General features: G+C 68.7%; 106 protein-coding genes and 1 pseudogene (2 of these 107 only partly in view). 61 read left to right on the top strand and 46 right to left on the bottom strand.

The window, feature by feature from the left end:
• The 4 genes from EOW65_RS07020 to EOW65_RS07035 all read left to right on the top strand — a co-directional run.
• A protein-coding gene (locus EOW65_RS07020) for an ABC transporter substrate-binding protein (RefSeq protein ID WP_128148261.1) crosses the window boundary here: on the top strand, nt 1–1,092 show its 3' portion. 174 nt of this gene lie to the left of the window's left edge; only the last 1,092 of its 1,266 coding nucleotides appear in the window; its start codon lies beyond the left edge, outside the window; the stop codon is at nt 1,090–1,092.
• Nucleotides 1,093–1,166: 74 nt separating this feature from the next.
• Nucleotides 1,167–2,021, top strand: coding sequence for an ABC transporter permease (locus EOW65_RS07025; RefSeq protein WP_128148262.1), 855 nt, complete (start codon nt 1,167–1,169; stop codon nt 2,019–2,021).
• Between the two features lies 1 nt (nt 2,022).
• Nucleotides 2,023–2,859, top strand: a complete 837-nt coding sequence (locus tag EOW65_RS07030; RefSeq protein ID WP_128148263.1) for an ABC transporter permease — start codon at nt 2,023–2,025, stop codon at nt 2,857–2,859.
• A gap of 28 nt (nt 2,860–2,887) precedes the next feature.
• Entirely contained in the window at nt 2,888–3,559 is a 672-nt protein-coding gene (locus tag EOW65_RS07035; protein WP_128148264.1) for an aspartate/glutamate racemase family protein, read from the top strand.
• 18 nt (nt 3,560–3,577) lie between these two features.
• On the opposite strand, the gene EOW65_RS07040 is transcribed toward EOW65_RS07035, so the two are convergent.
• Together EOW65_RS07040 and EOW65_RS07045 are read right to left on the bottom strand one after the other, a co-directional pair.
• Complete coding sequence (locus EOW65_RS07040) at nt 3,578–4,591, bottom strand: cyclase family protein (RefSeq protein WP_128148265.1); 1,014 nt, start codon at nt 4,589–4,591, stop codon at nt 3,578–3,580.
• A 3-nt stretch (nt 4,592–4,594) separates the two neighbouring features.
• Complete coding sequence (locus EOW65_RS07045; protein WP_128148266.1) at nt 4,595–5,497, bottom strand: 3-hydroxyacyl-CoA dehydrogenase family protein; 903 nt, start codon at nt 5,495–5,497, stop codon at nt 4,595–4,597.
• Nucleotides 5,498–5,606: 109 nt separating this feature from the next.
• On the opposite strand from EOW65_RS07045, the gene EOW65_RS07050 reads away from it, so the two are divergent.
• Genes EOW65_RS07050 through EOW65_RS07065 form a run of 4 tightly spaced genes read left to right on the top strand, consistent with a single transcriptional unit; the run spans nt 5,607 to nt 8,249 of the window.
• Nucleotides 5,607–6,932 (top strand): short-chain fatty acid transporter, encoded by a 1,326-nt coding sequence (locus tag EOW65_RS07050; RefSeq protein ID WP_128148267.1) that lies wholly within the window; start codon nt 5,607–5,609, stop codon nt 6,930–6,932.
• Nucleotides 6,933–6,939: 7 nt separating this feature from the next.
• Nucleotides 6,940–7,245, top strand: coding sequence for a YciI family protein (locus tag EOW65_RS07055; protein ID WP_128148268.1), 306 nt, complete (start codon nt 6,940–6,942; stop codon nt 7,243–7,245).
• Complete coding sequence (gene catC, locus EOW65_RS07060) at nt 7,246–7,536, top strand: muconolactone Delta-isomerase (protein ID WP_113900432.1); 291 nt, start codon at nt 7,246–7,248, stop codon at nt 7,534–7,536. It abuts the gene before it with no gap.
• Complete coding sequence (locus tag EOW65_RS07065) at nt 7,533–8,249, top strand: SDR family NAD(P)-dependent oxidoreductase (RefSeq protein ID WP_128148269.1); 717 nt, start codon at nt 7,533–7,535, stop codon at nt 8,247–8,249. The genes catC and EOW65_RS07065 overlap by 4 nt, the downstream gene beginning before the upstream one ends.
• Before the next feature lie 55 nt (nt 8,250–8,304).
• Here the strand turns inward: EOW65_RS07065 and pcaD (EOW65_RS07070) are convergent, their stop codons facing one another.
• From pcaD (EOW65_RS07070) to EOW65_RS07085, 4 genes are all read right to left on the bottom strand, one after another.
• Entirely contained in the window at nt 8,305–9,084 is a 780-nt protein-coding gene (gene pcaD / locus EOW65_RS07070) for a 3-oxoadipate enol-lactonase (protein WP_240664560.1), read from the bottom strand.
• A gap of 9 nt (nt 9,085–9,093) precedes the next feature.
• Nucleotides 9,094–9,993 carry a LysR family transcriptional regulator gene (locus EOW65_RS07075; protein ID WP_128148270.1) on the bottom strand — a complete coding sequence of 300 codons (900 nt, stop codon included), beginning with the start codon at nt 9,991–9,993 and terminating at the stop codon, nt 9,094–9,096.
• Between the two features lie 153 nt (nt 9,994–10,146).
• Nucleotides 10,147–11,556 (bottom strand): FAD/NAD(P)-binding protein, encoded by a 1,410-nt coding sequence (locus EOW65_RS07080; protein WP_240664562.1) that lies wholly within the window; start codon nt 11,554–11,556, stop codon nt 10,147–10,149.
• A 99-nt stretch (nt 11,557–11,655) separates the two neighbouring features.
• Nucleotides 11,656–11,871: a hypothetical protein gene (locus tag EOW65_RS07085; protein WP_164880022.1), complete on the bottom strand. Its 216-nt coding sequence runs from the start codon at nt 11,869–11,871 to the stop codon at nt 11,656–11,658.
• A gap of 39 nt (nt 11,872–11,910) precedes the next feature.
• On the opposite strand from EOW65_RS07085, the gene EOW65_RS07090 reads away from it, so the two are divergent.
• Nucleotides 11,911–12,384: an Lrp/AsnC family transcriptional regulator gene (locus EOW65_RS07090; protein ID WP_128148272.1), complete on the top strand. Its 474-nt coding sequence runs from the start codon at nt 11,911–11,913 to the stop codon at nt 12,382–12,384.
• Nucleotides 12,385–12,481: 97 nt separating this feature from the next.
• Complete coding sequence (locus tag EOW65_RS07095) at nt 12,482–13,105, top strand: RBBP9/YdeN family alpha/beta hydrolase (protein ID WP_128148273.1); 624 nt, start codon at nt 12,482–12,484, stop codon at nt 13,103–13,105.
• A gap of 38 nt (nt 13,106–13,143) precedes the next feature.
• Here EOW65_RS07095 and EOW65_RS07100 read toward each other — a convergent pair whose 3' ends face one another.
• Complete coding sequence (locus EOW65_RS07100; protein WP_128148274.1) at nt 13,144–16,461, bottom strand: indolepyruvate ferredoxin oxidoreductase family protein; 3,318 nt, start codon at nt 16,459–16,461, stop codon at nt 13,144–13,146.
• 14 nt (nt 16,462–16,475) lie between these two features.
• Nucleotides 16,476–17,825 (bottom strand): FAD-binding oxidoreductase, encoded by a 1,350-nt coding sequence (locus EOW65_RS07105; RefSeq protein ID WP_128148275.1) that lies wholly within the window; start codon nt 17,823–17,825, stop codon nt 16,476–16,478.
• A gap of 131 nt (nt 17,826–17,956) precedes the next feature.
• Between EOW65_RS07105 and EOW65_RS07110 the strand changes: the two genes are divergently transcribed.
• Entirely contained in the window at nt 17,957–18,949 is a 993-nt protein-coding gene (locus EOW65_RS07110; RefSeq protein WP_128148276.1) for an MDR family oxidoreductase, read from the top strand.
• Nucleotides 18,950–18,961: 12 nt separating this feature from the next.
• Nucleotides 18,962–19,771, top strand: coding sequence for an enoyl-CoA hydratase/isomerase family protein (locus EOW65_RS07115; RefSeq protein WP_128148277.1), 810 nt, complete (start codon nt 18,962–18,964; stop codon nt 19,769–19,771).
• A gap of 27 nt (nt 19,772–19,798) precedes the next feature.
• On the opposite strand, the gene EOW65_RS07120 is transcribed toward EOW65_RS07115, so the two are convergent.
• Together EOW65_RS07120 and EOW65_RS07125 are read right to left on the bottom strand one after the other, a co-directional pair.
• Nucleotides 19,799–21,436 (bottom strand): AMP-binding protein, encoded by a 1,638-nt coding sequence (locus EOW65_RS07120; RefSeq protein WP_128148278.1) that lies wholly within the window; start codon nt 21,434–21,436, stop codon nt 19,799–19,801.
• Entirely contained in the window at nt 21,433–22,167 is a 735-nt protein-coding gene (locus tag EOW65_RS07125; RefSeq protein WP_113900441.1) for a FadR/GntR family transcriptional regulator, read from the bottom strand. Before EOW65_RS07125 ends, EOW65_RS07120 begins: the two co-directional genes overlap by 4 nt.
• Before the next feature lie 168 nt (nt 22,168–22,335).
• Here EOW65_RS07125 and EOW65_RS07130 point away from each other — a divergent pair, with 168 nt between their 5' ends.
• The 10 genes from EOW65_RS07130 (at nt 22,336) to EOW65_RS07175 (ending at nt 34,031) form a co-directional block, all read left to right on the top strand.
• Nucleotides 22,336–23,370 carry an ABC transporter substrate-binding protein gene (locus EOW65_RS07130; protein WP_128148279.1) on the top strand — a complete coding sequence of 345 codons (1,035 nt, stop codon included), beginning with the start codon at nt 22,336–22,338 and terminating at the stop codon, nt 23,368–23,370.
• A 63-nt stretch (nt 23,371–23,433) separates the two neighbouring features.
• Complete coding sequence (locus EOW65_RS07135) at nt 23,434–24,477, top strand: ABC transporter ATP-binding protein (RefSeq protein ID WP_128148280.1); 1,044 nt, start codon at nt 23,434–23,436, stop codon at nt 24,475–24,477.
• Nucleotides 24,474–25,331 (top strand): ABC transporter permease, encoded by an 858-nt coding sequence (locus EOW65_RS07140; RefSeq protein ID WP_128148281.1) that lies wholly within the window; start codon nt 24,474–24,476, stop codon nt 25,329–25,331. The genes EOW65_RS07135 and EOW65_RS07140 overlap by 4 nt, the downstream gene beginning before the upstream one ends.
• Complete coding sequence (locus EOW65_RS07145) at nt 25,328–26,131, top strand: ABC transporter permease (RefSeq protein WP_128148282.1); 804 nt, start codon at nt 25,328–25,330, stop codon at nt 26,129–26,131. Before EOW65_RS07140 ends, EOW65_RS07145 begins: the two co-directional genes overlap by 4 nt.
• Before the next feature lie 178 nt (nt 26,132–26,309).
• On the top strand, nt 26,310–27,311 hold the full coding sequence (locus EOW65_RS07150) for an ABC transporter permease (protein ID WP_128148283.1): 1,002 nt from the start codon (nt 26,310–26,312) through the stop codon (nt 27,309–27,311).
• A 28-nt stretch (nt 27,312–27,339) separates the two neighbouring features.
• Nucleotides 27,340–28,350 (top strand): sugar ABC transporter substrate-binding protein, encoded by a 1,011-nt coding sequence (locus tag EOW65_RS07155; RefSeq protein ID WP_113900447.1) that lies wholly within the window; start codon nt 27,340–27,342, stop codon nt 28,348–28,350.
• Nucleotides 28,351–28,360: 10 nt separating this feature from the next.
• Nucleotides 28,361–30,472 carry an ABC transporter permease gene (locus EOW65_RS07160; protein WP_128148284.1) on the top strand — a complete coding sequence of 704 codons (2,112 nt, stop codon included), beginning with the start codon at nt 28,361–28,363 and terminating at the stop codon, nt 30,470–30,472.
• Entirely contained in the window at nt 30,469–31,560 is a 1,092-nt protein-coding gene (locus EOW65_RS07165; RefSeq protein WP_128148285.1) for an NHL repeat-containing protein, read from the top strand. Before EOW65_RS07160 ends, EOW65_RS07165 begins: the two co-directional genes overlap by 4 nt.
• Before the next feature lie 7 nt (nt 31,561–31,567).
• A complete protein-coding gene (locus EOW65_RS07170) occupies nt 31,568–33,061 on the top strand; it encodes a sugar ABC transporter ATP-binding protein (protein ID WP_128148286.1) in 1,494 nt (497 codons plus the stop codon).
• Between the two features lie 70 nt (nt 33,062–33,131).
• On the top strand, nt 33,132–34,031 hold the full coding sequence (locus tag EOW65_RS07175) for a LysR family transcriptional regulator (protein ID WP_128148287.1): 900 nt from the start codon (nt 33,132–33,134) through the stop codon (nt 34,029–34,031).
• Nucleotides 34,032–34,060: 29 nt separating this feature from the next.
• Here the strand turns inward: EOW65_RS07175 and EOW65_RS07180 are convergent, their stop codons facing one another.
• Complete coding sequence (locus tag EOW65_RS07180) at nt 34,061–35,548, bottom strand: aldehyde dehydrogenase family protein (RefSeq protein WP_128148288.1); 1,488 nt, start codon at nt 35,546–35,548, stop codon at nt 34,061–34,063.
• A gap of 155 nt (nt 35,549–35,703) precedes the next feature.
• Here EOW65_RS07180 and EOW65_RS07185 point away from each other — a divergent pair, with 155 nt between their 5' ends.
• Both EOW65_RS07185 and EOW65_RS07190 read left to right on the top strand, forming a co-directional pair.
• Nucleotides 35,704–36,450: a glucose 1-dehydrogenase gene (locus tag EOW65_RS07185; RefSeq protein ID WP_128148289.1), complete on the top strand. Its 747-nt coding sequence runs from the start codon at nt 35,704–35,706 to the stop codon at nt 36,448–36,450.
• 16 nt (nt 36,451–36,466) lie between these two features.
• On the top strand, nt 36,467–37,555 hold the full coding sequence (locus EOW65_RS07190; protein WP_128148290.1) for an isocitrate/isopropylmalate dehydrogenase family protein: 1,089 nt from the start codon (nt 36,467–36,469) through the stop codon (nt 37,553–37,555).
• 6 nt (nt 37,556–37,561) lie between these two features.
• Here EOW65_RS07190 and lpdA read toward each other — a convergent pair whose 3' ends face one another.
• Genes lpdA through EOW65_RS07215 form a run of 5 tightly spaced genes read right to left on the bottom strand, consistent with a single transcriptional unit; the run spans nt 37,562 to nt 42,751 of the window.
• Nucleotides 37,562–38,944, bottom strand: a complete 1,383-nt coding sequence (gene lpdA / locus EOW65_RS07195) for a dihydrolipoyl dehydrogenase (RefSeq protein ID WP_128148291.1) — start codon at nt 38,942–38,944, stop codon at nt 37,562–37,564.
• A 1-nt stretch (nt 38,945) separates the two neighbouring features.
• On the bottom strand, nt 38,946–40,235 hold the full coding sequence (locus EOW65_RS07200; protein WP_128148292.1) for a dihydrolipoamide acetyltransferase family protein: 1,290 nt from the start codon (nt 40,233–40,235) through the stop codon (nt 38,946–38,948).
• Between the two features lie 2 nt (nt 40,236–40,237).
• Nucleotides 40,238–41,251, bottom strand: coding sequence for an alpha-ketoacid dehydrogenase subunit beta (locus tag EOW65_RS07205; protein WP_128148293.1), 1,014 nt, complete (start codon nt 41,249–41,251; stop codon nt 40,238–40,240).
• Between the two features lies 1 nt (nt 41,252).
• Nucleotides 41,253–42,494, bottom strand: a complete 1,242-nt coding sequence (locus EOW65_RS07210) for a thiamine pyrophosphate-dependent enzyme (RefSeq protein WP_128148294.1) — start codon at nt 42,492–42,494, stop codon at nt 41,253–41,255.
• A 2-nt stretch (nt 42,495–42,496) separates the two neighbouring features.
• The gene (locus tag EOW65_RS07215; protein ID WP_113900458.1) at nt 42,497–42,751 is read right to left on the bottom strand and encodes an ACT domain-containing protein; all 255 of its coding nucleotides are present in this window, start codon (nt 42,749–42,751) and stop codon (nt 42,497–42,499) included.
• Nucleotides 42,752–42,868: 117 nt separating this feature from the next.
• Between EOW65_RS07215 and EOW65_RS07220 the strand changes: the two genes are divergently transcribed.
• Nucleotides 42,869–43,351, top strand: coding sequence for an Lrp/AsnC family transcriptional regulator (locus tag EOW65_RS07220; protein ID WP_128148295.1), 483 nt, complete (start codon nt 42,869–42,871; stop codon nt 43,349–43,351).
• A gap of 31 nt (nt 43,352–43,382) precedes the next feature.
• Here EOW65_RS07220 and EOW65_RS07225 read toward each other — a convergent pair whose 3' ends face one another.
• A complete protein-coding gene (locus EOW65_RS07225) occupies nt 43,383–44,276 on the bottom strand; it encodes a LysR substrate-binding domain-containing protein (RefSeq protein ID WP_240664564.1) in 894 nt (297 codons plus the stop codon).
• A 106-nt stretch (nt 44,277–44,382) separates the two neighbouring features.
• On the opposite strand from EOW65_RS07225, the gene pcaD (EOW65_RS07230) reads away from it, so the two are divergent.
• The 5 genes from pcaD (EOW65_RS07230) to EOW65_RS07250 all read left to right on the top strand — a co-directional run bounded on the left by pcaD (EOW65_RS07230) (nt 44,383) and on the right by EOW65_RS07250 (nt 48,007).
• Nucleotides 44,383–45,165, top strand: a complete 783-nt coding sequence (pcaD, locus tag EOW65_RS07230) for a 3-oxoadipate enol-lactonase (protein WP_128148297.1) — start codon at nt 44,383–44,385, stop codon at nt 45,163–45,165.
• 3 nt (nt 45,166–45,168) lie between these two features.
• Nucleotides 45,169–45,561 carry a 4-carboxymuconolactone decarboxylase gene (pcaC, locus tag EOW65_RS07235; protein ID WP_128148298.1) on the top strand — a complete coding sequence of 131 codons (393 nt, stop codon included), beginning with the start codon at nt 45,169–45,171 and terminating at the stop codon, nt 45,559–45,561.
• A complete protein-coding gene (gene pcaH / locus EOW65_RS07240; RefSeq protein WP_113900462.1) occupies nt 45,554–46,282 on the top strand; it encodes a protocatechuate 3,4-dioxygenase subunit beta in 729 nt (242 codons plus the stop codon). The genes pcaC and pcaH overlap by 8 nt, the downstream gene beginning before the upstream one ends.
• A gap of 2 nt (nt 46,283–46,284) precedes the next feature.
• Complete coding sequence (pcaG, locus tag EOW65_RS07245) at nt 46,285–46,884, top strand: protocatechuate 3,4-dioxygenase subunit alpha (RefSeq protein ID WP_128148299.1); 600 nt, start codon at nt 46,285–46,287, stop codon at nt 46,882–46,884.
• 64 nt (nt 46,885–46,948) lie between these two features.
• Nucleotides 46,949–48,007 (top strand): 3-carboxy-cis,cis-muconate cycloisomerase, encoded by a 1,059-nt coding sequence (locus EOW65_RS07250; RefSeq protein ID WP_128148300.1) that lies wholly within the window; start codon nt 46,949–46,951, stop codon nt 48,005–48,007.
• Between the two features lie 29 nt (nt 48,008–48,036).
• On the opposite strand, the gene EOW65_RS07255 is transcribed toward EOW65_RS07250, so the two are convergent.
• The gene (locus tag EOW65_RS07255; RefSeq protein ID WP_128148301.1) at nt 48,037–48,795 is read right to left on the bottom strand and encodes an IclR family transcriptional regulator domain-containing protein; all 759 of its coding nucleotides are present in this window, start codon (nt 48,793–48,795) and stop codon (nt 48,037–48,039) included.
• A 246-nt stretch (nt 48,796–49,041) separates the two neighbouring features.
• On the opposite strand from EOW65_RS07255, the gene EOW65_RS07260 reads away from it, so the two are divergent.
• The 10 genes and pseudogenes from EOW65_RS07260 to EOW65_RS20475 all read left to right on the top strand — a co-directional run.
• Nucleotides 49,042–49,830 (top strand): GntR family transcriptional regulator, encoded by a 789-nt coding sequence (locus tag EOW65_RS07260; RefSeq protein WP_128148302.1) that lies wholly within the window; start codon nt 49,042–49,044, stop codon nt 49,828–49,830.
• A 53-nt stretch (nt 49,831–49,883) separates the two neighbouring features.
• Entirely contained in the window at nt 49,884–51,062 is a 1,179-nt protein-coding gene (locus EOW65_RS07265; RefSeq protein ID WP_128148303.1) for an ABC transporter substrate-binding protein, read from the top strand.
• A gap of 110 nt (nt 51,063–51,172) precedes the next feature.
• The gene (locus EOW65_RS07270; protein ID WP_128148304.1) at nt 51,173–52,027 is read left to right on the top strand and encodes a branched-chain amino acid ABC transporter permease; all 855 of its coding nucleotides are present in this window, start codon (nt 51,173–51,175) and stop codon (nt 52,025–52,027) included.
• Nucleotides 52,028–52,040: 13 nt separating this feature from the next.
• Nucleotides 52,041–53,102: a branched-chain amino acid ABC transporter permease gene (locus tag EOW65_RS07275; RefSeq protein ID WP_128148305.1), complete on the top strand. Its 1,062-nt coding sequence runs from the start codon at nt 52,041–52,043 to the stop codon at nt 53,100–53,102.
• Nucleotides 53,099–53,851, top strand: a complete 753-nt coding sequence (locus tag EOW65_RS07280; protein WP_128148306.1) for an ABC transporter ATP-binding protein — start codon at nt 53,099–53,101, stop codon at nt 53,849–53,851. The genes EOW65_RS07275 and EOW65_RS07280 overlap by 4 nt, the downstream gene beginning before the upstream one ends.
• The gene (locus tag EOW65_RS07285) at nt 53,844–54,566 is read left to right on the top strand and encodes an ABC transporter ATP-binding protein (RefSeq protein WP_128148307.1); all 723 of its coding nucleotides are present in this window, start codon (nt 53,844–53,846) and stop codon (nt 54,564–54,566) included. The genes EOW65_RS07280 and EOW65_RS07285 overlap by 8 nt, the downstream gene beginning before the upstream one ends.
• Before the next feature lie 50 nt (nt 54,567–54,616).
• Entirely contained in the window at nt 54,617–55,804 is a 1,188-nt protein-coding gene (locus EOW65_RS07290; RefSeq protein ID WP_128148308.1) for a cytochrome P450, read from the top strand.
• Between the two features lie 29 nt (nt 55,805–55,833).
• Nucleotides 55,834–56,154: a 2Fe-2S iron-sulfur cluster-binding protein gene (locus EOW65_RS07295; RefSeq protein WP_128148309.1), complete on the top strand. Its 321-nt coding sequence runs from the start codon at nt 55,834–55,836 to the stop codon at nt 56,152–56,154.
• Nucleotides 56,151–57,374, top strand: a complete 1,224-nt coding sequence (locus EOW65_RS07300) for an NAD(P)/FAD-dependent oxidoreductase (RefSeq protein ID WP_128148310.1) — start codon at nt 56,151–56,153, stop codon at nt 57,372–57,374. The genes EOW65_RS07295 and EOW65_RS07300 overlap by 4 nt, the downstream gene beginning before the upstream one ends.
• 313 nt (nt 57,375–57,687) lie before the next feature.
• Nucleotides 57,688–57,765, top strand: a pseudogene (locus tag EOW65_RS20475) (hypothetical protein); the annotation flags it as partial.
• 136 nt (nt 57,766–57,901) lie between these two features.
• Here EOW65_RS20475 and EOW65_RS07310 read toward each other — a convergent pair.
• Genes EOW65_RS07310 through EOW65_RS07325 form a run of 4 tightly spaced genes read right to left on the bottom strand, consistent with a single transcriptional unit; the run spans nt 57,902 to nt 62,105 of the window.
• Nucleotides 57,902–59,476 carry an acyl-CoA dehydrogenase family protein gene (locus tag EOW65_RS07310; protein WP_128148311.1) on the bottom strand — a complete coding sequence of 525 codons (1,575 nt, stop codon included), beginning with the start codon at nt 59,474–59,476 and terminating at the stop codon, nt 57,902–57,904.
• Complete coding sequence (locus EOW65_RS07315) at nt 59,473–60,354, bottom strand: amidohydrolase family protein (RefSeq protein ID WP_128148312.1); 882 nt, start codon at nt 60,352–60,354, stop codon at nt 59,473–59,475. The genes EOW65_RS07310 and EOW65_RS07315 overlap by 4 nt, the downstream gene beginning before the upstream one ends.
• A gap of 3 nt (nt 60,355–60,357) precedes the next feature.
• Nucleotides 60,358–61,569, bottom strand: coding sequence for a 3-(3-hydroxy-phenyl)propionate transporter MhpT (gene mhpT / locus EOW65_RS07320; protein WP_128148313.1), 1,212 nt, complete (start codon nt 61,567–61,569; stop codon nt 60,358–60,360).
• 56 nt (nt 61,570–61,625) lie between these two features.
• Nucleotides 61,626–62,105 (bottom strand): MarR family winged helix-turn-helix transcriptional regulator, encoded by a 480-nt coding sequence (locus tag EOW65_RS07325; protein WP_128148314.1) that lies wholly within the window; start codon nt 62,103–62,105, stop codon nt 61,626–61,628.
• A gap of 146 nt (nt 62,106–62,251) precedes the next feature.
• Between EOW65_RS07325 and EOW65_RS07330 the strand changes: the two genes are divergently transcribed.
• From EOW65_RS07330 to EOW65_RS07340, 3 genes are all read left to right on the top strand, one after another.
• Nucleotides 62,252–63,703 carry an aldehyde dehydrogenase gene (locus EOW65_RS07330; RefSeq protein ID WP_128148315.1) on the top strand — a complete coding sequence of 484 codons (1,452 nt, stop codon included), beginning with the start codon at nt 62,252–62,254 and terminating at the stop codon, nt 63,701–63,703.
• An 85-nt stretch (nt 63,704–63,788) separates the two neighbouring features.
• The gene (locus EOW65_RS07335) at nt 63,789–64,616 is read left to right on the top strand and encodes a p-hydroxycinnamoyl CoA hydratase/lyase (protein ID WP_128148316.1); all 828 of its coding nucleotides are present in this window, start codon (nt 63,789–63,791) and stop codon (nt 64,614–64,616) included.
• Between the two features lie 73 nt (nt 64,617–64,689).
• Nucleotides 64,690–66,204 (top strand): AMP-binding protein, encoded by a 1,515-nt coding sequence (locus tag EOW65_RS07340; RefSeq protein WP_128148317.1) that lies wholly within the window; start codon nt 64,690–64,692, stop codon nt 66,202–66,204.
• Nucleotides 66,205–66,362: 158 nt separating this feature from the next.
• Here EOW65_RS07340 and arsH read toward each other — a convergent pair whose 3' ends face one another.
• The 3 genes from arsH to EOW65_RS07355 form a co-directional block, all read right to left on the bottom strand.
• The gene (arsH, locus tag EOW65_RS07345) at nt 66,363–67,091 is read right to left on the bottom strand and encodes an arsenical resistance protein ArsH (RefSeq protein WP_128148318.1); all 729 of its coding nucleotides are present in this window, start codon (nt 67,089–67,091) and stop codon (nt 66,363–66,365) included.
• Between the two features lie 114 nt (nt 67,092–67,205).
• The gene (gene arsB / locus EOW65_RS07350) at nt 67,206–68,225 is read right to left on the bottom strand and encodes an ACR3 family arsenite efflux transporter (protein ID WP_128148319.1); all 1,020 of its coding nucleotides are present in this window, start codon (nt 68,223–68,225) and stop codon (nt 67,206–67,208) included.
• The gene (locus EOW65_RS07355; protein ID WP_128148320.1) at nt 68,222–68,566 is read right to left on the bottom strand and encodes an ArsR/SmtB family transcription factor; all 345 of its coding nucleotides are present in this window, start codon (nt 68,564–68,566) and stop codon (nt 68,222–68,224) included. The genes arsB and EOW65_RS07355 overlap by 4 nt, the downstream gene beginning before the upstream one ends.
• Before the next feature lie 244 nt (nt 68,567–68,810).
• Between EOW65_RS07355 and EOW65_RS07360 the strand changes: the two genes are divergently transcribed.
• Entirely contained in the window at nt 68,811–69,143 is a 333-nt protein-coding gene (locus EOW65_RS07360; RefSeq protein WP_128148321.1) for a DUF3108 domain-containing protein, read from the top strand.
• 36 nt (nt 69,144–69,179) lie between these two features.
• Here the strand turns inward: EOW65_RS07360 and EOW65_RS07365 are convergent, their stop codons facing one another.
• From EOW65_RS07365 to EOW65_RS07425, 13 genes are all read right to left on the bottom strand, one after another.
• Nucleotides 69,180–70,085, bottom strand: a complete 906-nt coding sequence (locus tag EOW65_RS07365) for a hypothetical protein (RefSeq protein WP_128148322.1) — start codon at nt 70,083–70,085, stop codon at nt 69,180–69,182.
• A gap of 48 nt (nt 70,086–70,133) precedes the next feature.
• A complete protein-coding gene (locus EOW65_RS07370) occupies nt 70,134–71,906 on the bottom strand; it encodes an ABC transporter ATP-binding protein (RefSeq protein WP_394342737.1) in 1,773 nt (590 codons plus the stop codon).
• 29 nt (nt 71,907–71,935) lie between these two features.
• Nucleotides 71,936–72,895 carry an acetamidase/formamidase family protein gene (locus tag EOW65_RS07375; protein ID WP_128148324.1) on the bottom strand — a complete coding sequence of 320 codons (960 nt, stop codon included), beginning with the start codon at nt 72,893–72,895 and terminating at the stop codon, nt 71,936–71,938.
• 6 nt (nt 72,896–72,901) lie between these two features.
• Complete coding sequence (locus EOW65_RS07380) at nt 72,902–74,533, bottom strand: ABC transporter substrate-binding protein (RefSeq protein WP_128148368.1); 1,632 nt, start codon at nt 74,531–74,533, stop codon at nt 72,902–72,904.
• Nucleotides 74,534–74,613: 80 nt separating this feature from the next.
• Entirely contained in the window at nt 74,614–75,534 is a 921-nt protein-coding gene (locus EOW65_RS07385; RefSeq protein WP_128148325.1) for an ABC transporter permease, read from the bottom strand.
• Nucleotides 75,534–76,421 (bottom strand): ABC transporter permease, encoded by an 888-nt coding sequence (locus tag EOW65_RS07390; protein WP_128148326.1) that lies wholly within the window; start codon nt 76,419–76,421, stop codon nt 75,534–75,536. Before EOW65_RS07390 ends, EOW65_RS07385 begins: the two co-directional genes overlap by 1 nt.
• The gene (locus EOW65_RS07395; RefSeq protein ID WP_128148327.1) at nt 76,399–77,007 is read right to left on the bottom strand and encodes an ANTAR domain-containing response regulator; all 609 of its coding nucleotides are present in this window, start codon (nt 77,005–77,007) and stop codon (nt 76,399–76,401) included. Before EOW65_RS07395 ends, EOW65_RS07390 begins: the two co-directional genes overlap by 23 nt.
• Nucleotides 77,007–78,107, bottom strand: coding sequence for a transporter substrate-binding protein (locus EOW65_RS07400; protein ID WP_128148328.1), 1,101 nt, complete (start codon nt 78,105–78,107; stop codon nt 77,007–77,009). Before EOW65_RS07400 ends, EOW65_RS07395 begins: the two co-directional genes overlap by 1 nt.
• A 320-nt stretch (nt 78,108–78,427) precedes the next feature.
• Nucleotides 78,428–79,885, bottom strand: coding sequence for a leucyl aminopeptidase family protein (locus EOW65_RS07405; RefSeq protein WP_128148329.1), 1,458 nt, complete (start codon nt 79,883–79,885; stop codon nt 78,428–78,430).
• A 54-nt stretch (nt 79,886–79,939) separates the two neighbouring features.
• On the bottom strand, nt 79,940–81,802 hold the full coding sequence (locus EOW65_RS07410; protein ID WP_128148330.1) for an ABC transporter ATP-binding protein: 1,863 nt from the start codon (nt 81,800–81,802) through the stop codon (nt 79,940–79,942).
• Nucleotides 81,799–82,770, bottom strand: a complete 972-nt coding sequence (locus EOW65_RS07415) for an ABC transporter permease (RefSeq protein WP_128148331.1) — start codon at nt 82,768–82,770, stop codon at nt 81,799–81,801. The genes EOW65_RS07410 and EOW65_RS07415 overlap by 4 nt, the downstream gene beginning before the upstream one ends.
• Nucleotides 82,770–83,813: an ABC transporter permease gene (locus EOW65_RS07420; protein WP_206364028.1), complete on the bottom strand. Its 1,044-nt coding sequence runs from the start codon at nt 83,811–83,813 to the stop codon at nt 82,770–82,772. The genes EOW65_RS07415 and EOW65_RS07420 overlap by 1 nt, the downstream gene beginning before the upstream one ends.
• A 25-nt stretch (nt 83,814–83,838) precedes the next feature.
• Nucleotides 83,839–85,521 (bottom strand): ABC transporter substrate-binding protein, encoded by a 1,683-nt coding sequence (locus EOW65_RS07425; RefSeq protein ID WP_128148332.1) that lies wholly within the window; start codon nt 85,519–85,521, stop codon nt 83,839–83,841.
• A 301-nt stretch (nt 85,522–85,822) separates the two neighbouring features.
• On the opposite strand from EOW65_RS07425, the gene EOW65_RS07430 reads away from it, so the two are divergent.
• Together EOW65_RS07430 and EOW65_RS07435 are read left to right on the top strand one after the other, a co-directional pair.
• Nucleotides 85,823–86,590 (top strand): helix-turn-helix transcriptional regulator, encoded by a 768-nt coding sequence (locus EOW65_RS07430; RefSeq protein WP_128148333.1) that lies wholly within the window; start codon nt 85,823–85,825, stop codon nt 86,588–86,590.
• A gap of 76 nt (nt 86,591–86,666) precedes the next feature.
• Nucleotides 86,667–87,596: a proline iminopeptidase-family hydrolase gene (locus tag EOW65_RS07435; protein ID WP_128148334.1), complete on the top strand. Its 930-nt coding sequence runs from the start codon at nt 86,667–86,669 to the stop codon at nt 87,594–87,596.
• A gap of 60 nt (nt 87,597–87,656) precedes the next feature.
• Here the strand turns inward: EOW65_RS07435 and EOW65_RS07440 are convergent, their stop codons facing one another.
• The 3 genes from EOW65_RS07440 to EOW65_RS20110 all read right to left on the bottom strand — a co-directional run bounded on the left by EOW65_RS07440 (nt 87,657) and on the right by EOW65_RS20110 (nt 91,355).
• Complete coding sequence (locus EOW65_RS07440; RefSeq protein ID WP_128148335.1) at nt 87,657–88,694, bottom strand: zinc-dependent alcohol dehydrogenase family protein; 1,038 nt, start codon at nt 88,692–88,694, stop codon at nt 87,657–87,659.
• Nucleotides 88,695–88,828: 134 nt separating this feature from the next.
• Nucleotides 88,829–90,628 (bottom strand): sigma-54-dependent Fis family transcriptional regulator, encoded by a 1,800-nt coding sequence (locus EOW65_RS07445; protein ID WP_128148336.1) that lies wholly within the window; start codon nt 90,626–90,628, stop codon nt 88,829–88,831.
• 85 nt (nt 90,629–90,713) lie between these two features.
• Nucleotides 90,714–91,355 (bottom strand): DUF3995 domain-containing protein, encoded by a 642-nt coding sequence (locus tag EOW65_RS20110; RefSeq protein WP_206364029.1) that lies wholly within the window; start codon nt 91,353–91,355, stop codon nt 90,714–90,716.
• Nucleotides 91,356–91,435: 80 nt separating this feature from the next.
• Between EOW65_RS20110 and EOW65_RS07455 the strand changes: the two genes are divergently transcribed.
• Nucleotides 91,436–91,978 (top strand): TetR/AcrR family transcriptional regulator, encoded by a 543-nt coding sequence (locus EOW65_RS07455; protein WP_128148337.1) that lies wholly within the window; start codon nt 91,436–91,438, stop codon nt 91,976–91,978.
• 17 nt (nt 91,979–91,995) lie between these two features.
• On the opposite strand, the gene EOW65_RS07460 is transcribed toward EOW65_RS07455, so the two are convergent.
• A complete protein-coding gene (locus tag EOW65_RS07460) occupies nt 91,996–92,721 on the bottom strand; it encodes an LrgB family protein (RefSeq protein WP_206364030.1) in 726 nt (241 codons plus the stop codon).
• Entirely contained in the window at nt 92,714–93,106 is a 393-nt protein-coding gene (locus EOW65_RS07465) for a CidA/LrgA family protein (protein ID WP_128148338.1), read from the bottom strand. Before EOW65_RS07465 ends, EOW65_RS07460 begins: the two co-directional genes overlap by 8 nt.
• Before the next feature lie 94 nt (nt 93,107–93,200).
• On the opposite strand from EOW65_RS07465, the gene EOW65_RS07470 reads away from it, so the two are divergent.
• The 8 genes from EOW65_RS07470 (at nt 93,201) to EOW65_RS07505 (ending at nt 103,014) form a co-directional block, all read left to right on the top strand.
• A complete protein-coding gene (locus EOW65_RS07470; RefSeq protein ID WP_113900495.1) occupies nt 93,201–94,100 on the top strand; it encodes a LysR family transcriptional regulator in 900 nt (299 codons plus the stop codon).
• A gap of 69 nt (nt 94,101–94,169) precedes the next feature.
• Nucleotides 94,170–95,072, top strand: coding sequence for a LysR family transcriptional regulator (locus EOW65_RS07475; RefSeq protein ID WP_128148339.1), 903 nt, complete (start codon nt 94,170–94,172; stop codon nt 95,070–95,072).
• A 122-nt stretch (nt 95,073–95,194) separates the two neighbouring features.
• Complete coding sequence (locus tag EOW65_RS07480) at nt 95,195–96,349, top strand: ABC transporter substrate-binding protein (RefSeq protein WP_128148340.1); 1,155 nt, start codon at nt 95,195–95,197, stop codon at nt 96,347–96,349.
• A 67-nt stretch (nt 96,350–96,416) separates the two neighbouring features.
• Nucleotides 96,417–97,400 carry an ABC transporter ATP-binding protein gene (locus EOW65_RS07485; RefSeq protein WP_128148341.1) on the top strand — a complete coding sequence of 328 codons (984 nt, stop codon included), beginning with the start codon at nt 96,417–96,419 and terminating at the stop codon, nt 97,398–97,400.
• On the top strand, nt 97,397–98,338 hold the full coding sequence (locus EOW65_RS07490) for an ABC transporter permease (protein ID WP_128148342.1): 942 nt from the start codon (nt 97,397–97,399) through the stop codon (nt 98,336–98,338). The genes EOW65_RS07485 and EOW65_RS07490 overlap by 4 nt, the downstream gene beginning before the upstream one ends.
• Nucleotides 98,328–99,137 carry an ABC transporter permease gene (locus EOW65_RS07495; RefSeq protein WP_128148343.1) on the top strand — a complete coding sequence of 270 codons (810 nt, stop codon included), beginning with the start codon at nt 98,328–98,330 and terminating at the stop codon, nt 99,135–99,137. The genes EOW65_RS07490 and EOW65_RS07495 overlap by 11 nt, the downstream gene beginning before the upstream one ends.
• Before the next feature lie 17 nt (nt 99,138–99,154).
• Nucleotides 99,155–100,579: a gamma-aminobutyraldehyde dehydrogenase gene (locus EOW65_RS07500; protein ID WP_128148344.1), complete on the top strand. Its 1,425-nt coding sequence runs from the start codon at nt 99,155–99,157 to the stop codon at nt 100,577–100,579.
• A gap of 350 nt (nt 100,580–100,929) precedes the next feature.
• Nucleotides 100,930–103,014 carry a c-type cytochrome gene (locus EOW65_RS07505; RefSeq protein WP_128148345.1) on the top strand — a complete coding sequence of 695 codons (2,085 nt, stop codon included), beginning with the start codon at nt 100,930–100,932 and terminating at the stop codon, nt 103,012–103,014.
• A 69-nt stretch (nt 103,015–103,083) separates the two neighbouring features.
• Here EOW65_RS07505 and pcaF read toward each other — a convergent pair whose 3' ends face one another.
• Genes pcaF through EOW65_RS07520 form a run of 3 tightly spaced genes read right to left on the bottom strand, consistent with a single transcriptional unit; the run spans nt 103,084 to nt 105,690 of the window.
• Nucleotides 103,084–104,286: a 3-oxoadipyl-CoA thiolase gene (gene pcaF / locus EOW65_RS07510; RefSeq protein WP_128148346.1), complete on the bottom strand. Its 1,203-nt coding sequence runs from the start codon at nt 104,284–104,286 to the stop codon at nt 103,084–103,086.
• Nucleotide 104,287: 1 nt separating this feature from the next.
• Nucleotides 104,288–104,959: a 3-oxoacid CoA-transferase subunit B gene (locus EOW65_RS07515; protein ID WP_128148347.1), complete on the bottom strand. Its 672-nt coding sequence runs from the start codon at nt 104,957–104,959 to the stop codon at nt 104,288–104,290.
• Nucleotides 104,956–105,690, bottom strand: a complete 735-nt coding sequence (locus tag EOW65_RS07520; RefSeq protein ID WP_128148348.1) for a 3-oxoacid CoA-transferase subunit A — start codon at nt 105,688–105,690, stop codon at nt 104,956–104,958. Before EOW65_RS07520 ends, EOW65_RS07515 begins: the two co-directional genes overlap by 4 nt.
• Before the next feature lie 424 nt (nt 105,691–106,114).
• Here EOW65_RS07520 and EOW65_RS07525 point away from each other — a divergent pair, with 424 nt between their 5' ends.
• The 6 genes from EOW65_RS07525 to EOW65_RS07550 form a co-directional block, all read left to right on the top strand.
• On the top strand, nt 106,115–106,597 hold the full coding sequence (locus tag EOW65_RS07525) for a TRAP transporter small permease (protein ID WP_128148349.1): 483 nt from the start codon (nt 106,115–106,117) through the stop codon (nt 106,595–106,597).
• On the top strand, nt 106,594–107,895 hold the full coding sequence (locus tag EOW65_RS07530) for a TRAP transporter large permease (RefSeq protein ID WP_128148350.1): 1,302 nt from the start codon (nt 106,594–106,596) through the stop codon (nt 107,893–107,895). Before EOW65_RS07525 ends, EOW65_RS07530 begins: the two co-directional genes overlap by 4 nt.
• 28 nt (nt 107,896–107,923) lie before the next feature.
• Nucleotides 107,924–108,922 carry a TRAP transporter substrate-binding protein gene (locus EOW65_RS07535; protein ID WP_121534967.1) on the top strand — a complete coding sequence of 333 codons (999 nt, stop codon included), beginning with the start codon at nt 107,924–107,926 and terminating at the stop codon, nt 108,920–108,922.
• A 106-nt stretch (nt 108,923–109,028) separates the two neighbouring features.
• On the top strand, nt 109,029–110,015 hold the full coding sequence (locus EOW65_RS07540; RefSeq protein WP_128148351.1) for a VOC family protein: 987 nt from the start codon (nt 109,029–109,031) through the stop codon (nt 110,013–110,015).
• Complete coding sequence (mhpA, locus tag EOW65_RS07545; RefSeq protein WP_128148352.1) at nt 110,015–111,508, top strand: bifunctional 3-(3-hydroxy-phenyl)propionate/3-hydroxycinnamic acid hydroxylase MhpA; 1,494 nt, start codon at nt 110,015–110,017, stop codon at nt 111,506–111,508. Before EOW65_RS07540 ends, mhpA begins: the two co-directional genes overlap by 1 nt.
• 3 nt (nt 111,509–111,511) lie before the next feature.
• Nucleotides 111,512–112,081: the 5' portion of a fumarylacetoacetate hydrolase family protein gene (locus EOW65_RS07550; protein WP_128148353.1), read on the top strand. 273 nt of this gene lie beyond the right edge of the window; only the first 570 of its 843 coding nucleotides appear in the window; it begins with the start codon at nt 111,512–111,514; its stop codon lies beyond the right edge, outside the window.

Below are 112,081 nucleotides of genomic sequence, written 5' to 3' on the forward strand. Positions count from 1 at the left end.
GAGCTCGGCTTCACGCTCGAGATGACCGCGCTCGACAGCGACAGCGTCACGCAGCGCGCCGCGACCCAGCCCGACAGCTTCGACATCGCCGACATCGAATACTGGATCTGCAAGAAGGTCTGGCCGACCGGCAACCTGCAGGCGATGGATACGACCAAGATCAAGAATTACGACAAGATCGTCGGGATCTTCAAGGACGGCAAGCTGACCCCCGACAGCGTGGTCGCGCAGGGCACCGCGCCGAACACCGTGGGCTTTGCCGAAGGGCCGGGCTCGACCGCCTTCGCCAAGGAACAGACGCAGTGGATGACGCTGATCCCGACGATCTACAACGCCGACACGCTGGGCATCCGTCCCGACCTGATCGGCCGTCCGATCGAAAGCTGGGCGGAACTGCTGAACCCCGAGTTCAAGGGCAAGGCCTCGATCCTCGATATCTCCTCGATCGGGATCATGGACATGGCGATGGTGTGCGAGGCCTCGGGCAAGATCAAGTACGGCGACAAGGGCAACATGACCCGCGACGAGATCGACCAGACCATCGCGATCTTCACCGAGGCGAAGAAGGCTGGCCAGTTCCGCGCCTTCTGGAAGAGCTTCGATGAATCGGTGAACCTGATGGCCTCGGGCGAGGTGGTGATCCAGTCGATGTGGTCGCCGGCCGTCACCGCGGTGAAGTCGCGCGGCATTCCCTGCGTGTTCCAGCCGCTGAAGGAAGGCTATCGCGCCTGGGGCGGCGGGCTCGGCCTGTCGAAGTCGCTGACCGGGATGCAGCTCGATGCCGCCTATGAGTACATCAACTGGTATCTGTCGGGCTGGGTCGGCGCCTTCCTGATGCGGCAGGGCTATTACTCGGCGGTGCCGGAGACCTCGAAGGACTTCATGACGGCGAACGAATGGGGCTACTGGTTCGAGGGCAAGCCCGCGGCCGAGGACATCGCCGATCCGTTCGGCAAGGTCATGGCCAAGGCCGGCGAGAGCCGCGACGGCGGCTCGTTCTACGAGCGCATGGGCCATGTCGCGTGCTGGAACTCGGTGATGGACGAGAACCAGTACATGGTTCGCAAGTGGAACGAGTTCATCGCCTCGTGACGACCCTGCGCGGGGGGCCGGCGGCCCCCCGCACCCCCCCCCCGCGAGTATTTGGCCAAGGAGAAGGGCGCGTCATGGCGGTTTCACGCAATCTGCAGGGCTGGCTTCTGGCCGCGCCGCTTACCGCGGTGCTGGCGGGCTTTCTGGTGCTGCCGATCCTCACCATCTTCATCGTGAGCTTCTGGCAGGCCACGGAATTCTCGATCATCCCGGCCTTCAGCCTCGAGAACTACCAGTTCCTGCTGACCTCGCCGGTGACCTATCAGGTGTTCTTCAAGACCTTCGTCTATGCCGCGCTGGTCTGGGGGCTGACGCTCGCGATCGGCTTCACCGTGGCCTATTACCTCGCCTTCCACATCCGGTCCGAGGCGACGCGGATGGTGCTGTTTTTGCTGTGCACCATTCCCTTCCTGACCTCGAACATCATCCGGATGATCTCCTGGATCCCCTTCCTCGGGCGCAACGGGCTGGCGAACCAGGCGCTGATGAGCCTCGGCATCGTCGATGCGCCGGTCGAGTGGCTGCTTTATTCCGATTTCTCGGTGGTGCTGGCCTTCGTACACCTGAACACGCTGTTCATGATCACGCCCATCTTCAACACGATGATGCGCATCGACCGCAGCCTGGTCGAGGCGGCGCGCGACAACGGCGCCTCTGGCTGGCAGATCCTGACCCATGTCATCATCCCGCTCTCGAAGCCCGGGATCATGATCGGCACGATCTTCGTGCTGGCGCTGGTGATGGGCGATTTCATCACCGTGCGCTTCATGTCGGGCTCGCAATCCGCAAACGTCGGGCGGCTGATCTCGAATGACATCGCGCTGCTGCAATATCCCTCGGCCTCCGCCACCTCGATCGTGCTGCTGGCGGTCGTCCTTCTGATCATCGGCGCGCTGATGCGCTTCGTGAACATCCGCAAGGAGCTTTGACATGGAACCGCGTCCGCGCAGCTTCTACGCGCTCACCGCTTTCTTCGTGCTGTTCGTGATCTTCCTCTATGGCCCGACGATCACCATCGCGATCCTGTCCTTCCAGGGGCCGCAGGGCGGGCTGACCTTCCCGATGAACGGGGTCTCGACCTATTGGTTCCACAACCTGTTCGAGCAGCAGGCGGTGGGCGACATCTGGGGCTCGTTCCGCCGCTCCTTCGCGCTCGGGCTGATGGTGATGGTGGCGACCGTGGTGATCTCGGTGATGGCGGGGCTCGCCTTCCGCAAGCGCTTCCGCGGCTCGGCGGCGCTGTTTTACCTGACCATCGCCTCGCTGGTGATCCCCTCGATCCTCGTCTCGCTCGGCGTCGGGCTGATCTTCGACCGTTTCGGGCTGAAGGTGCACTGGGCGACCTCGGGCTTCGGCGCGCAGCTGACCTGGACGCTGCCCTTCGGCCTGCTGGTGATGTTCGCCGTCTTCAACCGCTTCAACCCCTCCTACGAGGAGGCGGCGCGCGATCAGGGCGCCAGTGCCTGGCAGACCTTCGCCCATGTCGTGCTGCCGATCATCTTCCCCTCGGTGGTGGGGGTGGCGCTGTTCGGCTTCTCGCTCAGCTATGACGAGTTCGCCCGCACGCTCTTGACCGCGGGCAGCTACAACACCCTGCCGCTCGAGATCTTCGGGATGACGACGAACGTGACGAAGCCGGTGATCTATGCGCTCGGCACGCTGACCACGGCCTTCTCGCTGCTGATCATCGGCGCCTTCCTGCTGGCGGTGTGGATCACCGCGCGGCGGCGGGCGCGGCGCATGGCGAGCCTCGCGAAGGCGGGCTGAGGCGCGGGCGCAGAACGGACGACTTGCAATGAAACTGATCTTCATGAACCCGAACTCGACCGAGTCGATGACGCGGCAGGTGGTCGAGGCGGCGCGCGCCGCCGCCCCCGAGGCCGAGATCCTCGGCTGGACCAACACCGGCGGACCGCCGGCGATCGAGGGGCCCGAGCACGGCCGTCAGGCGGTGGCGGGGCTGATGGCGATGCTGCCTGCGGCGCGCGCGGCCGGCGCCGACGTGCTGGTGATCGCCTGCTTCGACGATACCGGGCTCGGCGAGTTGCGCGCCGCCGCGCATTGCCCGGTGATCGGCATCGGGCAGGCGGCCTATCACATGGCGGCGCTCGTCGCCGGGCGGTTCTCGGTGGTGACGACACTGGCCGTCTCGGTGCCGGTGCTCGAGGATAACCTTGGCCGCTACGGGCTTGCGACCGGCTGTGTCTCGGTGCGGCCAAGCGGGCTGCCGGTGCTTGCCGTCGAGAAGGGCGGGGCAGCGGTGATCGCGCGGCTTGCCGAGGAGATGCAGGCCGCCCGCGCCGAGGGGGCGGGGGCGATCGCGCTTGGCTGCGCGGGCATGTGCGGGCTGCGCGGCGCGCTTGCGGCGCTGACCGACCTGCCGGTGATCGACGGGGTGGCCGCGGCGGCGAACCTTGGTCAGGCGATTGCGCGCACGGTCGGGGCCGGGGCAGGGGACGCGGCCTGAGACCTCGGCAGCCCCTCCTCAGAGCGTCGCGACGGGGGTCACCGGAGAGCCGATCGCGCCGGGCAGATAGAGCGGTGGCGCGGTCAGGAAGACCGCGGAGCGGCCGCGGGGTTCGAGGGCCCGGGCGAGGTCGCGCAGATACCACAGCTCTGCCAGCGGCAGCCCCAGCTTGAACAGGCAATGGTGATGCAGCGGCAACCGCAGGCAGCAGGCCTGCGGGTCCGAATGCGGGTTCTCCACCGCGTAATTGTCGGCGGCGATGGCACCGATGCGGCTTTCGGTGATCCAAGCCTGCAAGGCCGCATCTGTGCCGTCAAGCACCGCCCCGGTCTGGTCGAGCCGCTCGGGGTCGGGGGCGTCCTGCATTTCCACCAGGGCCTCGGCATAGCCAGTGCGCAGCAGCAAGATGTCGCCCGGGCAAAGCGCGATCCGCTGTGCCTTCAGCACCTCCTGCATCTCCGCCAGCCCGATGAGCTTGCGCCCCGGGCCGTAATGGCGCACGAAATCAATCAGCACGCCACGGCCCTGCACCGGGGTCTTGGCCATCTCGCAGACCGAAAGGCGGCGCGCATAGCAGCCGTGACCGGCCTCGCCGCCGGCGCCGAGCACATCGAGCCCGGCGCGGTGGCCGTTGTAATAGACCCGTTCCGCCACGCCGTCGCCATCGGCGTCGAACAGTGCACCGACATGGGCAAGCGAATCCCATTGCGTGGAATATTGTGTCGACAGCAGCACCTGATCGTCGCTGATGACGTCGCGCAGGATCGGGTCCAGATTGGCCAGCGGAAAATTGATGTAAGGCGTTTCGTCGAGGCAGGTCGGAGCCAGAACGGGCGGCTTGCGGCGCGGGTTCAGCACCAGCTTGCCCGGCAGGTCGAGCGGCAGGGACAGGCAGAAAGCCAGCCCCTCGCGGATCTCGGCCGCCGCGGCGCGCCGTTCGGCCGGGCCGATGTAATTCAGCGTGCCAAGCTGGTCATCGGCGCCAAAGTCGCCCCAGTTCGAGCCTTCGGGGCGGTTTTTCCATTGCGGCATGGTTCAGATATCCTCTGTCCTGTCGGCCCTGGCTGCCAGCGCGATGACCTCGGGCAGCAGCCGTTCCACGGCGTCGAGCTGCGCGTCCCGGCCGCTGTCCCAGTCGTAGAATCCCCGGCCGCTCTTGCGCCCCAGATGCCCCGCCCGCACCTTTTCGGCAAGCCCTTCCGGCGGCGTCTGCCGGGTATCGAGTGCGGGGTAGAGATAGCGCGCGATGCTCAGATGCGTGTCGAGCCCGTTCAGATCGCGTTGCAGCAGCGGACCGATCAGCGCCAGCCGCACGCCGAGTGAATAGCGGGTCACCAGGTCGATGGTCTCGGCATCGGCGACGCCCTGCTCGAGCAGATGAAAGCATTCGCGCAGCATCGCGTGCTGCAGCCGGTTCGCGATGAAGCCCGGAACATCGGCCTTCAGCACCGCGGGTTTCTTGCCGGAGGCCGTGAGCAGCGCCGCCACGCGCTCGAGCGTTTCGGGCCTGGTGGCCGGGCCCGGGACCAGCTCGACCGCGGGCACCAGATCGGCGGGATTGAAGAAATGCGCGATCAGGAACCGGCCGGGGTGGCGCAGGCCCTCGGCCAGATCGGCGCTGCACAGGCCGGAGGTGTTCGAGGCGATGAGCGTCTCGGGCCGGAAGACCCTGTCCAGTTCCGCGATCACGGCGCGCTTGAGGCCCAGGTCTTCGGGCACTGCCTCGATCACCAGATCCGCCGTGCCCCAGACCGCCTCCAGCGCCTCCAGCCGCGCGGCGCCGACCGGGTCGAACCCCTCCGCGCGCAGATTTCCGATCGCTTTTGCAAGGGCGTCGGGCGACGGATCCAGCAGCGCCAACCGATGCCCGGCGCGCAGAAAATGCCGGCAAATCCGCGTTCCCATGATGCCTGCGCCGATGACGACCAGCCGGGTCATGCCCATCCCCCCTCAATCATATTGGTTGACAATATAAGTCAGTGCTGATGATTTGCAATAAGTATAAATTGAGGCGAATCCGGGCGGGAGGCCCGGAAGGGAGGGACCTTTGAACTCGATTGCCAACTTTTTTACGCGAGTCGTGAACCGCTACATGCCCGACCCTCTGGTCGTGGCGATCCTGCTGACCGCGTTGACCGTTCTGATCGCCATGCTCACCCAGGGCACCGGGATCGTCGACGCCACCCGCTACTGGGGCGAGGGGTTCTGGAACCTGCTCAGCTTCACCATGCAGATGACGGTGATCCTGCTGGCGGGCTACATCCTTGCGCGCACCCCGGCGGTGGACAAGCTGATGGACCTTGTGGTCATGGGCATCCACACGCCGCGCGCGGCGATCATTGTCGCCACCCTGTTCGGTGGCGTCGGCAGCTGGCTTAACTGGGGCTTCGGCCTCGTGCTGGGCACGTTGATCGCGCAGAAACTCGGGCGCAAGGTGGCAGGGCTGCACTATCCGCTGGTGATCGCGGCGGGCTATTCGGGCTTTGCCGTCTACGGTGTGGGGCTCTCGGGCTCGGTGCCGCTGCTCATCAACACCCCCGGTCACTTCCTTGAGGGCGCGATCGGCCTCGTGCCGCTGAGCGAGACGATCTTCTCGCCCTATCTCATTGCGATGAACCTGTTCTTGCTGGTCACGCTGCCGCTGTTCAACGCCATGCTGCACCCGAAGAACCCCGCCGAGATCATCGAGGCGCATCCCGCGCCGGTGCTGCCGATCGCCGAACCCGAGATCCGGGAACTCACCTTCGCCGAGCGGCTGAACCATTCCCGGGTCGTCGGGGTGGGCATGGGCCTGTTCGGTCTGTTCTATGTCGGGCTCTATCTCTACGAGGGCGGCTCCGTCACGCTGAACTTCGTGAACCTGCTGTTCCTGTTCCTCGGCATCACGTTGTTCGTCACCCCGAGCCGGTTTCTCGCGGCGCTGAACGACGGGGTAAAGGTGGTCGGCGGGATCATCATCCAGTACCCGTTCTATGCCGGTATTCTTGCGATCCTTGCGGGCTCGGGCCTGATCGTGACCTTCTCGAACTGGTTCGTCTCGATCTCCAGCGCCGAGACCCTGCCGATCTGGTCCTTCTTCTCCGCCGGTCTGGTCAATCTGTTCGTGCCGTCGGGCGGTGGGCAGTGGGTCATTCAGGGGCCGGTGATGATGGATGCGGCGCAAAAGCTGGCCGCCTCGATCCCGGCGACGGCGCTGGCGGTGCAGATCGGCGATCAGTGGACCAACATGGTGCAGCCGTTCTGGCTTCTGCCGGCGCTCGCCATCTCCGGGCTGAAGCTGAAGCATCTGATGGGCTACATGGTGCTGGTGCTGTTCTACCTTGGCATTGTGTTTGCGGGAACCATCGCGATCTGGGGCTTCATGGGAGTGTGACCCGGCCATGCCCTACATGATCGAAACCTTCGATGCCCCCGGCTGCGCAGAGCTGCGCAGCCGCCTTCGCCCGGAGCATCTCGACTATCTCGAGGCCAACAAGGCGCTGCTTCTGGCCTGTGGCGCCAAGCTCGACGATGCCGGGCAAAGCGCGAGCGGCGGGCTCTATCTGCTGGCGGTGGAGAGCCGGGACGAGGCGCAGGCCTTCATCGAGGCCGACCCGTTCTTCCGCGGCAAGCTGTTCGAGCGGGTCACCGTGACCCGCTGGCGCAAGGCCTATCTCGACGGCCGCAACACATTGAAAGAGGGTTGAATGCTGTATCACGTCGCAATGACCGTCCGACTGCCGGCTGACATGGACCCGGCCGTGGCGGGCGAGATCAAGGCCCGCGAAAAGGCCTATTCCCAGGCGCTGCAGCAGCAGGGCGTCTGGCGCCATATCTGGCGCGTGGCAGGGCTTTACGAGAATGTCAGCATCTTCGATTGCCGCGACAACGCCCATCTGCACGAGGTGCTGACCGGGCTGCCGCTCTATCCCCATATGGACATCGCCGTGACCCCGCTCTGCCGGCACCCGTCCTCGGTGCGGGAGGACGACCGGTGAGCGGCTATCTGCGCCGCACCGCGCTGGTGACCGGCGGGGCGGGCGGGATCGGCGCCGCGATTGCGGCCCGGCTTGCCGCCGACGGGTTCCGGGTGGCGGTGCTCGACATTGCCGAACCGACGGTGCCGGTGCACCGCTTCGACAGGATCGACCTGAGTGATGCCGGGGCGCTAGCGGCGCAGTGCGCCCGGCTGGCTGCCGAGGAGGAGATCACCTGCCTCGTCAACAACGTCGGCATCGTTCTGCCGGCCGCGCTCGAGCAGGTGGCCGTGGCGGATTTCGACCGGCTGATGCATGTGAACCTGCGGCCCTCGATCCTCTGCGCGCAGGCCTTCGTGCCGCGGATGAAGGCGCTTGGCGGTGGCCGCATCGTGATGAACACCAGCCGGGTGACGCTGGGCAAGGAGCGGCGCACGCTCTATTCGGCCAGCAAGGGGGCGGCGCAATCCATGGCCCGGACCTGGGCACTGGAGCTGGGGCCGCACGGCATTACGGTGAATTGCGTGGCGCCCGGCCCGATCGGAACCGAGGCGTTCTGGCGCAACAATCCGCCCGAGGCCGCCCCGACCCGCGAGATCATCGAGAACATCCCGGTGAAACGCATGGGGACGGGGGCGGATGTCGCCAATGCGGTCTCGTTCTTCTGCGCCCCCGAGACGGGGTTCGTCACCGGCCAGACGCTGTTCGTCTGTGGCGGGGTCACCGTGGGCTGATGTCCGCGCCCCGGCGCCGGAAGAGAAGCGGGCCCGGTGGGCCCGCTTTTGCATGTCAGCCCCGCAGATGGCCGAGCAGTTCCGCGGTGAATCGCTCCGGCTGTTCGACGCAGGGCAGATGGCCCGCAGCCCCGATCTCGACAAACCGCGCCCCGGCGATGCCCGCGGCCATGGCCCGGACCAGCGCCGGCGGAGTCGAGCTGTCCTCGGCCCCGGCCAGAACCAGCGTCGGCTGGGCGATCCGCGCCAGATCGGCGGTATAATCGGCGTCGCGGATTGCGGCGCAGACCTGGGCATAGCCGGCCGCCGGCGTGCGTTCGAGCATCGCCTGCCACAGCGCGAAATCCTCGGTCTGGCGATAGGCCGGGGCAAACCAGCGCTCGAGGATCGCCGCGCCGATCGCGGCGATGCCGTCGCGCAGCACGGTCTCGATCCGCGGGTTCCAGATCTCGGGCGAGCCGATTTTCGCCGCGGTATCGGACAGCACGAGATGCGTCATCTGCGCCGGGCGGCGCAGCGCCAGGCGCTGCATCACCAGCCCGCCGACCGACAGGCCGACCCCGGCGAAGTCCCCGACCCGGTACTGGTCGAGCAGGGTTTCCACATCGTCGGTCAGGGTCTCGATGCTGAGCGTCGCGCGCGCCGCACTCAGCCCGTGGCCGCGTTTGTCATGACGCAATACGCCCCAGCTGTCGGGCAGCCGCGCCACGATCCGTTCCCAGACCCGCAGGTCGGTGCCGAGGGAATTGGCAAAGACCAGGGTCGGGGCGTCCCCGAGGGCGGGGCGGTAGCCGTGAAAGATGCCGTCTCGGGCAGTGAACTCCTCGTGTCGCAAGCGGGTCTCCTAGAGTGGGGCGTCATCCAGACAGGACAGGAACAGCGCCAGCGGCGGGCTTTCGTGGTCGGTCCGGTAGACAAGGGAAATATTGGCGGTCTCGGTCAGTTCCGGCAGCGGCTTGTAGCTCACCCCGGCGATCTGCACGTGTTTCACCGCCTCGGGCACCAGCGCCACCCCCAGCCCGGCGGCCACCAGGCTGACGATCGAGGCGAATTGCGGCGAGCGCTGTACGATGTCGGGGGTGATCCCGGCGCCGGCGCAGGCGCGGTGCATGGCGGCCGAAAATCCGGTGTTGGGGGGCAGGTGGGTGGCGATGAAGGGCTCGTTGCGGACATCTCGCAGCGTCACCGGCCGATCGGACTGCACCGCCAGCGGGTGGGTGTCGGGCAGCGCGATCCAGAGTTTCTCCTCGCACAGCGTGCGGGTGCTCAGATCGTCGGGCAGGTCCGGATAGGGCAGGCGGACGATCCCCGCGTCCAGATTTCCGGCCGCGACCTCGGGGATCGATCGGTCGAGGTCCATCAGCGTCAGCCGCATCGCGGTCTGTGGTGCGCGCAGGCGGTAGCGGCGGACCAGGTTGGTCAGCACGCCGTTATAGGCGGCCGCACCGATATAGCCCAAAGCCAGCTCGCCGATCATGCCCCGGCCCACGCGCAGCGCGACCTCTTCCGCGCGCTCGGCGTGGCGCAGCACCGCACGCGCCTCGGGCAGCAACAGCGCCCCGGCGGTGGACAGGCTGACCTTGCGTCGTGTACGCTCGAACAGCCGCGCCCCGACCAGTTCCTCCATCTGCTGGAGCTGAAGCGTGAGCTGCGGCTGCGAAATCTTCAGCCGTTCCGAGGCGCGGCCGAAGTGCAGCTCCTCCGCAAGCACCACCAGCAGCTCGTAATGTCGGAGTGTCAGCATTTTCCAATAAGTCCGCCGATGTTATCTATTTTGAGTATAACTTGTCGGGCATCGGCTGGCCAGTGGCGTTTTACGGGCAGGCGCCGGGCTGCGGCAGACCGGGCGGCCGCCCCGGATGAGCCTGCCCCCGCCTTCAGCGGGCCGCGGTGCGTCTCAGCTTTGCTGCGCCCGGTGTGACACGGCGCGGCCATCGCTCTGCTCGGCGATGCGTTGTGCCACCTGGCCGGCCTGAATGCGGATGTCGGGGATTGCGGTGATCTCCCAAAAGGTCGCGCGCGCCACCGGCCCGAGCGCGAACAGCCGCGTGCTCGGGTGGCCGTCGGCGCCGATCAGCCGGCTTTCGGCCGTCACCTCCAGGCCGAGGCGCAGCGGGTCCACACGCGCCGCGCCCTGGGCCAGAAGACCGGCGATGACCGGGGCGGCATTGCGCTCCGGATCGTTGCGGATGCCGCGGCAATCAATGATCCGGCCCACCTCGATGCTGTCCTGCGTGGCGCTGCCCCGGGCCCGGACTACCGCCCGGATCGCACCGTCGCGGCCCGGTTCGGCGCGCACGAAAGCCGCCCGCACGATCCGCAGCCGCCCCCGGGCGCGCGCCGCCGCGATCCGGTCGGCCGAGGCCAGCGGGATACGGTGGCGGTGCACTTCCCACCAGGAGGCGCCGTGGCGCAGGAAACGGGCCCGCTGCTCGGTGCTCATGTGTTGCCAGAACAGGCTGACCCAGGGCCGGATGCCGTCGACGGCATCGCGCCAGCTGCCGCCCGCGGCCTCGGCCTGGCGCACGCGGCCGCGCAGCCATGACAAGATTGCGCTGAGCGGGACGCCGAGCGGCAGTATCTCGCCCGCGGTTGGCAGCGGCGTGCCGGCGGCATGGGGGCGCGGCAGGAGGCCGCGACGCGAGATCGCGATGATCGGCCCGGTATGCCCGGCGCGCTCGAGCGACAGCACCTGATCGACCATCGACAGCCCGGTGCCGATGATCAGCACCGCGCGGTCCGGCACGGTGTCTGCCCCGGCGCTCCAGGCCCGGGTGACGAGGCCCGCGGGGTCCGGCCTCGGCACCACATGCCCGGTCGCCAGCACGGCATAGGCGCCGGCGAGACTCTGCCCGTCCGCGAGCGTCACCTTCACCCCGCTGGTCCGCTCGCGGATCGCGACGCAGGTTCCGGCGACGCACAAAAGCCGTCCCGACGCCGCCCAGGGCGCCAGCAGCGCGGCGAGATAGCGGCCATAGGTGGCGCGGCTGACGAAACTGTCGCGGCGATAGCGGACGCCGTCCACCTCGGTCTGCAGCCAGCGCAGGAAATGGTCCGGATCGTCCGGGAAGGCGCTCATGTGATGGACGCGGGTGTTGAGCAGATGATCGGGGTCGGTGGTCGAATAGGCGATGCCGCAGCCAAGCAGGTGGCGCCCCTCGATCACCGTGACGCGCAGGTCGGTGTCGTGGCGCAGCAGGTTGGCGGCGAAAAGCACGCCGCTGGCGCCGCCGCCGATCACCAGCACGTCGCGCCAGCCCGGCTCGCGCGGGAAGGCCGCAATCGGCATGAACGGGTCCTGGAACATGGATGTCACCTTTCTGCTGTCAGGGCCGGGGTGGGGCCGGTCGCAGGGAGGGCGGGCATCGGCGGTTCCTCGGCTCTGGGCGGCGAGGCGGTGGCCTCGTCAATACACGATAATGACGACATTGTTGGTGTAGTTTTTCAACGGAATTCTTTCTTCTTTTTTTCGGGGTTTCCGGAATGCTTTTCCGGATCCGCTGCGAAAATCCCGATCCTGTCGCGTTCCCGCCCGGGGCCGGAAGACGCCGTGGCGGCGCGGCGCGAGGGTGCCGGAATAAAGACGACATTTCCGGTAGACAAAATAGATGAAAATCGACACCCTGATCCGCAACCAGATCGCAGCCGGAAGGAGGAAACTGTGCACGAGCTCGACCTGATCGACCGCAAGATCGTCGCCGAACTGATGCGGGACGCCACCCTGCCGATTGCGAAAATCGCCGATCGCGTCGGCCTGTCGCAGACCCCGTGCTGGCGCCGGATCCAGCGGTTGGATGCGAGCGGGGTGCTGACCGGGCGGGTGGCACTGGCCGATCCGGTGCGGCTTGGCTTCGGGCTGACGGTCTTTGTCGGGGTCGTGGCGCCAGATCATTCGCAGCAGTGGCGCGATGCCTTTGCCGCGGCGGTCGGCACCATCCCGGAAATCATGGAAACCTATCGCATGGCCGGCGAGATCGACTATCTGCTGCGCGTTTCGGTGCGCAACATGGAGGCCTTCGACCAGCTCTACAAGCGGCTGACCGATGCCGTGCCGATCAAGAATGTTACCTCGACCTTCGCGATGGAGCGGATCAAGTTCGGCACCGCCTATCCGGTGAACACGACCCACCGCTGACGCCGTGCGGGGAACGGCCTTCTCTTCTGCTGCCTGTCTTTGAAACGGAAAATCACGACTTGCGTGGTAGAGTATCTTTGCAAGGATGGAGGCAGAGATGACCGCACTCAGAACGCTGATCGTGCCGGGGCTGGACGGCTCGCCCGCGCCCCATTGGCAGCAATGGTGGGCCGCGACCGAGGCCGGCGCGCTGATGGTCGACCTGCCGGCCCCGGCGCGCCCGGATCCGGCCGACTGGGAAACCGAGCTGGCCGGGATGATCCTGCGCCATCCCGACAGCATCCTCGTCGGTCATTCGCTTGGCGCGGTGCTGATCGCGCGGGTTCTGGCCGGCGGGGCGCGGCTGCGGGTGCGGGCGGCGCTTCTGGTCGCCCCGGCCGAGACCGGGCTCTCGCGCCGGATCTCCGATTTCTCCCCGATCCCGGAGATCCGGCTGCCGGTGCCGACCACCGTGGTGGCCAGTCGCAACGACCCCTGGATGCAGTTCGGCCGGGCCCGGGATCTGGCGACGGCCTGGGGCAGCGGCTTCGTCGACCTCGGCCGTGCCGGCCATGTCAATGTCGCCTCGGGCTTTGGTCCCTGGCCGCGCGGCAAGGCGCTGCGTGACGGGCTGGTGGCGGCCTCGGCCGGCGGCCCCGTGCTTGCCGGTCCCGGCCCGCGCCCGGTGCGGGGCATGCGCGCCGAGGGGCGGGGCCGGGACCGGCGGTCGCTGTCGCGGTGAACCCGGCGCGCCGGTGCCGCGCAGCCCCGGGGTGCCGGTCAGCCGCCGAGCGCCTTGAAACAGCTCTCCATCCGTGCGGCCTTGACCGGGCCGAAGCCGCGCACCGCGAGCGCGCTCTGCGCCGTCGCGATCACCTCGGCGGCGGGCGCACCGCGATCGAGGAGGGCCTCAAGACGGCCGAGGACGGTCTCCCGCAGCCGGCGTTCGGCCCGCCGTTCCGTGCTCAGCCCGAACGGGTCGAGGGGCGTGCCCCGCAGGGGTTTCATCCGGGCGAGCAGGCGCAGCGCCGGCAGCAGCCAGGGCTCGAACCGGCGCTTTGCGGGGCGGCCTGTGCGGGCGTCGCGCCCGGGCAGGAAGGGCGGGGCAAGGTGGAAGGCAAGCCGGGGCGCGCCCTCGAAGTCACGGGCGATCCCGGCCAGGAACTCCGGTGCGCTCAGCAGCCGAGCGACCTCGTACTCGTCCTTGTAGCTCATCACCTGATGGGCGGCGCGCATCACCGCTTCGACCATCCCGGCCTCGCCGCGCAGCTCGGCCTTGGCGATCAGCCGGCTGTAGCGCATCGCATAGCGCGGGGTTTGCCAGGCGCTCAGATGCGCGATGTGCCGGGCCTTGAGCGCCGCCAGATCGGTTCCGGCAGCGGCGGGTTCTGTGCAGATCTGCGGCTGCACCGCGGCCAGCCGGCCAAGGCGGAAGGCGCGCAGGTTCTGCTCGACCCCGGCGCCGTTCAGCCGGATCGCCGCCTCGATCGCCGCAAGCGGGATCGGCAGGGCGCCGCGCTGGAAGGCAAAACCCGCGAGCAGGATGTTCGCCGCGATGGCGTCGCCGAAATGACGCTCGGCAAGCGTCGAGGCGTCGATCTCGGCGATCCCTTCGGCGCCTGCGCGCCGGCGCAGGCTCGCGATCGGCAGGGCGGCGAAAAGCGGCGCCGTCGGGGCGCGCACGAAGCCGGCGGTGGGGGTGAAGTGGCTGTCGATCACGCAGCGCGTGCGCCCCGGTGCGATCGCCGCGATCGCCTTCGGGGCGGCGGCGACGACCACGTCGAAGCCAAGCAGCGTGTCCGCTTCCCCGGCCCCGATCCGCGGTGCATCGAGCGCGGCCAGATCGCGGGCGATGCGCAGATGCGACATCACTGCGCCGTTCTTCTGCGCCAGCCCGGTCTGGTCGAGCGCCTGCACCGCGAGCCCGGCCAGATGTGCCGCCTGCGCGAGGATCGCCGAGACGGTGATGACCCCGGTGCCGCCGACGCCGGTCATCAGGATGCTGAAGGCGTCGGTGCCAGGGCCGGTTTCCGGCTCGGGCAGCGGCGCGTCGATCTCGGCGGGCAGTGGGGCGAGCGCTTTCCTCCGCGTGCCGCCCGAGACGGTGACGAAGCTCGGGCAGAAGCCCTTGAGGCAGCTCGTATCGGCGTTGCAGGCCGACTGGTTGATCTGGCGCTTGGTGCCAAGATCGGTTTCCAGCGGCTCGATCGCGATGCAGTTCGACTGCACCGAGCAATCGCCGCAGCCTTCGCAGACGCCGGGGTGGATCAGCACCGTCTCCGCCGGCTTCGGATGCAGGCCGCGCTTGCGGCGGCGGCGTTTCTCGGCGGCGCAAAGCTGGTCGTAGATGATGACGGTGACGCCCTCGACCGCGCGCAGCCGACGCTCCTCGGCCTCGAGCCGGTCGCGCGGCAGCGCCCGCAGGCCGCCCGGAAGGCTGGTCCAGACCTCGGGCGTTTCCGAGATCACCACCACCTCTCGCGCGCCCTCGGCCTGCACCTGCGCGACGACGACGGGGACCGAGAGCTCGCCGTCGTGGGTCTGCCCGCCGGTCATCGCGACTGCGTCGTTGAACAGGATCTTGTAGGTCGCGTTCACCTTCGCCGCGATTGCCGCGCGCAGCGCAAGCAGGCCCGAATGGAAATAGGTGCCGTCGCCCATGTGCACGAAGACATGCGTCTCGTCGGTGAAGGGGGCGTGGCCGATCCAGTTCGCGCCCTCGCCGCCCATCTGGGTGAAGGTCTTGCCGCCGCGATCCATGCCGAGCGCAAGCATCGAGCAGCCGATCCCGGCGATCGCGCGGCTGCCCTCGGGCAGGCGGGTGGAGACCGAATGCGGGCAGCCCGAACAGAAATAGGGCTCGCGCGTTGGCAGGTCCGGCACCGCCGCGACCGGGGGCAGGGCGGTGGGCAGATTTGGCCGGACGCCGGCGGGGGCGAGGAAGCGGGCAAGCGCCTCGGCCACCATTGCGGGGTCGATCTCGCCGGTTGCGGGCAGGAGCGCCACGCCCGCGGGCGTGGTCTTGCCCCAGAGCTTCGGCGCGTCCGCGCGGCCATAGAACTGCACCCGGATCTGGTCCTCGATCACCGGGCGCTTCTCCTCGACGACGAGGATCGCCTCGAGCCCCTCGGCGAAGCGCTCGAGCGTTTCGGGCACCAGCGGCCAGATCAGCCCGAGGTTGAGGAGTTTCACCCCGGCGCTCTCGGGGGTGAGGCCGAGCTTGCGCAAGGCGCCGGTCAGGTCACGCCAGCTCTTGCCGGTGGAGACGATGCCGAGCTTGCCCCGGCCCGAGATTCGGTCGAGCCCGTTCGCGCGGGCAAAGGCCTGTGCCGCGCGCAGCTTGTGTTCGAGCCGCCGTTCCTGCTCGAGCTGCGCATCGGGCCAGCGGATCGAGAGCCCGCCCTCGGGCAGTGCGATCTCGGGCGTCACGAAGCGCCCCGGACCGGGCAGGGTGAGCGTGGCGGTGCATTCGGCGATCTCGGTCTGGCATTTGAAGCCGACCCAGGCCCCGCAAAAGCGGCTCATCGCGATGCCGGCCAGGCCCATCGTCACGTAATCCTCGATCCCGGCGGGGGAAAGGATCGGCACCATCGCCGAGATCAGGTCATGTTCCGACTGATGCGCGAGCGTCGAGGAGACCGCGCCGTGATCGTCGCCCATCAGCAGCAGAACGCCGCCCTGCGGCGCGGTGCCGGCGGCATTGGCATGCTTGATCGCGTCCATCGAGCGGTCGACGCCCGGCCCCTTGCCATACCACATCGCGAAGACGCCGTCGTATTTCGCGCCCTGGGTCAGCCCGGTCTGCTGCGTGCCCCAGACCGCGGTCGCAGCGAGATCCTCGTTCAGCCCGGGCTGGAACACGATCCGCGCGCCGTCGAGGACAGGGCGGGCCTTGGCGACCTCGCGGTCGAAGCCGGCAAGCGGCGAGCCGCGATAGCCCGAGACATAGCCGGCGGTGTTCAGCCCTGCCTCCCGGTCGCGCCGGGCCTGCTCGATCAGCAGCCGGATCAGCGCCTGCGTGCCGGAGACGAGGATGCGGCCCTCGGGCTGGCGGTAGCGGTCATCAAGCGAGGGGGTGGGGGCAAGCGGTTCGGTCATGGCGGCTCCGGGGGTCAACCGAGGATGCGTCCGGGGTTGAGCAGGGTGTCGGGATCGAGCGCGGCCTTGATCGCGCGCATCGCGGCGATCTCGTCCGGCGGGCGGCAGAGCGGCAGAAAGGCCACCTTGTCGAGGCCGATGCCGTGTTCGGCGGTGATCGCGCCGCCCATTCCGGCAGTCAGCGCAAAGACCGCGCGCAGCACGGGTTCGGGCTGGTGGCCGGTCAGCACGTAATGTAGGTTGCCGTCGCCGAGATGGCCGAAGGCATGGGCGCGGGTGTCGGGGGCGATCTGCGCGAGCAGGGCGGCGCCCTCGGCGACGAAGCGCGGGATCGCCGGGATCGGCAGGCTGAGATCGAGGCTGGTGATCGGCCCGATCTCGAAGAGGTAATGGCTGCAGCCCTCGCGCAGCCCCCAGAGCGTGGCGCTCTCGCGTTCGGATTGCGACAGCACGGCATCGGTGGCGATGGCCTCGGCCAGCAGCGCGCCGAGCGTGTCCTCGAGCTGCGCATCATCGGCCTCGGGGCTCATCCCCGCGGTCTCGATCAGCACGAGCGCGGCGGAGCCGGGCAGCGGATGGCGCAGGCCGCGCGCTGCGCAGGCCGCACTCAGCAGCGGCTCGACGATCAGCTCGCAGGCGGCAAGCAGCGGGCCAAGCTCGCGGCGCAGGCGCTGCAGCAGTGGCAGTGCATCATCGAGCCTGGCCAGCGCGCAAAGCGCGACGCGGCGGCCGCGCGGTTGCGGGTGCAGCCGCAGGCAGGCGCGGGTGATGACCCCGAGCGTGCCTTCGCTGCCGATTAGCAGCTGGCTCAGATCATAGCCGGAATTGTCCTTTGAAAGGCCCGAGAGCCGGCGGATCACGCGGCCGTCGGGAAGCACCGCCTCGAGGCCCAGAACCTGCTGGCGGAAGGTGCCGTAGCGCAGCGCGAGCGGCCCGCCGGCATTGGTCGCGATCAGCCCGCCGATCTGCGCCGAGCCGCGCGCGCCGAGATCGGCGGCGAGGAACAGCCCCGCGTCGCGGGCCGCCGCCTGCGCCGCCTCGAGCGTCACCCCGGCCCCGACCAGCAGGGTCGCCGCGACCGGGTCGATCTCGGGCGCGAAGGTGCAACGCTCGAGCGACAGCACCGCCTCGCCGGGCAGGACACGTGCCCCGCCGGCAAGGCCGGTGCGCCCCCCCTGGACCACCAGTTTCTGCCCTTCCGCCCGGCAGGCGCGCAGCACTGCCGCCGTCTCCGCCGCATCCCGCGGCGCATAGACGGCAATCGGCTCGGCCCCGCCGAGCCCGGCCTGATCGTCGCGATACTGCGGCGTGGCGGGGCGGCGAAGCCGTGCGGCAAGTCCGGTGTCGGAGATGGGATCAGTCATCGGTGGCCTTCGGAGGGAGCCGTGAGTGGCGTGGCTCGAAGCTATTCCTGTTGCACTTAATGTCAATTGGATATTTAAATATCAAAATGAGCTCCGGATGACCCGGGGCCCCCGGGAGGATGGAGATCGACATGATCGAGAGTTTCACCGCATTGGTGATCCGCGATGTGGAGGGCAAGCCGCGCGCCGGCTTCGAACAGCTGACCCTGGCGGATCTGCCCGACAATGATGTGCTGGTCGAGATCAGCCATTCGAGCCTGAACTACAAGGACGGGCTCGCGGTCTCGGGCAAGGGCCGGATCGCACGCCGCCTGCCGATGGTGGCGGGGATCGACCTCGCCGGGGTGGTGGTCGAGTCGCGGGTGCCGGAGTGGCAGCCGGGCGACCGGGTGGTGGTGAATGGCTGGGGCCTGTCGGAGACCGAATGGGGCGGCTACAGCCGGTTCCAGCGGATCAAGCCGGGTCATCTGACGCGCCTGCCCGAGGGCTTCAGCGCCGCCGAGGCGATGGCGATCGGCACTGCGGGCTATACCGCTGCGCTTTGCGTGCTCGCGCTCGAGGACTGGGGGCAGATCGCGCCGGGGGCAGGCGAGGTGCTGGTGACCGGTGCCGCGGGCGGCGTCGGGTCGGTTGCGGTCTCGCTTCTGGCAAAGCGCGGCTACCGGGTCACTGCGGCGACGGGGCGGCCCGAGCAGCATGACTTTCTGCGCGATCTCGGTGTGAGCGCCTTTGTCGAGCGTGCCGAACTGGCGGCGCCGGGCAAGATGCTGCAGGCCGAGCGCTGGACCGGGGCGGTCGATACCGTCGGCAGCACGACGCTGGCCAATGTCCTTGCCCAGACCTGCTACGGCGGCGCGGTGACGGCCTGCGGCCTGGCCGGCGGGGCGGATCTGCCCGGCTCGGTGATGCCGCATATCCTGCGCGGCGTGGCGCTTCTGGGCATCGATTCGGTGATGGCGCCGGCGGCGAAGCGCGACCGCGCCTGGGCCTATCTGGCCGAGCATCTCGACCGCGCGAAGCTGGCCGAACTGACCACGGTCGCGCCCGTCTCGGCGCTGCCCGAACTTGCGCGGAAGATCGTCGCGGGCGAGACCCGCGGCCGCACCGTGATTGAAATCGCCTGACGGGAGGCTGGGATGAGCGAAGATGTGGTGCTTTGGCACAAGGATGAGACCGACGCATTCGTCACCCTGACGCTGAACCGTCCGGACAAGATGAACGCGATGAACCAGGAACTGGGCGACGCGCTCGAGGCGGCGATCTTGCGTGCGGCGAAGGATCCCGGGATCCGCGCGGTGATCCTGACCGGCGCGGGCAAGGCATTCTCGGCCGGCTTCGACCTTGGCGGCGAGGATTTCGAGATGGACGCCGACCGCTGGCGCGAGGATATCGGCGAGAACATGCGCCGTTTCGGCGTGATCCGCGAGGTGCCGATCCCGATCATCGCGGCGGTGAACGGCTATGCGCTTGCGGGCGGGCTCGAGCTGATGATGTGCTGCGATCTGATCGTGGTCGCGGAGGATGCGAAGCTCGGCGAGCCCGAGGTGCGCCACGTCTCCGCCCCGCCGACGCTGATGCTGCCCTGGACGGTGCCGATGCTGCACGCGCGCTATCTGATGTACACCGGCGATCTGATCGACGGGGTCGAGGCGGCGCGGATCCATCTCGCGAACAAGGCGGTGCCGGCCGATCAGCTGATGGCCGAGGCCGAGAAGCTTGCGCGCAAATGCGCGCGGATGCCCGGCACCGCGATCAAATACGCCAAGGCCGCGCTCAACCACATGCAGCAGACCGCCGGGCTTGACAGCTCCTGGAGCTACAACCGGGAGACGACGGCGATCCTGCACGGCACTGAGGAAGGCAAGTACTGGATGCGCCTGCTGAAGGAGAAATCGCTGCGCGGCTTCCTCGAGGAGCGCGACGCGCCCTTCCGAGAGCTCGACTGACCAGGGCGCGCCCCCGCGGGGGCGCGTTCAGCCCCGCGCCGGGAGGAGGGGTTCGCCCCGCGTGCCTTCCGCCAGCGCCTCGAAAAGCGCGGCGTGATTGCGCAGGAAGCGGCTTTGCACGATCTGCCCCTTGGCCGAGACCTCGCCGCGCGCGACCTCGGGCGGCGCCTCGGCCCAGTCGATCGCGGCGATGCGGGTCGAGGAGGCGGGGTTTTCGCGGTTCCATTGCGCCAGCGCTGCGCGGACCCGGTCGCGATCCGCTCCGGGCGCGGCGAAGAGAACGGCCGAGAGCGCTTCGCGCCCGGCGCCGCCCAGCACCATGTCCTCGAGATCTGGGGCGCAGGCGCGGATGATCTGGCTGCGCAGCGCGCCGGTGCGCACCTTGATCCCGCTCGCAAGCTTGAAATCCTCCGAGAGCCGGCCGTCGAAGCGCAGGCAGCCGGTCTCGCGGTCGAGAAAGCCCGCGTCGCCGGTGCGGTAGAAGCCGAAAGCATCAAGCGGCAGCGGCGTCTCGCCCGTCTCGGTCAGATAGGCGGGCCCGAGCACCGGGCCGCGGAAGCGGATCTCGGTCCGGTCCTCGACCGGGCAGAGCGCGACTTCGTGGCCCGGCAACGGCCAGCCGAGCAGCCCGGGCCGGTCGACACCACCGGGGCTGAGGCACATGGTCGAGCCGGTTTCCGTGGCGCCATAGCCCGAGAGGAGCGCGATCGGCGGCGCGCTGCGGCGGGCGAAGGCGGCAAGCCGGTCCCAGAGCGCGGGCTCGACCGCCGCCCCCGCGAGAAAGATGTGGCGCAGCCGCGCGAATGCCCGGGGCTGGCGCTCGGGGGCGGCCTCGAGCGCGGCGAGCAGCAGCTTCATCCCGAGCGGCACACCGATGTAGAGCGTCGGGCGCACTGCCTCCATCAGATCGAGCGTGGCGCCGATCGTGTGCTCCGACGGCGGCCGGTCGAGATGCAGCGTGCCACCGTTCCAGATCACCTTGAACAGGTTGTCGAGCCCGCCGAAGACATGGTTCCAGGGCATCCAGTCGATCAGCACCGGCCCCTCGGCAAGGAAGGGCCAGAGCGCGGTGGCGGCGGCCTGGCAGGCAGAGATCTGGCCGCGGGTGACGGCGACACCCTTCGCCGCGCCGGTGCTGCCGGCGGTGAAGAAGATCGCGCAGCACTCCTCGGGCCGGGTGGGGGCATCGGCGCACGCCGGGGCAGGGGGCAGGCGGTCGGGCAGGACAAGCCCCGCGGCTGGATGCCCCTGCGGGCGCACGAGCAGATCGGGCCCGGCGATGGCGAGGAGCCGCGTCGCCTCCTCACCACCCGGTTCGCGGAACGGAAAGGGCGGCAGCGCGATATGGACGAAGCCGCCGCACAGACAGGCAAGCCGCAGCCGCAGCGCCGCGATGCCGGCGGGCAGCAGCGTTGCCACCCGCGCGCCGGGGCGCAGGCCATGCGCCGCCACGAGCCAGTCGCGCAGCTGCCGCGCTTCGGCCAGCGCCGCACCATAGGTGATGCTGCCGCGCCCCCCGGGCCCGGGCGCGGTCATCAGCACCCGCTGCGGATCGACGGCCGCGAGCCGGTCAAGAATGTCAGGCCGATCGTCGGACAGCGCGACCGGCGTGCGCAGCACCAGCGCCCCGTCCTCGCGTCGCGTCTCGATCAGCCCGGCGCTCATTTCCCGGCCTTGCGATCGCGCGCGTGCAGCGCGTTGTCATAGACATTGCTCTGATAGGAGATCAGCCCGTCGAAGGCGGCACAGGCCGCCACCGGGTCATGCGCCGCGATCGCGCGGTGGATTTCGTGGTGGAAGGCGATCACCTTGTCGCGCTCGCGGAACTTGAAGGAGATCATGTTGGTCGCGGGAATGAGCGAATCGTTCACGATCACCATGATGAAGTTCAGCTCGGCATTGTGGCAGGCCTCTGCCACCGCGTGGTGGAAAGCGACGTCGAGGCGGCAGAACTCCTCGTCCGAGACCTCGCTGTGATTGACGTCCTGCAACGCCGCCTCGATCCGGGCAAGGTCCTCTTCGGTGGCGCGCTCGGCCGCAAGCCGCACGCAGGTCGCGCCCAGCAGGCGCCGGGTCTCGACGATGTCGCCCAGCCCGAAGACTCCGAGCGAGACGAGCCAGTTCGTGGTTTCGAACAGCGTCTGGGACGCCGTGCCGAGGGACGGCGCGGCGACGAAGACCCCGCCCTTCGGCCCGCGCTTCGAACGCACCAGCTTCTTCGCCGCAAGGATCTTCATCGCCTCGCGCACGGTCGGCTGCGACACCTCGAAACGTTCGGCCAGATCCTGTTCCGACGGCAGGCGGTCCTCCACGCCGAGGCGGCCCTGCATGATCTCCTCCTGCAGGCTGTCGGCGATCTGGCGGGCCAGCCCCTGGCTGCGGTCGATCGGTGGCATTTCTCTCTCCCTCGCGTTGGGCCCATCATAGCCCCATGATTTCCGTATTTAAATATCAAAATATTGACCCGTGCCCCGGAAGGTGTAGGCTTCCTTCAGGGCCGGGACGAATCGGTTCACCAACAAGACCAATCGGCCTGCAACGACGGGCCGCACAGGGAGACAGCAATGAAACTCGAACGACGTCAATTCCTGACGGCTCTCGGAGCATGCGCGGGTGCTGCCGCCTTCGGCTCGCGGGCCTTCGCCAATGCCCCCTTCGTGGTGCCGACCTACGGTGGCACCTGGGCCAAGTTCTGGGAAGAAACCCTGATGCCGGGCCTGACCAAGGCCACCGGCATTCCGACCCAGCTCGACATCGGTCTTGGCAAGGATTTCGTCTCGAAGATCCGCGCCGGCGGCGATCAGGCGCCCTATTCCGTCTTCATGGGCAACGAGAACATCGCCGCCATGCTGCGCGCCGAAGGCTTCTTCGAGCCGCTCGACATGGCCAAGCTGCCCAATGCCGCGCAGCTGCATGACGGGCTGGTGAACACGGGCAACAACGGGCTGCGCGCGATCGTCTCGCCGATCGGTCTCGCCTATCGCACCGACATGGTGAAGGACGCGCCGACCTCCTGGACCGACCTTTGGGAAAACCCTGAGTTCAAGGAGCGTATCGGTCTTTACCAGATCGGCAACACCGGCGCACAGCTCTTCCTGCGGCTCACCGGCAAGCTTTTCGGCTCGGGCGACACCGATTTCGACACCGCCTTCAAGAAGATCCAGGAGCTCGTGCCCTTCACCCAGGCCTCCTGGTCGGGCGAGGTCGCGGCCGGGTTGATGCGTGGCGACGTGATCGTCGCGCCGGTCGACTGGACCGAGATCATGATGCTGCAGGACAAGGGCGCCCCGGTCGCGATCGTCGCGCCGAAGGAGGGCGTGCTTGCCTTCGAGCAGAGCTTCAACATCGTCAGGACCGGCGCGATGAAGGACGAGGCACACGCCTATATCAACTACCTCATCGACAAGGACGTGCAGGCCAACATGGCGCAGGCGTTCTACACCTCGCCGTCCAACAAGGACTCGGTGCTCGACCCGGCGCTGGCCGCGCGGCTGCCGATCAACGGGCCGAAGATGAGCGAGATCATCCGCTTCGACTGGGACAGCTATGTCGATCTCGCCCCCGCGGTGACCGACCGCTGGAACCGCGAGATCGGCTGAGCCGGGCACCACAGGCACCGGGCGCCGCTCTGGTGCCCGGTCCCATGCACACAAGGCATCCAGATGACGACCCTGACCCTCGATGGGATCGACAAGTTCTATGGCGATCTGCACATTCTGAAAGACATCAATCTCGAGGTCGGGCAGGGCGAGTTCATCTCGCTGCTCGGGCCGTCGGGCTGTGGCAAGACGACGACGCTGCGCTGCATCGCGGGCTTCGAGCCGATCGACCGCGGCCGGCTGCTGTTCGGCACGCGGGAGATGACCAATGTCGCGCCCGAGCATCGCGACCTCGGCATGGTGTTTCAGTCCTACGCGCTCTTCCCGCACATGACGGTGGCGGAAAACCTCGCCTTCGGGCTCGAGGTGCGCAAGGTCGCACCCGCCGAGCGCGCCGCCCGCATCGCCAAGGTGCTCGAGATGGTGCGGCTTGCGGGCTACGAGGGGCGCTTCCCGCGGGAACTGTCGGGCGGACAGCAGCAGCGCGTCGCGCTGGCCCGCGCGCTGGTGATCGAGCCGGCGGTACTGCTCCTTGACGAGCCGCTCGCCAATCTCGACGCCGCGCTGCGCGACGACATGCGCTTCTTCATCCGCGACCTGCAGCAGCGCGTCGGCATCACCACGATCTATGTCACCCATGACCAGAGCGAGGCGCTGGTGATGTCCGACCGCATCGTGGTGATGGAAAAGGGCGTGGTCGCGCAATGCGGCACCCCGAAGGAGATCTACGAGCGTCCCGCCTCGCGCATGGTGGCGGGGTTCATCGGCCATTCCGACGTGATCGAGGGCACCGTGCTTGGCCGCGAGGGCGCGATGATCGTGGTCGAGACCGCCGCAGGGCGGCTGCGTGCGCATGGGCCCGAGGCGGTCTCGGGCCCGGTGCATCTGATGATCCGGCCCGAGAAGCTGCGTCCGGGGCTGGCCGAGAACGCGATGACCGGGCGGGTGAAGAAGGCGGTCTATCAGGGCTCGGCGCTGCTGGTCGTGGTCGAGCTGCCTTCGGGCCAGGAGATCTCGGCGCTGCTCGACGCGGATGCTGCGGTGGCGGTCGGGGCGGAGCTCACGCTCGGCTTTGCCGCGCGCCATGGCTGGGTGATCGCGCGATGATCGCGGCGACACGCAAGCGGGTGTGGTGGATGATCGTGCCGGCGCTCGTGCTGCTGGTGGGCTTCCTCGTGCTGCCCTATGCCTCGATCGTGGTGATGAGCCTGCGCACCGCCGACACCCGCGCGGTCTATGGCGAGGGCTTCACGCTTTCCCATTACGCGCAGATCGTCACCGATCCCTTCATCTGGGGCATCGTCGGGCGCTCGCTCCGGATGGGGCTGACAGTCACCGTGGTGACGCTGCTCCTTGGTTATCCGGTGGCCTATCATCTGGCCAACCTGCGCAGCCGCTGGGCCTCGATGCTCTATATCTTCGTGATCTCGCCGCTGCTCGTCGGCATGGTGGTGCGCACCTTCGCCTGGATGATCATCCTGTCGAACAACGGCGTCATCAACGGCGCGCTGAAATCGCTCGGCCTGATCGAGCGGCCAATCCTGCTGCTCAACACGCCGCTTGGCGTCACCATCGCGCTGATCCATGTCTTCCTGCCCTTCGTGATCCTGCCGCTTCTGGGCAATCTGCAGGCGATCAGCCCCGATCTTGCGGCGGCGGGGCGCTCGCTTGGGGCCTCGCGGCTGCGCACCTTCCTCAAGGTGACGCTGCCGCTCAGCCTTCCGGGCATCCAGGCCGGGGCGATCCTCGTCTTCGTGCTGTCGATCTCGGCCTATGTGACGCCGGCGATGCTCGGTGGCACCAGGGGGCGGACGATGTCGGTGCTCGTCGTGCAATATCTCGTCGACAGCTTCCGCTGGCCGGCGGGGGCGGCGCTTGCGATCTTCATGTCGGCGATCACGCTCGCGATCATCGTCGTCTACCTGCGCCTGACGGCGCGCGCGATGCGGAGGCTGCCATGAACGGGCGCAAGACCGTCTGGGACCATCTCTTCACCCTGCTGGTGACGGCGATCTATCTGTTCCTGATGTCGCCGATCCTCCTTGTGGTGATCTTGTCCTTCAATGCGGGCGAGTTCCTCTCGCTGCCGATCGAGGGGATGTCGTTGCGCTGGTTCGTGGCGCTCTTTCACAACACCCGCTTCCTCGACGCGACGCTGCACTCGCTGCTGCTGGCCGCGGTGGCGGCGGTGGTGAACGGGGTGATCGGCACGCTCGCGGCGATCTATGTCGTGCGCTTCGCCGGGCCGCGGCTGGCCAATCCGCTGCGTCTGCTGATGTCGGCGCCGCTTCTCGTGCCCGAGATCCTCACCGCGATCGCGCTCCTTTTCTATTTCTTCGAGCTCGGCGTGGGGAACAATTACGGCCTCGCGATCCAGGTGGGCCATATCATCGTCACCTTCCCCTATGTCTTCCTCAATGTCTCCTCGGCGCTCTTCAACTTCGACCGCTCGCAGGAGGAGGCGGCGCGCTCGCTTGGCGCGGGGGGCTGGATGACCTTCCGCCGGGTGACGCTGCCCGCGGTGAAGCCGGGGCTGATCACCGGCTGTCTCTTCGCCTTCGTGATCTCCTTCGACATCTTTAACATCTCGCTCTTGCTGAAATCGGTAGGGATGAACACGCTGCCGCTCGAGCTTTTCGACTATCTGCGGTTCAACTTCGATCCGACCGCCGCGGCGATCGCGACGGTAAGCATCGGCGTCACCTTCGTTGCGGTGGTGATCGTCGATCGCACCGTGGGGCTGCGCTCGCTGCGGTTCTGAGTGCGCGCCGCCGGGTGTCCGCGTCGCGGCGCCGGGCGGCGTTTTCTTAACGGCCCATCAGAAAAACGCAATTGAGCCCGGCGGGGTCAGGCGGGATGATCCGACCCGGAGGACAGGCCGGCCGCAGGCGCGTGGGGGAGCGCGCGCCGCGGCAGACGGCGTCAAGGGAGGACAAGACATGGCCGGGGACACCCCGCAGCCGACCGGTTCCGGTCGGCGCGTCAAGATCACGCAAGAAAGCGTCGTCACCGCGATCGCCGCGCTTCTCTTCGTGGTGTTTTCGATATTTCTCAACAACTTCCTGACCCAGGGCAACATCCTTGCGCTGCTGAAGAATGTCGCGATCCTGGGTACGCTCGCGACCGGGATGGGCTTCATTGTCGTCGGGCGCGGCATCGACCTGACGATGGTCGCGGTGATGGTCGTCGGCGTCGCTTTCGCGATCTGGCTTACGACGCTCGGGCAGGGGTTTTTCGGTGCGATCGTGATCGGCGGCGGGCTGGTGACGGCCTGCGGGCTGGTCACCGGGCTGCTGATCGCGGTGGCCGAGATCCCGCCGATCTTCGCCACCCTGGCCATGGCCTCGGTGATCTATGGTGGCGGCCGGGTCGCGTTCAGCTCGGATGTGCTCTATGCGCCGGCGAATGTCGCCTGGCTGAGCTTCATCGGCTCGGGCACCTTCCTTGGCCTGCCGGCCTCGGTGGCGATCTTTCTCGCGCTCGCGGCGCTGGTGGCGGCCTTCCTGCGGCTCACCCGCTTTGGCCGCTTTGTCTATGCGACCGGCGACAACCCCCATGCCGCGCGCACCATGGGGCTGCCGACGCGGCCGGTGCTGGTCGCGCAATATATCGTCGCCGCACTGATCGCCTATCTCGCCGGGATCCTGCTCACCGGCCTCGTCTCGAGCATCAACACCCGGCTCTACAATTCGACGCTGATCTATGACGTGCTGCTCGTCGTCGTTCTGGGCGGGATCAGCCTGTCGGGCGGCCAGGGCGGGGTGCGCAACGTGCTTGTCGGCACCGTGCTTGTCGGCATCCTGATCAACGGCATGACCATCCTGAACTTCAGCTACACCAGCCAGAACCTGATCAAGAGCGTGATCTTGCTGGCAGCGCTGGCGCTCGATGCGGCGATCAACCCGCGCGACGAGCAGACATCTCAAAGCGGCGACATCTGATCGCCGGGTCATCCAAGGGAGGAAAGCGATGACGTTCCTGAAGAAAGCCGCCTTCGCGGCGCTGGCGACGGCTGCCCTATGCGCGCAGCCGCTCATGGCCGAACAGATCGAGCAGGTCGGCCGCGCCGCCTATCTCGAGGCGACGAAGGGCAAGAAGGTGATCTTCGTGCCGCTGTCGCAGGGGATGGACCTGAACCAGGCCTGGACCGCGGTCTGGCAGCGCCACGCCGCGCGCTATGGCTTCAGCTTCGAAGTGCGCGATCCGAACATGGACACCGCGGCGGGGATCCGGGCGTTGCAGGGCGCGATCGCCGAGAAACCTGATGTGCTGATCGTGCAGAACCCCGACGTGCAGACCTATGCCCGCGCGCTCAAGCAGGCGCAGCAGGCGGGGATCAAGATCTTGCAGATCAACATGCAGTCGATCACCCAGACCGACAGCTATGTCGGCAACGACTGGATCGAGATGGGCCGGCTCGAGGCGGGCGAGCTGGCAAAGACCTGTATGGCGCCGGGCGCGCCCTCGAAGAAGATCGTCTGGCTTGCCGGCGTGCAGACCGGGGCGGCCAACATCTACATGCGCGAGGGGCTGAACCAGATCCTCGCCGAGAACCCGGGGCTCGAACTCGTCTCCGACCAGCCCGCCGATTACGACAGCGAGAAGGCGCGCCAGATCACCGAGACGGTGCTGCAGCAGCACCCCGATCTGTGCGGCATCATGGGGATCTGGGACAATGCCGAGGTCGGCGCGGGCGCGGCGGTGCTGGCGGCGGGCAAGCAGGATCAGGTGACGATCGTGACCAATGGCGCGGGCGCCGCGACCGCCTGCGACAGCATCGGCAAGGGCCTGCTCGACGTCGTCTACAACTTCAATGCGCCGATCCAGGCCGAGATCGCGGCGCAGCAGATCTCGGAGTTGCTGCAACACCCCGAGCGCCAGGCTGGCGCCGAGAAGACCGTGTTCTTCGGCCCGATCACCCGCGTCGACAAGAGCAATGCGACCGGGCGCAACTGCTGGACCCTCGACCAGCTGAAGTAAGGACGCCACCATGAGCCTGACCGACACCTTCGTCCGACTGCGCTATCGGCTGCTGCCCGATCACGTCTTCGGCGAGATACTGACGAAGAAATGGGTCGACAGTGCGATCCCCTTCTTCGCTCTCGTGCTGATGATCGCGATCTTCGGCCCGATCGTGCCGCGGTTCTTCGAATTCGGCACGCTGTCGATCCTCTCGGGCGAGCTGGCCGAACTCGGGCTCGTGGTGTTGGGCTTGGCCGTGGTGATGATCTCCGGCGGGATCGACCTTTCGGTGGGGTCGACCTATGCGCTGGCGGTGACCGCGGCGCTTTACGGCATGAACGTGCTCGGGCTGAGCCTGCCCGCAGGGCTTGCGCTGACGCTGGCCGTTGGCGCCGCCTGCGGTGCGGTGAACGGCTTCCTGGTCGGGGTGCTGCGGATGCGCGCCTTCCTCACCACGCTCGTCACGCTGATCATCGGGCGCTCGATCTTCGATATCGTGTTCCCGAAGATCTCGACCGACATCGTGATGAACGCGCCGAATTCCCCGGCCTATGACGTGCTCGGCATGGGGCATCTGGCGGGGCTGCCGGTCTCGTTCTGGGGGATGGCGGCGATTGCGCTTGCGCTGCATGTCGTGCTGTCGCGCGGCCGTTATGGCTGGCGGCTGCTCGCGGTGGGAGGGGCGCGGCGCTCGGCCCATAATGCGGGCATCCATGTGCGGCGGACGGTGTTCTCGGCCTATGTGCTGTGTTCGGTCCTGGTGGCGCTCGGCGGCTTCCTGTTCGCCGCACGGATCGGCTCGGCGGCCTCCGACATCGGCGCCGGGCTCGAGCTGCAGGCGCTGACCGCGACGGTGCTCGGCGGGATCTCGCTGGGCGGCGGGCGCGGCTCGGTGGCGAAGGCGCTGATGGGCACGGTCTTCGTGCTGATCCTGTCGAGCGCGTTGCTCGCCCTCGCGATCCCCGGGCCGGTGAACCAGCTTCTGCTGGGGCTGGTGCTGGTGGCGGCGGTCTTTCTCGATGTGCGCTGGGTGAAGAACCGCCACAAGCTGCTGCGCGCGGTCTATATCTCGCCGACCTTCGCGAAGCTGCCCGAAGCGATTCCGACCGACAGCGGGGTGATGCAGCCAAACGACCGGCTGCGCGCCGCCGAACCGATCGGGCTCGGCATCATGGACGGGGCCGAGGACGTGATCTTCGACCGCGACGACAACCTCTACACCGGCTCGCGCGATGGCGACATCGTGCGCTGGTTCGCCCCCGACTACACCCGGCACGAGATCTTCGCCCATACCGGCGGCGCGCCGCAGGGAATGACCTTCGACGCCGAGGGCAACATGGCGGTCTGTGTCGGCGGCATGGGGCTTTATCAGGTCACGCCGGGCGGCGAGGTCCGCCTGCTCACCGCCGAGACCAACCGCAGCTGGACTTCGGTGGCCGATGATTCGGTGATGAAGCTCGCCGACGATTGCGACATCCTGCCCGACGGCCGGATCATCTTCTCCGAGGCGACGGTGCGCTTCGAGATGCATGACTGGTACGCCGACGCGCTCGAAAGCCGCGGCAACGGCCGGCTCATCATCTACGACCCGAGGACGAAAGCGACGTGCACCGTGCTCGGTGATCTCGTCTTCCCGAACGGCGTATGCACCTCCTATGACGGGGTCTCGGTGCTTTTCGCCGAAAGCTGGGGCTGCCGGATCAACCGCTACTATTACGCCGGGCCGAAAAAGGGCCGGATGGAGCGGGTGATCGAGGGACTGCCGGGCTATCCCGACAACATCAACCGCGCCTCGGACGGGAACTACTGGCTGGCGCTGATGGGCGCGCGCACGCCCGCGCTCGACCTCGCGCTCGAGATGCCGGGGTTCCGCCGGCGGATGGCGCGGCGGGTGTCGCAGGACGCCTGGCTGATGCCGAACCTGAACACCGGCTGCGTGCTCAAGTTCAACGAGCAGGGCGAGATCCTCGAAAGCTACTGGGATCTCGGCGGCACCCGGCACCCGATGATCACCTCGATGCGCGAGCACCGCGGCGCGCTCTATCTGTGCGGCATCTTCAACAACCGCATGGGCCGGCTCGCCTTGCCGCAGGCCGACCAGAGCTGGTGCGGCGTGGACACCTACTGGGGGGCAAAATGACCACCGCCATCCGCCGTTTCATCGACCGCCGCCTCGGCCGCGGCGAGGCCGCGATCACCGTGCCGATCTTCGACGGGCCGCTGTTGCCCGATACCGCGCTCGACGAGGCCGAGGTCTTCGCGACGCTGCGCGGCGTCGACAATCTCTGTGCGACCGAAAAGGGGCTGATCGCCTCTTCGGGCGGGCGGGTGCTGCGGCTGAGCTGGAGCGGGCGCCCGGCCGAGGAGATTGCCACCCGCGCCGGCGAGATCACCGCGCTGGCCGCCGGCAAGGGCATGCTGGCGATCGGCCTTGACGGCGCCGGGGTGACGATCCTCGGCGGGGCCCATGATGGGCGCAGCTTCGGCGATGACGGGGCGGGGCCGCGCCACCCGACCGCGCTTGCCTTCCTCGACACCGAGACGCTTCTGGTCACCGAGGGCTCGGCGGTGAACCGGGCGCGCGACTGGCGGCGCGACCTGATGGAGAAGGGGGCGAGCGGCAGCCTGTGGAAACTGCATCTGGCGAGCGGCAGGGCAGAGCGCATCGTCACCGGGCTGCACTGGGCCGCGGGGGTGGCGGCGACCGGCTCGCGCCGGGTCTGGCTTGCCGAAAGCTGGCGCCACCGCATCGTCGCGGTCGATCTGGCCAGCGGCCGGATCGAGACCGTGCTGCCGCATCTGCCGGCCTATCCGGCACGGATCGCGCCGGCGACCGGGGCGGGATTCTGGCTCAGCTTCTATTCCTGCCGCAACCAGCTCGTCGAGTTCATCCTGCGCGAGGACGGCTATCGGCGGCGGATGCTGGCCGAGGTGCCGGAACCTTACTGGATGGCGCCCGCACTCGTCTCCGGGGCCTCGTTCCGCGAGCCGATGCAGGGCAGCCAGCTGCGCCGGATGGGGGTGACGAAACCCTTCTCGGAAACCCGCTCCTACGGGCTCGTCGTGCAATGCTCGCCGCAGATGCAGCCGCTGCGCAGCTTCCATTCGCGCGCCGATGGCGCGGCGCATGGCTGCGTCTCGGCCTGCGAGCGGGGCGACGACCTGTTCGTGGCGGCAAAGGGCAACGGCAAGCTGCTGCGCCTTCGGGGCGTGGCCCGGGAAAGCTGAGGCACGGATGAGCACGATCATCGAATTTCGCAACGCGACCAAGAGCTTTGCCGGCATCCCGGCGTTTCGGGACATCGATTTCACCCTGCGCAAGGGCGAGATCCATGCGCTGCTTGGCGAGAATGGCGCGGGCAAGTCCACCCTGACCAAGGTGATGGCGGGGGTCTATCGGCTCAGCCGCGGGCAGATGCTGCTCGACGGCCGGGACATCACGCTGAAGGGGCCGGCCGACGGTCTGGCGCAGGGCATCGTGATGGTCTTTCAGGAGACCAATCTCGTGCCCGCGATGACCGTGGCGCAGAACATCTATCTCGGCGACGAGAAGATGTTCAACCGGCTGCGCGGCCTTTACATCGAGGCCCGGCAGTTCCTTGTCGGCATGGGCTTTCAGGTCGATCCGACGGCGCAGGTCTCGACCCTCGGCGCGGCGCAGAAGCAGATGGTCGAGATCGCCCGCGCGGTGCATCACAAGGCGCGGGTGATCATCTTCGACGAGCCGACGGCGACGCTGACCCCCGAGGAGAAAAAGCATTTCTTCATGCTGCTCGAACGGATGAAGGCGCAGGGCACGGCGATCGTCTTCATCACCCATGCGCTCGAGGAGGCGCTGCAGGTGTCGGACCGGATCACCGTGCTGCGCGACGGCACGCTGGCGGCGACCGGCCCGGCGCGCGACTTCACCCGCGCCTCGATCGTGCAGGCGATGGTCGGGCGCAGCCTGACCGAGACCCTGCACGGCGCCGCCCCGCGCGAGCCGCGCCCCTATGGCGAGAAGGTGCTGAGCGTCGAGAACCTGTCGTGCGGCACGATGGTGCGCAATGCCTCCTTCTCCGTCTTCGGCGGGCAGGTGACGGGGATTTTTGGTCTGGTCGGGGCCGGGCGCAGCGAGATGGCCAAGGTCGTCGCCGGCGTGCTCAAGCGCGACTTCATGCATGGCGGCGAGATCCGGCTGAACGGCCGCCCGGTGCGCTACCGCGTGCCGCGCCCGGCCATGCGCGACGGCATCGTCTATGTCACCGAGGACCGTAAGCTCGACGGCTTCTTCGAGACCATGACCGCGGGGCAGAACCTGCTTCTGGGGGAGCTCTCGACCGGGCGCAACCCGCTCACGCCGGTGCCGCTGCGCCGGGCGGCGGAACTGGCAAGGGAATGGGGCGGGCGGCTGCGGCTGCGGCAGATCTCCGACCGGGCGCGGATGATCGAGCTGTCGGGTGGCAACCAGCAGAAAGTGGTGATTGCGAAATCACTGATCCAGAAACCGAAGCTGGTGATCTTCGACGAGCCCACGCGCGGCGTCGATGTCGGCGCCATCGTCGAAATCCACCAGCTGATCCACGAACTTGCCGACCAGGGCCTTGCCGTCGTGGTGATCTCCTCCTACCTGCCCGAGATCATGGCGGTTTCCGACCGCGTCCTCGTCGCCAAGCGCGGCAAGATCGTCGAGGAGATGACGATGGCTGAGGCGAGCGAGGAAAAGATCATGTTCGCCGCGGTGCACTGAGATCGTGGAGGCTCTTGCCGCAGGCCCTGTCGCCCCGTATCGGGACAGGGGGGAGGGACCGAAACCGCCGATGGCCGCGAACAACGTCAATCTGAAGCTGCTGCAGACCTTTCTGCTGGCCGCCGAATACGGCAGCTTCCGCAAGGCCGCGGAAGAGAGCAACCGCTCGCCCTCCGCCGTGTCGATGCAGATCCGCGACCTCGAGGAACAGGTTGGCATCAGCCTGTTCGTGCGCACCCCGCAGCGTGCGAACCTGACGCCCGAGGGCAAGATGCTGTACGAGCAGGTCAGCCGCGCGATGTCGGATGTGCAGACCGCGCTGCTGCGCCTGTCCGAGGTCACCGCGAACCGGCGCGGCCATGTCAAGATCGCCTGCGCTCCGACCCTTGCCTCGACCCGGCTCGGCACCATCCTCGCCACCTTCAAGCTGCGCTATCCGCGTTCGGTGGTCGATGTGCGGGAGACGCCGCCGAGCGGCGCGCTGACGCTGCTGCAGGAACAGGAGGTCGAACTCTATATCGGGCCCGAGATCCCGGGCCTTGCCGAGTTCAATTTCGAGCCGATACTCGAGGACCGGCTCGTCGCCTGCCTGCCTGCCGATTTCGACGAGGGCGGTGCGGCGCTGACCCTTGCCGAGGTGGCGCAGTTCCCGCTGATCGTGCTCGACCGGCAGACCGCGATCCGCGCGCTGGTCGACCGCATCGCGGGCGAGGCGCAGATCCGGCTGAATATCCAGTACGAGGTGCAGAACGCCTATACCGCGATCGCGCTTGCCGCGGCGGGGCTCGGCGTCGCGGTGGTGCCCAATATCGCGATCCCGATGCTGCCCTCGGCCGAGTTCCGCGTGGTGCCGATCAGCGACGCAAGCGCGGGGCGCGCGGTCGGCATCCTGACGGCGCGCGGCTATGTCCAGCACAGCTATTCCGAGCAGCTGATGGCGCTGATCCGCACCGAGTTGGGCAAGGGCTGAGGCGCCCCGCCCGGTGCCCCGTGGGCGCCTCAGTCGGTGTTGATCCAGATCGCCTTGGTGTCGAGATATTCGTCGAGATGCTCGATGCCGCCCTCGCGCCCGTAGCCCGACATCTTCACCCCGCCGAACGGCACCGCCGGGTCGATCGCGTGATACATGTTCACCCAGACCGAGCCCGCCCGCAGCCGTCGCGCCAGCTTGTGTGCGGTGCCGAGATGGGTGGTGAAGACCCCCGCCGCAAGCCCGTAGGGCGTGGCATTGGCGCGCGCCACCACCTCCTCGAACGTGTCGAAGGGCAGGGCCGAGATCACTGGGCCGAAGATCTCCTCGCGCGCGATGCGCATCTCGTCGGTGACGCCGCCGAAGACCGTCGGGGCGATGAAGCGGCCGCCCTCGAAGCCCGGGCCCGACAGCGCGCGGCCGCCGGCAAGCAGCTCGGCGCCTTCGCCGGGGCCGGCGGCGAGGAAATCCTCGATCCGGTCGGCCTGCCGGGCCGAGATGATCGGACCGATCTCGGTTTCCGGGTCGATGCCATGGCCGATGCGCAGCCCGCGCGCATAGTCGGCGACGCGGGCGACGAAGCTGTCGTGGATCTCGCGCGCAACGAACAGCCGCGAGCCGGCGATGCAGATCTGCCCGGAATTGGCGAAGACCGCCATCGCCGCGACCGGCACCGCCTTGTCGATGTCGGCATCGCGGCACACGATCACCGGCGACTTGCCGCCCAGCTCGAGCGATACCCGTTTCAAAGTGCCGGTCGCGGCGCGCGCGATCGCCTGACCGGTCGCAGTCGAGCCGGTGAAGACGATCTTGTCGACGCCCGGATGCGCGGCGAGCGCCGCACCCGCCTCGGCGCCGGTGCCGGTGACGATGTTCACCACGCCCTCGGGCAGGCCCGCCTCCTGCATCAGCCGCGCGATCAGCAGCACCGTGAGCGAGGCCTCCTCGGAGGGTTTCAGCACCACGGTGCAGCCGGTAGCGAGCGCCGGCGCCACTTTCCACACCGATCCCGCAATCGGCGCGTTCCAGGGGATGATCGCGCCGACGACGCCGACCGGCTCCTTCACCGTCTGCGACAGGATCTCGCCCGGGAAGGAATTCGGGATCGTCGCACCGTGCAGCGCCACTGCCTGGCCGGCATAGAAACGCAGCATGCCGATCACCCGGCGGCGGTTGGCAAGGGTGCGCGCGATCGGCATGCCCATGTCGAGCGTGTCCGACAGGCACAGCGTTTCCCATTCCGCCTCGAAGCGTTCGGCGATGCGCAGCAGCAGGGCCTGACGCTCGAACGGGGTGAAGCGCGACCACGGCCCCTCGAAGGCACGGCGTGCTGCGGCGACCGCGGCCTCGACATCGGCGGCCGCGCCGCGCGGCACGGTGGCCAGACGCGCCCCGGTCGCGGGGTTGCGTGCCTCGATCACCGCACCCGAGCGCGCCGGCACCCAGGCCCCGCCGATGAACATCGGGCGAAAGCCGCCGTCATAAAGCGCGCCCGCGCGCGCAGCCCAGTCCGTCATCTGAAAGTCCTCCCTCGGGCCGGATCATGCCCGCCCCGGCCCCCGGGGCTCAAGGAAGGAAAACTGATCCCGCGTTCAGATAAAGCGACTGGTCCCGCCAAGCCCCCTTGGCCATTCTGCGCGGCAGGGCCGTTTCGGGGCCAGGGGAGGAAAACATGCGTCTGGAAGGCAAGGTGGCGATCGTCACCGGCGGCGGATCTGGGTTTGGCGAGGGCATCGTGGCCAAGATGGCGGCGGAGGGGGCACGGGTCGTGGTGATGGACCGCGACGGTGCGGCGGCCGGGCGCGTGGCGGCGGTGGCCGGTCCGGCGGCGCGGGCGATCACCGGCGACGTGTCGCAGGCAGCAGGCTTCGAGGCGGCGCGCGATCTGGCGCTGGCAGCCTTCGGCGGGCTCGACATCTTGGTGAACAACGCGGGTGTCGGCCATGTGCCGACGCCGCTCGACGCGCTCGACGAGGCGACCTTCGACCGCATCGCCACTGTCAACATGCGCTCGCTCTATCACGGCGCGCGGGTGATCGTGCCGCACTTCAAGGCGCAGAAATCGGGGGCGATCCTGAATGTCGCCTCGACCGGCGGGGTCTCGCCGCGGCCGAACCTGACCTGGTACAATGCCTCGAAGGGCTGGGTGATCACCGCAACGCGGGCGATGGCGGTCGAGCTTGCGCCCTTCGGCATCCGGGTGAACGCGATCAATCCGGTCGCCGGCGACACGCCGCTGCTGGCGACCTTCATGGGGGCCGACACGCCCGAGATGCGGGCGAAGTTCCTCTCGACGATCCCGCTTGGGCGGTTCTCGACCCCCGCCGACATGGGCAATGCCGCGGCCTTCCTGTGCTCGGACGAGGCCTCGATGATTACCGGCGTCGCGATGGAAGTCGACGGCGGGCGCTGCATCTGAGCGGGGAGGGGCCGGGATGAAGGACATCTACCAGATCGCGGTGGTGCCGGGCGACGGCATCGGACCGGAGGTCGCGGCCGCTGCGGTGCGCTGCCTCGACGCGCTTTTCGGTCCGGCCGGGCCGCTCGTCCTGCGCGAGCATCCTGCCGGGGCCGAGCTCTATCGCCGCAGCGGCGAGAGCTTTCCCGCGGCGACCTATGCCGCCTGCCGCGACGCCGATGCGATCTTGCACGGCGCGGCGGGCCTGCCCGGCATCGTGCATCCGGACGGCACCGAGGCGGGGCTCGATTTCACCTTGCGGCTGCGCTTCGAGCTGGACCTTTTTGCCAATATCCGGCCGATCCGGCTCTATCCCGGGGTGCGCTCGCCGCTTGCCGAGGTCGCACCGGGGGGGATCGACTACGTGATCGTGCGCGAGAACAGCGAGGGGCTTTATGCCGCCCGCGGCGCCGGCGCGCAGCTGCGCGGCGAGCTGGCCGTTGACACGCTGGTGCAGACCCGCAAGGGCGTCGAGCGGATCGTGCGGCAGGCCTTCGAGCTGGCGCGGAGCTCGCGCGGGGCGCCGGCCGACGGGGTCAGGCGGGTGACCTGTGTCGACAAGGCGAATGTGCTGCGCAGCTATGCCTTCTTTCGCGCGGTGTTCGACGAGGTCGCGGCGGAGTATCCGGAGATCGAGGCCGAGCACGGGCTGATCGACGCGATGGCGATGTATCTCGTGACCCGCCCCGGCCATTACAACGTGATCGTCACCGAAAACATGTTCGGCGACATCCTTTCCGATCTTGCGGCGGCGACGATCGGCGGGCTGGGGCTCGCGCCCTCGGCCGAGATCGGCGTGACGCAGGGGCTGTTTCAGGCCTCGCATGGCTCGGCCCCCGATATCGCCGGCAAGGGGATCGCCAATCCCTATGGCACCCTGCTCTCGGCGGCCGCCATGCTCGACTGGCTTGCCACGCGGCACGCCGACGCCCGGCTCGGGGCCGGTGCGCGCCGGCTGCGGCAGGCGGTCGAGGCGGCGATCGCCGAGGGCGTCCTCGGCCGCGATCTCGGTGGCCGGTATGGCTCGGCCGAGATCACCGAGGCGGTCTGTGCGCGTCTCGGCTGAGCCGCGCTAGAGGTGCAGCGCCCGCCCGAGGCTGCGCAGGCTGGCCTCGTGGAACACTTCGCCGCGGGTCGGGTGGGCGTGGATCGTCGCGGCGATATCCTCGAGCGTCGCGCCCATCTCGATAGCCAGGGCGAATTCCCCGGCGAAGTCGGCCACCCCGGCCCCCACCGCCTGAATGCCGAGGATCTCGCCGGCGGCAGCATCGGCGGTGACCCGCACGAATCCCTCGTCGCGATCTTCGGTCAGCGCCTTGCCATTCGCCTGGAACGGGAAGACCGCGCTGCGGATCGGGCCGCGTGCCGCGGCTTCGACGGGCGACAGCCCGACCGAGACGATCTCGGGATCGGTGAAGCACACCGCCGGGATCGCCCGATGGTCCCAGTGCCGCCGGGTCCCGGCGACGAGCTCGGCCACCATCTCGCCCTGCGCCATCGCGCGATGCGCGAGCATCGGCTCGCCGGTGACGTCGCCGATCGCATAGACCCCCTGCATCGAGGTGCGGCAGGCCGCGTCGATGCGCAGGAAGGGCCCCTCCATCGCCAGATCGAGCCGGTCGAGCCCGGCGCTGGTGGCGCGCGGCCGGCGGCCGGCGGTGACGAGAACCTTCTGCGCCGCGATCTCCTCGGTGCTGTCGCCGCGGCGGATCCGCAGCACGCCCGCGGCATAGCCTTCGGCCCGTGCTCCGGTGTGCACCGTCACGCCGATCCGGCCGAGCGCCCTGACGACGGGGGCGGTCAGCTCGGCGTCCCAGGCCGGCAGGACCCGATCCCCCGCCTCGATCACGGTGACGCGGCTGCCCATCCGCGCGAAGGCCATGCCGAGCTCGAGCCCGATATAGCCGCCGCCGACGACGGCGAGGCTGTGCGGCAGTTCGGTCAGCGCAAGCGCGCCGCTCGAGGACAGGATGTCGCCGCCGAAGGGCAGGGCGGCAAGCGCGACGGGTTCGGAGCCGGTGGCGATCACCAGCGTTTCGGCGCGGACCGAGACCGGCCCCCCGGCGGTCTCGACATCGGCGCTCTTGCCGTCGCGCAGCTGCGCGGCCCCGTGCATCACCCGCACCCCGGCCTTGCGCAGCAGGGCCGCCACGCCCGTCGAAAGCTGCTGCACGATGCCGTCCTTCCAGACCATCGCCGCGCCGAGATCGAGTGTGGCGCCGTGGCAGTGCACCCCGGCCACGGCGGTTTCGGACAGGCGCGCGACGCGTTCGTATTCGGCTGCGACGTGGATCAGCGCCTTCGAGGGGATGCAGCCCACGGTCAGGCAGGTGCCGCCGAGCGCCGCCTCCTCGACGAGCACGGTGTCGAGCCCGAGCTGCCCGGCCCGGATCGCGCAGACATAGCCGGCGGGGCCGCCGCCGATGACCAGCAGCTTGCAGGAGATCTCGCGCATGTCACACCTCGGCAAACAAAAGGGCGGGGGTTTCCAGCAGCTCCCTGAGCCGCTGCACGAAGACGGCGCCGTCCCAGCCGTCGACGACGCGATGATCGAAGCTGCACGACAGGTTCATCATCGGTCGCGGCTCGAAGCCGATGCCGGTCCAGAACAACCTCTGGGCGATCCGGTTCACCCCGATGATCGCGACCTCGGGCAGGTTCAGGATCGGGGTGGTGGCGATCGCGCCAAGCGCCCCGAGCGAGGTGATGGTGATGGTCGAGCCGCTCAGTTCCTCGCGGGTGGCGGTGCCGCCGCGCGCGGCCTCGGCCAGGCGGGCGATCTCGGCCGCGGTCTCGCCGAGCCCGAGCGCCTCGGCATGGCGCAGCACCGGCACGACGAGGCCCGAGGGCGTCTGCGTCGCGATCCCGAGATGGACGGCGCCGAAGCGGCGCAGCCGCGCCGGCCCCTGTGTGGCGTCGGTCAGGTGATGCGCGTTCAGCCCGGGCTGATCGGCCACGGCGCAGACGATCGCCCGCGCGAGGAAAGGCAGCAGCGTCAGCCGCGCCGCGCCGGGGCGGGCAGCGGCGCGGGCATTGAGCCGCGCGCGCAGGGTTTCGAGCGCGCTGACCTCGACCTCCTCGACGATGGTGATATGGGGTACCGCCGTTGCGGCTTGCATCCGGTCCGAGATCTTGCGGCGCAGCCCGATCACCGGGATTTCCTCGACCGACAGGTTGCGCCGCCGTCCGCCCCTGGCTGCGGCGGGCTCGAAGCTCTCGACATCGGTGCGCAGGATCCGCCCGCCGGGGCCGGTGCCGGTGATCTGCCGCAGATCGAGGCCGCGCTCGCGGGCGAGGGCACGCACCGAGGGGGCGGCGAGCGGCCGGTCCGGGATCGCAGAGGGCTGTGCCGGGGCGGCGGAGGGCTGTGCGGCGGTCGGGCGGGACGGAGGCGGGACCTCGGGCCGGGCCGGGGCCGCGGCAGAAGCCGGGGCGGGGGCCGGCGGGGCCTCGGGCCGGGGTACGGGGCGGGCTGCGGGCGGCGTCGCTTCGGCATTGCCCGCGCCCTCGACCTCAAGGCGCATCAGCTCGGCGCCGACCGCAAGCACCGTGCCCGGCGCGGCGGCGCAGGCGATCACCCGGCCCGCGACCGGAGCCGGGATCTCGACCGTCGCCTTGTCGGTCATCACCGCCGCGATCGGCTGGTCCTCGGCCACCAGATCACCCGGCGCTACGAGCCATTCGGCGATTTCGGTTTCGGCGATCCCCTCGCCGATATCGGGCACCCGGATCAGGTAAACTCCCATGCTCAGGTCTCCATCACGCGCCGGCAGGCGGCGGCAACCCGCGCCGGGCCGGGGAAATAATCCCATTCCGCGGTATGCGGGTAAGGGGTGTCCCATCCCGCGACCCGTTCGACCGGGGCCTCGAGATGCCAGAAGCACTCGGCCTGCACCTGCGCCGCAAGCTCGGCGCCAAAGCCCGAGGTCAGCGTCGCCTCGTGCACGATCACGCAGCGCCCGGTCCTGCGCACTGAGGTCGTGATCGTCTCGAGATCGAGCGGCAGCAGCGTGCGCAGGTCGATCACCTCGGCGTCGATCCCGGTCTCGGCGACCGCGGCAAGCGCGACATGCACCATCGTGCCATAGGCGAGCACGGTGAGCTGCGTCCCCGCCCGCCGGATCGCCGCCTGCCCGAGCGGCAGGTGATAGCGCCCCTTGGGCACCTCGGCGAGGGGATGGCCGCGCCAGGGCGTCACCGGGCGGTCGTGATGGCCGTCGAAGGGGCCGTTGTAGAGCCGCTTCGGCTCGAGGAAGATCACCGGGTCGGGGTCGTCGATCGCGGCGAGCAGCAGGCCCTTGGCGTCGTAGGGGGTCGAGGGCACCACCGTCTTCAGCCCGGTGACATGGGTGAAGAGCGCCTCGGTGCTCTGGCTGTGGGTCTGCCCGCCGAAGATGCCGCCGCCGGTCGGCATCCGCACCACGAGCGGGCAGGTGAATTCGCCCGCGGTGCGATAGCGCATCCGCGCCGCCTCGGAGACGATCTGGTCATAGGCCGGGTACATGTAGTCGGCGAACTGGATCTCGACCACCGGGCGGCGGCCGAAGGCGGCCATGCCGATTGCCGCGCCGACGATGCCCAGTTCGGAAATCGGCGTGTCGAAGCAGCGCGCGACGCCGTGCTTTTGCTGCAACCCGGCGGTGCAGCGGAAGACCCCGCCAAAATAGCCCACATCCTCACCGAACAGGGTGACGCGCGAATCCTCGGTCAGCGCCAGGTCGAGCGCGTCGCGGATCGCCTCGATCATCGTCATCGTGGCCATTTCAGAACCCCGCTTGCTGGCGCTGACGCCGCAGATGCGGCGGCATCTCGGCATAGACGTCGTCGAACATCTCGGCTGGGCTCGGCCGGCGGCCCTGGTGCAGGGTGCCGATCGCCTCGGCCTGCTTTTGCGCCTCGATGACGCCCGCAAGGATCTCGGCCTCGGCCTGGGCGTGGCGCTCGGCACTCCAGACCCCGCGCGCGATCAGGTGGTCGCGCAGCCGCGCGACCGGATCGCCCAGCGGCCAGCTCGCGCCCTCGTCCGAGGGGCGATAGGCCGAGGGATCGTCCGAGGTCGAATGCCCCGCGGCGCGGTAGGTCACGTGTTCGATCAGCGTCGGGCCGAGGTTGCGCCGCGCGCGCTCGGCCGCCCAGCGGGCCGCCGCGACGACGGCGAGGTAATCATTGCCATCGACGCGCAGGGCGGGAATGCCGAAGCCATGACCGCGTGCGGCGAAGGTGCCGACGCTGCCGCGCGCCACCTCCTGATAGGTCGAGATCGCCCATTGGTTGTTGACGATGTTGAGGATCACCGGCACCCGATAGCTCGAGGCGAAGACAAGTGCGGCGTGAAAATCGCTTTCTGCGGTCGAGCCATCGCCGATCCAGGCCGCGGCGATCGCCTCTGCGCCCGAAAGCGCCGAGCCCATCGCCCAGCCCACCGCCTGGATGTATTGCGTGCCGAGGTTGCCCGAGATCGAGAAGAAGCCGTGCGCCTTCGACGAATAAAGCACCGGCAGCTGGCGGCCGCGCCCCGGATCGCCGTCATTGCCGTAGACCTGGCACATCATCGTGCCGATCGGATAGCCCGAGGCGATCAGCAACCCCGCCTGGCGATAGGTGGGGAAGTTCATGTCGCCCGGGCGCAGCGCGCGCTGGAAGGCACAGGAAATCGCCTCCTCGCCCAGGTGCTGCATGTAGAAGGAGGTCTTCTGCTGGCGCTGCGCGAGCAGCATCCGCGCGTCATAGGCGCGCAAGGTGAGCATGTGGCGCAGCCCTTCGAGCTGCGCGGCATCGTCAAGCGCCAGCGCCTCGGCCCAGGGGCCGCGCGCCTCGCCGGCATCGTCGAGGATGCGGATCATGCCGAAGGCAAGATCGCGCATCTCCTCGGCCGGGGTGTCGACCGGCGGACGGCGCATGGCACCGGCCTCGGGCACCGGGAAATCCGAGAAATCGGGCGCGGTGCCGGGGCGCGCGTGCGGGGCACCGAAGGTCAGGCGCAGCGGCGGGGCGGCAGGATCCATGCTCAGACCTCCTCCGCCTGTGCCCCGACCGCGGGGCCGCCGGCGACGCCGGCCACGCCCGGCATCCGGGCCAGCCGCGCCAGATAGGTGTCGGCGGAAATCCCGCCGCGCGGGTGGAATTCGAGCCGGACCTCGGCCCGCGGCGCCTGTGCCCGGAGGCTGATCGCCTCGAGGGCGAAGCCGGCACGGGCCAGCTCGTCGAGCGCGCGCTGCAGCGCCTCGATGGCCGTGTCTGCGGTGAATGTCGCGAAGTGCATCGGCCTCTCCCAATTCCGATACGATGGGAAAAGAGTGGGCCGAGTCCGGAAAAATTTCCTTTCAATGATTTTATATTCTAGCCTTTCGCCAAAAGAAAATTCTGGAGGGAGGCCGGAATGAAAGATGAAACATCCGGAGTGGGGCTTGATGCGATCGATCGGCGCATCCTGCGCGAGCTGAGTCGCGACGGCCGTCTGTCGAATGCGGCGCTGGCCGAGCGCGTGGGGCTGTCGCCAAGCCCGTGCTGGCAGCGCACCCGCCGGCTCGAGTCCGAGGGCTATATCCGCGGCTATGCGGCGGTGCTCGACGGCGCGAAGCTTGGCGTTCCCGAGACGGTGCTGATCGAGGTCACGCTCGACCGCCACGACGACGCGGTGCTGGAAACCTTCGGGCGGCAGATGGCGGGGATGCCCGAGGTGATCGAGGTCTGGCTGGTCACCGGCGAATACGACTACATCCTCAAGGTGGCGGTGAACGGCACGCGCGGCTATGAGGAATTCCTGCACAAACGTCTGTACCGGGTGCCGGGGATCCGCAATTCCCGCTCGAGCTTCGCGCTGCGCTGTCTGAAATCGGGGGGCGTGCCGGTGCCGGACTGACCGCCGCTGTCGCGAGCGGGGCCGGGCCGGTCTAGACGATCAGCCCTTCCGCCGCGCGCTCGATCGCCGCGATCAGAGCGCGGGTCTGGGCCGAGGGTTCGTCGGTGTCGCGCAAGGTGATGCCGACTGGCCCGCCGAGCAACTCGTTGCGGATCGGCAGGATGGCGAGGGTGCCGGCCTCGACCTCGGTCTGCACGACCCCCTCGGAGATGAACCACACCACATCGGACTGCCGCACGACCTCGCGGCCGAAGGCCAGCGAGACATTCTCGAAGGCGGGCTGCGGATCGCCGATGCCGACCGATTGCAGCCATTGCCGAACCGAGGCCGAGATCAGCGCGCCGCGTGGCGGCAGCATCAGCGGGTAATGGGTCAGGGCGCCATAGTCCCAGTCCTGCCGCAGCAGCGGATGATCGGCGCGCACCACCGGGACGACGCGCTCCCAATAGAGCGAACGGAAGCGCAGCGTGTCGGCGCTTCCCGCCGGCGGCATCCGGCCGACGACGAGATCGAGCTGTCCCTCGCGCAGCAGCGACAGCAGCAGCCAGTTCGGGCCGGTCATCACATCAAGCAGAACCTCGGGAAAATCGCCGTGATAGGCAAGCGCCGCACGCGGCACGAGCCCGGTTGCGGCGGTGGGCAGCACGCCGGCCCGCACCACCGGACGCGGCTGCGGCGGATCGAGCACCAGCCGCTGCGCCAGCTCGAGATCGGCCATCGCGGCGCCGACATGGCTTTGGAAGACCCGCCCCGCGGCATTCAGGCTGAGGCTGCGCCCCGAGCGGTCGAAAAGCGCGGTACCGACGATCTCTTCGAGGTCGCGGATCGTCTTCGAGGCGGCGGGCTGCGACACGTTCAGCGCCGCCGCCGCGGCGGACAGGCTGCCAAGACGCGCGGTTTCGAGGAAGCAGCGAAAATGGCGCATGCGAAGGTGGGGATGCAGCATCATATAACCTGTGGGTTATGACATCTGTGCAAGATTATAATTTCCGTGCCGGATAGTTCAATCTACTCTGGCCGTCGGAGGAGCCATGCACACCATCAAAACGACAACGGGCGTAACCCTGCATGTCAGGGACGAGGGGCCGCGCGACGGCCGCGCCGTGATCTTCGCGAACTCGCTCGGGACCGATCTGCGGGTCTGGGATGCGCTGTTGCCGCTTCTGCCCGCGGGGTTGCGGCTGGTGCGCTTCGACAAGCGTGGCCATGGGCTCAGCGACTGCCCGCCTGCGCCCTATGCGCTTGCCGATCTGACCGACGATGCGGCGGCGGTCTGCGACGGGCTGGACCTGCGCGAGGTGACCTTCGTCGGTCTGTCGATCGGCGGGCTGATCGGGCAGGCGCTGGCGGCGCGGCGGCCGGGGCTGCTGCGCGCGCTGGTGCTGATGGACACGGCGGCGAAGATCGGCACGGCCGAGATGTGGACGCAGAGGATCGAGGCCATTCGCACGGGCGGGATCGCCGCGCTCGAGGGGCCGATCATGGAACGCTGGTTCACCGCGCCCTATCGTGCCTCGGTGCCCGAGTTCCGGCTCTGGTGCAACATGCTCACCCGCACCCCGTGCGAGGGCTATCTCGGGTGCTGCGCCGCGATCGCCGGCGCCGATCTGACCGAGAGCACCCGCGCGCTGAGCCTGCCGGTGCTGGCGCTGGCGGGCGATCAGGACGGTTCGACCCCGCCCGATCTGGTGCGCGCCACCGCCGCGCTGTGCGGTGCGGATTTCGCGCTGATCGCGGGGGCGGGCCATCTCCCCTGTGTCGAGCAGCCGGCGCAGACGGCGCGCAAGATCGCCGAGTTTCTGGAAAGGACCTGAGCTTTGACCGACGCACGCTATGAGCGGGGCATGAAGACGCGGCGCGAGGTGCTGGGCAATGCCCATGTCGACCGCGCCGAGGCCGCGAAGACGGGGTTTGATGCGCCGTTTCAGGAACTGATTGCCGTCTCGGCCTGGGGCACGGTCTGGGCCTCGGACGGGATTTCGCGCCGCGAGCGCTCGATGCTGACGCTGGCGCTGCTGGCGGCGACCGGCAATTTCGAGGAGATCCCGATGCATATCCGCGCCACCGCGCGCACCGGGGCGAGCCAGCGCGACGTGCTCGAGGCGTTCCAGCACGTGGCGATCTATGCCGGCGTGCCGCGCGCGAACCATGCGCTCAAGCTCGCCCGGCAGACCTATGCCGACATGGAGGAGGAAGCCAAACGTGACTGATCTCGGTCCCCTGATCCCGCGCAACCGCGCGATCCACCCCGTCCCCTACGATCCCGATTACAAGACGAGCGTGGCGCGTTCGCCGAACCTGCCGCTGTTGTCGATGGAGAGCGGCCCGTCGGAGGAGACGGGCCCGGTCTTCGGGCATGGCCGCATCGGTGCGCTCGACAACAACCTGATCCTGAACTGGACCAAGGGCGCTGCGCCGGCGGTGGGCGAGCGGATCCTGATGCACGGCCATGTCCTTGATGAGACTGCGCGCCCGGTGCGCAATACTCTGCTCGAGATCTGGCAGGCGAATGCCGGTGGCCGCTACCGGCACAAGAAGGACAGCTATCTTGCGCCGCTCGATCCGAATTTCGGCGGCTGCGGGCGCACGCTGACCGACGAGAACGGGTATTATCAGTTCCTGACGGTGCGGCCGGGCGCCTATCCCTGGCCGAACCGCGGCAACGACTGGCGCCCGATGCACATCCATGTCTCGGTCTATGGCCACAGCTTCGGGCAACGGCTGATCACCCAGATGTATTTCGAGGGCGACCCGCTGATCGCGCATTGCCCGATCGCGCATACGATCAAGAGCCATGGCCAGCTCGACCGTCTGGTGGCGCCGCTCGACCTCGCGCATTCGCGACCGCTCGATTTCCTGGCCTACAAGTTCGACATCGTGCTGCGCGGGCGTCGCCAGACCATGTTCGAAAACAAGCTCGAGGGGATGTGAGAATGGTTCAGAAACTCGACATGCTGCAGGAAACGCCCTCGCAGACCGCTGGACCCTATGTCCATATCGGGCTGATGCCGTCCTATACCGGCAATGGCGGGATCTACGACGAGGAGATCGGCGTGAGCCCGATCGCGGCAGGCGCCAGGGGCGAGATCATCGAGATCGTCGGCTCGGTCTGTGACGGCACCGGCTGGGCGCTGCGCGACGCGCTGCTCGAGAGCTGGCAGGCCGATGCTGCGGGGATCTTTCCGGGGCAGGAGGGCGCCGATCCCGGGGTTTCCGGCCATTGCCGCTTCGCCGCCGATGCGGTGAGCGGCGAGTTCACCCTGCGCACCGTCAAGCCGGGCCCGGTGCTGCATCGCTCGGGAGGGCGGCAGGCGCCGCATATCTCGCTGTGGATCGTTGCACGCGGCATCAACATCGGTCTGCAGACCCGGATCTATTTCGAGGACGAGGACAATTCCGCCGACCCGCTGCTGGCCCGGATCGAGCAGCGCCCGCGGGTGGAGACGCTGATCGCGAAGAAGCTCGGGCCGGGGCAATACCGTTTCGACATCCGCCTGCAGGGCGCGGGCGAGACGGTGTTTCTCGACCTCTGAGCGGGGCTGTGATTGTCTGCGGCGAGGGGGCGGTCCCCCGGGTGAGACGGAGAAAGGCGGGGCGGTGAGCGTCTTTGAACATCCCTGGCTCGGGGGGCTTTTTGCCGATCCCGAGATGGCGGCGATCTGGGGGCCGGAGCGGCACCTTGCGCAGATGCTGGCCTTCGAACGTGCCTGGAGCGTGGCGCTCGGGGCATGCGGACTGGCACCGCCCGAGGCCGCCGCCGGGGCGGGCGCGGTCCTTGCCGCGGTGCGGATCGCGCCGGAGGCGCTGCGGTCCGGGATGGGCGCCGACGGCGTGCCGACGGTGGCACTGGTCGAGCTGCTGCGTGCCGGCCAGCCCGGGCCGGTGGCGCGGGCGATCCATCACGGCGCGACCTCGCAGGACGTGCTCGACACGGCGCTGGCGCTGACGTTGCGCGACTGTTCCGGGCTGCTTGAGCGGCGGCTTGTGACGCTTGCCGAGACCCTGGCGGGGCTCGAGGCGCGCTTCGGGGCGGCGCCGCTGATGGGGCGGACGCGGATGCAGGCGGCGACCCGGATCACCGTGCGCGACCGGCTGCTGAGCTGGCGCCTGCCGCTCGAGGGCCATCGCGCCCGGCTGGCCGCGTTGCGCCCGGTGGTCGAGCGGGTGCAGGTGGGCGGTGCCGCGGGCGACCGCGCCGCGCTTGGCGCGCAGGCGCAGGCGATGACCGACCGGGTCGCGCGCGAGCTCGGGCTCGGCTCGACGGTCAAGGCCTGGCATGCGATGCGCGAGGGGGTGGTGGAGTATGGCTCGTTCCTGTCGCTCGTCTCCGGCAGCCTTGGCAAGATCGGGCAGGACGTGGCGCTGATGGCCCAGCAGGGCCTGGACGAGATTGCCCTGTCGGGCGGCGGCGGTTCGTCCGCCATGCCGCACAAGCAAAACCCGGTCCTTGCCGAGCTGCTGGTGACGCTGGCGCGCTTCAACGCCACGCAGGTCTCGGGCCTGCATCAGGCGCTGGTGCACGAGCAGGAACGCTCCGGCGCGGCCTGGTCGCTCGAATGGATGATCCTGCCGCAGATGGCGCTGGCCACCGGGCGCGCGCTTGCGGCGGCGCAGACGCTGCTCGGGCAGGTGGTGCGGATCGGCAGCCCGGACTAGCCGGGCCGGCCGCCGCCGCGGTCTCGCGGTCAGGGCAGGATCCGGCGCAGCCCGTCTTGCACCTTCAACAGCGCCGGAAGGTAGAGCGCGGCAAGTGCGTCGGGCTCGGCCTGGATGGCGGCAACCCCGGTGTTGAGGGCGGCGACCACGCGGCCGCGCGCCGAGATCAGCGGCACCGCGAGCGAGCGCAGGCCAAGCTCCACTTCCTGGTCGATCAGCGCATAGCCCTGCGCCCGCACCCGGACGATCTCGGCGATGATCTCTTCGGGATCGGTGCGCGAGAAGGGCGTGCGCGGGCTCAGATCCGAGGCGTCGATCAGCGCGCGCGCCTCGGGTTCGGGCAGGGCGGCCAGCAGCACCCGCCCCATCGAGGTGCAATGCGCCGGCAGGCGCGAGCCCGGCAGCAACCCGATCGACATCACCCGCCGCTGCGCGGCGCGGGCAAGATAGACGATCTCGGTCTCGTCGAGGATCGACACCGAGGTCGACTGCCCGATCCGCTCGGAGAGCTGGTCGAGCCAGGGCTGCACCAGCTGCGCCAGTGGCAGCGCGGCAAGCGCCCCCATCCCGAGTCGCAGCACCCGCGGCGTGAGGGTGAAGAACTTGCCGTCGTAATCGGCATAGCCTTCGGCATGCAGCGTCAGCAGGCAGCGCCGCGCGGTGGCCCGGTCGAGCCCGGTGCGCTCGGCGGTTTCGGCGATGCTGAGGCGCGGATGCTCGGCGCCGAACGCCTCGAGAACGCGCAGCCCTTTCGCCAGAGAGCCGATGATGTCGGTTTTGGTGGCCATGCCCCGGACCATTTGCAAGCAGTGAACAAAAGTCAACATCCGCACGAGGCCGCGGCGCGGACACGGGGCGGGCGATCCCGGGCATGGGCCGGGTGACGTGCCTCTGCCCCTGCTGTCTTCCGGGTACTTTGTGTACAATGTTCTTGGCACGTCACAGAAATTTGGCGATTTTATTGCGAGTCAGGCAAGATTTTATTGCCGGACCCAGATTCGTTGTACACAATGATGGTCAGGGAGGACGGGGCCATGCCGCAACGGGATGCAACTTTGAACTGGCAGGGGCCAGCGACGTCGCAGACGGAGCGGGCGCTTGTCGGGTTGCGCGATCTGATCGTGAGCGGCGAGATTCCGGTTGGTGATCGCGTCTCCGAGATCGAGACGGCGGCCCGGCTGAACCTGTCGCGCACACCGCTGCGTGCCGCGCTGCAACGCCTGCATGAGGAGGGGCTGCTCGAGGCGCTGCCGGCGCGCGGTTATGCGGTGCGGGGCTTTTCCCTGCGCGAGATCGGCGAGGCGATCGAGATCCGCGGCATGCTCGAGGGGCTCTGCGTGCGCCAGCTGGCCGAACGCGGCTGTGCCGCTGCGCTTCTGGCGCAGATGGAGGACGGGCTCGATGCGATCGACGATCTTCTCGTCGGGCGGGTGTTCACCGCCGCCGATCTGCCGGTCTACATTGCCGCGAACGCCCGGTTTCACGAACAGCTGCTTGTCGCGAACGGCAGTGCGCTCATCGCGCAGGAGGTCGAGCGGGCCGGGAAGCATCCCTTCGCCGGGCCGAGTGCGCTGGTGCAGCTTGGGGTGACGGAGGGCGAGGTGCAGCGCCACCTGATCACCGCGCAAGATCAGCACCGGGCGGTGCTCGAGGCGATTCGCAATCACGAAAGCGCGCGGGCCGAGGCGGTGATGCGCGAACACGCGCGGATGTCGCTGCGGAATTTGCGCCGTGTCTTGCGCGACGGCGAGGGCGCCGAGGCGCTGAAAGGAATTCGCGGCGCTACGCTGATCCGCCGCGAGGAGGAGAGCCTGAGACCCTAGAAGGATCGGCATGCGGGCGCGGGGGGAGACTGCGCCCTGAGGGAGGAGAACAGATGTACAGACGCCAGATGCTCCTGGCCGCGCTTGCGGCGGGGTGTGCCAGCTTGACCGCAATGCCTGCCGCCGCGGGCGACGATCCGTTCCGGATCGGGTTGATCCTGCCGATGACCGGGCCGTTCGCCTCGACCGGCAAGGAGATCGGCGCTGCGGTGAGGCTCTATGTCGCCCAGCATGGCGAGACCGTCGCCGGGCGCCGGATCGAGGTGGTTCTGAAGGACGATGGCGGCGTCGCGGATGCCACCAAGCGGATCGCGCAGGAACTGATCGTGCATGACAAGGTCAGCGTGCTGGCAGGCTTTGGCCTGACCCCGCTTGCCCTTGCGACCGCGCCGCTGACCGTCCGGGCGAAGGTGCCGATGGTGGTGATGGCTGCGGCGACCTCGGCGATCACCGAAAAAAGCCCCTATGTCACCCGCACCAGCTACACCACGCCGCAGGTGGCCTCGGTGATCGCCAGATGGGCGGCGGGCAGCGGCATCAAGACGATGGTCACGCTGGTCTCCGATTACGGCCCGGGGCTCGATTCCGAGGCGAGCTTCACCAGGAGCTTCGAGGCGGCAGGCGGCAAGATGCTCGGCACGCTGCGGGTGCCGCTGCAAAATCCCGATTTCGCGCCGTTCCTGCAGAAGCTGGCGGATCTGAGGCCCGATGGCGTCTACGTCTTCGTGCCCTCGGGCGTCGGGGCGCCGTTCATGAAGCAATATATCGAACGCGGGCTCGACCGTTCCGGGATCAGGCTGATTTCCGAGGGCGGCATCACTGATGACGAGATCCTCGACTCCGAAGGCGATCCGGCGCTCGGGGCGATCACCGGCTTCCACTATTCGGCGGCACATGACAGCGCGCTGAACCGGGATTTCGTGACGGCGTTCATGGCGGCCAATCCCGGCATGCGTCCGAACTTCATGGCCGTCGGCGGCTATGACGGGATGGCGCTGATCTACAAGGCGCTCGAGAAGACCGGCGGCGGCGGCGATGGCGATGCGCTGATCGGGGCAATGAAGGGGATGTCCTGGGAGAGCCCGCGCGGCCCGATCGCGATCGACCCGGAAACCCGGGAGATCGTGCAGAATGTCTACATGCGCAAGGTCGAACGTGTGGACGGTGCGTTGTGGAACGTCGAATTCGAGACGTTCGAGGCCGTGAAGGACCCGGGCAAGGCGCCCTCCTGACCGTCCCGACCCCGCTCTCCCCGCAGCGGGAAGAGCCCTTCCCGAATGCACGTCCTGTCCCGGAAGGTCGCCCCTTCCGGCAACGGCACAGCTCACTCCGGAGACCTGGAATGATACCCATTTTGATCGACGGGATCGCTTACGGCATGCTGCTCTTCGTGCTGGCGTCCGGCCTTGCCGTCACCCTCGGGCTGATGAACTTCATCAACCTCGCCCATGGCGCCTTCGCGATGGCGGGGGGCTATGTCACGTCGGTTCTGATGAACAGCCATGGCGTGCCCTTCCTCGTCACGCTGCCCGTCGCCTTCGTGGTGCCGGCGCTGGTCGGGGCGGTGCTCGAGCGCACGCTCTATGCCCCGCTTTACGAGCGCAGCCATCTCGACCATGTCCTGTTCTCGATCGGCCTGACCTTCATGGCGGTATCCGCCACCACTTGGGCGATGGGATCGCAGCAGCAGCTGATTTCGCTGCCGGGCTGGCTCGAGGGCCGGTTCGCGCTTTTCGGCATCGCCATCGGCCGGTATCGCGCCTTCCTGATCGTGGTCTGCGCGGCGCTGGTCGTGGCGCTGCAACTGGTGCTGACCCGGACCCGCTTCGGCAGCCGCCTGCGCGCCGCGGTCGATGATCGCCGCGTGGCGCGCGGGCTCGGGATACGGGTCGAGACGATCTTCGCCGCGACCTTTGCCGTCGGCTCCGGACTGGGCGGTCTGGGCGGCGCCCTCGGCGTGCCGATGCTTGGCCTCGATCCGACCTTCCCATTGAAATACATGGTCTATTTTCTGATCGTGGTGACCATCGGCGGCACCGCCGGGCTGGCCGGCCCGTTCCTCGCGGCGCTGATCATCGGCGTCGCGGATGTGGCCGGGAAATACTATCTGCCCGAGCTCGGCTCCTTCCTGATCACCCTCCTGATGATCGTGCTTCTGGTCCTGCGTCCGCAGGGCCTGATTGCACGGGCGCGTTGAGAAGGAGCGCGAGATGACGGATCAATCCATCTTCCTTTCGGCCTCGAAGCCCCGCCACGACAGCGATGCCGCCACCCGGCGCGCGCTTGACGACCTGCGGCGCGTCGGGCGCCTCCGGCCCGCCGAACTGCTGTTCTGGGGGGCGGCGCTTGCAAGCTTCCTGGTTCTGCCCGGCAGCCATCTGCTGCTGAGCCAGACCGCGATCCTCGGCCTCTTCGCGCTCTCGCTGGACCTGATCATCGGCTATGCCGGGATCGTCTCGCTCGGGCACGGGGCATTCTTCGGCCTTGGCGCCTATACCGCCGGCATCGTCTCGGTCCGGCTGACCGAGGAGCCGCTCAGCGGGCTGGTGCTCGGCGGGCTGGTCGCGGCGCTGGCGGGCGCGCTCACCGGGCCGCTTCTGACGATGCGCGCCACCGATCTGTCACGGCTGATGGTGACGCTCGGGATTGCCACGCTGCTGCACGAGGGCGCGAACCAGCTGACCTGGCTCACCGGCGGTGCGGACGGGTTGTCCGGGGTGACGGTCGCGCCGATCCTCGGTCTCTTCGAGTTCGACCTGATCGGCACGACCGGCTATGGCTACTGCCTGATCGTCAGCTTCGTGCTGTTCCTTGCCGCGCGCCGGGTGGTGACCTCACCCTACGGGTTGTCGCTGCGGGCCATCCGCGACAATGCCCTGCGGGCCCGCGCAATGGGCATCCCGGTCGCGGCGCGGCTGGTCGGCATCTATGCCTTCTCGGCCTTCATCGCCGGGGTGGCGGGGGCGCTGCTGACCCAGGTGACGATGTTCACCTCGCTCGACGTGCTCGGCTTCGAACGCTCCGCCGACGTGCTGCTGGTGCTGGTGCTGGGCGGCGTCGGCTACCTTTATGGCGGCCTGATCGGTGCGGTGCTCTTCACCGTGCTGCAGGACCGGCTGGCGACGCTTTCGCCGCAATACTGGCAGTTCTGGATCGGGCTGATCCTCGTCGTGATCGTGCTGATCGGCCGCGACCGGCTCGCGGCGGTGCCGGTGCGGCTGCGCGCAGGGCTGTCCGGCCGCAAGGCCGCGGCCGGGGAGGGCGAGGCATGAGCGGCGCGCTGCAGACGATCGGGCTGAGCAAGCGCTTCGGCGGGCTCACCGCGACCGACGATGTCTCCTTCACGCTCGGGCACGGCGCGCGCCACGCGCTGATCGGGCCGAACGGGGCGGGCAAGACCACCTTCATCAACCTCTTGACCGGGGTGCTGAGCGCCAACGAGGGAACAATCCTGCTCGAGGGCGAGGACGTCACGCGGATGCCGCAGCAGCAGCGCGCGCGGCGCGGGCTCGGGCGGACGTTCCAGATCAATCAGCTTTTCGGGGCGATGACGCCGGTCGAGTCGGTGGGGCTCGCGGTGTCCGAGCGCATGGGCGGCGGCGGCCAGTTCTGGCGCCGGCTGGGCAAGCGCACCGACATCGTCGACGAGATCGTCGAGTTGCTGCGGCAGTTCCGGCTGATCGAGGTGATGGACGAACCGACCGCGCGGCTGCCCTACGGCAAGCAGCGCCTGCTCGAGATCGCGGTGGCGCTGGCCTCGCAGCCGCGGGTGCTGCTGCTCGACGAACCGGCGGCGGGGGTGCCCGAGGCCGAGCGCGGCGAGCTGCTCGACACCCTTGCGGCACTGCCGCGCGACGTCTCGATCCTGCTGATCGAGCACGATATGGATCTGGTCTTCTCTTTTGCGGACCGGATCTCGGTTCTCGTCAACGGTGCGCTTTTCGCCGAGGGCACGCCCGAGGTGATGCGCAACGACCCGCGGGTGCAGGACGTCTATCTGGGGAGTGACAACCATGTCTGAGCTGCTGGTTCTCGACGATCTGCGCGCCGGCTATGGCGCGGCGGTGGTCATCCCCGGCCTGTCGATGTCGCTGGCCGAGGGCGAGGCGCTGGCGGTGCTCGGGCGCAACGGCGTGGGCAAGACCACACTGCTCGACAGCATCATCGGCGTGACCCGGCACATGGGCGGCTCGCTCCGGCTTGCCGGGCGCGAGCTCGCCGGTCTCAGCCCCGAGCGGCGCGCCGCTGCGGGGATCGGCTGGGTGCCGCAGGAGCGCAACATCTTCCGCTCGCTCACCGTCGAGGAGAACCTTACCGCCACGGCACGGCGGGGCCGGTGGGACCTCGCCGCGGTCTATGCGCTGTTTCCGCGGCTGCAGGAACGGCGGCGGCACATGGGCAACCAGCTTTCGGGCGGCGAGCAGCAGATGCTGGCCGTCGGCCGGGCGCTGATGCTCAACCCGAAGGTGCTGCTTCTCGACGAGCCGACCGAGGGGCTGGCGCCGATCATCATCGAACAGCTTCTTGCCGCGATCCGCCGGATCAATCGCGAAGAGGGCATCGCCACAATCATCGTCGAACAGCACGCGCGCAAGGTCCTGCGGGTGACCGACCGTGCGCTGATCCTCGATCGCGGCACCATCGTGCACGCGGCGCCAAGTGCCGCGCTGCTTGCCGATCCCGCGGCGCTCGAAGCCCATCTCGGGGTGGTCGAGCGCCGGGCCGCGCCGGCCTGACCGCGCGGCGGAAATCCCCTGTGACACCCAGATTTGAAAGGGAGATCATCATGCTCACGACCCCGGATCTCGCGCCGCTCGACGAGGAGATCACCTTCGACCAGCTTCACCTCGACCCTTACCCGATCTATCGGCGCCTGCGCGCCGAGGCACCGGTGCTGCGGGTCCGCTCGATCGGGCGGACCTTTCTGACCAGGGCCGCCGACACCAAGTTCGTGAAGGACAACCCGGCGCTGTTCTCGTCGGACGACCCGAACACGCCGATGAAGCCGGCCTTCCAGGCGCATACGCTGATGCGCAAGGACGGCCCCGATCACCTGTCCGAACGCATGGCGATGGCGCCGGCGCTGATGCCCGGCGCCATCCACAAGGTCTGGCAGCCGCTCTACCGGGAGCTGGCGGAGGCCTATCTCGACCGCCTGCCGAAGGACGGGATTGTCGATTTCCACACCGAGATTTCTGGCCCGATCGCGGCGCGCATCCTCGCCCATATCCTCGGCATTCCCGAAGCGAGCGATGCCGAGATGATGCGCTGGAGCCAGACGCTGATGGACGGGGCGGGCAATTTCGCCTGGCGGCCGGGCCCGTTCGAGGCCTGCGACCGCGCCAATGCAGAGATGAACGCCCTGTTCGAGCGGGCGGTCGAGCGGGTGCGGGCCGAGCCCAATGCCTCTGCCTTCTCGGTGATGGTCAATGCCGAGACCCCGATCCCGCTGAGCCAGATCTACGCCAATATCAAGATCGCCATCGGCGGCGGCATCAACGAACCGCGCGATGCGCTCTCGACCACGCTTTTCGGCCTGCTCACTGAGCGCGAGCAGCTCGAGGAGATCCGGCGCAGCGGCGGCTGGGGGGCGGCCTTCGAAGAGGGGGTGCGATGGGTCGCGCCGATTCAGGCCTCGTCGCGCCGCGCCACCGAGGATGTCGAGATCCGCGGCTGCCTGATCCCGAAGGGCGATACGGTGATGACGATCCAGGCCTCGGCCAATCACGACGAGGAGCTGTTCGAGCATCCCGAGCGCTTCGACGCCTTCCGGGCGAAGAACCCGCACCAGTCCTTCGCCTCCGGCCCGCACCATTGCGCTGGCTCCCATGTCGCGCGCCGCACCGTCGGGCAGGTGATGCTGGAACTGGTGTTCGAGCGGTTCCCCAACCTGAGCCTGCCGGAGCCCGAGGCGGTGCAGTGGCGCGGCTTCGGCTTCCGCGGCCCGATCAACCTGCCAGTGCGGCTGAACTGATTTCGATCCCGAGTGAAAGGACAGACGAGATGAAAGTGACCTTCATTGCCGCAGACGGCACCGTGACCGAGGTCGAGGTGGACGAGGGGCAGAGCCTGATGCAGGCCGCGGTGAGCCATGATGTCGATGGCATCATCGGCGAATGCGGCGGGTCGATGATGTGCGCCACCTGCCATTGCTATGTGGACGAGGCCTGGGCGGAGCGGGTCGGGGCGCAACAGGACGGCGAATCCGATCTGCTCGACTGCGCCGTGTCCGAGGTGAGGCCGGGCAGCCGCCTGTCGTGTCAGATCCGGATGACGGCCGAGCTCGACGGGGTGGTCATCCATCTTCCCGAGGCGCAGCTGTGACGGCCGGGGTGGTGATCGTGGGCGCGGGGCAGGGTGGGTTCCAGCTGGCCGCGAGCCTGCGTCAGGACGGTTTCGACCGTCCCGTCACCCTGATCGGCGAGGAGCCGGGCCTGCCCTATCAGCGCCCGCCGCTGTCAAAGGCCTATATGGCAGACGGGGCGGGCGAGCGGCTGGTGCTCAAGCCCGCCGCCTTCTTCGAGCGCGCGGGGATCGAGCGGCTTGCGGGGCTGCGCGTCACCGCGATCGACCGGGCGGCCCGGCGTGTCGCGCTGAGCGACGGCACACAGCGCGACTATGTGCAGCTGGTGCTGGCGACGGGGGCGCGCAACATGCGCCCGCCTCTGCCCGGCCTCGACGCGCCGGGGGTGCTCGGTCTGCGCACCCTCGCCGATGCCGCGCGGCTCCGCGCCGCGCTTGTGCTCGCGCGCGCCGTGGTGGTGATCGGTGGCGGCTTCATCGGTCTCGAATTCGCGGCGATGGCGCGGCAAGCGGGTCTCGGGGTGACGGTGATCGAGGCCGGGGAGCGGCTGATGGCGCGTGCCGTCACCCCCGCCAGCTCGGACTGGTTCGCCGCGTTGCACCGGGCGATGGGCACCGATGTCCGGCTTGGCTGCGCTGCGACCGGGGTGGAGACGGACGCGGCCGGCAGGGCCTGTGCGGTGACACTGGCCGATGGCGGGCGGGTCGCGGGGGATCTGATCCTCGTCGCCGCGGGCGTTCGGCCGAATGTCGAGCTGGCCGCAGAGGCTGGCGTGTCGGTCGACAACGGCATTGTCGTCGATGGCTGTCTGCGCAGCTCGGATCCGGCGATCTTCGCGCTTGGCGACTGCGCCGCCTTCCCGCTGCCGGGCGCCGGGCAGGTGCGCTTCGAATCGGTGCAGGCGGCGGTCGAGCACGCGCGCCACATCGCGCGCGCGATCACGACCGGCGCAGAGACCGCCTTCGCGATGGTGCCGTGGTTCTGGAGCGATCAGGGCAAGGCGAGGCTGCAGATTGCCGGGATCGCCGCCGGGGCGGATGCGGTGCAGCGGGTGCCGCAGGCGGCCGAGGGCGGCTTCATGGCGCTGGCTTGGGCCGGCGACCGGCTGGCCGCGGTCGAGACGGTGGGGCTTGCGGCGCAACATGTCGCGGCGCGCAGGCTGATCGGCGCGCCGCGCGCGCTGATCGCCGCGGCGGGGTTCGACCTCCGGCAGGCGCTGCTGGCGGGCGCCGAGCGCTGAGACCGGCGGCCGGCGCCGGGGGGGGGCGCCAAGACGCATCACCCCTTGCCGCCGCGCTCCGGCAACCCGGATCCGTTTGCCGCACTATGCGGGCTGACCAAGGAGAGAAAACCGATGAAATCCCGTGCCGCCGTCACCTTTGCGCCCGGCCAACCGCTCGAAATCGTCGAGATCGACGTCGCCCCGCCGCACAGGGCGAGGTGCTGATCCGGATCACCGATACCGGCGTGAGCCACACCGACGCCTTCACCTGTTCGGCGACGATCCGAAGGGCGTCTTTCCCGTCGTGCTCGGGCATGTGGGGGCGGGGATCGTGGCCCAGGTCGGCGACAGCGTGACCCTGGTCCGGCCCGGCGATCAGGTGATCCCGCTCTGCACCGCGGCATGCGGCACATGCGAATTCTGCAGGTCCGGCAAGACCAAGCTTTGCGTCGCGGTGCGCGCCACCGAGGGCAGGGGGCTGATCCCCGACGGCACGACACGCTTTTCCTATAGGGGCGCGCCGGCCCCGCCGCGACCGGACCGCCTCAGCCGAGCTCGATCTCGAGCATCTCGGCGTGATGGCGGATCTGCGCGGGCAGATGCGCGGCAGCGCGCGCGGCGAGGTGGTGCAACCGGTCGGGATCGGGCGCATGCGGCGCCGCGGCCGCGAGGCAGGCCCAGACGCGGCTGGATGCGGCGGCCACCGTCAGCCGCATGAAGGCGGTCGCACCGGCGCCGGGATCCTCGGTCGCCAGCATCCTGTGCCGCGCCGCCTGCCAGGCGGCCTGCGTGGCCGGCACCGGGGCAAGCCAGTCGGCGAAAGCCTGGGCCGCGGCGCCGTCGGCGTGACGCAGCAGCCGCCCGGCCAGGGTCACCGCATGAATGCCGTTCGCGCCCTCGTAGATCGGTGTGATCCGCGCGTCGCGCAGGATCTGCTCGACCCGGTATTCGCGCAGGTAGCCGTAGCCGCCAAGCACCTGGATCGCGAGATCCGCCGCCGCGACGCCGCCCTCGGTGCCGGCGAACTTGCACACCGGCGTCAGGAAATCGAGCAACGGGGCGCTTTCGTCCAGATCCATCTCGACCAGCGCCATCTGCACCAGGGCCCGCAGGCCGAGCGCGATGGTCTCGGCCTCGTCGAGCATCCGGCGCACGTCGGCATGGGCGTCCAGCGCCAGCCCGCTGCGGCCTTGCCGGCGTGTCGCGGCATAGCTGCGGGCGATCGCGGCCGCCCGCGCGGCATGGCCCACGCCCTGCAGCGAGACGTCGAGCCGGGCATGGTTCATCATCGTGAACATCTCGCGCAGCCCGTCGCCCTCGCGGCCGAGAAGCTGCGCCGGGGCGGCGTCGAACAGCATCTGGCAGGTGGGCGAGCCGTGCAGCCCCATCTTTTCCTCGATCCGGGTGACGGTGACCGGCAGACGTTGGCCGTCCTCGCCATGCGAGGGCACGAGGAACAGGCTCAGCCCCTTGACCCCGCTTTGTGCGGTGCCGCTGCGCGCCAGCACCAGGTGCAGGATGTGCGGCGTCAGGTCCTGATCGCCGCCGGAGATGAAGATCTTCTCGCCGTCGATCCGCCAGTGCCCGTCACGCCGGACCGCCTGCGTGCGCACTCCCGAAAGATCCGAGCCGGCGCCGGGTTCGGTCAGCGCCATCGTCGCGAGCCACTCGCCCGAGGCCAGTCGGGGCAGCCACAGGGCGCGCTGCGCCTCGGTGCCGAAACGGGCGATGGTGCGCGCCGCGCCCGGCACCAGCCCGACGACCATCTGCAACGCATGCGAGGCGGCGGCGAAGATCTCGGTTACGGCGCCGGCCAGGGCGGCGGGCATGCCCTGGCCGCCGCTTTCTTCGGGCAGCGCGAGCGCGTGCCAGCCCTGCGCGACGAAGCTGCCATAGGCGGCCCGCAACCCGGCCGGCATGACCACGCGGCCGTTCTCGAGCCGGCAGCCCTCGAGATCGCCGGCCTCGTCCGCGGGGGCGATCTCGGCCGCCGCGAGCCGCCCGAACTGCGCGACGATCTCGCGGGCGAGATCGCCGTCCCAGCCGGGCAGGCGGGACGCCCCGGCGACATGCTCGAGGGTGAAAAGAATGTCATCGACGGGGGCGTTGAACGGGGTCATGGCGTTTCCTTCAGCCCGAGCAACCGGGCGGCATTGTCTTTCAGGATTTTCGGGCGGACCGCGTCGCGGATCGGCAGCGCGTCGAATTCGGCAAGCCAGCCCTCGGGGGCGATCATCGGCCAGTCGGAGCCGAACAGGACGCGGTCCTGCAGCAGGGTGTTTGCGTATTGGATCAGGACCGGCGGGAAATACTTCGGGCGCCAGCCCGACAGGTCGATCCAGACATTGGGCTTGTGCACCGCCATCGCGAGCGCCTCTTCCTGCCAGGGAAAGGACGGATGGGCGGCGATGATCTGCAGGTCGGGAAAATCCGCCGCCACGTCATCAAGGAACATCGGGTTCGAGTATTTCAGCCGCATCCCGTTGCCGCCGCGCATCCCCGCCCCGACGCCGGTCTGGCCGGTATGGAACAGCGCCGGCACGCCGGCCGCCTCGATCGCCTCATAGAGCGGGTAGGCGGCGCGGTCGTTCGGGAAGAACCCCTGCATCGTCGGGTGGAACTTGAAACCGCGGATGCCGAAGTCCTCGACCAGCCGCCGTGCCTCGCGCGCGCCAGCCTTGCCGCGCGCCGGGTCGATCGAGCCGAAGGGGATCAGGATGTCGGCATGGTCGGAGGCCGCTTGCGCGACCTCCTCGTTTTGATAGCGCCGATAGCCGGTCTCGCGTTCAGCATCGACGGGAAAGACCACCGCGGCGATGTTCTTCTCGCGATAGGCGGCGGCGGTCTCGTGCAGGGTCGGCGGATGTGTCCAGGGCGCGTGGAAATACCGCGCCATCTCGGCCTGCAGCGCGTCATAGCCGTCGTCGGCATGGCAGCCGCAGGGCTCCTCGGCGTGGACATGGATGTCGATGGCGCGGATCGTGCTTGGCGCAATCATTGCTCAGTCCTGCGCCGTGGGCATGGCGTCGCGTCGCCGCAACAGGATCACCGCCGCCGCTCCGGCCAGCAGGGTGATCGGGAACAGCGTGTACATCACCCCCTCGGGGCCCGCCCCCGAGGCCACGACGGCCCCGGCCAGCAACGGCCCGGCGATCGAGCCAAGGCGTCCGACGCCGACCGCGACGCCAACCCCGGTGCCGCGGATCTGGAAGGGATAGCAGCGCGGCGCGATGCCATAGAGGATCGCCTGGATGCACAGGATGCCGGCACCGACGATGAACCCGCCGAGCAGCATCCAGCCGAGCGACGCCGGCAGCATTGCGAGCATCAGCAGCGCAAGGCCCGCAGCGGCAAAGCACAGCGCCACCGTGGCGAGCGGGTTGTCGCGGTCAAGCACCTTGCCGCCGATCAGGCTGCCGAGGATGCCGCCGATGTTGAACAGGACCTGCACCAGCGAGGCGTCCGGCTTGCTCAGCCCGCGCGAGACCAGCAGCTGCGGCATCCAGTTCAGCAGCGCATAGACGACGATCAGGCCGAGGAAGAACGACAGCCACAGCAGCACCGTGCGCGCAAGCGAGGACGGCGCCAGGATGTCGCCGATCGCTTCCCAGATCTTTTCCGACTTGGCCTTCTCGACCTTGAGCGGCGGCAGCAGCGCAAGGATCAGCGGTGTGATCACGATCGGCAGGATGCCCCCGATGAGGAAGATCTCGCGCCAGCCGCCACCATGCCAGCCCTGCATCGCGACGAGGCTCGCGGTGGCGCCGCCAAGCGGCACCCCGGCATACATGATCGACACCGCGCGGCCGCGGAAATCGGGCGTGCTGGTCTCCGCGGCGATCGTCACCAGGATCGGAAAGGCGCCGCCAAGGCCGACGCCGGTCAGGAAGCGCATCACCAGAAGCTGCTCAAAGCTCGAGGTCATCGCCGTGGCGATCGAGAAGATGCCGAAGGTGACGAGCGAGAGCGCCAGCGCATTGCGCCGGCCCCAGGCGTCCGAGCTTCGCCCGCCGAGGAACGAGCCGAAGATCAGCCCGAAGGTGGCGGCCGAGAAGAACAGTCCGATCTGCGGGCCGCTGAGCCCGAATTCCGGGACAATCTTCGGGATCGCGACGCCTGCCGATTGCAGGTCGAAGCCCTCGATGATCGCGGCGAGGCAGACAAGCGTCAGCGCCCGGCGACCGCCGTGGCGGCTGTCGGATAAACTATGCATGGATTTTCCTCCCTGGGCGGGGCTCTCTCCCTCCCCGCCGTGTGTCGTGATCTGGGTCAGTCTCCCTCGTCGCCCTGCCAAACCTTCATCAGCAGGCGCCGCAGCTCTGCCCGCTCCGACCCGGAAAGCGCGCAAAGAAGGTGGTCTTCATGGTCCTTCAGCCGCTCGAGGGCCTCGGCGGTCAGCTCCTTGCCGGTTCTGGTCGGGAACAGCTTCTGGACCCGGTTGTCGTTGGGGTCCGCCTCCCGCAGGAACAGCCCGCGCTGTTCCAGCTCGGCGAGGATGGACACGATGTTCGCCCGTTTCAGGCCGATCGCGCGGCAGATGTCGGCGGCCGAGATGCCCGGGTTCTCGACGATCATCAGCAGCACGCTGAGCGGCACCGCCCGCAGGGACAGCGATTCGAGCGCGGCGCTCATTCCCTGCATGTCGCGGATCGAGGCGCGGCGCAGGTGGTACCCTACCAGATCGGCAAGAAATTCAAGCCGTTCCTCCCCGGGTTCGGGCTTTGGGACGGTCTTGTGGGGGGCAGCCATTGCCAGTTCTCCTGTGTCATCGGCAACCAGAACGTGAACAGGATTAATGCTATACAGTATAACAGTCAATCGCTATATCGTATAACAGTCAGGCGGCCGATGATTCGGGGGAGACAGAATCTCGGCGCAACCTTGGGGAGGAGCGAATGACTGTCGTTGACATGAGGATTGCGGGCATGTCCCGCGCGGCACAGGACGGGCGCCGGTACCGCAGGCACAATCCGGTTTCCGGCGCCGTCGCCACCGAGGCCGCGGCGGCAAGCGTCGCGGATGCGGTTGCGGCCGCCGAGGCGGCCGATGCGGCGTTCCCGGCCTGGGCGGCGCTCGGCCCGAACGCGCGCCGCGCCGCGCTGTTGAAGGCGGCCGATGCGCTTGCGGCCAAGGGCGATGCCTTCGTCGAGGCGATGGCGACCGAGACCGGGGCGACCGAGATGTGGGCGCGGTTCAACGTGATGCTCGCCGCCTCGATGCTGCGCGAGGCCGCGGCGCTGACGACGCAGATTGCCGGCGAGGTGATCCCCTCCGACAAGCCGGGCTGCGTGTCGATGGGGCTGCGTGAGCCGGCGGGAGTGGTGCTTGGCATCGCGCCCTGGAACGCGCCGGTGATCCTTGGCGTGCGGGCGCTGGCAACGCCGCTCGCCTGTGGCAACGGCGTGGTGTTCAAGGCCTCCGAGCTGTGCCCGCGCACCCATGCGCTGATCGTCGAGGCGCTGGAAGAGGCCGGGCTGCCGGCCGGGCTGGTCAGCTTCGTCACCAATGCGCCGGAAGACGCCGCCGAGATCGTCGGCGCGCTGATCGACCATCCGGCGATCCGCCGCATCAATTTCACCGGCTCGACCAAAGTCGGACGGATCATTGCCGAACGCGCGGCGCGCCACTTCAAGCCCTGCCTGCTGGAGCTTGGCGGCAAGGCGCCGCTGCTGGTGCTGCGTGATGCCGATCTCGACGAGGCGGTGAATGCCGCGATCTTCGGCGCCTTCTTCAATCAGGGGCAGATCTGCATGTCGACAGAGCGGATCATCCTCGCCCCGGAGATCGCCGATGCCTTCGTCGCGCGGTTCATCGCCCGTGCCGCCTCGCTCAAGGCTGGTGACCCGGCGATCGGGGATTGCCCGCTCGGCGCAGTGATCGACGCCCGGACCGTGGCGAAGGTGAGCGAGCTGATCGAGGATGCCCGGGCGAAGGGGGCGGAGATCCATTCCGCCGGGCCTGCGGAGGGCGTGCTGATGCCGGCCCAGGTGGTGGACCGGGTGACCCCCGAGATGCGCCTTTATGCCGAGGAAAGCTTCGGCCCGGTCGTCGCGATCCTGCGCGCGACGGACGAGGACGATCAGATCCGGCTGGCGAATGATACCGAATACGGCCTGTCGGCGGCGGTTTTCACCACCGATATCGCCCGCGGTCTGACCGTCGCCCGGAAGATCCGCTCGGGCATGTGCCACATCAACGGCGCCACCGTCCATGACGAGGCGCAGATGCCCTTCGGCGGGACCAAGGCCTCGGGCTATGGCCGCTTCGGCGGCAAGTCGGGGATCGAGGAATTCACCGAGCTGCGCTGGATCACCTTCGAAACCCAGCCCGGGCATTACCCGCTCTGAGCGGGCCCGCGACATGCGGTGGCGGGCGGGGCCGAGGCGGCCCCGGCATCGCCCCCCCTTTACGGAAAACAAAAGGAAGAAGACCATGGCTAACGATCACGACACGGTTGTCTACGAGGTCAGCAACGGCATCGCCTGGCTGAAGTTCAACCGCCCCGAGAAGCGCAACGCGATGTCGCCCGCGCTGAACCGCGCGATGATGGAGGCGCTCGACGCGCTCGAGTTCCGCGATGATGTCGGGGTGCTCGTGCTCACCGGCGAGGGCACCTCGTGGACCGCCGGCATGGATCTGAAGGAATATTTCCGCGAGACCGAAAAGGACGGGCTGAAGGGCGTGCGCAAGTCGCAGCGCGAATCCTACGGCTGGTGGCGACGGCTGCGCTGGTATCAGAAGCCGACGATCGCGATGGTCAACGGCTGGTGCTTCGGCGGCGGCTATGGTCCGCTTTTTGCCTGTGACCTCGCGTTCTGCGCCGACGAGGCGAAGTTCGGCCTGTCGGAGATCAACTGGGGCATCCTGCCCGGCGGTGGCGCGACCAAGGTGGCGGTGGAGCTGCTGCCGTTCCGCAAGGCGATGTATCACGCGATGCTGGGCGAGCCGATCGACGGCAAGACTGCGGCCGAGTGGGGGCTGGTGAACGAGTCGATGCCGCTTGCCGCTTTGAAGGACCGGGTGACGGCAGTGGCACAGACCCTGCTGCAGAAGAACCCGGTCGCGCTCAAGGCCACCAAGGACGCGGTCCGCCGCGTCGGCGTGATGACCTATGACGAGGCCGAGGATTACCTCGTCCGGGCGCAGGAGGCGGCGAATTCCTACGACAACGAGGGCCGCAAGGAGGGTATCCGCCAGTTCATCGATGAGAAGTCCTACAAGCCGGGGCTCGGCGCCTACGACAAGAGCCGCAAGAGCTGAGGCCCATCGGGCGGCCGGGCGCAGGGGAGATTTGTCCGGCCGCAACGACATCTGACAGCACGGGAGGAGGACCATGCTCGATTTCATCACACCGGATCCGGTGGCCATGCATGCGCGGCTGCGACCGGCGGCACTTGCCTGTATCGATCTCGCGACCGGACGGCGCTGGAGCTATGGCGCGCTTGACGCCGACATCCTGCGCGCCGTGAGGGTGCTTGCCGGCAAAGGGATTTCGCGCGGTGAACGTGTCGCCGTCATCGCACGCAACTGCGTCGATTTGATCGTGCTGCAGCAGGCGCTGATGCGGCTCGGTGCGATCTTCGTGCCGCTGAACTGGCGGCTGTCCCTGCCCGAACTTGCACGGCTGCTGGCCGATTGCACGCCGAAGCTGGTCTATACCGATTTCGATGCGGCGCCGGTCCTGCCCGAGGGCTGCTGGCTGGAACAGGTCTCGACCTTCATCGACGAGGTCCGCGCCGCCGATCCGGCGCCGCGCCCGCCGCGCCACTCGGGCTTTGACACCTGCATCATCCTTTACACCTCAGGCACCTCGGGAGTGCCGAAAGGGGCGCTGCTGACCTCGCAGTTCCTGCTCGCGACGGCGGTGAACTTCAACGTTCTGGGGGAGGTCGACACCGGCTGCGTCTTCCTGTGCGACAGCCCGATGTTCCATGTGATCGGCATCGTCACGCAGATCTGGCCGCCGATCCTGCGTGGCGGAACCTTCATCGTGTCGCCCGGCTTCGACCCCGAGGCGACGAACGAGCGCCTTGGTCACCCCGACTGGGGCGTCACGCATTACTTCTGTGTCCCGCAGATGGCCGAGGCGCTGCGCCACGCCGGCAATTTCGATCCGTCGCGCTGGCGCAGGCTCAAGGCCCTGTTCACCGGCGGCGCGCCGAACCCGCCCTCGCAGATCCGCTGGTGGCTCGATCACGGCGTCAAGATGGTCGACGGCTACGGCATGACCGAGACTGGCACCACGCTTGGCATGCCGCTGTCGCCCGAGATGCTGCGCGAGAAGGCCGGGGCGGTGGGGGTGGCAGGGCCGCTGACCAGCGTGAGCATCGTCGACGAGAACGACGAGGAGGTGCCCGACGGCGTTCCGGGTGAGGTGGTGATCTTCGGACTGAATGTCACGCCGGGCTACTGGAACCGGCCGGAAGAGCGCGACCGGGCCTTTACCCCCGAGGGCGGCCTGCGTTCGGGCGATATCGGCGTGCGTGATGCGGACGGCTACATCACCATCGTCGATCGCCGCAAGGACATGTTCATCTCGGGCGGCGAGAACGTCTATCCGGTCGAGGTCGAGGCGGCGCTGATCCAGCATGATGCGGTGCGCGAGGTCGCGGTGATCGGCATTCCCGATGAACGCTGGGGCGAGGTCGGCTGTGCCTATATCGTGCCGGCGCCGGGGCAGGCGCCGCAGGCGGCCGAGCTGGTCACGCATTGCCGCAGTCTGATCGCCCATTACAAGGTTCCGAAGGATTTCCGCCTCGTGCCCGAGCTGCCGCGGACCGGATCGGGTAAGGTGATGAAGCATGTGCTGCGCGATACGGCGCGGGCGGAGGTGGCGCCGGCGCGCTGACAAGGCGGCGGCGCGGCCGGGAAATCGCACTCCCCGCCACGCGTCGCGGCAGGTTTCCTCCCTGCCCGGGGGGGCCGGGGCCGGTTCCGGCCGGGCCGGACCCCCCGGGGCTTTTCTTCTGTCGCAAGGCGGGCCGGCCGTGCCGCGCGCCGCGCGTCTCAGGTCGCGGCAGAGAGGTTCACTCGCGCCATCAGCGCTGCGGCGCTCTCCTTGCGCTCGGAATAGCGGTCCACGAGGTAATCGGCCCGGTCCCGGGTCAGGAGGGTGAATTTCATCAGCTCCTCCATCACGTCGACAATCCGGTCATAAAGCGGCGAGGGGCGCATCCGTCCGGCCTCGTCGAACTCCTGAAACGCCTTCGGCACCGAGGATTGGTTCGGGATCGTCAGCAGCCGCATCCAGCGCCCGAGAATGCGCATCTGATTGACTGCGTTGAAGCTTTGCGAGCCGCCCGAGACCTGGATCAGCGCCAGCGTCTTGCCCTGCGTCGGCCGTACCGCGCCCTCGGAAAGCGGGATCCAGTCGATCTGCGTCTTCATCAGCCCGGTCATCGCACCGTGGCGCTCGGGGCTCGACCAGACCATGCCCTCGCACCAGGCCACCAGGTCGCGCAACTCGCGCACCTTCGGGTGGCTCGCATCGGCGCCGTCATCGACCAGCGGCAGGCCGGAGGGGGTGAAGATCCGCACCTCGGCGCCGAGACGGACCAGGATGCGCCCGGCCTCCTCGGCGGCAAGGCGCGAGAAGCTGTGCAGCCGCAGCGAGCCGTAGAGCAGCAGGATGCGCGGCGGGTGCGACGCGGTCGCGGGGGCGAAGAGCCGGTCGCGGTCGATGCCGGGGAACAGGGCGTCGTCGAGGTTGGGCGTCTCCGTCGGAGGTTCAGACAAGGCGGTTTCCTTCCGGATCAGGGATCACCCGGCCGTCTTTTCCGGCCGGAGGGGAGGGCGGGGCGCCGCCTTGCGCGGGCCGGCGCAGTCGGGCGTGCGGGGGGATGCGGCCACTCATGCCGGGAACCGGTCCCGGGTACGATTGGCGATGGCGACGAGCGACAGCATCACCGGCACCTCGACCAGCACGCCGACCACGGTTGCCAGCGCCGCGCCGGAGTTCAGACCGAACAGGCCGATGGCGACGGCGACCGCCAGCTCGAAGAAGTTCGAGGTGCCGATCAGCGCACAGGGCGCCGCCACCCGGTGCGGCAGCTTCCAGGCCCAGGCCCAGACATAGCCAAGCGCGAAGATGCCATAGGATTGCAGCACGATCGGGGTGGCGATCAGCGCGATCAGCAGCGGCTGCGACACGATCACCGGCCCCTGAAAGCCGAACAGCAGCGCCACGGTCATCAGCAGCCCGAGGACGGAGGCGGGCTTGATCCGGGCGGTGAAGGCCGAAACCGCCGCCACACCGCCGCGCGCGATCAGCCGGTACCGCGTCACGGTGCCGGCGATCAGCGGAATCACGATATAAAGGACGACCGACAGGATCAGCGTCTCCCACGGCACCGCGATCTCGGTCACACCAAGCAGGAAGGCGACGATCGGTGCGAAGGCCACGACCATGATCAGATCGTTCACCGACACTTGCACCAGCGTATAATTCGGGTCCCCCTTCGTCAGCTGCGACCAGACGAAAACCATCGCCGTGCAGGGCGCGGCGCCGAGCAGGATCAGCCCGGCGACGTATTCGGCCGCCCGATCGGGTGCGATCAGCGCGGCGAAAAGGTGCTCGAAGAACAGCACCGCCAGCGCGGCCATGGTGAAAGGCTTGATCAGCCAGTTCACCACCAAGGTGATGACCAGACCTTTCGGACGCCGCCCGACATCCTTGAGCGAGCCGAGGTCGATGCCGATCATCATCGGATAGACCATCGCCCAGATCAGCACCGCGACAACGAGGTTCACCGAGGCGTATTCGAGCCCGGCCAGTGCGCCGAACAAGCCGGGCGCGAGGCTGCCCAGCACCAGCCCGGCAAGGATGCACAGGGCGACCCACAGGGTCAGTCCGCGTTCGAAGAGGCTCATGTGATGTCCTTCGCGGCAGGGAGGCAGCAGGCGCCGGCCGGCGACGGCGTCAGGCCGGAAATGAGATCGGTCAGCGGTGCAAGGGCAGCGGGGGTCAGAGCGTAGCAGATGCGCGGCCCGTCGATCTCGCCGGAGATCACGCCGGCGGCCTTCAGGATGCGCAGATGCTCGGAAACCGTGGACTGGGCCAGGCCGATCGCCTCGACGATCTCGCCCCCGATGCAGCCCGGAGCCGCCTGCAGCATGCGCAGGATCCGGATCCGCGCCGGATGTGAGAGTGCCTTTGCCAGGGCGGCAATCTCCGCGTCCCGGGTCTGCCTGTCGTCGCTCCGGATCTGCATGGCTGCTCCAATATCGTTGATCGTCGATAAGCGAAGATTGCCCGAGATACAAGCCCCTTCGCGGGCGATGGCAGAGCCGGGGCATGCGAGGGGGCTGGCCGCTTCTGGTGGCGCGCTGTCACCGGCCCTGATGGCGGGAAAATTAAACCCAAATATGGGACCGGAGGTGGCTTCTGTTCCGCGAGCCGCTCGGTTAGGGTTCCCCTCGAAGCTTCGCTCCACCATCCCAAAACAGGCTGAAGAAATGAAAAAGTTTAACGCCGCGCTGGTCGCGACGGCTGTTGCCTTGTGCGTGTCGACCCCGGCGCTCGCCGAGGACCTCGTGTTCACGCTGAAAAACGGCACCCATTCCGTGCTGAACAACTTCTACACGTCCCCGGTGGGCGTCAATGCTTGGGAAGACGACGTCTTCGGCGATCAGGTGCTCGAACCCGGTGAATCGATGGAGATCACCATCGCCGATGGCCGCAGCGTCTGCGACTACGACATGCGCTTCGAATTCCAGGGCGACGAGCTCGACACCACGATCGACACGCAGAACCTGTGCGAGCTTGGTGAGTACACGATCCACGAATGAGGGATCGGTGGGTGGCCTGCAGGCCCTCCGCGTCGCTCATCCGGCCTCGGCCTCGGCCGGGGCCGGGGCGGTGCTCGCGCAGGCCTCTGCAAAGGCTTCCGAGGCGCAGGCGAACTTGATCGCCTGCCAGCGCAGATAGTCGCGCACGAGCTGCGGTGCGATCCAGCACGCCCCGCGGTTGCTGGGCCGCGCCCAGCCGATCAACCCGGCCTCGCGGGCCTGCGCGAACAGCCGCGCCGCATGGGTGCGCGAGATCCGGTAGCGGCTTGACAGCACCTTGGGCGAGACGGTGCCGACCCAGATCGGCGCGGCCGCATCTTCGGCCGGCGGGGGCACATCCGCGATCAGGTCGTGCAGGATGCTGCTGCCGGAATCGGAACTGACGAATTTCGCGATGCTGGCGGGCGGCTTGTGCCAGTCGCGGCGGGCGGCCAGCATCCGCGCGAAGCGGGGCTGCGCGGCGTGCAGCAGCTCGGGCCGCGCCCGGGAAAGCGCCGCGCGACCGCCGTCGTCGAGCCGGTCGAGCGCCCGCAAGTGGATGTCGAAATAGCGCCGGATCAGCCCTTCGCTCATCTCGCTCGCTTCGACGGCGCGTTGCCGGCCATCGGCGCGCGCCAGCGGCGTGACGAAGCGATAGCGGCGCATCTCCATCAGGAATGTGTGCGCGGTGTTGCGGCTGGCGATGCCGCTGTCGCCGATTGCCCGCACCAGATTGGCGGGCGAGATCGGCGGGGCGGCCGGGTCGTGGCGGTGCTCGAAATGCAGCGCGATGGTGATCTGGCTCAGCATCCAGCGCTGCAGGTCGGCGACGTAATGGACCTCGCGCGGCAGCGCCAGATGCGTCTCGAGCAGGTCATGGGCCGCCGAGGCCAGACAGTCCCGGAACCCGTGCATCCGCACGAGCGTGTCGACTGTATAGGCGCAGGGGGCGGAGGGCAGCATGATGCGCGTTTCTTGCAAGTTCCGCAGGGGCGGGCAAGGGGGGGCGCCTCAGCGCCCCTCTGCGGCGGCCCCGACCACCAGATGCCCGCCGCCGATGTCGCGCAGGATCTGGCGTCGCGGCGCCTTTCCCAGCGGATAGACCGGGCTTGGCACCTCGCCCGCAAGGCGCGGCAGCGGCGGCCGTTCGAACCCCGGGTCGGGCACCGGCACCGCCGCCATCAGCCGCCGGGTATAGGGGTGCTGCGGGTTGCCGAAGATCTGCGCACGGGTGCCCATCTCGACCATCTGGCCCATGAACATCACCGCCACCCGGTCCGAGATGTTCTCGACCACCGCCATGTCATGGCTGATGAAAAGATAGGCGATGCCGAATTCGCGTTTCAGCGCCGCGAGCAGGTCGAGCACCCGCGCCTGCACCGAGACATCGAGCGCCGAGACGCTCTCGTCGGCGATGATCAGCTTCGGCTGCAGCGCAAAGGCGCGGGCGATGCAGATCCGCTGGCGCTGGCCGCCCGAGAACTCGTGCGGATAGCGGTCGAGCTGATCGCGGGCAAGCCCGACCCGCTCGAACAGCGTGGCGACACGGGCGCGCCGGGTCTCGGGTGTGCCGATGCCGTGGATGAGAAGCGGCTCGCCGACCAGATCGCCCACCCGCATCCGCGGATCGAGCGCCGCCATCGGGTCCTGGAACACGATCTGCACATCGCGGCGCAGTGCCTTCATCTCGCGCGGGGACAGACCGCCGAGCCGGTGGCCCGCCACCTCGATGCTGCCCTGATGCGGCACGAGCCCGGTCAGCGCCTTGGCGATCGTCGACTTGCCGCAGCCGCTTTCGCCGACGAGCGAGAAGGTCTCGCCGGCGCGGATGTCGAAGCTGACGCCCTCGACCGCATGGACACGGTGGGTGACGCGCGACAGCAACCCGCCGCGGATGTCGAAGCGCACGCAGAGATCGCGCAGCCGCGCGACGGGGGCCGTTTCGGCGGCGGGGGCAGGGGCGCCGCTGCCGTCGCCCATCCGCGGCACCGCGGCCAGCAGGTCGCGGGTATAGGGCTGTTGCGGCGCGGCGAAGATCTGCGCGACCGGGCCGGTCTCGACCACCTGGCCCTGTTTCATCACGATCACCCGCTCGGCCATCTCGGCCACAACGCCCATGTCATGGGTGATGAGGATAATCGCGGTGCCCATCTCGCGCTGCAGGTCACGCAGCAGGTCAAGAACCTCGCGCTGCACGGTGACGTCGAGCGCGGTGGTCGGCTCGTCGGCGATCAGCACGTCGGGGCGCAGCGCCAGCGCCATCGCGATCATCACGCGCTGCCGCATGCCGCCCGACAGCTCGTGCGGGAACTGGTCGAGCCGGCGCTCGGGTTCCGAGATGCGCACCGCCTTCAGCGCCTCGAGGGCGCGGCGGCGGGCCTCGGTGCGCGAGACCGGCGCATGGGCGCGGATCGCCTCGGAAAGCTGGCGCCCGATCGACAGCACCGGGTTCAGCGAGGTCATCGGCTCCTGGAAGATCATCGCGATGCGGTTGCCGCGAATGGCCCGCATCCGGCCCTCGGGCAGGCGCGTCAGATCCTCGCCGTCAAGGCGGATCGCGCCGGCGCTGACGCGCAGCGCGGGCGGCGGCAGCAGTCCCATGATCGCGAGCGAGGTCAGCGACTTGCCCGAGCCGCTCTCGCCGGCGATGGCGATGGTCTCGCCGGGCGCCAGGGTGAAGCTGAGATCGCGCACCAGCGCCCGCTCGCGCCCTTCTGCCCGGACCGAGATCGTCAGCCCCTCGACCGACAGCGCCGGGCGGGGCGGGGCATCCGGGGCCGTCATGGCCCCGGACCGGAGTTCCGCTGTGGCGCTCATTCGAACACGCTGCGCGGGAAGTAGAAGCTGACCACCCAGTTCGGCATGTCGACGATCTCGGAGATCCGCAGATCGCCACAGGTCGAGACCAGCATGTAGGCGTCGACCGCCGCCATGCCGTGCCGTGCCGAAAGCAGGTCGACCATGCCCGCGACCGCATCGCGCGCCGCGACCATCAGGTCGGGACCGATGCCGGTGGTGACCTCGTAGCCCGCGGTGTCGAGATGGCGGGTGACCGGGCCCGGCGTGGTGAAGCGGGGGAACTTCAGGTCCTCGCCCTTCACCACATCGAAGGTCAGCACGGTGTCGATCGGGCTTTCGATCGCGGTGCCGCAGACCTCGCCGTCGCCCTGCGCGGCGTGGGTGTCGCCCACCGAGAACAGCGCACCCTCGACCTCGACCGGCAGGTAAAGCGTGGTGCCCGCTGCCAGATCGCGGATGTCGAGATTGCCGCCGACCCGGCGCGGCGGCACGATCGAATGCTCGCCCGGTGCGGCGGGGGCGACGCCGATGGTGCCGCAGAAGGGTTTCAGCGGCACCTTGCCATGGCGGCCCCAGAGCGCCTGACCGGGCGCGGCCGCGTCATATTTCCAGATGTTCAGCGCCGGGTCCTTGAACTGGTCGGCCAGCAGGCCGAAGCCCGGGATGTTCGCCGTCCAGCCCCAGGCGGTGCCCTCTTCCTCGCGCGGGGCGAAGCTGTCGATCGTCACCTTCAGCACGTCGCCGGGCATCGCCCCGTCGATATAGACGGGGCCGGAGACCGGGTTGATCTTGCCGAAATCGAGCGTCTTCACATCCTCGACCGTCGAGGACGGGCCTAGCTGGCCCGCCGAGGCGTCAAGGCAGTGGAAGAGGATGGTCGACCCCGGCGCCACCGTCTCGACCGGGGCAAGCGAATTATCCCAGCCGAAATGGTGCTGCGCACCGTGGATCGTGTAGCCGCAGGCTTTGCACATGTGCGTTCACTCCGTCACATAGACATAATCATAGTTCACCGGGATCGAGACCGGATCGACGTAGAGGTCATCGCTGCCGCCCATGCGCGCCGACTTCATCGTGTAGCGGTTCTCGTTGAACACCGGCACCCAGGGGGCGTCCTGCATGATCTTCATGTAGACGTCCGACCACAGCGCCAGCCGCTCGCCCTGCTTTGCCGGATCGACGATGGAATCGGCCTTGGCCGCCTCGGCATCGAGATCCTTGTTGCAGTACCACGACCAGTTCCAGCCGCCCTCGACCGCGCCGGCACAGCCGAGGATCGGGCCGTAGAAGTTCGACGGATCGGGGAAGTCGGCGATCCAGGCCATGCCGCCCGACCAGATCATCGGCGCGGTCTTCGGCGTGCCGCCCGCTTCGATCACGTTCGCCTGGGCCAGCGCCTTGATCTCGGCCTTGACCCCGATTGCGGCCAGATCCTGCTGGATCGCCTGCGCGATGCGCGGGTTCGGGTCGGTGTTCATCACGTAAAGCTGGGTCTGGAAGCCGTCGGGATAGCCCGCCTCGGCCAGCATCGCCTTGGCCTTCGCCGGATCGAAGGCATAGCCCGCGTACTCCTTGGTATAGCCCGGCATCGAGGGCGGCAGCGGCTGCGTCGCGGGGGTGGCGCGGCCGTTGATCATCTGCACGATCCGGTCCTTGTTGATCGCCATGTTGATCGCGCGGCGGACCTCGACGTTGTCGAAGGGCTTCATCTCGACGTTCAGCGTGATGTAGCCGGTCTGCAGCTGGCCGCCGACGACGACCTGTTTCTTCTCGTCGGGGTTGTTCATCACCTCGGTGAATTTCGCCGGCGGGATGCCGTCGCCGGGGATGTCGACCTCGCCCTTCTGCAGGCGCAGCAGCGCCACGATCGGCTCCTGGCCGACCTCGAAGGTCACGCTGTCGAGATAGGGCAGGCCGGCGCGCCAGTAGTCGGCGTTCTTCGTCAGCAGCAGCTTCTGCCCGATCGTCCAGTCGCTCAGCTTGAAGGCGCCGGTGCCGACCGGGTGCTTGCCGAAATCGGCGCCCCATTTCTCGACTTCCTCCTTCGGCACGACCGAGGAGAAGTTCAGCGCCATCACGTGCAGGAAGGTGGCGTCAGGGCGCGACAGCTCGATCTTCACGGTGGCGGGGTCGAGGACGGTCACGCCCGACAGGCTGGTGGCCGAGCCGTCGGCCATCGCGTCATAGCCGGCGATCGAGCCGAAGAATCCCGCGCCGGGCGATTGCGTCGCGGGCGTGGTGACGCGGTCGAGCGAATATTTCACGTCCTCGGCGGTCATCTCGCGGCCGTTGTGGAACTTCACGCCCTTGCGCAGGTGGAAGGTATAGGTCTTGCCGTCGGGCGAGATCTCGTAGCTTTCGGCAAGGCCGGGGCGCAGCTCGGTGGTGCCGGGCACGTAATCCATCAGCCCGTCGAAGATCGACTTGATCATCGACCAGTTCTGCCAGTCATAGCCGATCGCCGGGTCGAGCGTGGCGACGTCGTCCTTGTAGGTGATGACGATGTTGCCGCCGGGTTTGGCGTTCGGATCGGGGGTATAGTCCTGCGCCGCGGCAAGGCTTGCGAAGGACAGCGACACCGCAAGAGCGCTCGTCGCCAGCAGCGTGTTCATCAGGCTCATCTTGGTCTCCGTCTGTTGGATCGGTGGTGGTGGTGCGTGGGGCCCCGTAAGGCGGGGTCTTGGGGAAAGGCTCAGCGCAGCTTGATGCGCGGGTCGATGAAGGGGGTGACGAGGTCGGCCAGCAGGTTGCCGAGCACGATGGCGCAGGCCGAGACCAGCGTGACGCCCATGATGATCGGGATGTCGACGCGCTGGATCGCCTGCCAGGCGAGCTGGCCGATGCCGGGCCAGCCGAAGACGCTCTCGACGACGACGATGCCCGACATGAAGATGCCGATGTCGATGCCGATCATCGCGATGATCGGCAGGATCGCGTTCGGCATCGCATGCAGCGCCAGCACCCGGGCCCGGCCGAGCCCCTTGGCGCGGGCGGTGCGGATGTAGTCCGAACGCAGCACGTCGATCATCGAGGAGCGCATCATCCGGCTGTACCAGCCCGAGCCCATGATCCCGAGCGTCATCGCCGGCAGCACGAGGTTCGACAGGTGGCCATAGCCGCCGATCGGGAACCAGCCGAGCTTGACCGCGAAGACGTAAAGCAGCAGCAGCCCGACCACGAATTGCGGCGCCGAGACCGCGACGAAGGAGGCGATCATCAGCGACTGGTCGAGCGCGCCGCCGCGGCGAACCGCGGCCAGAACGCCGAGGCTGAGCCCGATTGCCAGCTCGGCCACGATCGCGCCGAGCATCAGCAGCAGCGTCGCCGGCAGCCGCGCCATGATCAGCGCCGCGACCTCGGTCTTCTGCAGATAGCTGCGCCCCATGTCGCCGTGGAACAGCCCGGCCAGATAGCGGCCGTATTGCACGATGAAGGGCTGGTCGAGGCCAAGCTGGCGGCGGATGTTCTCGACCGTTTCGGGCGTGGCCGAGCGCCCTGCGATCTGGCGCACCGGGTCGGCGGGCAGCACGTAAAGCAGCAGGAAGGTGATGAAGGACACGCCAAGCAGGATCAGTGCGGATTGCACGAGGCGGCGGAACACATAGGCCAGCATCAGTCACGCCCCCGCTGGGTCGGGTCGAGCACGTCACGCAGCGCGTCGCCCACAAGGTTGAAGGCCAGCGCGAGCGCAAGGATCGCGGCGCCGGGGATGAAGACAAGCCACGGCGCGGCCTGGAAATAGGTCTGGTTCTCGAAGATGATGTTGCCCCAGCTCGGCGTCGGCGGCTGCACCCCCACGCCCAGATAGCTGAGCGTCGCCTCGAGCAGCACCGTGGTCGAGATCCCGAGCGTGCCCCAGACGATGATCATCGGCACCAGATGCGGCAGGATGTGGCGAAACAGGATCCGCCCGGTGCCGGCGCCGAGCGTGCGCTCGGCCGCGACGAATTCGCGCTCGGCCAGCGCCGAGGTCTCGGTATAGACGACGCGGGCGGTCTGCACCCAGTTCACCAGCGCGATCACCATCGCCACGATCCACAGCGAGGGGGTGAAGATCGCCGCGAGGCAGATCGCCAGCAAGAGCGCCGGGAAGGCCATCATCAGATCGGTGAAGCGCATCAGCACGGCGCCGATCCAGCCGCGGAAATAACCCGCGGTGACGCCGATCAGCGTGCCGATCAGCAGCGCGAGCCCGTTCGCCACCACGCCGATCACCAGCGAGGTGCGCGCCCCGAACAGGATGCGCGAGAACAGGTCGCGGCCGAGCAGGTCGGTGCCGAGCCAGAACTTGTCGCCGGGCGGCATCGGCGCGCCCTCGAGCGTGAGCCCGTCGAACATCTGGTCCTCGGGCGCGAAGGGGGCGATCCAGGGGGCGAAGATGGCCCCCGCCGTCACCACCACGATCAGCGCCAGCCCGATCAGGGCAAGCTTGCGCTGCAGCAGCCGGCGCAGCGCGCCCTGCGGTTGCGGGGCGGCCTCAGCCGAGATCACGTCGGTCATTGCCGTCCTCCTGTCTGTCGTGGCTGGCCACGACGCGCCGCGCCGCATCCTCGAAACTCACCTGCCAGGCCATCGCCATCTGCCGCAGCTGGTCATAGGCCGCGGCCTCGCCCTTGCCGCGCGCGGCAAGCAGGGTGACGGCGCGCACCACGGTCTGGCGCTCGTCGAGGCGCCGGCGCAAATCGGCGATCTGCGCCGAGAGCGACTGCCGTGCCTCGAAGGCGAGCCGCGCGATCAGCAGCGCCGAATAGGCGCCGCCGTCGCCCACGGGTTTCAGCAGCTGTGCATGCGCCCCCGCCTCGAGCGACCATTCGATCCGGCCCGGCGCCTCCGATCCGATCAGCGCGATCATCGGCATCGGGCTTTCGCCCGGGCGCCAGGGGAATTGCTCGTCGAAGCCCTGATCGACGTCGAAGAACAGGAAATCGGCGGCGATCGCCTCGGCCGGCAGCTCGGGCCAGCATTGCACCACCGTCAGCCCGATCGCGCGCAGCTGGCGCTCGAGCGCCTGCACCGTCGGGTGCGGCCGGTGCAGGATATAGGCGCGCGCGCTGCCGAGGTTCGCGATCCGGACCTTGCGCTTCATCACACCACCTTCAGCCGCGGCGCGGCGGGCATCGCCGCCTCGCGCCCATGGGAAAGATAGGGGTCGCCCATCCGCGCCGCGAAGCGTTCGCGGATCGCGAAGGCGCCGTTCTCGACCTGTGCGATCAGCACCGGCAGTTCGGTGTGATGGGTGGCGGGATCGATGCCCTCGGTGCCGCCCGGCGCATGGGCGAGCAGCTGCGCGAGGCTTTCGCGCGTCGCCCCTGCATGGCCCGACAGCAGCCGCGCCAGCCGGTGCACCGCCGACCAGGCCGCCGCCTCGTGCGACGAGCCGAAGCTGCGCTGCGCCCCGGGCCAGCCGGTCGCGCCGCGGAAATAGGGGCCGGCGGCGACCAGCCCCTCGGCCGCGGCGGGCTCGATCGCGGCCAGCTCGCATTCGGTGAGGTTGCACGACAGGATCGGGCAGGTCTCGGGGCGGAAATGCGCGATCTCCTCGCCAAGCCGGCGATAGGCGGCAAGGAAGGCGTATTGCGACGGGCCGATCAGGTTGTTCAGGATGAAATCGGGACGGGTGGCGCGGATCTCCTCGATCATCCGGCCGATATCGACCGAGCCGAGCGGCAGATAGCGCTCGCCCAGCACCTCGCCGCCCGCACCCGAGATCACCTCGCGCGCCAGCCGGTTCATCTCCCAGCCCCAGATGTAGTTCGAGCCGGTGAGATAGCCGCGCCGGCCGAGCCGGGCGAAGGCCCAGCCCAGCAGCGGCAAGAGGTGCTGGTTCGGGCAGGCATGGGTGTAGACGACGTGGTCCGAGGCCTCGAAGCCCTCGTAGGGCACCGGATACCACAGCGTGCCGCCGGCCTTCTCGAGGGTCGGGATCACCTCCTTGCGGCTCCAGGAGGTGACGCAGCCGATCACGTGCCGGGCCGAGCTGTCGCGCAGGATTTCCTCGCACAACGGGCCGTAGGCGTCGATATTGCCGCGCGGGTCGCGCTCGACCGGCACGAAGCGCAGCGGAACCGCGGGATCGGCGTTGATATGGTCGATGGCGCTCAGCGCCCCGGTGCGGCAGGCCTCGGAAATGAGCGAGTAGCTCCCCGAGCGGGAATAGAGCAATCCGAGTTCGACCTGTGTCTTCATGTCCGCCTGACGCCTGTGCAATGTCCGAAACGCAAAAACGCCCCGCCGACGAGCCGCGGGAGGCGGTGTCGAAGCGAGGCGCGAATGCCGTTCGGGAGTGTCCGATGTGCCCTGAAGCTGGCATCGGCCGGCCGCGCGAGACAAGCGTAAAATCGGCCGATGGTCCGAATGGACAGGTGCTGCGCGGCGATGTCGCGGATTTTGGCGCAATTTCTGATCGCTCTGGATGATAAACGGTCAGAAATTAATCGAGATTTGTCTCGTGGTCGGCGCCGGGGCGAGCCCGTTCGGGGGCGTCCGCCCGCGGCCAAGCTGCGGCCTCAGCCCTCGGCGGGAGCGAGGCCGGCGATCCATTCCTCGAGCAGGCGGACGCCGAAGCCGGTGCCGCCGCGGCGGGCGAGCGGCATCTCCTTCGCCGCAAGCTCCTTGCCGGCGATGTCGAGATGCGCCCAGGGGAAACCGCCGGTGAACGCGTGCAGGAAGGCCGCCGCATGGGGCGCGTCGCCGTCGTGCAGGTCCTCGGCGTGCTGGCGCAGATCGGCGACCGGCGAGCGCAGCGCCTCCGCATAGGCCGGATCGAGCGGCAGCCGCCAGAACCGCTCGCCCACCGTCTCGCCGGCGCGCAGCAGTGCCTCGGCCAATTCGTCGTCGGTGGCGAAGAGCCCGGCGAAGACATGGCCCAGCCCCTGCATCACCGAATAGGTCAGCGTGGCGAGATCGACGATCACCCGCGGCTCGCTGCGCGCGGCAAGGGCGAGGATGTCGGCCAGGACCATGCGCCCCTCGCAATCGGTGTCATAGACCTCGACGGTCTTGCCGGCGAAGGTGGTGACGATGTCGCCGGGCTTGTAGGAGCTGCCCGAGAGCAGATTCTCGGCGATGCCCAGAACGCCCACGACATGCTCGCGGCTGCCCTGCCGGGCAAGGGCCAGCATCGTGCCCGCGACCGCGGCGGCACCGCTCATGTCGGCGCGCATGTCGAACATCTGCGGCCCCGACTTGATCGCCAGCCCGCCGGCGTCGAAGCAGATCCCCTTGCCGACCAGTGCAATCGGCGCAGCAGGGCTGCCCGCGGGGCGATAGCGCAGCACGATCACCTTCGGCGCGCGGGCCGAGCCCGCCCCGACGGCCAGCACCGCGTTCATCCCCATCCGCGCCAGCGCCTCGGCATCGAGCACCTCGATCGCGATGCCGGCGGCGGCGAGCGGGGCGAGGAAATCGGCGAAGCTGTCGGGGTTCAGGTGGCTGGCCGGATAGTTCACCAGATCGCGGGCGAAGCACACACCCTCGGCCACCGCCTCCATCCGCGAGAGCGCCGCGCCGGGCTCGAGATCGGTGGCAAGCGTCAGGCTCAGCGCGAAGGGGCTTTCTCCCTGCGCGGTCAGCCCGAAGCGGTAGTTCCCCAACCGGACGCCATGCACCAGCGCCGCAAGCTGCGCGGCATCCGTGCCGTCGAAGACGAGCGTCGCGGCGCTTTCGCCAGCCACTTCCAGATGGCGGGCAAGCGCGGCCCCCGCGCGCGCGGCGGCCAGCGCCCCGGCGCCGGGCGCGCCGAGGCCAAGCACCACGACCCGCGCGGCCTCGACCCCCGGCAGCGCGAAGAGGTCGAGGCAGACGCCCTCGGCGGCGGTGAAGCGCGCGGCGGCAAGCGCACGGGTGATCGCGCCGCCCGCCGCGGCATCAAGGGCCGCGGCGCGCGGGCCAAGGGCGAGCGTCGCATCGAGCGGCAGCACGAGCGTGCGGGACGTGGTGGCAACGGCGGACAGGGTGACGGGCATGGGATCAAGACCTCAGGGAAAAACGGGGGAGGGCGGCCGGGCGGGCCGCCCGGATCAGTCCTCGCGCACGAAATGGCCGGGGCCGGCCTCGCGGTAGCGCCGTTCGGGCGGCACGAAATCGAGCGGGCGGATCGGGTTCATCAGCTCGGACGGCGGCTGCGTGCGGCGCAGGTGACGCCGGGCCGGGTCGGGCACCGCCACCGCCTCGATCAGGCGGCGGGTATAGGGGTGCTGCGGCGTCTCCATCACCGCGGCGCGCGGCCCGATCTCGACGATCTCGCCCTGATACATCACCGCGATGCGGTGGCTGATCCGCTCGACCACCGCGATGTCATGCGAGATGAAGAGGAAGGCGATGCCGGTGCGCTCCTGGATGTCGAGCAGCAGGTTCACCACCTGCGCCTTCACCGAGACATCGAGCGCCGAGACGCTTTCGTCGGCGATGATCACCCGCGGGTCGAGCATCAGCGCGCGGGCGATGCACAGCCGCTGCCGCTGTCCGCCCGAGAATTCATGCGGAAAGCGCTCGAGCATGGCGGGGTTCAGCCCGACCTGATCCATCAGCCGGGCGGCTTTGGCGCGGGCCTCGGTGGCGGGGCCCATGCGGTGTTCGAGGAAGGGCTCGACCAGCGCCTCGCCGATCGTCATGCGCGGGTTCAGGCTGGCGAGCGGGTCTTGCGGGATCATCTGGATCTCGCGGCGCTGGAGCCGCAGACGGCCGGGCGGCAGGGTGAAGAGTTCGGTGGCATCGAGCCGCACCGAACCCGTCGAGATGCCGCCCGCAAGGCGGATGATCGAGCGCCCGGTGGTCGACTTGCCGCAGCCCGACTCGCCCACCAGCGCCAGCGTCTCGGCCGGGTGGATCGCGAAGGAGACATGCTCGACCGCATGCACCCGCGCCACCTTGCGCCGCAGCAGCCCGCCGCGCACGTCAAAGCGGGTGACGAGGTCGCGCACCTCGAGCAGCGGCGCGCCGAGGTCGGGCTGGCGGGCGAGGGGCTGGCCCGGAGTCGCGGCCCCGGTCGCCGGGTCGATCGCGGGAAAGCGCAGCGGCACGGGTTCGCCCCGCATCGAGCCGAGCGCCGGCACGCTTGCCAGCAGCGCGCGGGTGTAGGGCGCGCGCGGCGCGTGGAACACCTGCGCCGTCGGGCCGTCCTCGACGACATCGCCGCGCAGCATCACCACGGTGCGGTCGGCCATCTCGGCCACCACCCCCATGTCATGCGTGATGAACAGCATCGCCATCCCGTAGTCTTCCTGCAACTCCTTGAGAAGCGACAGGATCTCGCCCTGAACGGTGACGTCGAGCGCGGTCGTCGGTTCGTCCGCGATCAGCAGCTTCGGCCGCGAGGCCAGCGCCATCGCGATCATCACCCGTTGCCGCATCCCGCCCGAGAAGGCGTGCGGATAGTCATCGAGCCGGCGCGCGGCATCGGGGATGCGCACCCGCTCCATCAGCGCGACGGCGGCGCGCCGCGCCTCGGCGCGCGGCATCGGGCGGTGGCAGCACAGCGCCTCGATCAGCTGCTCGCCGACCGTGTAGATCGGGTGCAGGCTGGTCATCGGCTCCTGGAAGATCATCGCCGCGCTGCGGCCGCGCACCCGTGCGACCATCTCGGCCTCGGAGAGCGACAGCACCGCGGCGCCGTCGAGGGTGACCTCGCCGGTGATGCGGCTGGTCGCGGGGGCGAGCAGCCGCATCAGCGCGAGCGAGGTGACGCTCTTGCCGGAGCCGGATTCGCCCACCAGCGCGACGGTCTCGCCCGCCGCGACGGTCAGCGACAGCCCGTGCACCACCTCGTTCCAGGCGCCGCGCGCGCCCCGGAAGGCGACGCGCAGGTCATGGATCGACAGGATCGGGGAGGGCGCGCCGGGGGAGGCGGCGTCGGGCAGGGGGAAGGTCGGTCTTTCGGTCATTTGCGCCGCAACCTCGGGTCGATCAGGATGCACAGAAGGTCGACGACCGCATTCGCGAGCACGACGAAGAAAGAGGCATAGAGCACCGCGGCCATGATCATCGGCAGGTCGAGCACCTTCAGCGCCTGATAGGTCAGCCGGCCGACGCCGTTCAGGCCGAAGACGACCTCGGTCAGCACCGCGGCGCCGCCGACGAGCACGCCGAAATCCATGCCGAACATGATGACGACCGGGATGATCGCGGCGCGGGTGGCATGCTTGAGCAGCACCCGCCGCGCCGTCAGCCCCTTGGCGCGGGCGGTGCGGATATAATCTTCCTGATAGGTCTCGATGATCCCGGTGCGCAGCATCCGGCCGTAAAGCCCGATGTAGAGGAACGAGAGCGTGATCCACGGGAAGACGAGGGCGAGGAACCAGCGCGCCGGGCTTTCGCTCAGTGGCACATAGCCAAGCGGCGGCACCCAGGAGAAGGCCCAGGTGTCATGCAGCCGGCTCTGGGTGACAAGGTTCACCATCTCGCCCACCCAGAACACCGGCATGGCGACCGCCATCATCGACACGCCCATCAGGATCTTGTCGGGCAGCCGGTCCTTGAAGGCGGCGGCGATGATCCCGGTGGCGGCGCCAAGCGCCATCCACAGCACCGCGGCCCCCGCCACGAGCGACAGCGTCACCGGGGCGGCGGCGGTCAGCGTCGGCACGATCTTCTGACCGCGGTTGACGAAGGAGGTCAGGTCGCCGGTGACGAACATCTTGCGCATCATCACCCCGTATTGCACCCAGATCGGCCGATCGAGGCCGAAGTCGTGGCGCACGGCGGTCACCGTCTCGGGGGCGGCGTTGCGGCCGGCGATGCGCGCCGCCGGGTCGGCGCCCGGGGTGGCGAAGAAGATCAGGAAGGTGATGACGCTGATGCCGACCATCACCACCACCATCCGCGCGAGGCGCGACAGGATCACGGCCAGCATCAGCGCCCCCGCACGGATTTCGGGTCGAGGATGTCGCGCAGCACGTCCCCGAACAGGTTGAGCAGCATCACCGTCACCATGATCGCGATGCCGGGCGCCATCGACACGACCGGGCGCGAGTAGAGCAGCGCCTGACCGTCCTGCAAGATCGTGCCCCAGCTGGCATTGGGCGCCTGCACGCCGACCGACAGGAAGGACAGCGAGCTTTCGGTGACGATGTTCAGCGCCATCAGCATCGGCGCAAAGACGATCAGCGTGGTCGCGACATTGGGCAGGATGTGGCGCCACAGGATGCGCGAGGGGCGGATGCCAAGCCCGCGCGCCGCCAGCACGAAGTCGCTGTTGGTGATGGCGATCACCCGGCCGCGCACCGGGCGCGCGACATAGGGCACATAGACCAGCCCGATGATGATGATCGGCACCACGAGGCTCGAGGAACTGATGTGGATCGGCCCGATCTCGAAGGTCTTGCCGAGCATCACGATCGAGAGCGAGATCGCCAGCAGATAGACCGGAAAGGCCCAGATCATGTCGATCAGGTTCGACAGGACGGTATCGACCCTGCCGCCGGCATAGCCCGCGACGATGCCGATCACCGCGGCGCAGACGAGGCACAGCAGCGTCGCCGCGCCGGCGATGATCAGCGAATTCTGCCCGCCATAGAGCAGCCGCGCCGCGACGTCGCGGCCCTGATTGTCGGCGCCGAGGAAGTATTTCGGCCCCCAGGTTGGCCCGATCGGGGTGACGCCAAGGCCAAGCCCCTCGGTCGAGCGCTCCATCACCGGGCTGCGCTTGCCGTCGATCAGGATCTTGGCGCTCAGCCCCGAGCGGAAGGGATCGGTCTGCGCGACATGTTTCGCATAGACCGGCGCCAGCACCGTCGCCAGCACGATGAGCACCAGACCGAGCCCCGAGAGCACCGCGGTGCGGCTCGAGGCAAGGCCCTGAAGCGCACGGCGCCAGGGACCGGCGGGCGGCGGCCGCGCGCCCCCGGCCGCATCGGCCGGAGGCATGGAGCCCGTTTCGGGTCGGTCGGTCGTCATCTCGGGCCCCTGTCCTCGTCGCGGCTCACTGCACCCAGGCGTTCGCGATCAGCCAGTGATACTGGTTCGAGAAGGCATAGTTGCCGACCCGGGTGCTGAGCAGGTCGACCTGCTTCGGGGTGAAGAGCGGCAGCGCCGGCGCTGCCTCCATCACCGCCCCGTCGATCTTCGCCCATTCCGCATCGGCCGCGGCCGGATCGGTCGCGCCAAGCGCGATCGCGGCCTTCATCCGGTCGTCGATGCCCTTGTCGCAGAAGCCCGCGATGTTGATCGAGGCATCCGATCCGGGGTGGAACGAGTCGCAGCCGAAGAGCACGTTGAGGAAGTTCGAGGCGGCCGGATAGTCGGCATACCACTGGCTGATCGAGATCTGCACCTTGTTGTTGGTGTTCTGGATATAGGTGAACTGGATGTCGCCCGAGATCGTCTGCACCGCGGCCTCGTAGCCCAGGTCGCTCAGCACCGACTGCAGATAGGTGCCGATCCCGCGCGAGGCGGCGTTGTCCTCGGTCACGATGGTGACCTTCTCGCCCTTGGTGCCGCTTTCCTCGACCAGCTGCATTGCCTTGTCCATGTCGGGCGCGCTCCAGCTGTCGCCGGGATCGAGCGTGTATTGGCACTGATCGACATGGCCCGGGAAGTCGGGCGGCAGCACCTGACAGACGGGCTGCGCGAGCGCCGGCCCGCCGAAGAGCGACACGAGCGCATCGCGGTCGATGGCATAGTTCAGCGCCTGACGCACGCGCACGTCGTTGAAGGGCGCAAGGTTCACGTTCATCGGCGCGTACCACCACGCCGAGAGCGGCGCGAGGTGGATCTGGTCGGGGGCGGCGGTGCTCAGCTCGGCCAGGCGGTCGGCCGGCGGCTGGTCGAACATCCAGTCGGCCTGACCGTTCAGGATCGCGTTCACCGCGGCTTCCTCGGTGCCGCCGAAGGTATAGTCGATCTCGTCGACATGGCCCTCGGGCTGGGCGTCCTTGCTCCATTCGCTGAAGGCCGGGTTGCGCACGATCACCATCGAGTTGTTCGGATCGTAGCTTTTCACCATGTAGGCGCCGGTGCCCGGGATCGGCGCGTTGCCGTTGTCCTTGGCCGTCGTCTCGGCCGGCAGGATCGAGGCATGCGGCGCGCTCAGCTTGAACAGGAATTCCGGATCGGGAGCGACGAGGTTGATCGTCACCGTACCGGCGGCCTTGTCGGCCACGATGCCGCCCGCAAGCGTGCAGTCGGCCGGCGCGGCAAGGCACTGATCGGCGCCGACGATGCCGTTGTAGAAGGTGCCCGCGGTCGGGCCCAGCACCTTGAAGATGCGCTGGAACGAGGCCTCCACGTCGTCGGTGGTCATCTCCTTGCCGTTCGAGAATTTCACCCCCTTGCGCAGGGTGAAGGTATAGGTCTTGCCGTCGTTCGACACCTCGGGCAGGGCCGCGGCGAGATCGGCGACGACCTCCTTGCTTTCCGGGCCGCCGACCTTCTTGAAGCCGACGAGCCCGTCATAGAGGAAGGCATACAGCTGCCAGAACTGCGAGGTGTAGTTCACATGCGGGTCGAGCGTGCCCTGCGAGGACACCGACACCAGCCTGAGCGTGCCGCCGCGATGCGCGTCCTGGGCCGCGGCGAAGCCGGGCGCGAGCCCGGCCAGAAGGGCAATCGTCGCGACCGTCGCCGCCCAGCGTCCGGGGCGCGCGGGGGTGAGCTTCGTGATCATGGTCAACTCCTTGTTGGATTGTTTTGTCCGGGCAGGGCGGGGAAGGCCCCTGCGCTGCACGGTGTTTTTTCCCGAGTCGCGGCGGCGGCCGGAGCAGGTCGGACCGTCCGCGGGGCAGGACGGATCGCACAAGAAGACTGCTCGAATTTCAGGCCATTCGCCACGTGTCGGCATCGTTTCTCACGTTTCGGGCGCACCGGGCGCTCTGCCTGTCGATATTGTGGCAAGGCTTGGCCCCGCGTAACCTATCAAAAATGATAGAGGCCCGGTCCGGCGACCGCGGCGGTTCAGGGGAGACGCGATGCTGACGGTTGCCTCGCATCTGGTCGGAGACTTCGGGCCCGGCCCCGGGCTCGGGGCGGAGACGCTCGAACGCGGGGTGGACCGCTTCTTCGAGGTCGCGCGCGGCTTCGGCGCCTCGGCGCTGATCTACGATTACACCCCCGCGCGGCACGAGGCGGACGGGGCGGTGATGGCGCCCTCGGTGATGGAGGTGCGCAACCTCGATCCGGGGATGATCGACTATTGGTGCGGGCGCGGCTATGCGCGCCACGATCCGGTGCAGGCGGTGGCGGTGAATTCGGTCGCGCCCTTCATCTGGAGCTATGACGCCGAGGCGGGCGAGCTGAGCCAGGGCTATCTGACCAGCCATTCCCGCCCGGTGGTCGAGTTCGTCTCGGCCAGCGGCTTCGTCAATGGCATCACCGTGCCGATCCATCTGCCCGATGGCGGCTATGTCACGGTGAACGGGCTGTGGAACGGGCCCGGACAGGCCTTCGGCCGCGTTGCACTGCAGGTGCTGCCGGGCTTTGCGCTGATGGCGCAGGCGTTCCAGAACGAGATCGGCTCGCCCGGACGGCGGCTGACCGCCACCCGCCCGGTGCTGAGCGCGCGCGAGCGCGAATGCCTCGACCATGCCGCGCGCGGGCTTTCGGCCAAGGAGACCTCGCGGCTGATCGAGCGCTCGGTGCCGACGGTGGTGATGCATCTCAACGCCGCGGTGCGCAAGCTCGGCGCGCGCAACCGCAGCCATGCCGTGGCCGAGGCGGTGCGGCGCGGGCTGATCTGACCCCCTCATTTTTGATAGCTGCTAGCCGCCTGCCGCCGCCGATAGAGTTTCGGGGAACCGGCACAGGAGGGCGAAGATGCAGGATCGGACGCAGGCGGAACTTCCGACGCGCGAGGGCTTCATGCCGTTTCGCGACTGGCAGACCTGGTATCGGGTCACCGGCGATCCCGGAAACGGCAAGCTGCCGCTTGTCATCGCGCATGGCGGGCCGGGCTGCACGCATGACTATGTCGACAGCTTCAGGGAGATCGCCGCGCTCGATGGCCGGGCGGTGATCCATTACGACCAGCTCGGCAATGGCAATTCCACCCACCTGCCCGAGAAGGGGCCCGAGTTCTGGACGGTCGATCTGTTCCTCGACGAGCTCGACCACCTGCTCGACCATCTGGGCATCCGCAACCGCTATGCCTATCTCGGCCAGTCCTGGGGCGGGATGCTGGGCGGCGAACATGCGGTGCGCCGGCCCGCGGGGCTGAAGGCGATCATCTTCGCCAACAGTCTGGCCAGCATGCCGACCTGGGTCGCCGAGGCGAACCGGCTGCGCGCCGAACTGCCGGCCGAGGTGCAGCAGACGCTGTTGCGCCACGAGGCCGCGGGCACGCTGACTGATCCGGACTATCTGGCGGCCTCGCGGGTCTTCTATCTGCGCCACGTCTGCCGGCTTGACCCCTGGCCGCCCGAGGTGACCCGCACCTTCGAGCTGATGGATCTCGACAACACCGTCTATCGCGCGATGAACGGGCCGACCGAGTTCCACGTCATCGGCACGATGAAGGACTGGACGATCGAGGACCGGTTGCATCTGGTGAACGTGCCGGCGCTGGTGATCTCGGGCAAGTACGACGAGGCGACGCCGCTGGTGACGAAGCCGCTGGTCGAGAATATCCCCGGCGCCCGCTGGGTGCTGTTCGAGCACTCGGCCCACATGCCCCATGTCGAGGAAAAGGCGCTGTGCCTGCGCACCGTGTCCGACTTCCTGACCGGGGTCGAGGCCGCGGGCGTCTGAGCCGTGCGGCCGCGCAGGACCCGGCCGGGGCATCCCGGCCGGATCGCGGTCCGGGCGCGCTCAGGCGCTCAGGATCACCTTCATCGCCTTTTCGCGTGCAGCATTGGCGAACACGTCATAGGCGGTCATCATCTCGTCGAGCTTGAAGCGGTGGGTGACGAGCTTTGCCGGGTCGACCCGGGCATTGCCGAGCGTCTTCAGCAGCATCGGCGTGGTGTTGGTGTTCACCAGCCCCATCGAGATGTTGATGTTCTTGATCCAGAGTTCCTCGATGTGCAGCTCGACCGGCTTGCCGTGCACGCCGACGTTGGCGATGTTGCCGCCCGCCGCAACGATCTTCTGGCAGGTGTCGAAGGTCGCCGGCACGCCGACCGCCTCGATCGCCACGTCGACGCCCTTGCCATGCGTCATCTCCATGACCCGCGCCACCACGTCCTCGCTGCCGACCTGAATCGTGTCGGTGGCGCCGAACTGGCGGGCAAGCTCGAGCCGCGCCGGGTCCATGTCGATCATGATGATCCGGCCGGGCGAGAGGAACTGCGCGGTGAGCAGCACCGACATCCCCACCGGGCCGGCGCCGACCACGGCGATGGTGTCGCCGGGCTTCACATGGCCGTATTGCACGCCGATCTCGAAGCCGGTCGGCAGGATGTCCGACAGCATCACCAGCGCCTCTTCGTCGGCCCCCGCCGGGATCGGGTGCAACGAATGATCGGCATGCGGGATGCGCACGTATTCGGCCTGCGTGCCGTCGATCATGTGGCCGAGAATCCAGCCGCCATCGTCGCAATGGGCATAGAGATGGCGCTTGCAGTTCGGGCATTTGCCGCAGGAGGTGACGCAGGAGATCAGCACCGTGTCGCCGGTCTTGAAGTTCACCACCGCGTCGCCGACCTCCTCGACGATGCCGACGCCCTCGTGGCCCAGCGTGCGGCCCGGCGCCACGGTCGGCACATCGCCCTTCAGGATGTGCAGGTCGGTGCCACAGATCGTGGTCTTGCTGATCTTCACGATCACGTCGGTCGGTTTCAGGATCGTCGGCCGATCCTTCTCGACCCATTCCTTCTGGCCGGGGCCGCGGAACACCAGTGCTTTCATCTCGAAGCCTCCTCACTCGATTTCAGCATGCGATTGCATGCCGGAGCATAGAAGGCGGGCGAGAGGGGCCGGAAGGGCGGGGCAGGGGCGGCTTCTGTCCGATTTTCGGACACTCCGGCCCCGGCGCGGGGGTGTCAGCGCCGTGCCGGGCGGCGCAGGCCGTATTGCTCGAGCTTGAGATAGAGCGTCGAGCGCGCGATGCCGAGCCGGCGCGCGGCGCGGCTGAGGTTGCCGTCCGCCTCGGCCACGGCTCGCAGGATCGCGGCCTTTTCGCTGTCATGCAGGCGTGGCGCCGGCGGCGCTGTGCTCGCGCGGATGTCGGCGCGCAGATCGCCCGGGCCGATCACCCGCACCCCGCCCTCGCTGCGCTCGGTCTCGAGCGCGGCGATCAGGTCGCGCATCTCCCACAGGTTGCCGGGCCAGTCGTAGCGGCGCAGCGCCTCGAGTGCGACCGGGCTGAAGCGCAGCGGGCGCAGCCCGGCCGGGGCGCAGAGCCGGGCGAAATGCTGCACCAGCGGGCCGATCTCGTCGCGCCGCTCGGCGAGGGACGGCAGGCGCAGCACCGCCCCCGCGCAGCGCAGCTGCAGCTCGCGCGACAGCGTGCCCTGCCGCACCGCCTCGGCGAGTGGCGCGCTGGCAAGCGCGATCAGCCGGACCGGGGTCGCGCTGCGCTCGGTCAGCCGTTCGAGCAGCTGGGCAAGCAGCGGCTGCGCCTCGGGCGGGGTGCGCGCGGGTTCGCTCAGGCACAGCGTGCCGCCGCGCGTGCCCTGGGTGAGCGGCCCGCTGCCCGCACGCAGATCGGCGCGGAGGCTCTCGGCCTCGAGGGCGCTGCAGTCGAGTGTCTCGAACGGTCGTCCGGGGCCGCCGCAGGCCGCGTGCAGGGCGCGGGCGAGGGTGCTCTTGCCGGTGCCCGGCGCGCCCTCGAGGGTCAGGGCGATGGCGCGCTCGTGGAACTTCCGGGCCGAGGCGCAGAGCGGCGCAAGGGCGGGGCTTGCCGCCGCGATCCGCGCCAGCGTCAGCCCGTCTGCCGCGCCGCGCCCGGGCCGGCGCGCGGTGGGCGGCAGCGTCACCACAAGGCCGAGCGGCGCGCCGGGGCGGCCCAGAAGATCGACATCGGCGCCGGGCAGCCGGTCGCGCAGCAAGGTCGCGGCCTGTGCCGCATCGCCCTCGCGCGCCGCGGCGAGGCGGCGCAGCGTCTCGGGCGCGGGCAGGCCGCTGTGCGCGGCGCAATCCGCAAAGGCCTCACTCGCCCAGACCAGCCGGCCGAAGCGGTCGAGCAGCATCATCTCGTCGCCCTGCCGGCGCGGTCGGCTGGCGAGAAGCTGCTCGATCAGTGCTCGGTGCATGCGCTGATCGGTGTCGCGCAGCGTGCCCTCGATCTGCGCGGCAAGCGCCGTAGCAAGCGCGCCGGCCGTGCCGAACCCCGCCCCCGGCGTGCCGGAAATGTCGACCACCCCCAGAAGCGTGCCGTCGAGCGGATCGTGCAGCGGCACCGCGGCGCAGGCCCAGTGCCGGATCGCGGTGCAGAAATGCTCGTCATCGCTGATCGTCACCGGCTGGCGCAGGTGCAGCGCGGTGCCGATCGCATTGGTGCCGATCGCGCTTTCGCTCCAGCAGCCGCCGGGTTGCAGGTTGTTGCGCTCGCCCCGGCGCCGGCCCTGCAGGCCGCCGACCGCCTCCATCACCACCCCGCCCGTGTCGCACAGCAGCAGGAGCGCGTCGCTGCCGTCGAGCATCCCCCGCGTGCGGTCGAGCAGGCCAGCCGCCGCCGCGCGCAGCCGGTCGTTGCCGCCGAGAATGCGGCTGAACTCGTCGCTCCCGACGCTTGGGGCATGGGTGCGCGCATCAAGCCCGCCCGCGCCCTGCGAGCGCAGCCACGAGCACAGCACCAGATCGCGCTTGGTGCTGCCCCGCTGTCTGGGGGTGCGGTTCATCGGGTTCCTCCGGCCTCCTCGAGCCTGAGGCCAGATTTGGCGGGTGCGGCGCGACTGTCAAGCAAGGCGCGCGGGCGCGGGGGGCTCAGAGCAGGCAGACCGCAGCGGTGGCAAGGCCCAGAAACAGGCACAGCGGCGTGTACAGGCCGGTGTCGAGCAGCGCGAAGAGCGATTGCCGCCGGGTCTTGAACAGGCCGAGATACTGGCGCTCGCCCACGGCCCGCGCGATCAGCGCCAGCGCAAGGAGCAGGCCGCCCGGCAAAAGCAGGGCGGCGGGGAAGGGGCCGGGCAGGCCGAGCGCCTGTTGCGCGACAAGCCCGCTTGCGCCCGCAAGGGCCAGCGCCACGGCGGCGGTGCCGATCCGCCCGGGCCGGAACAGCGGCGTGCCGTCGTCGCGCTCGGGGATCACCGCGCGCAGCCCCCGCGTGCCGGCAAGCGCCCACCAGCCATGGAGCGCCGCAATCGCCATCAGGATCGTCGCGGCGGTCGTGCCGAGGAGCCCGGCGAGCCGCGGCGCGGCGGGGGCCTGTGGTGCTGCGGCCAGAATCGACACGATCCCTGCGCCGGCCAGCAGCAGCGCCGAGGCGAGGTGCCAGCCAAGGCGCAGCCCGCGCGGGGTGCCCGGCGGAAGGCCATCGGGCGCGCGCAGACGCCGTTCCCCCTGCACGGAATGCGCGAGGGCGATCGTTGCGACGAGGGCAGAGGCCAGAAGCAGACGCCAGTCCATGAATACACCATACGGTTGCGTATGGTGCAGGCGTAGCGCAAGGACTTGCCCGGGTCAATACGGCACCGTATGGTGTGCTCATGGAGCGTCTCGATCGTCAGTCATGGGTGGATGCGGGGCTGGCCGCGCTGGCGCAGGGCGGGCTTGCGGCGGTGCGCGTCGAGCTGCTGGCGAAGCGGCTTTCGGTCACCAAGGGCAGTTTCTACTGGCATTTCCCGGGGCGTGAGGCATTGCTGGCGGCGATGCTCGAGGTCTGGGAACAGCGCCAGACCGGCGCGGTGATCGCCGCGGTCGAGGCGGCGGGCGGCCCGCCCGAGGAGCGGCTGGCGCGGCTTTCGGCGGCGCTGAGCGGGCTCGATCTGCGGCTCGAGGCGGCGATGCGGGGCTGGGGGGCGGCCGATGCGCAGGTGCGCGCGGCGCTCGGGCGCGCCGATGCGCGGCGCTGCGCCTATCTGCAGGGGCTGATCGAAAGCGCCGGGGTGCCGCCCGAGCCCGCCCGGGCCCGGGCCCGCCTCGTCTATTTCGCGCTGATCGGCGAGATCGCGAGCGGGGCGGAGGACTGGCTCGCCCCGCATCAGGCGGCGATGGCGCTGAACGCGCCGATGCTGCTGCGCTGGCCCTGAGCGGGGCGGCAGCCTGTTCAGGCGAGAATCATCGCCACGACCGGCGCCATCAGCACGTTGAGGATGCCCACGAGCACCATCACGAGGCCGGCGATTGCGCCCTCGGCCGAGCCGATCTGATGCGCGCGCGCCGTGCCCGCGCCATGCGCGCCCATGCCGAAGAGCGCGCCGCGTGCCAGCGCCGAGGCGAAGGGCAGGCGGGCGAGGATCATGTCGCCGAGCGCCGCACCGGTGATACCGGTGATCACCACGAAGACCGCCGTCAGGTCCGGCACGCCACCGATGTCGCCCGAGACCTCCATCGCGAAGGGGGTGCTGATCGAGCGCGGCACCAGGCTCAGCCGCAGCGCCTCGTCGAGGCCGAGCAGCGAGGCCAGGCCCCAGCTGGTGACGATCGCGGTCAGGCTGCCGGCGATCATGCCCACCAGCAGCACCGGCCAGTGCCGGCGGATCAAGACGCGCTGTTCGTAGATCGGCACCGCGAAGGCGACGGTCGCCGGGCCCAGCAGCAGCACCAGCCAATGGGTCCAGCGCATGTAGTCGCGATAGCTGACATGCAGCGCCAGCACCGCTGCGGCGACCAGCACCGGCGCCACCGCAAGCGGCATCAGCCACCAATGCGTCCAGCGCCGGTAGATCTGCTTGGCGATCGCATAGGAGCCGATCGTCAGCACCGACCACAGCAGCACATTCGCGCCGGTCAGCGCCATCGGATCGAGCGTGGCAAGGGAAAGATCAGGCATGGCGGGACATCCAGCGCGAGCAGCCCTCGACGGCGAGCGCGGTCGACACCATCACCGAGATCGTGCTGACCAGGATGACGGCAAGGATCTTCAGCCCGATCAGGCCGAAGAACTCGCGATGGCCGAGAACGGCAAGCACCGCGGGCACGAAGAACAGAAGCATCTCGGCCAGGAACCAGCTGGTTCCCCGCCGCAGGCTGAGGGCGCTGAGCCGGCGGCTGAGCAGCAGCGCGAGCAGCAGCGCAAGGCCGAGGATGCCCCCCGGCAGCGGCACGCCCGAGGCGACGGCCAGCGCCGTGCCAAGGCCCCAGAAGACCAGCACCGCCCCGATCTGCAGCGCCGTGCTGCGGTGCAGCCGCTTTGAAACAGCATAGTGAGTCGACATCGCGGCCCTCCTTTCGATCGCTCTTATCTAGGGAAGGGCTTGCCATGAGTGAAATGAATTGATTGACTGAAAACTATTCCAAAGGAGAATGCTGATGGAATTCCGGCCGCTGCGCATGTTCGTCGAGGTTGTCCGCCAGGGCGGGTTCTCGCAGGCCGCGCGCGAGGTGAACGCGACGCAATCGACGATCAGCAAGGCGGTGAAGCAGCTCGAGGACGAGATCGGCGTGCCGCTGCTTGACCGGATCGGGCATCGCAGCGTGCTGACCACGGCGGGCGAGATCGTCTATCGCCGCGGCGTGCGGTTGCTCGCGGACCGTGACGACCTGCTGGCGGAACTGGACGACCTGCGCGGGCTCGGGCGTGGCGTGCTGCGGCTCGGCCTGCCGCCGATCGGCTCGAGCACGCTTTTCGCGCCGCTCTTCGCCACCTACCGGCAGCGCTATCCCGGTGTCGAGGTGCAGCTGACCGAGCATGGCAGTGACCGGCTCGAGGAAAGCCTGCGCGCGGGCGAGATCGACTTTGCCGGCGCGCTTCTGCCGACCTCGGAGGATTTCGAGGTGCAGCTCGTGCGGCGCGAACCGCTGGTGGCGCTGTTGCCGCCCGGCCATCCGCTCGCCCGGCGGCGGCGGATCGCGCTGGCCGAGCTGCGCGAGACCCCCTTCATCATGTTCGAGAGCGGCTTCGCGCTGCATCGAGTGATCCTCGATGCCTGCCGCCGGGCCGAGCTCGAACCGAAGGTGGTGGCGGTCAGCAGCCAGATCGACTTCATGGTGAAACTGGTCGCGGCGGGGATGGGCACCACCTTCCTGCCGCGGATGATCGCGTTGCAGCGCGCCGGCAAGGCGGTGCGCTGCGTGCCGCTGAGCGAGCCGGGCACCGATTGGGTGATGGCGATGGTCTGGCGCCGCGGTGCCTATCTGTCGGCCGCGGCGCAGGCCTGGCTCGATCTGGTGCGCGGCTATGACTGGGGCGAGCCGGCCGAGCTGCCCTGAGCCCGCCCGCAGGGCTTGACCGCGCCGGCGCGGGCGGGTCTTGTCCCGGGCAAGAGAGGGAGCCCCCGCATGGCCTTCACCATCCGCCAGCTGCGCTATTTCATCGCCGCCGCCGAAAGCGGCACGGTCTCGGGGGCGGCGCTGGCGCTGTCGATCTCGCAATCGGCGGTGACCGAGGCGATCCGCGATCTCGAGGCAGACCTGGGCGTGGCGCTCTTCACGCGTCACCCGCGCGGGCTCGAGATCACGCAGAAGGGGCACCAGTTCCTGCGCCACGCTCAAGGGATTCTGGCCAGCATCGCCGATGCGCGGCAGGCGGTGGTGTCCGACGCCGAAAAGCTTGGCGGCTCGTTGCATGTCGGCGTGACCTCGCTGGTCGCGGGCTATGTGCTGTCCGATATCCTGGCCCGGTTTCGCCGGGCGAACCCCAATGTCGATGTCACCGCGCTCGAGGACAGCGGCGATTACCTCGAACACCTGCTGATCGGCGGCGAGCTGGACGTGGCGGTGATGGTGACCTCGGCGCTGCGCGACCGGATGGCGCTGCAGACCGAGATCCTCGAGGTTTCGCCCTATCAGCTGTGGCTGCCGAATGGCCACCGGCTGACCGAGGCGACCTCGGTCGCGATCGAGGATCTGGTGGGCGAGCCGATGATCATGCTGCGCCTCGACGAGATCGAGGAGGCGACGCGGGGCCTTTTGAGCGCCCTTGGCGCCCGCCCGCGCGTGGCCTTCCGCACCCGGTCGGTCGAGGCGGTGCGCTCGCTCGTTGCGACGGGGGCGGGAATCGCCCTTCTGCCCGAGCTCGTCTATCGCCGCTGGTCGCTCGAAGGCGACCGGATCGTCTCGCGCGATGTCTCGGGCAAGCTGCCGGTGGTGCAGGTGGGCGTGGTCTGGCGCAAGGGCGCGCCCCTTCCCGAGACCGCGCGCGAATTTATCCGCGCCGCGCAAAGCTATTCGGCGCAACGATAAATTTCGGTATCGACTTTTCCGATAGTGCGCTTCTGTCAATTGAATTTGCGAAAACGTGCCATCTCCATCACGCTTCCGTGCGAGGGGCCGCGATGTGCCCCAAGACAACAGGGAACATGCGGATGAAAAAGCTTCTGAACCTCTGCGCCTCGGGGATCGCCCTCGGTGCCGCGCTGGCAGTGCCGGCGCAGGCCGAGATGCTGAAGGAACTGGGCAAGCCCGAGGGCGCGCTGTCGATCGTCGCCTGGCCGGGCTATATCGAGCGCGGCGAGACCGACCCGGCCTATGACTGGGTCACGAAGTTCGAGGAAAAGACCGGCTGCAAGGTCGAGGTGAAGACCGCCGGCACCTCCGATGAAATGGTCTCGCTGATGAACCAGGGGGGCTTCGACCTGGTGACGGCTTCGGGCGATGCCTCGCTGCGGCTGATCGCGGGCGGCAAGGTGCAGCCGGTCAATATCGATCTGATCCCCGACTGGAAGCGCGTCGACGACCGGCTGAAGGATGCCCCCTGGCACACCGTCGACGGCACCCATTATGGCGTGCCCTTCATGTGGGGCCCGAACGTGCTGATGTACAACACCGAGGTGTTCAAGACCGCGCCCGACAGCTGGGATGTCGTGTTCAACGAACAGACGCTCCCCGACGGCAAGTCGAACAGGGGCCGGGTGCAGGCCTATGACGGCCCGATCTACATCGCCGATGCCGCGATGTATCTGAAGGCGCACAAGCCCGAGCTCGGCATCGAGAACCCCTACGAGCTGAACGAGGACCAGTATGCCGCCGCGCTTGAACTCCTGAAGGGCCAGCGCCAGCTCGTCTCGCGCTACTGGCATGACGCGATGGTGCAGATCGACGACTTCAAGAACGAGGGCGTCGTCGCCTCCTCGGCCTGGCCGTTCCAGGTCAACCTGCTGAAGGCCGACGGCGCGCCGGTGGCCTCGGTGGTGCCGAAGGAAGGCGCCTCGGGCTGGGCCGACACGCTGATGCTGCACTCGGACGCCAAGCACCCGACCTGCGCCTATCTGTGGATGGAGCATTCGCTGAACTCGAACCTGCAGTCGGATCTGTCCGTGTGGTTCGGCGCCGTGCCCTCAGTTCCCGAGGCCTGCACCGACAAGTCGGGGATGCAGACCGCCGAGGGCTGCGACGCGAACGGGCTGAAGGACTTCGACAAGATCTGGTTCTGGCGCACCCCCACCTCGAAATGCGAGGCCGGCGGCTGCGTGCCCTATCACCGCTGGGTGTCCGACTACATCGCCGTGATGGGCGGCTGATCCGCCCTGCGCCCGGGCGGTGACGCCCGGGCCCTCCTTCCTGACTTCCTCCCCTGAAAGACCAAGCATGACCCAAGCTGTGAGTTTCCGCGGCGTCTGTCGGCATTTCGGCATCGTCCGGGCCGTCGATGGCGTTGACCTCGACATCGCCGATGGCGAGTTCTTCGCCATGCTGGGGCCCTCGGGTTCCGGCAAGACCACCTGTCTGCGCCTGATCGCGGGCTTCGAGCAGCCGACCGCCGGCCATATCGAGATCTATGGCGAGCGGGCCGAGGGCGTGCCGCCCTACCGGCGCAACGTCAACACCGTGTTCCAGAACTATGCGCTCTTCCCGCACATGGACGTGCGCGACAACGTCGCCTTTGGGCTGCGGGTGAAGGGCGTGGGCCGGGCCGAGCGCAATCGCGCCGCCGAGGAGGCGCTCGAGCTGGTGGAACTCGCAGGCTATGGCGACCGCCGTGCGGGGGCGCTTTCGGGCGGTCAGCGGCAGCGCGTGGCGCTTGCCCGCGCGCTCGTCAACAAGCCGCGCGTGCTGCTTCTGGACGAGCCGCTCGGCGCGCTTGACCTGAAGCTCCGCGAGCAGATGCAGGAGGAGCTGCGCCGGCTGCAACGCGCCCTTGGCATGACCTTCGTCTTCGTCACCCATGACCAGGAAGAGGCGCTGTCGATGGCCGACCGCGTCGCGGTCTTCGCGCATGGCACGATCCAGCAGGTCGGCACCCCCGAAGAGATCTACCGCCGCCCGGCAAGCCGCTTCGTCGCCGATTTCGTCGGCTCCTCGAACGTGCTGCCGGCCGAGTTCGTCGGCGCCGGCCCCGCCGGCCGCTGGGCCAGCCTGCGCCCCGAGGACATCCGCCTCGATCCCGCCGGCCGCGAGGCCCGGGTCACCGCGCGCGCCTATCACGGCCGGGTGGTCAAGCTTGGCCTCGAGCTGGACGGCCAGGCGCTGACCGCGCTCGTCTCGCCCGCCGAGACCCTGCCCGAACCCGGCCAGACCGCCCGCATCGGCTGGGATCCGGCGAAGGTGCATGTGATGGAGCACGGCGCATGACCGATCACGCGATCTTTGCGCCGCGTGCGGGGCTTGTCGCGCGGGGCGTCGACTGGGTGATCCGCCATCCGCGGATGTTCACCTTCCTGATGATCCTGCCGATCGTGCTCTGGCTCGGCATCGTCTACATCGGCGCGCTGATCGCGCTGCTGATGCAGAGCTTCTTCTCGATCGACGAATTCTCGGGCGTGGTGCAGCACGAGTTCACGCTCAAGACCTATGCCGAGCTGCTGCGCCCGTCGAACTTCGACATCATCGTGCGCACCGTGGTGATGGCGGGCTCGGTCACGCTCGCCTCGGCGGTGCTGGCCTTCCCGATCGCCTATTTCGCCGCGCGCTACGCGAAGGGGAAATGGAAGGCGCTCTTCTACATCGGCGTCATGCTGCCCTTGTGGTCGAGCTATCTGGTCAAGGTCTATGCCTGGAAGCTGGTGCTGGCGAAGGAGGGCATCCTGAACTGGGTCTTTGCCAAGCTGCATCTGACCTGGGCGCTCGACGGCATCCTGTCGCTGCCGGTGATCGGCGGCAACTCGCTCTCGGTCAGCTATCTCGGCACCTTCATCGTCTTCGTCTACATCTGGCTGCCCTACATGATCATCCCGGTGCAGGCCTCGCTCGAACGGGTGCCGGGGCCGCTGCTCGAGGCCGCCTCGGACCTTGGCGCGACGCCGCGGCAGTCGTTCCGCATGGTGCTGTTCCCGCTCGCCCTGCCGGGCATCGTCGCGGGCTCGATCTTCACCTTCTCGCTGACGCTCGGCGATTACATCATCCCGCAGATCATCGGCTCCGGCCGGCTGTTCATCGGCCAGGCGGTCTACACCCAGCAGGGCACGGCCGGGAACATCCCGCTCGCCGCCGCCTTCACCGTGGTTCCGATCGTGCTCATGGGCTTCTACCTGTGGGGCGCGCGCAAGATGGGGGCTTTCGATGCACTCTGATACCAAGGCGCCGCTTGCGCTCAAACTCTCGGCGATCGGCGGGCTGATCTTCCTGCTCGCCCCGATCGCGCTGATCTTCCTTTATGCCTTCACCACCGAGGAAAAGAGCTATCAGTTCCCGCCGCCGGGGCTGACCCTGAAATGGCTGGGCGTGACGCTCGGGCGTGGCGATGTCTGGCAGGCGCTTGGCCTGTCGCTGAAGGTCGCGGCGATCTCGACCACGATCGCGCTGGTGCTGGGCACGCTGACGGCCGCCGCCGTCGCCCGCTCGCGCTTCTTCGGGCGCGAGGCGATCTCGCTGCTCGTGATCCTGCCGATCGCGCTGCCGGGCATCATCACCGGGATCTCGCTGCGCTCGGCTTTCGCGCTGCTCGACATCCCGTTCAGCACCTGGACGATCGTCCTTGGCCACGCGACCTTCTGCATCGTGGTCGTCTACAACAACGCCGTGGCGCGGTTCCGCCGCACCTCGGGCTCGCTCATCGACGCGGCGATGGATCTGGGCGCGGACGGGGTGCAGACCTTCCGCCTGGTGATCCTGCCCAACATCGGCACGGCGCTTCTGGCCGGCGGCATGCTCGCCTTCGCGCTGTCCTTCGACGAGGTGATCGTGACCACCTTCACCGCCGGCAACCAGTCGACCCTGCCGATCTGGATGCTCGAGGAACTCGTCCGCCCGCGCCAGCGCCCGGTGACCAACGTCGTCGCCATGGCCGTGGTGCTGGTGACGGTGCTGCCGATCCTGGCCGCCTATTACCTGACCAAAGACGGCGAAAACACCGCCGGTTCCGAGAAATGACTGACTGGGAGACCTCCATGCAAACGCAGATGCTGATCGGCGCCAACCTCGTTGCCGGCACCGAGACCGAGGAACAGATCCTCAACCCCCGCACCGGCGAGGTGATCGTCACCCTTCCCGAGGCCTCGCTCGCGCAGGTCGAGGCGGCGGTGACGGCCGCGACGACGGCCTTCACCACCTGGTCGCGCACCACGCCGGCCGAGCGCTCGGGCTATCTGCTGAAGATCGCCGAGAAGATCGAGGCCGAGGCGGCGACGCTCGCCGGGCTCGAGGCGCTCAACTGCGGCAAGCCGGGGCATATGGCGCTCGGCGACGAGCTGCCGGCGATCATCGACTGCTTCCGCTTCTTCGCGGGCGCCGTGCGCACCATGCACGGGCCGGTGGCGGGCGAATACCTGCCTGGCCATACCTCGATGATCCGGCGCGATCCGATCGGCGTCGTCGCCTCGATCGCGCCCTGGAACTATCCGCTGATGATGATGGCCTGGAAGATCGCGCCGGCGATCGGCGCGGGCAACACCGTGGTGTTCAAGCCCTCGGAACAGACGCCGCTGACGGCGCTCGCGATGGCGAAGATCTTTGCCGAGGTGCTGCCCGAGGGCGTCGTGAACATCGTCCTCGGCCGTGGCGAGACCGTGGGCTCGGCCCTCATCAACCACCCGAAGGTGGCGATGATCTCGCTCACCGGCGACATCGCGACCGGGCGCAAGATGCTTGAGGCCGCGACCCGCACGATCAAGCGCACCCATCTGGAACTTGGCGGCAAGGCGCCGGTGATCCTGTTCGACGATGCCGACATCGAGGCGGCCGTCGCGGGGCTGCGCGCCTTCGGCTATTACAACGCCGGGCAGGACTGCACCGCCGCCTGCCGGATCTATGCGCAATCGGGCGTCTACGAGAAATTCGTGGCCGAGCTTGCCGCCGCGGTCTCGACCATCGGTTTCGGCAACGAGGACGACAGCCTGAACGAGATGGGGCCGCTCATTTCGCCGCGGCAGCGCGACCGCGTCGCCTCCTTCGTCGCCCGCGCGCGTGAACAGAACCACATCGAGGTCGCCACCGGCGGCGAGATCCCCGAGGGCAAGGGCTTCTTCTACAAGCCGACCGTCATCGCGGGCGCCCTGCAATCGGACGAGATCGTCCGGCGCGAGGTCTTCGGCCCCGTTGTCTCGGTCACCCGCTTCGACGAGCCGGAAGAGGCGATCGGCTGGGCGAATGACTCGGACTATGGTCTGGCGTCGTCGGTCTGGACCAAGGACGTGAGCAAGGGCCTCTCGGTCGCCTCGCGGCTGCAATACGGCTGCACCTGGGTGAACACCCACTTCATGCTGACGAACGAGATGCCGCATGGCGGGCTGAAGCAGTCGGGCTATGGCAAGGACATGTCGATCTATGCGCTCGAGGATTACTCGGTCGTGCGGCATGTGATGATCGCGCTCTGATCCCCTGGCGGCGGGGCAGGGCGCCCCGCTGCCACCTTCGGGCCCGCGCAGCACCTTCACGGTGCCGCGCGGGCCTTTTTGCATCCACCGGGGCGGTGCCCGTGTCATTGTGCCGCGCCCGCAGGCCGGGGCCGGGGTGAGGTGCCGTGGCAGCATCGGTGGCGGGATGAAATTCATTATATTGCAATGTGATGACGTCTCGTCTGTGGCCCGCTTCCGGCGTCGTCTCCAAACGCGATCGGATCTTCCCCCTCGGGTAAACCCCTAGAGGCTGCGGGCTAACCCCGGATTGCCGGCAAGGGGGCTGCTTCCTAGCCTCGGGCAAGGGCAGAAGAGTGGAAGTGATCGCCATGGCTACGGACAAGACAAGTCGCAAGGGGAAATATGCAGCCGCCGTCGGGGTGGTCGCGGTGCTGGCCGGGGGGACGGCGCTGTTCCTCGCCCGGCCGCCGGCCCTCGAGGCGGTGACGCCCGGCTTCACCGGCGAGGCGAGCGCCGACCTGATCGCGCGTGGCCGCTACATCGCCGAGCTTGGCGACTGCGTCGCCTGCCATACCGCGAAGGACGGGGTGGAGATGGCGGGCGGGCTTGCCCTCGAAAGCCCGATGGGCACGATCTGGTCGACCAACATCACCCCCGACCCGGAAACCGGCATCGGCGGCTGGAGCTATGCCGAGTTCGACCGCGCGATGCGCAAGGGCGTGGCGGCGGACGGTCGTCACCTCTATCCGGCGATGCCCTATCCCTCCTATGCCAAGATGACCGAGGCCGACATGGGCGCGCTCTGGGCCTATCTCAGCCAGGGCCTTGCGCCGGTGAGCCAAGCGGCGCCGGAAACCGAGCTCGGCTTCCCGTTCAACCAGCGCTGGGGCATGGCCTACTGGAACACCGCCTTCCTGAAAAGCGCCCCCTTCACCCCCGATCCGTCGAAGGATGCGGTGTGGAACCGCGGCGCCTATCTGGTGCAGAGCCTGGGCCATTGCGGCGCCTGCCACACGCCCCGCGGCATCGGCTTCCAGGAGGTCACCATGGACGGCACCGGGCCGCAGGGCGACAAGTTCCTGTCGGGCGCGCAGGTCGAGAACTGGAACGCCGTCAACCTGCGCAACCTGTGGACCGTCTCGGACATGGTGCGGTTGCTGAAGACCGGGCAGAACCGCTTTGCCACCGTTTCGGGCAGCATGGTCGACGTGATCTCGCATTCGACGCAGCATTTCTCGGATCTCGATCTGACGGCGATGGCGGTCTACATGAAATCGCTGCCCGCCGACCGGCCGGAACAGCCGACCAGCCCCGAAGACGTGGTCGCCGCGCTGGTGCCCGAGACCACCTGGACCACGCCGGGCGGGCTTGGCTATGCGCAGTTCTGCTCGGATTGCCACCGCCCGAACGGCGAGGGCGTGCCCGGCGTCTTCCCGCCCTTCGGCGGCAACCACACGATCTCGGCCGAAGATCCCGCGACGCTCATCCACATCACCCTGACCGGCGGGCAAAGCGCGGTGACGGCGGCCCATCCGCGCGCCTTCCACATGCCGGGCTTTGCCAAGCTCGGCGATGACGAGATCGCGCAGATCCTCAGCTTCGTGCGCGAGAACTTCGGTGCGGGCGCCGCGCCGGTGACGCCCGAGGCGGTGGCAAAGGCCCGTGCGGCGATCGGCCCCGAGGTCGACAGCGCAACCTTCGAGACGCCGCGGCTTGCCGCGATGCTCGGCGCGCCGAATGCCGATCAGCTGGTGCGCGGTATGCGGCTGAATGCCGAGACCCGTGACCTGCTGCCCGGCAATGTCGGCGATGACCTGAACTGCACCTCGTGCCACCTGAATGCGGGCACGGTGGCCGATGGCTCGCCCTATGTCGGCATCACCGCCTTCTTCCCCTCCTATCAGCAGCGCGCCGGCAAGGTCATCACCATGGAGGACCGCATCAACGGTTGCTTCCGCCGCTCGATGAACGGCAAGCCGCTGGCGAAGGACGGCCCCGACATGCTGGCGATGCTGGCCTATTTCGACTGGATGAAGGGCGAGACCAAGCCCGAGGACAAGGTCGAGGGCCGTGGCATCGGCAAGGTCGATACCAAGCTGATCCCCGATCCGGTGCGCGGCAAGACGCTCTATGCCGAGCAATGCGCCGCCTGCCATGGCGAGAATGGCGAGGGGCTGACCGATGCCGCCGGCCGGGTGGTCTATCCGCCGCTCTGGGGCGAGCGCTCGTTCAACATCGGCGCCGGCATGGCCCGCACCTTCAAGGCCGCCGCCTTCGTCAAGCAGAACATGCCGATCGCGGCGCATGGCAAGTTCCCGCTCGGGCAGGGGGGGCTGTCGGATCAGGACGCGCTCGACGTGGCGGAATATTTCACCCACATGCCGCGCCCCGACTTCCCCGACAAGGTGAAGGACTGGCCGAAGGACCCGAAACCGAAGGACGCGCGTTACTGATCCCACAATCCCGCGTCCTGCGTCCGCGGCCGGCCCCTCGTCCCGGGGCCGGCCGTTTTCTTTTGGGGCTCAGACCCGCTCGAGCGCGATCGCGATGCCCTGACCGACGCCGATGCACATGGTGGAGAGCGAGCGCTTGCCGCCGGTCTTCAGCAGCTCGAGCGCGGCGGTGCCGGTGATCCGCGCGCCGGACATGCCAAGCGGATGGCCAAGCGCGATCGCGCCGCCGTTCGGGTTCACCCGCGCATCGTCATCGGCGATACCAAGCGCGCGCAGCGTGGCGAGGCCCTGGCTCGCGAAGGCCTCGTTCAGCTCGATCACGTCGAAATCCGCTTGGCTCAGGCCAAGCCGCGCCATCAGCTTTTGCGAGGCGGGCGCCGGGCCGAAGCCCATGATCCGCGGCGCGACGCCGGTCGCGGCCCCGCCCAGCACCCGCGCGATCGGGGTCAGCCCGTGCCGCCGTGCCGCCGCCTCCGAGGCGAGGATCAGCGCTGCGGCGCCGTCATTCACGCCGCTCGCATTGCCCGCGGTGACCGTGCCGCCCGTCTTCACGATGGCCCTGAGGCCCGAGAGCGCCTCGATCGTGGTGGCGCGCGGATGCTCGTCGCGGTCGACGATCTTCGGCTCGCCCTTGCGGTTCGGGATCTCGACCGGGGTGATCTCCTGCGCGAGCCGGCCGTTTTCCTGCGCCGCCGCGGCCTTCGCCTGGCTGCGCAGCGCGAAGGCGTCCTGATCGGCGCGCGAGATGGCGAAGTCCTCGGCGACGTTCTCGGCGGTCTCGGGCATGCTGTCGACGCCGTATTGCGCCTTCATCAGCGGGTTGACGAAGCGCCAGCCGATCGTCGTGTCATGCACCTCGGCCGCGCGCGAAAAGGCGCTTTCGGCCTTGGGCATCACGAAGGGCGCGCGCGACATGCTCTCGACGCCGCCGGCGATCATCAGATCGGCCTCGCCCGCCTTGATCGCGCGGGCGGCGGTCAGCACGGCGTCCATGCCCGAGCCGCACAGCCGGTTGATCGTCGTGCCCGGCACCGTGACCGGCAGACCCGCAAGCAGCAGCGACATGCGCGCGACGTTGCGGTTGTCTTCGCCCGCCTGATTGGCGCAGCCGAAGATCACGTCATCGACGGCGGCCCAGTCGACATTCGGGTTGCGCGTCATCAGCGCGCGCAGCGGGATGGCGCCCAGATCGTCGGTGCGCACGGTGGCGAGTGCGCCGCCAAAGCGGCCGATCGGCGTGCGGATGTAGTCGCAGATGAAAACGTCGGTCATCTCAGAGCTCCGGAGTGATGAGGTCGGCGACCGCGCCGTCAAGGTGCAGCGTGGCGCCGGTGACGGCCTGAAGGTCATCGAAGGAAAGCGCGGGCAGCTTCTCGCGCAGCACGAAATGGCCGTCCTCGATGTCGATCACCGCAAGGCTGGTGTAGACCCGGGTGACGCAGCCCACCCCGGTCAGCGGCAGGGTGCAGGCCTGAAGCAGCTTCGGCTTGCCGTCCTTGGTGACGTGGTCGGTGATGACGGCGACGCGCTTGGCGCCATGGACAAGGTCCATCGCGCCGCCGACGGCGGGCACGCCCTTCGGCCCGGTCGACCAGTTCGCCAGATCGCCGGTCTCGGCCACCTGATAGGCGCCGAGGATCGCCACGTCGAGATGGCCGCCGCGCACCATGGCAAAACTGTCGGCATGGTGGAAGAAGGCGGCACCGGGCTTCAGCGTGATCGCTTTCTTGCCGGCGTTGATCAGATCCCAGTCCTCGGTGCCGGGGGCGGGCGCCTCGCCGAAGCCGAGCACGCCGTTCTCGGTATGGAACACCGCCTCGCGGCCGGGCGGCTGGAACTTCGCCACCATCTCGGGGAAACCGATGCCGAGGTTGACATAGGCGCCGTCGGCGATGTCCTGCGCCGCGCGCCAGGCGATCTGCGCGTTCGAAAGCTTGCTGGTCATGCCGTCACCTCCGGGTAATGGGCATTGGCGCGGTTCAGCGCCTCTTCCTGCGCGGGGGCGGGGACCTCGACGATGCCCTGCACGAAGATGCCCGGGGTGATCACCTGCTCGGGCTCGATCCCGCCCGGCTCCACGGCGTGGCTGACCTGCGCGATAGTGCGCGCGGCGGCCATCGCCATCAGCGGGTTGAAGTTGCGCGCGGCCATCCGGAAGGTCAGGTTGCCATGGTGATCGCCGAGCTCCGCCTTGATCAGCGCGACATCGGCCTTGAGCCAGCGTTCGCGCACATAAGGCCGCCCGTCGAACTCCTCGACCGGCTTGCCCTGCGCCAGATCGGTGCCATAGCTCGTCGGCGTGTAGAAGGCCGGGATGCCGGCGCCGCCGGCGCGGATGCGCTCGGCCAGCGTGCCCTGCGGCACCAGTTCCAGCGCGATCTTGCCGGCCAGATAGAGCTCGGTGAACACCTTCGGGTCGGCCGAGCGCGGGAAGGAGCAGATCAGCTTCGCCACCATCCCCTGTTCGATCAGCGCCGCAAGCCCGACATGGCCATTGCCGGCGTTGTTGTTGACGACGGTCAGGTTCTTCGGGCTGCCCGTGGCGATGAAGCGGTCGATCAGCGCGTGAATGAGCTCGATCGGTGCGCCCGAGCCGCCGAAGCCGCCGATCATCACCACCGCCCCGTCCTCGATGCCGGCCACCGCCTCGGCCAGTGTCGCGATGCGTTTGTCCATGGTCTCCTCCGATTGGATTGAGCGACCCTAGGCGCGGACCGGCCGCCCGGCGAAGCCCTATCGTGCGCATTGCGATATTTGTTTGGATTATGGAAATTTTCGTGCGGATGGCGAACAAACTGGCGCCATCGTCATGCGGAGGCACGGCGGAGCGTGCTCGCGGCGGTCGCGGAGCGGCCGCTGCGACTCGGCTGTGCCGCGGGGCGGGGACGCCGGAGCGGCCGGGGCTGCGGCGCGCCGCGCTGATGTGTCCGTCAGGCGGACACTTCCGGCGTCAGGCTTCGTTTCCGCGCCATGCCTCCGCTATCCCGGGGGCGGGAGTGATGGCTTGCGGTTTGGGAGAACCGACGGCCACCTGCAAAGACATCGGGACGAGCGCGCCGCGACAGTGCGGCGGCGCGGCGCTTGGGAGGGCGCGGGACACATGGTGCGCAAGACCAATCCATTGATTTCCGTGGCGCTTCTTAGCGCGGCGGCAGGCTGTTTCCTGCTTGGTGCCGGGGTCACCGTGGCCGATGTGATCCTGCGCAAGCTGGGCGGCATCAATGTCCGCGGCGCGATCGAGCTGACCTCCTATTCGATCGGCTTCGGGGCGCTGCTGTCGATGCCGGTGTGCTATGCGCTGCGCAGCCACGTCACCGCGAAACTGCTGTCCGAGCTGATGCCGACCCTGTTCCTGCGCCCGCTCGGCCGGCTCGGCGCGGTGGCCTCGCTGGTCTTTGCCGGGCTGATGGTGTGGATCGTCGGCGCCAATGCGCTGTCGAAACTCGGCTCGCCCGAGACCTCGGCCGATCTCGGCCTGCCGATGCCGGCGATGCTCTCGGTCGCCGCGGTGACGCTGGCGGCGGCGCTGTTCGCCGCCTGCGTCGGGCTCTGGCTGGAATGGCGCCGGGGGGCCGCGGAATGAGCGGGCTGGTGCTGGGCGGGCTCGGGTTTCTCGCCGCGATCGTGATGATCTTCCTTGAGGTGCCGGTCGCGGTCGCGCTTGGCCTTGTCGGGCTTGGCGGCGCGGCGATGATCATCGGCGTCTCGGGCGCGATGACGATCGGAGCGACCACGGTCTGGGACAGCCTGACGAATTACACGCTGACGATGCTGCCGCTGTTCGTGCTGATGGGCAATCTGGCGGCGCAATGCGGGCTGTCGTCGAAGCTCTACCGCTCGATGTCGGTGCTGATCGGGCATCGCCGCGGCGGGCTGGCGCTGGCCACGATCGGCGCCTCGGCGGGCTTCGGGATGATCTCGGGCTCGTCCTTGGCCACCACCGCCACGATGGGCCGCATCGCGCTGCCCGAGATGCGCGGCGCGGGCTATTCGCCCTCGCTTTCGGCGGGCGCGATCGCCGCGGGCGGCACGCTCGGCATCCTGATCCCGCCCTCGACGGTGCTGGTGATCTATGCCTTCATCGCCGAGCAGTCGATCCGCTCGCTGCTGCTGGCGACGGCGGGCCCCATTGTGATCGCGATCACGCTCTATTGCCTCGCGATCTGGGTGCCGATCTGGCTCGGCCTGTCCTCGGCGCCCAGCCGGAACCGCGCGACCGGCGCCGAGCGGCGCGAGGCGCTGCGCGAGCTGGTGCCGCCGCTCGGCATCTTCGGGCTGATCATGGGGGGCCTCTATTCCGGTCTCTTCACCGCGAACGAGACCGCGGCGATCGGCGCGGCGGTGGTGCTGGCCTATGGCGTGCTGTCGCGCCGGCTGAGCGCGCGCGGCTTCTTCGACGCGGCGATGGACACCGCGCTGACCTGTGGCGCGCTCTATCTGGTGCTGATCGGCGCGAACCTCTTCAACTTCTTCCTCGCGCTCTCGGGGTTGCCGTTCTCGCTCACCGGGCTGTTCTCGGGGCTGCTCGACCATCCGCTGCTGGTGATCTTGCTGATGCTGGCGATCTATCTCGGCCTCGGCACGCTGATGGACAGCCTGGCGATGCTGCTGCTGACCGTGCCGCTTTTCGTGCCGGTGGCGCAGGCGGCGGGGATTGATCTGATCTGGTTCGGCATCTTCGCGGTGATGGTGGTCGAGATGGGGCTGATCACGCCGCCGGTGGGGATGAACCTCTTCGTGCTGAAGACGACGAACCCCGAGCTGAGCATGATGGACCTGTGGCGCGGCGTCACCCCCTTCGTGCTGGCCGATCTGCTGCGCGTGGCGATCGTCATCGCCGTGCCCGCGATCGTGACCTGGCTTCCCCATGCAGCAATCTGACATCCGGACATCCAAGGGAGGGATTTCCATGTTCAACACGTTCCTGAAGACTGCGGCGCTGGCGCTGGTGCTGGCCGCACCGATGGCCGAGGCGCGCGAGATGCGGGTGTCGAGCCATGAGCCGCCGCAGGGCTTCTATTCGGCGAAGGTCCTGCAGGCCTGGATCGACCGGGTCAATCCGCAGCTCTCGAAGGGCAATGCCTTCAAGCTTTACCCGGGCGCGATGCTGGGCGCGGCGCCGGCGCAGGCCGAGCTGGTGAAGGCGGGCGTCGCCGATGTCGCGCTGGTGGTGCCGACCTATACCCCGGGACTGTTCCCGATGAGCAGCGTGGTCGAGCTGCCGGGCCTCGTGCAAAGCGCGTCGGGCGGGGCGAAGATCCTCGACACCCTCGCGGACGAGGGGCTTCTGGGCAAGGAATACGCCGATTACAAGGTGATCGCGCTGTTCACCACGCCCGGCTACCGGGTTTTCATGACCGGGGCGCCGGCGCTGCATCCGTCCGACCTGAAGGGGCTGAAGCTGCGCACGCCGTCGAAATTCGGCTCGACCCTCTTCGATCTCGTCGGCGCCTCGGGCGTCTCGGTGCCCGCGCCGCAGGTCTATGAGAACCTCGAACGCGGCGTGGTGAAGGGCGCGGTCTGGGTGATGGACGCCTATCGCACCTTCCGGCTGAACGAGGTGGCGCCCTATGTCACCGACACCCGCTTCACCGCCTCGCCGATGGCGATCCTGATGAACAAGGCGACCTATGCGAGCCTGCCCGAGGCCGACCGGGCGGTGATCGACGCGATGTCGGGGCGCGCCGCGGCGGAGTGGATCGCGGGCGTGGTCGACGGCACCGATGCCGAGATCGAGGCGGCCTTCCGCGCCGATGGCAAGGTGACCTTCACCGATCTCGATGCCGCGACGCAGGCCGAATGGGACGCGGCGCTCGCCGGGGCGCCGGCGCAATGGCTGGCCGAGCAGACCGACAAGACCGCTGCCGAGGCGGTGCTGACCCGCGCGCAGGCGATCGCGGGCGAATGAGCCGGGCCCGGTCCGTCCGCCTGCCGGACGGGCCGGGGCCCTTTCCCGGGCGCGCGCGGCGCGCCGCCCAGACCGGGGGAAACCCCGACCGATGATGGAGGTGACCATGGCAATCATTGCACTGGGCTATCTTGGCGTGCGCTCCGACAAGCTTGACGCGTGGAGCGATTTCGCCGGCAAGCTCTTGGGGATGCAGAAGATCGACCGCGGCGGCAAGGCGCTTGCCTTCCGCATGGACGACAAGGCGCAGCGCCTGCTCGTCTCGGACGAGCCGGGCGAGACGCTGGCTTTCCTCGGCTTCGAGGTGGCGCATCGCGCCGATCTCGAGACCTATGCCGCGCGGCTCGATGCCGCCGGCACCGCGGTGCACTGGGGCACCGGCGCGCTTGCCGACCGCCGCCTCGTGGGCGACCTGATCTGGTTCGAGGACCCGATGGGCAACCGCGTCGAGCTCTTTCACGCGCCGATGATCGCCGCCGATCCCTTCGTGCCGGGCCGGCCGATCGACGGCTTCATGACCGGCCCGCTCGGCATGGGGCACGCGGTGCTGCATGTGAAGGACATCGAGGTGATGATGCCCTTCTACCGCGACCTTCTCGACTTCCGCGTCTCGGATTTCGGGCGGGTGCCCTATGGGCTCTATTTCTTCCACCTCAACGACCGGCACCATTCCTTCGCCATGGTCGGCTCGGGGCGCGAGGGCTTCCACCATTTCATGGTCGAGTTCTGCAACCTCGACGATCTCGGCCAGGGCTATGACCTTGCCCAGCAGCAGGAGGGGCGCGTCGCCTATACCCTCGGGCGCCACACCAACGATTACATGACCAGCTATTACGCCAATTCGCCCTCTGGCTTCTTCGTCGAGAACGGCTGGGGCGGGCGGCTGATCGACCAGGCAAGCTGGGAGCCGCACGAGACCACCGTCGGGCCGAGCTTCTGGGGCCATGACCGGCTCTATCTGGAGGAGAACGACCCGGCCCGGATCGCGCTGCGCGAGATGCGGCTCGCGGCGGCACAGAACGGGCGCCGCTCGCCGCCGGTGGCCGATTGCCCCTGGCTTTACGGCGAACTTGCCAAGCACGGGAGGGGCTGATGCAGGAGTATGACGTCGCCATCATCGGCTACGGGCCGGCGGGCGCCACACTCGCCCATCTTCTGGCGCAATGCGGGCTGAGCGTTCTGGTGCTCGAACGCGAAAACGCCGCCTATCATCTGCCGCGCGCGGTGCATTTCGATGCCGAGGTGATGCGGGTGTTCCAGTGGATCGGCATCGCCGAGAAGATCGAGCCGCTCACGGCGCTGCATCCGGGCATGCGCTTCGTCTCGGCCGAGGGCGATCTGCTGCTCGACTGGCCGCGGCCGCAGGGCGAGGGGCCGCAGGGCTGGCGCGCGAATTACCGCTTCCACCAGCCCGATCTGGAAAAGATCCTGCGCGAGGACATGGCGGCGCGTCCGGGCGTCACCGTCCGCACCCGCTGCGAGGCCTTCTTCGTCGAGGATCAGGGCGAACGTGTCGAGATCCGCTTCGAGGACATGTCGCGCGGCAAGGTCGAACATGTCGCGGCGAAATATGTCGTCGGCTGTGACGGGGCGCGTTCGCTCGTGCGCCGCTACATCGAAAGCGGGATGGAGGATTACGGTTTCCACGAACGCTGGCTTGTCGTCGATGTGATCCTGAACGCCGACAAGCCCGAGCTGGGCGACCACTCGATCCAGTATTGCGTGCCCGACCGGCCGGCGACCTATGTGCGTTGTCCGGGGATGAGGCGGCGGTGGGAGATCACCGTGAAGCCGGGCGAGGACAGCGCCGAGATCGCCCGCCCCGAGCGGGTGTGGGAGCTGCTCTCCGACTGGCTCGGCCCCGACGAGGCAGTGCTTGAGCGCACCGCGGTCTATGTCTTCCACTCGCTCGTCGCCGAGGACTGGCGCAAGGGGCGGTTGTTGCTGGCGGGCGATGCCTGCCACCAGACCCCGCCCTTCATGGGGCAGGGGATGTGCGCGGGCACCCGCGATGTCGCGAACCTCTACTGGAAGCTCGCGCTTCTGTGTCAGGGCAAGGTGACGGGGGCGGCGGCCGAGGCGCTTCTCGACAGCTACGAAAGCGAGCGCAAGCCCAATGCCCGGGAATATATCCAGACCGCGGTGCGGCTTGGCGGCCTCATCAACACCGCGGGCACCGAGGCGGCGCTGCGTGCTGCGCTGCCCTCGGCCGACGGCTCGGCGCGGATGGAAAGCATCGCGCCGCCGATCGGTCCGGGACTTGGCATCGGGCCGAAGGCCGGGCGGCTCTTCGGTCAGCCGCGGCTTGCCGACGGGCGGCGGATGGACGAGGCCTTCCGCCATCAATGGGTGGTGGTGGCCGAGGCCGATCTGGCCCGCGGCCTTGCCCTGCCGCCCGGCGTCGGCCTGGTCACGACCGAGACCAGCAATGCCGCCGAACACCTGGCGCGGCTTGGCGCCCGTGCCACCGTGCTGCGCCCCGACCGTCACACGCTTGGCGGCGCCGATACCCCCGAGGCGCTTGCGGCACTGATCGCCGCGATCCTGCCGAACCCGATCCCCCTTCCCGAACCGGAGATGGTCTGACCCATGAAACTTTGTTCCTTCACCAAAGACGGCCGCGCGAGCTATGGCCTTGTCACCGAGACCGGCATCGTCGATCTTGGCCGCCGCTTCGCCGCGCCGACGCTGCGCGACTTCCTCGCCACGGGCGATCTGGCCGCGGCCGCGGCGCTGGCCTCGGAGCCCGCCGACTATGCCTTCGACGCCGTCACCCATGACCCGGTGATCCCGAACCCCGACAAGATCATCTGCGTCGGGCTGAACTATCACGACCACATCCAGGAAACCGGCCGCGAGGAGACGCCGAACCCGGTGCTCTTCGCGCGCTATGCCGGCAGCCAGATCGGCCATGGCGCGGCGCTGGTGAAGCCGCTCGAAAGCGACCAGTTCGACTATGAGGGCGAACTTGCGGTCATCATCGGCAAGGCAGGCCGCCGCATCCCCGAGGCCGAGGCGCTCGATCATGTCGCGGGCTATGCCTGCTACAATGACGCTTCGGTGCGCGACTGGCAAAAGCACACGCATCAGTTCATGCCGGGCAAGACCTTTGCCGGCACCGGTGCCTTCGGGCCCTGGATGGTGACCGCGGACGAGATC

Origin of the sequence: Paenirhodobacter ferrireducens, from assembly GCF_004022265.1 — a bacterium.
GTDB lineage: Bacteria > Pseudomonadota > Alphaproteobacteria > Rhodobacterales > Rhodobacteraceae > Rhodobacter > Rhodobacter ferrireducens.

Bases quoted from the DNA above. Each gene is read 5' to 3' on its own strand.
- EOW65_RS07120 (WP_128148278.1), bottom strand. From the start codon at position 21,436: ATGAGCGCCGGGCTGATCGAGACGCGACGCGAGGACGGGGCGCTGGTG.
- EOW65_RS07280 (WP_128148306.1), top strand. From the start codon at position 53,099: ATGAGCGGCGCGCTGCAGACGATCGGGCTGAGCAAGCGCTTCGGCGGG.
- EOW65_RS07125 (WP_113900441.1), bottom strand. From the start codon at position 22,167: ATGCCACCGATCGACCGCAGCCAGGGGCTGGCCCGCCAGATCGCCGAC.
- EOW65_RS07375 (WP_128148324.1), bottom strand. From the start codon at position 72,895: ATGTGCAAAGCCTGCGGCTACACGATCCACGGTGCGCAGCACCATTTC.
- EOW65_RS07515 (WP_128148347.1), bottom strand. From the start codon at position 104,959: ATGACCAGCAAGCTTTCGAACGCGCAGATCGCCTGGCGCGCGGCGCAG.
- EOW65_RS07335 (WP_128148316.1), top strand. From the start codon at position 63,789: ATGGCTAACGATCACGACACGGTTGTCTACGAGGTCAGCAACGGCATC.
- EOW65_RS07100 (WP_128148274.1), bottom strand. From the start codon at position 16,461: ATGACCGAACCGCTTGCCCCCACCCCCTCGCTTGATGACCGCTACCGC.
- EOW65_RS07475 (WP_128148339.1), top strand. From the start codon at position 94,170: ATGGCCTTCACCATCCGCCAGCTGCGCTATTTCATCGCCGCCGCCGAA.
- EOW65_RS07520 (WP_128148348.1), bottom strand. From the start codon at position 105,690: ATGGACAAACGCATCGCGACACTGGCCGAGGCGGTGGCCGGCATCGAG.
- EOW65_RS07140 (WP_128148281.1), top strand. From the start codon at position 24,474: ATGATCGCGGCGACACGCAAGCGGGTGTGGTGGATGATCGTGCCGGCG.
- EOW65_RS07410 (WP_128148330.1), bottom strand. From the start codon at position 81,802: ATGACCGAAAGACCGACCTTCCCCCTGCCCGACGCCGCCTCCCCCGGC.
- EOW65_RS07535 (WP_121534967.1), top strand. From the start codon at position 107,924: ATGTTCAACACGTTCCTGAAGACTGCGGCGCTGGCGCTGGTGCTGGCC.
- EOW65_RS07175 (WP_128148287.1), top strand. From the start codon at position 33,132: ATGGCCGCGAACAACGTCAATCTGAAGCTGCTGCAGACCTTTCTGCTG.
- EOW65_RS07490 (WP_128148342.1), top strand. From the start codon at position 97,397: ATGACCGATCACGCGATCTTTGCGCCGCGTGCGGGGCTTGTCGCGCGG.
- EOW65_RS07485 (WP_128148341.1), top strand. From the start codon at position 96,417: ATGACCCAAGCTGTGAGTTTCCGCGGCGTCTGTCGGCATTTCGGCATC.
- EOW65_RS07540 (WP_128148351.1), top strand. From the start codon at position 109,029: ATGGCAATCATTGCACTGGGCTATCTTGGCGTGCGCTCCGACAAGCTT.
- lpdA (WP_128148291.1), bottom strand. From the start codon at position 38,944: ATGCGCGAGATCTCCTGCAAGCTGCTGGTCATCGGCGGCGGCCCCGCC.
- arsB (WP_128148319.1), bottom strand. From the start codon at position 68,225: ATGAGCCTCTTCGAACGCGGACTGACCCTGTGGGTCGCCCTGTGCATC.
- EOW65_RS07530 (WP_128148350.1), top strand. From the start codon at position 106,594: ATGAGCGGGCTGGTGCTGGGCGGGCTCGGGTTTCTCGCCGCGATCGTG.
- EOW65_RS07220 (WP_128148295.1), top strand. From the start codon at position 42,869: ATGAAAGATGAAACATCCGGAGTGGGGCTTGATGCGATCGATCGGCGC.
- pcaF (WP_128148346.1), bottom strand. From the start codon at position 104,286: ATGACCGACGTTTTCATCTGCGACTACATCCGCACGCCGATCGGCCGC.
- EOW65_RS07130 (WP_128148279.1), top strand. From the start codon at position 22,336: ATGAAACTCGAACGACGTCAATTCCTGACGGCTCTCGGAGCATGCGCG.
- EOW65_RS07160 (WP_128148284.1), top strand. From the start codon at position 28,361: ATGAGCCTGACCGACACCTTCGTCCGACTGCGCTATCGGCTGCTGCCC.
- EOW65_RS07145 (WP_128148282.1), top strand. From the start codon at position 25,328: ATGAACGGGCGCAAGACCGTCTGGGACCATCTCTTCACCCTGCTGGTG.
- EOW65_RS07325 (WP_128148314.1), bottom strand. From the start codon at position 62,105: ATGGCTGCCCCCCACAAGACCGTCCCAAAGCCCGAACCCGGGGAGGAA.
- EOW65_RS07455 (WP_128148337.1), top strand. From the start codon at position 91,436: ATGGAGCGTCTCGATCGTCAGTCATGGGTGGATGCGGGGCTGGCCGCG.
- EOW65_RS07380 (WP_128148368.1), bottom strand. From the start codon at position 74,533: ATGAACACGCTGCTGGCGACGAGCGCTCTTGCGGTGTCGCTGTCCTTC.
- EOW65_RS07400 (WP_128148328.1), bottom strand. From the start codon at position 78,107: ATGAAGACACAGGTCGAACTCGGATTGCTCTATTCCCGCTCGGGGAGC.
- EOW65_RS07480 (WP_128148340.1), top strand. From the start codon at position 95,195: ATGAAAAAGCTTCTGAACCTCTGCGCCTCGGGGATCGCCCTCGGTGCC.
- EOW65_RS07405 (WP_128148329.1), bottom strand. From the start codon at position 79,885: ATGCCCGTCACCCTGTCCGCCGTTGCCACCACGTCCCGCACGCTCGTG.
- EOW65_RS07415 (WP_128148331.1), bottom strand. From the start codon at position 82,770: ATGCTGGCCGTGATCCTGTCGCGCCTCGCGCGGATGGTGGTGGTGATG.
- EOW65_RS07355 (WP_128148320.1), bottom strand. From the start codon at position 68,566: ATGCAGATCCGGAGCGACGACAGGCAGACCCGGGACGCGGAGATTGCC.
- pcaG (WP_128148299.1), top strand. From the start codon at position 46,285: ATGGTTCAGAAACTCGACATGCTGCAGGAAACGCCCTCGCAGACCGCT.
- EOW65_RS07180 (WP_128148288.1), bottom strand. From the start codon at position 35,548: ATGACGGACTGGGCTGCGCGCGCGGGCGCGCTTTATGACGGCGGCTTT.
- EOW65_RS07055 (WP_128148268.1), top strand. From the start codon at position 6,940: ATGCCCTACATGATCGAAACCTTCGATGCCCCCGGCTGCGCAGAGCTG.
- EOW65_RS07030 (WP_128148263.1), top strand. From the start codon at position 2,023: ATGGAACCGCGTCCGCGCAGCTTCTACGCGCTCACCGCTTTCTTCGTG.
- mhpT (WP_128148313.1), bottom strand. From the start codon at position 61,569: ATGCATAGTTTATCCGACAGCCGCCACGGCGGTCGCCGGGCGCTGACG.
- EOW65_RS07430 (WP_128148333.1), top strand. From the start codon at position 85,823: ATGCTGACGGTTGCCTCGCATCTGGTCGGAGACTTCGGGCCCGGCCCC.
- EOW65_RS07495 (WP_128148343.1), top strand. From the start codon at position 98,328: ATGCACTCTGATACCAAGGCGCCGCTTGCGCTCAAACTCTCGGCGATC.
- EOW65_RS07420 (WP_206364028.1), bottom strand. From the start codon at position 83,813: ATGACGACCGACCGACCCGAAACGGGCTCCATGCCTCCGGCCGATGCG.
- mhpA (WP_128148352.1), top strand. From the start codon at position 110,015: ATGCAGGAGTATGACGTCGCCATCATCGGCTACGGGCCGGCGGGCGCC.
- EOW65_RS07425 (WP_128148332.1), bottom strand. From the start codon at position 85,521: ATGATCACGAAGCTCACCCCCGCGCGCCCCGGACGCTGGGCGGCGACG.
- EOW65_RS07200 (WP_128148292.1), bottom strand. From the start codon at position 40,235: ATGGGAGTTTACCTGATCCGGGTGCCCGATATCGGCGAGGGGATCGCC.
- EOW65_RS07265 (WP_128148303.1), top strand. From the start codon at position 49,884: ATGTACAGACGCCAGATGCTCCTGGCCGCGCTTGCGGCGGGGTGTGCC.
- EOW65_RS07460 (WP_206364030.1), bottom strand. From the start codon at position 92,721: ATGCCTGATCTTTCCCTTGCCACGCTCGATCCGATGGCGCTGACCGGC.
- EOW65_RS07225 (WP_240664564.1), bottom strand. From the start codon at position 44,276: ATGCGCCATTTTCGCTGCTTCCTCGAAACCGCGCGTCTTGGCAGCCTG.
- EOW65_RS07135 (WP_128148280.1), top strand. From the start codon at position 23,434: ATGACGACCCTGACCCTCGATGGGATCGACAAGTTCTATGGCGATCTG.
- EOW65_RS07025 (WP_128148262.1), top strand. From the start codon at position 1,167: ATGGCGGTTTCACGCAATCTGCAGGGCTGGCTTCTGGCCGCGCCGCTT.
- EOW65_RS07155 (WP_113900447.1), top strand. From the start codon at position 27,340: ATGACGTTCCTGAAGAAAGCCGCCTTCGCGGCGCTGGCGACGGCTGCC.
- EOW65_RS07395 (WP_128148327.1), bottom strand. From the start codon at position 77,007: ATGAAGCGCAAGGTCCGGATCGCGAACCTCGGCAGCGCGCGCGCCTAT.
- EOW65_RS07210 (WP_128148294.1), bottom strand. From the start codon at position 42,494: ATGGATCCTGCCGCCCCGCCGCTGCGCCTGACCTTCGGTGCCCCGCAC.
- EOW65_RS07290 (WP_128148308.1), top strand. From the start codon at position 54,617: ATGCTCACGACCCCGGATCTCGCGCCGCTCGACGAGGAGATCACCTTC.
- EOW65_RS07330 (WP_128148315.1), top strand. From the start codon at position 62,252: ATGACTGTCGTTGACATGAGGATTGCGGGCATGTCCCGCGCGGCACAG.
- EOW65_RS07095 (WP_128148273.1), top strand. From the start codon at position 12,482: ATGACCGCACTCAGAACGCTGATCGTGCCGGGGCTGGACGGCTCGCCC.
- EOW65_RS07165 (WP_128148285.1), top strand. From the start codon at position 30,469: ATGACCACCGCCATCCGCCGTTTCATCGACCGCCGCCTCGGCCGCGGC.
- EOW65_RS07150 (WP_128148283.1), top strand. From the start codon at position 26,310: ATGGCCGGGGACACCCCGCAGCCGACCGGTTCCGGTCGGCGCGTCAAG.
- EOW65_RS07215 (WP_113900458.1), bottom strand. From the start codon at position 42,751: ATGCACTTCGCGACATTCACCGCAGACACGGCCATCGAGGCGCTGCAG.
- EOW65_RS07525 (WP_128148349.1), top strand. From the start codon at position 106,115: ATGGTGCGCAAGACCAATCCATTGATTTCCGTGGCGCTTCTTAGCGCG.
- EOW65_RS07295 (WP_128148309.1), top strand. From the start codon at position 55,834: ATGAAAGTGACCTTCATTGCCGCAGACGGCACCGTGACCGAGGTCGAG.
- EOW65_RS07445 (WP_128148336.1), bottom strand. From the start codon at position 90,628: ATGAACCGCACCCCCAGACAGCGGGGCAGCACCAAGCGCGATCTGGTG.
- pcaD (WP_128148297.1), top strand. From the start codon at position 44,383: ATGCACACCATCAAAACGACAACGGGCGTAACCCTGCATGTCAGGGAC.
- EOW65_RS07440 (WP_128148335.1), bottom strand. From the start codon at position 88,694: ATGAAAGCACTGGTGTTCCGCGGCCCCGGCCAGAAGGAATGGGTCGAG.
- EOW65_RS07470 (WP_113900495.1), top strand. From the start codon at position 93,201: ATGGAATTCCGGCCGCTGCGCATGTTCGTCGAGGTTGTCCGCCAGGGC.
- EOW65_RS07270 (WP_128148304.1), top strand. From the start codon at position 51,173: ATGATACCCATTTTGATCGACGGGATCGCTTACGGCATGCTGCTCTTC.
- EOW65_RS07505 (WP_128148345.1), top strand. From the start codon at position 100,930: ATGGCTACGGACAAGACAAGTCGCAAGGGGAAATATGCAGCCGCCGTC.
- EOW65_RS07260 (WP_128148302.1), top strand. From the start codon at position 49,042: ATGCCGCAACGGGATGCAACTTTGAACTGGCAGGGGCCAGCGACGTCG.
- EOW65_RS07370 (WP_394342737.1), bottom strand. From the start codon at position 71,906: ATGACGGCCCCGGATGCCCCGCCCCGCCCGGCGCTGTCGGTCGAGGGG.
- EOW65_RS07315 (WP_128148312.1), bottom strand. From the start codon at position 60,354: ATGATTGCGCCAAGCACGATCCGCGCCATCGACATCCATGTCCACGCC.
- EOW65_RS07500 (WP_128148344.1), top strand. From the start codon at position 99,155: ATGCAAACGCAGATGCTGATCGGCGCCAACCTCGTTGCCGGCACCGAG.
- EOW65_RS07435 (WP_128148334.1), top strand. From the start codon at position 86,667: ATGCAGGATCGGACGCAGGCGGAACTTCCGACGCGCGAGGGCTTCATG.
- EOW65_RS07075 (WP_128148270.1), bottom strand. From the start codon at position 9,993: ATGCTGACACTCCGACATTACGAGCTGCTGGTGGTGCTTGCGGAGGAG.
- EOW65_RS07275 (WP_128148305.1), top strand. From the start codon at position 52,041: ATGACGGATCAATCCATCTTCCTTTCGGCCTCGAAGCCCCGCCACGAC.
- EOW65_RS07310 (WP_128148311.1), bottom strand. From the start codon at position 59,476: ATGACCCCGTTCAACGCCCCCGTCGATGACATTCTTTTCACCCTCGAG.
- EOW65_RS20110 (WP_206364029.1), bottom strand. From the start codon at position 91,355: ATGGACTGGCGTCTGCTTCTGGCCTCTGCCCTCGTCGCAACGATCGCC.
- EOW65_RS07190 (WP_128148290.1), top strand. From the start codon at position 36,467: ATGAAGGACATCTACCAGATCGCGGTGGTGCCGGGCGACGGCATCGGA.
- EOW65_RS07035 (WP_128148264.1), top strand. From the start codon at position 2,888: ATGAAACTGATCTTCATGAACCCGAACTCGACCGAGTCGATGACGCGG.
- EOW65_RS07285 (WP_128148307.1), top strand. From the start codon at position 53,844: ATGTCTGAGCTGCTGGTTCTCGACGATCTGCGCGCCGGCTATGGCGCG.
- EOW65_RS07360 (WP_128148321.1), top strand. From the start codon at position 68,811: ATGAAAAAGTTTAACGCCGCGCTGGTCGCGACGGCTGTTGCCTTGTGC.
- EOW65_RS07385 (WP_128148325.1), bottom strand. From the start codon at position 75,534: ATGCTGGCCTATGTGTTCCGCCGCCTCGTGCAATCCGCACTGATCCTG.
- EOW65_RS07205 (WP_128148293.1), bottom strand. From the start codon at position 41,251: ATGGCCACGATGACGATGATCGAGGCGATCCGCGACGCGCTCGACCTG.
- EOW65_RS07340 (WP_128148317.1), top strand. From the start codon at position 64,690: ATGCTCGATTTCATCACACCGGATCCGGTGGCCATGCATGCGCGGCTG.
- EOW65_RS07105 (WP_128148275.1), bottom strand. From the start codon at position 17,825: ATGACTGATCCCATCTCCGACACCGGACTTGCCGCACGGCTTCGCCGC.
- EOW65_RS07080 (WP_240664562.1), bottom strand. From the start codon at position 11,556: ATGTTCCAGGACCCGTTCATGCCGATTGCGGCCTTCCCGCGCGAGCCG.
- EOW65_RS07255 (WP_128148301.1), bottom strand. From the start codon at position 48,795: ATGGCCACCAAAACCGACATCATCGGCTCTCTGGCGAAAGGGCTGCGC.
- EOW65_RS07040 (WP_128148265.1), bottom strand. From the start codon at position 4,591: ATGCCGCAATGGAAAAACCGCCCCGAAGGCTCGAACTGGGGCGACTTT.
- EOW65_RS07365 (WP_128148322.1), bottom strand. From the start codon at position 70,085: ATGCTGCCCTCCGCCCCCTGCGCCTATACAGTCGACACGCTCGTGCGG.
- EOW65_RS07465 (WP_128148338.1), bottom strand. From the start codon at position 93,106: ATGTCGACTCACTATGCTGTTTCAAAGCGGCTGCACCGCAGCACGGCG.
- EOW65_RS07185 (WP_128148289.1), top strand. From the start codon at position 35,704: ATGCGTCTGGAAGGCAAGGTGGCGATCGTCACCGGCGGCGGATCTGGG.
- EOW65_RS07045 (WP_128148266.1), bottom strand. From the start codon at position 5,497: ATGACCCGGCTGGTCGTCATCGGCGCAGGCATCATGGGAACGCGGATT.
- EOW65_RS07170 (WP_128148286.1), top strand. From the start codon at position 31,568: ATGAGCACGATCATCGAATTTCGCAACGCGACCAAGAGCTTTGCCGGC.
- EOW65_RS07115 (WP_128148277.1), top strand. From the start codon at position 18,962: ATGAGCGAAGATGTGGTGCTTTGGCACAAGGATGAGACCGACGCATTC.
- EOW65_RS07390 (WP_128148326.1), bottom strand. From the start codon at position 76,421: ATGACCGACGTGATCTCGGCTGAGGCCGCCCCGCAACCGCAGGGCGCG.
- catC (WP_113900432.1), top strand. From the start codon at position 7,246: ATGCTGTATCACGTCGCAATGACCGTCCGACTGCCGGCTGACATGGAC.
- EOW65_RS07110 (WP_128148276.1), top strand. From the start codon at position 17,957: ATGATCGAGAGTTTCACCGCATTGGTGATCCGCGATGTGGAGGGCAAG.